A 92,832-nucleotide genomic window follows, 5' to 3' on the forward strand; every position below is an offset into this window, starting at 1 on the left:
CGGGGAGCCGGGAGCCGGGAGCCGGGAGCCGGGAGCCGGGAGCCGGGAGCCGGGAGCCGGGAGCCTTCGGCCTGACCCCGGAATGGCTCGTCCATGAGGGTCGGCTGATCCACACCGCGATCGCCCTGTCCCATGAGGAGCAACGCGGCCGACTCGCTGCGACCTGCCCTGACGCGCTGCCGCGCAGCGTAGTCGTCGGTGACCCGTGCTTTGACCAACTGTGCGCCAGCCAGCCACTTCGTGCCACGTATCGCCGCGCTCTGGGGTTGCTGCCCGGCCAACGTCTGGTCGTGCTGTCCTCCACTTGGGGACGGGAGTCGCTGCTCGCGTCCGCGGGCGGGGACGCGATGCGTCGCCTGCTCGCGGAACTGCCGACGGACGAGTACCGGTTTCTCGCCGCGGTTCACCCCAATTCCTGGGCATTTCACGGAGCGTGGCAGATAAGCCAGTGGCTCGCCCCGCTGGTCGATTACGGCCTTCTGCTTCCCGCGCCGGAGTCGGAGGTCTGGAAGGCCGCACTTGTCGCTGCGGACTTCCTTGTCGGCGACCATGGCTCGGTGACGTTCTACGGATTCTGCCTGGGAATTCCGACGCTGCTGGGGTCATTCGGGCAAAGCTCTGTCGCCGCTGGATCGCCCATGGACGAGCTGGGCCGGCTGGTCCCGCGGCTGGGCCGCACCGGGCTCCACGACCAGCTGCGTGCCACCGCGCAGAGCCAAGCTGAGGAGGAGTCCCACCTGCGGACGCTGCGCGGCCTGGTGACCTCGCGCCCCGGCCGTGCAGCCGCGGAACTGCGCAGCCTCTTCTACCGGCATCTCGACCTTCCCGAACCGCAGACGCCGGCCACGCCCCGGGTCGTCGCGCTCCCGCCGCCGCTACCGCGGAACGAGCGCCAACCCGCCACGCTCCCCGCGATGTTCGTCTCGGTGACCCTGGAGCCCGCATCGGACGCCCGCTGGTCGGTGACGGTGGAGCGGCGCCCGGCCTCCCTCCAACGCGCGGAGCGCGGCCACCTGGCCGGCGCGCATCTGAGCTGCGACCACGCCGACCCGGATCCGCGCTGGCGACACGCCGCGGACCTCCTGCTGGTCCCCCACGACAGGCTGGCCGCCGACACCCCACTCGACGAAGCAGCACGGATCGGGACCCTCGCGCGGCAGGACGCGGCGACGGCCGTCGAGAGTACCGACCACGGCTGCACCGTGCTGCTGCCGACCGGCCGTCAACTCCGGTCCCACTGGCTGGAAAAGGCCGACTGGGCCGGTTTCGAGGTCGCGGCCTCGGTGACGTTCGCCGCCCTCACCGCCGAAACCCACCACCCCGATGGCCGTCACGGCCTGCGAGTACACGTGCACGGCGGGCCGGACCAGCCGTCCGGGCTACTGCTGATCCGGGCCGGTTGACCCGTCGACGCCCGGCGGCCGCCCACCGGCGAGCCGGTCAGCGGCCTCCGACTGTCGGGGGCTGCGCGCCTGCGCGAAGCACGTCTGGGCGGCGGCCCAGTCCTCGGCGGCGCCGACCTCGTCCCCGAGGTCGCGCCGCACGTCACCGCGCAGCAGCAGGATCGCCGCGTACTGGTACTGGTAGGGCGTAGCGTGCTCGCCCATGAGCGGCAGCGCTTCCGTGAGGAACCCCAGCGCCTGGTCCAGCTGTCCGGCGGACTGTTCGTTCTCCGCCAGCCGTGTCAGGGCGCGTGCCTGGTTGTACCGGTCGGGCGGTAGTAGGTCACCGAATTGGTCGAACGTCCCGCTCAGCACCGCCCTGGCGTCCTCATGCCGTCCCAGAACAGTGCGGATGCGGCCCAGGTGCAGTCCCAGGAGGGCCGCTCCTCGCAGGTGGTCGACGCCGTCCAGCGCTCCCAGTGCCTCCAGTACCAACTGCTCAGCCCGCAGCGGCTGAGCGTTGCGCAGGGCAAGCAGTGCCATGGCTTCCAGGACGGAGGACCGGGTTCTGCGGAAGCCCTCGGGTTTCGGGTCGGGTACCCGGTCGCAGATTTCCAGCGCGGTCGTCAGGTCCGCGTCGGCCAGCCGTGCGTCGTCGTGGTCGCTGCTGAAGCGGTCCTGCCGGGCGAAGCCGCGTTCGAAGCGGGCTCTGGCGATCGTCAGGGCGTCGCCGTCTGCCTCAGCCGCGATCACCGCGAGTCCCTGCACCCTGGTCCACTCGCTGTGCAGGGCGTTGCGAAGGCAGTACGTCCACATGCCTTGCCCGATTCGGACTGTGTGACTGAAACGGCCGGACTCCAGGGCGAGTTCGGCCGCGGCGATGATGCTGGGGCCAAGACGGGCCATCCGGGAGACGGCTTCCTCTCGCTCGGCCGCACCGGGGTCGGAGGCCAGAAATGCCCGGTAGCGGCCTGCGTGGTCGATGCGCCACCGGCTCGACGCGGCGGCCTCCGCGTCCTCCGCGCACGTGGTGTAGTACTCGATCACCTTGTCCAGCGCGCTTTCGCGCGCATCGGGCGACTCGTCGTCCTGGGCTTTCTGCCAGGCATGGGCCTGGATCAGGTCGTTGAGCCAAAGGCAGCCCGGCTCCTCCCGCTCGAAGACGTGCAGCGCCCGCAGGTCGGCCAGCACCCCGTCCAGGCGACCGACATCGACGCCTGTCAGCGCCTGCAGCGCGCCCCGGTCCAGCACTGGGCCCGGGTTGAGCCCGACCCGGCGGTAGACCAGTGCCTGCTCGGGCCGCAACGAACGGTAGAAGGCGTCGAGAAGATCCTCGAACGAGAAGTCGTCCATCCGCATCAGCTCCCAGCGGCCCATCGGCTCCCGAAGCCGTAGCGCCAGCTCGGGCCAGTGCTGCGGCGGCAGTTCCGCCAACCGTTCCGCCACCATCCGCAGCGCCAACGGGTTTCCGCCGCACAAGCGGACGAAGGGCTCGCGGTCGGCCTCCGCGGCGGCGTCCAACTCACCGACTCTGCACAGCAGTTCATCGCTCTCGGCTGGGGTCAGTGGCTCCACCACGAGGTCCTCGACGTCGAAACGGCTCCGCAGACCGCCCAGCCGTACCGCGCTGGTCACGATGACGACACTCAAGTGCGATCCTGGGAGCAGCATTTCGACCTGCCGGGCGGTCTGCGCGTTCTCCAGCAGCACGACCACGGGTTTGCCGCTGGTCACCGATCGGAACAGGTCACGCAGCGCGGCGGGCTCACGCGACAGCCCGTCGCGCGGAACCTCCAGGAGGTCCAGCCAGCCCTCCAGAACCGCGACCGGGTCGACCGGCCGGCCGCGTGTGTCCGGGCCGAGCGTCGCTTGAAGGCAGGTCCGCGGCAGCTGCTCGGCGCGCTCGTGCAACCACCGCCCCACCACCGCGGTCTTGCCCACGCCCCGGATTCCGCGGAGCCCGAGGCGCATCGCATGGCCGCCGCGCCTGCTGGCATGCCAACTGGCGTCGATGGCCGCGAACTCGTCCTCGTGATCGACCCGGATCCGCGGTGCCAGGATGCCGAAGCCCAGGGTGGGGCCGCGGCGGGCGTGGAAGTGGACGCTGACCGACTCGCCCATGACGACCGTACTGTCACTGACATTGCCGTCGAGCCGGTTCCCGAAGGCCTCCACCGGACAGACCCCTTCAGTTGATGTGGACGTCGCCGAAGCGCTCGCCCTGGAGCACCGTGGAGTCGCGCACGTCGCCGTTGATGGTGTTCACCACCCGGCCGCGCCCGGTCTCGTCCGGCAACGCGGCCTGTGCTTCCGCGGCCAGCGCCCGTAGTACGGCCGCCACGTCAGGGTCCTCCCGGAGCAACCGAGCCAGACGCAGCCGCAGCGCGGCTTCTACGCCACCCGCCATCCACTCACTACCCGCGTCGCTGGACGCCAGCACCTCGGCCCGTTCGACGTCAAGCTGCTCCCCGGCCGCTTCGCTGTCGCGCTGCGGCCACAGCGCCGCCACCCGCCCCCGGAACGCCGACCACAGATCGCTCGCCATCAACGAGACGATCACACCAGCCCCCGATTGCGCCAACGTCATCAACTCGTCAGGCACTACTCCCCCTCCGGGTCAACCGTCCGCGGACAACAGTACGTCACACTGCCCCCTCCGCAGTCTCATTCGTCAACTCTCACCACGGGAAACCACACCTCGGCCGACTCGCGTGGACACAGGCGTAGCCACGGACCATCTCGACGAGGTCATCGCGGGACAACAGCAGACGGGTGTCGCCGGAGGTGGCGTCGCTCTCCGCGAGGCGCCCGCGCAGGAGGACAAGCATCAGGCTGCCTGCGAGGAGAGGCGGTGGCGGGTCAGCAGCCGCAGCACCGCTGTGGCGGGGCCGGTTGGAGGAGTTCGCGGCCGAGGTGTTCGCGCCCTTGGCCCGCTGTGATCAGCGGGCCAAGGGCGGGCCGTATCTGCGGGGGCTGCTGCTGGAGGGCTGCAGGGATGCCGCAAACAAGGCCGCTGAGCTGGTGAGAATGGCTGAAGCTCTCTATCTGGACGGGACCGCCTTCGAGGGGGCTGGGCCCGCGATGGAGGCAGTGGACGTCCCCGGCGGCATGTTCCACTACTTCATTGCTCCGCGCCTCGAGCGTGTCTTCGTCGTCCAGGTCACCGCGCTCTGAAGAGCCAGCGTCTGCTCGACGCGGATGGCGATCGCACGCCAGGCGCCCGTGCTGTCGAAGCACGCATTCCTGCCCAAGTCAGCCGGGGTGTCGCACCGGACACATAGGATTTGATCAGGCAGTAGCGGACCAGGGTTGCAACAGTGAACAGTGCGCCCCGGGCCGAAGCGCCGACGGGTAGCGATCGAGAAGCGGAGCGGGCGCAGGCGGGAAGGCCGTTGCTCGACGAGCTCCGGCAGCTGGGCCGCGGTGACGGCGGTCGCGGCGTCGGCCGGTCCGAGCCGGACCGCGTCCAGCAGCCCGACCCACGACGTGCGCCCGGACTCCGGGGCGGCGACGAACTAGCACGGTCGGCCAGGGACGAACCGGTTCGAAGAGCACGTCCGCGCGGGCGTGCGACAGGCCCAACGCGCCGCCTGCGGGCGGGTCAAGGACTCATACACAGCGGCCGTTCTCTTGGACTGCGTGACTCGACATCTCGAAGCGTGGAGAACGGCCGCCTCCGCTGTCCTGGGAAGAACCGCAGATCAGCAGGTCGGGTGACCTGCGAGGTTAAACAAAAAGCTGAGCTCGTGAAGCTGTACTGCGTTGCCGGATTGGCGGCCAGTGAGCCCACACGGTGCGCGGTCGTCGGCTGCGCGACCGCGTCAGCGGCGGGCTACGGCCTTGGTGGCGGACCTTCGCAGTCGCTTGGCCAGCGCTCTGTGCTCGGTGCTGAGCACCCTGCCCGCGGTTTCCAGTACCTCCCGGGTCGCCGGGTGGTCGCAGCGCCAGAGGTGGTCGGCGGCCTCCTCCAGGAGTGGCAGCCAGACCGCGCCGTCCGCCCGAAGGAAGTCCGCGAGGGCGGCGCCGTCCGGAGCGAGGTTCTGCGGCGCCCACAGGTGGTCGACAAGCAGCCATGCGGCCGCCGCCGCTGCGGCGCCTTCCAGCTCCTCGCCGTACGCGCTCAGGGCCGTGGCCGCCAGCTGAGCGCAGCCCGGGACCCCGGAAGCAGCGGCCTTCCGTAGCACCGCGAGCGAGCGCGGCTCGTCGAGGGCGGCGAGCACCGTCGGGGCCGACATGCGCAGGAGCGCGACCTGCGGGTCGACGCCGCCGCAGACGTCGAGGATCTGCACGGCGGCGGCGCCCTGGCCGCGGTAGGCGATCCAGCCCGCGATCTCGGCTTCGGCGGCGTCGGGGCCGTAGTCGAGCAGGGCCGCCAGCAGGGCTTCCGCATCGGCATCGGCGAGCTCCCCGACGAGCGGGGCTTCGATGCCCTCGGAGAGCAGCCATTCGCGGACGCCGTGACGGCCGAGAGGTGTGAGCCTGATCCTGCCCGGAAGCGTGCCCTGCGGGTCGCCGCCCGCCGGGCCGGCGATGGCCACCAACTCGCTCAGTGTCCGTGCGTCGCTCAGTGCCCGCACGGACGTGCCAACCGCGCCGGAACCGGCCTCCCACTCCGCTGCGCCGTACTCCTGGAGCACCCCGCCGAACCGGAGGAACAGGTTCTCCATCAGCAGGGCGAGCAGGCGCTCTTCCGCCGCGGTCACCTCGCTGTCGCTCAGCAGGTCGAGCAACACGGACAGGTCGAACCATTCGCCCTCCGCGAGTTCGTAGAGTGGACGCAGGACGACGGTGGCGAGACCGTCGTCTTCACCGAGCAGACCGAGCGCCCGCAGGACCGCGTGCGGCACCCCCTCAAGGGGGTCGACGTCGTCCAGTTCCCCGATCAGGGCTGTGGTCCACAGGTCGAGCCGCTGTTCCTCCGGGGAGAGTGCGTCGAGTTCGGCGAGGCGGGGACCAGGGCGGGCCGTCCTGACATCCGTATCCAGGAGTTCGGCGAAGAGCGCGAACTGCCAGGGCTTGTCCAGGCAGTTCACATCGGCGGAGCTGCGCATCCTCGCCAGTCGCTGCTCGCGCTCGGCGCCGGTGAGTGCGAACAGCTGCGGGTCCGTCCGCCACAACTCGAGATCGGCGACTGCCTGGCGGCCCGAGGCAGGGGTGAGCACTCCGGTGGCGGTCAGCGCGCGGCCGTCCGCGCACCACCGGGCCAGCCGGAGGCCGTCGACGAGTACCGGGATCGACGGCACCGCGCAGGCGAGTTCGGCGCGCTCGGCCAGAACGACGGGGCGGCAGGGAGCGAACCACAACTCGTCGAGGTCGTCGTCGTAGAGGTCGTCGTCGTGAACCTGTCCGCAGGAACAGGCTGGCCCACCGGCAAGCCTCTGTCGCGGCTTTCGCGCCGCCGCGCGGCGGGCGGAGGCGGTGGGCGGCTGCGGCTCCAGGCTCCGCAGTTCCCGGTCCAGCACCGCCTTGTCGAACCCGGCCGGGTCGAAGCCCTGCTCGCGCAGTTCCCCAGCCAGCTCCTCCAGGTCGCCGGGCACCTCGGCAAGGGGGTCGACCACCGCATCGAGCAGTTCCTGGAGACGGAAGGCTCCACCGAGGTCCTCCGCGCAGGGCATGGCACGGCGCCCACCGGTGCAGCGCACCCGCCGCTCCTCGTCCTCCTGCCCGGGAAGGATCTTCTCCAGCAGGATCCGGTGCCGCCAGTCGTCGCCGTAGTCATAGGTGTAGTCCAGGCGTGCCCCCTCGGACGGCAGGGCCTCGGCCAGGGAGACGGCGTGCTCGTCGAGCTCGGCCCAGGTTCCGGGATCGGCGAAGCTGTGCAGGTGCGCGTCCTCCCAGCGGAAGCAGGTCTGGATGACCTCGTGCAACGCGGCGAGGGACGAGTCCGCGGGCATGGTCACCCGCCGCCAGATCGGCGGGCCGACGTCCCGCAGCGTGATCTTCAGCTGGTGGACCGGAGGTCGGACGGCAGACATGGCGACGGCATCCCTTGAGCTGACGACGGGGAGAGGCCCTCGGCGCGGGCCGGAGGGCACCCCATTCTTCCGCATCACCGACGAGTGAACGACGGGGTCTTGACAGCAGGCGCCCGGCGGCTCGGGTAACCTCCGAGCGGATGCGGGCCGACCTGTGCGGGGGGCCCGCACAGGACGACGCGCTAGACGTGAGGCGGTTCGGTGACAGATCTGCGGGTGTCGGCGACTCCCTCGTCCGCGTTGGAGGTGGCCGCTTGCGAGGCGGTGTTTCTCCCGGCGGACCCACCGCGTGAAGGACGGGTGGCGTTCTGGTCACTGACCGGCCCCGTCCCGGAGCTGGGCGTGGAGGACGCGGTGACGGAACGGCTGACCGTGCTGCGCCCACACGGCGCCTCCGCGCGCCGGGTGGTGGTCGACGCCGTGCTGCTGCCGGTCGGGCGGGCGCTGCCGCTGCTGACCCGCTGCCGGGCGCTGCCCGGGGCGAGCGCGGGCGCGGCGTTCTGGGGCGCCGCCGCCGTAGAGGCGCTGTGGCTACTGGCCCGGGGCCTGGTGCTTCCGGGCGTGTCCGCGGAGGGCTTCGACGCCTGGCGGGTCGGGCCACTGGAGGCGGAGGACCACGAGCGGGTGGCCGTGCTGGCCGCCGCGCTGCCGCCGCAGGCCCGAGCCGTGCCAGTGGCCGGCCCGGGAGCGGTGGCAGTGCCCGCGGCCGCTCCCCTGCTGCGGGCCTTCTTCGACGCGGCCGCCGACGCGCTGGTCCGTTCCCCGGCCGCGCCGCTGCTGACCGGCTCGCCCGTCCTCGCCGCGCCAGAGCCCCGACAGGTGCCCGAACTGCGGGACTGGGCCGCCGAGGTGGCGACCGGCCGGGACGCGGGAGTCGCCGTGTCGCTGCGGCTGGAGCTCGACGCGCGTCCCGGACCGGGCCTGCTCGGCGACGCGTCGGCAGCCACCGCGGACGACCGGGCCGACCGCGATCGGGACGCGGCTGACCACGCCTTCCGAGCCGTCGTACAACTGCGCAGCCTGGCCGACCCGACCGTGGTCGCCGACGCGGCCGACCTGTGGGCCGGGCTGGCTGCCGCGCCGGAGCTCTTCGGTCCGCGCGCGCAGGTGGACACGTTGCTGACGCTGCGCCGGGCCGCACGCGTCTGGCCACCTGCCGCCCGCCTGCTGCAGGCGGCCGCCCCGGGTGAGCTGGCGCTGTCGGACCAGGAGGCCGCGGCGCTCCTCGGTGAGGCCTCCCAGGCTCTGGCCACCGCCGGCGTGGCGGTGCACTGGCCGAAGGGTCTGGTGCGGGAGCTGACCGCAGCCGGCGTTCTGGAGCCGACCCCGCGCAAGGGCACCACCTCCGCCGCGACGAGCCTGCTCTCCTCCGGCGCACTGGTGGACTTCCGCTGGCGCGTGGCCGTCGGCGACCAGGAGCTGACGGAGGAGGAGCTGGAACGGCTGGTCGCCGCGCACCGGCCGGTGGTCCGGCTGCGCGACCAGTGGGTCGTGGTCGACCAGGACCTCGTCCGGCGCATCCGCCGCGCCGAGGTGGCGCCCGTCCCGGCCCTGGACGCCCTGGGCGCGGCCCTGGTCGGCAGCATCGAGGTGGACGGCGAGCAGGTGCCGGTCTCCGCGGGCGGCGCGCTCGCGGAGCTCAGGGCCCGGATCGCCGACCCGGAGGCCCGTGCCGCCCGCGAACCGCGCGCCCAGCCGAAGGCCCTCGCCGCGACGCTGCGCGACTACCAGTTGCGCGGGGTGAACTGGCTGCACCGGATGACCTCGCTCGGACTGGGCGCGTGCCTGGCCGACGACATGGGCCTGGGCAAGACGGTCACCTTGATCGCGCTGCACCTGCGCCGCGAGGAGCACCCGGAGACGGCGGGACCCACGCTCGTGGTCTGCCCCGCCTCCCTGCTGGGCAACTGGGAGCGGGAGGTGGACCGCTTCGCCCCAGGGACGGCGGTGCGTCGCTTCCACGGACCGGGCCGCGACCTGGACGGGCTGGGCGAGGGAACGGACGGCGGCTTCGTCCTCACCACCTACGGCACAATGCGCCGTGACGCGGAACTACTCGCAGGGCGGGAGTGGGGGCTGCTGGTCGCCGACGAGGCACAGCACGTGAAGAACCCGCACGCTGCCACCGCACGGGCCCTGCGCACGATCCCGTCGCTGGGCCGGGTCGCGCTGACGGGCACCCCGGTCGAGAACAACCTCTCCGAACTGTGGTCCCTGCTCGACTGGGCAACCCCGGGTCTGTTGGGCACCCTCAACTCCTTCCGCGACCGCTATGCGAAGGCGATCGAGGGCGAACGCGACGAGCGCGCCGCCGCGCGGCTCGCCGCGCTGGTCCGCCCGTTCCTGCTGCGCCGACGCAAGTCGGACCCGGGCATCGCTCCGGAGCTGCCGCCGAAGACCGAGACCGACCAGCCCGTCGCTCTCACCCGCGAGCAGGCCTCTCTCTACGAGGCGCTGGTGCGCGAACTGATTTCCCGGATCGAGGAGAGCGACGGCATCACCCGGCGCGGCCTGGTGATGAAGCTGCTGACCGGCCTGAAGCAGGTGTGCAACCATCCCGCGCAGTACCTCAAGGAACCCGACGGCGCCAAGCTCGCGGGCCGCTCGGGCAAGCTGGAGCTGCTGGACGAACTGCTGGACACCGTGCTCGCCGAGGACGGCTCCACGCTGGTGTTCACCCAGTATGTGGCGATGGGCCGGATCATCGAACGGCACCTGGCCGCCCGGGGGGTGGAGACGCTGTTCCTGCACGGGCAGACTTCGGTCAAGCGGCGGGAGGAGATGGTCGCCGCTTTCCAAGCCGGGGAGCGGAAGGTGTTCCTGCTCTCGCTCAAGGCGGCCGGCACCGGCCTGAACCTCACCCGGGCCGGGCACGTCATCCACTACGACCGCTGGTGGAACCCGGCGGTGGAGGACCAGGCCACCGACCGCGCCTACCGGATCGGGCAGACGCAGCCGGTCCAGGTGCACAAGCTGGTCGCCGAAGGCACCGTCGAGGACAGGGTCGCGCAGATGCTCAAGCAGAAGAAGGACCTGGCCGAGTCGGTGCTCGGCTCCGGCGAGGCCGCGTTCAGTGAGCTCAGCGACGCCGAGCTCGCCGACCTGGTCGCCTTGCGCGGGAGTACCCGATGACCCCCGCGAAGGGCTCCGCCAAGGACCCCGGCCGGGCCCGCACCTTCCCGCCGCTTCCCCCGGCCCGCGGTAGCCGGGCTCCCTTCGCCACCTCGTGGTGGGGGCAGGAATGGCTGCGCGCCCTGGAGGACTCCGCGCTCGACCACGGCCGCCTCCAGCGCGGCCGTACCTACGCCCGGGGCGGCGCGGTCGGCGAGGTCACCGTCGCACCCGGTCTCCTCCGCGCCCACGTCCACGGCAGCCGACCACGCCCGTACCGCTCCTCCGTCGAGGTCGCGCAGTTGACGGACTCCCAATGGAACCGCCTGCTCGACATGATCGCGGAACGGGCCGCCAACATCGCCGCCCTGCTGGACGGCGAGATGCCCGCCGGACTCGCCGAGGACGCGGCAGCGGCCGGCGTCCCTCTGCTGCCCGGCCCTCGCGACCTGGACCCGGACTGCTCCTGCCCGGACTGGGGCTACCCGTGCAAGCACGCCGCCGCCCTGTGCTACCAGGTCGCCCGGCTGCTCGACCAGGACCCCTTCGTTCTGTTGCTGATCCGCGGCCGCGACGAGCGGCAGGTCGTCGACGAACTCGCTCGCCGCAACGCAGCACGGGCCGCCGCCGACGCCGCCCGTCCCTCGGCCGCTGCCACGACGGGCCTGACTGCCCCGGCGAACACCCCCGCCAAGGACGCCTTCGCCGCCCGCGCCGATCTGCCGCCCCTGCCCGCCCTGCCAGTTGCTCCCGACCACCCCGGCCGCGGCCCTGCCCTGGCCGGCATGACGACCAGCCCTCCCGGCCTGGACCTGGCTGCGCTGGAACTCCTCGCCGCCGATGCCGCCCAGCGCGCCCGCCGACTCCTGCTCTCCGCCCTCGACGACCGCCACGCCGAGACCACCCCGCCCGTCGACCTGACGCCGTGGCAGGACACCGTACGCATGGCCGCCGCCCACCCGGACACCGACGTCCTCGCCCGACCGGCCACAGCCGCCGGCGCCACGCCCGCCCGCCTCGCCGCCGCGGTGAGCGCGTGGCACCAGGGTGGCGCCCCCGCCTTGGACGTGCTGGAGTCCTCCTGGACCCCGCCGTCGGCGCGCCTCGACCACGTCCGCGCAGCCTTGCGCGAGGACTGGGCCGACGGCACCCCACCCCGGCTGCGCGCCTGGCGCAACCGCCTGACGATCGACGGCAAGGACGCCCAACTGCGACTGGGCCAGACCGGGCTGTGGTACCCCTACCGGAAAAAGGACGGCACCTGGTGGCCTTCCGGATTGCCCGACACCGACCCAAGCGTCGTTCTGGCCGCACTACTCCAGGGCTGACGGTCCAGATCCCGCGCCACGTGTCGGCAACGGCCGAATCAATCCGGGCCGGTATGAGCGGTTCAATTCGGGGCACCGCGCGGCCTCGGCGGTTGGCGCCATTCGTTGTCGTTGGCGGAGGGACGCGCCGAGTCTCGGCCTCGCGTGCGATAGAACCCGGATCAGACCGGCATGGGCCCCTCCGTCCCAGAGCTTCCCCCCGTAGACCCCATGCTCGGCGACTCGGTCGTTGTCCAGCGAGAGCTCGGGAGCAACAACATAGTCCCGAGCTGCGGCGCAGCTGACGGGCTCCACCTTGTGGGAAATGGACAGTCCCGGTCGCAGTCCTGTAGCCATCCGGCGCCACCATCTGCACTACCGATGCACGCTTGTCCACCGGCCGTCCACCAAGGCGCTCCGAGACCTGGTGGACCAACTCGCCATCGTCGACAAAATCACAGGCCACAGGTGTCGCCCAGGAAATCGATGACACCAGCGAACCGACGACCTACGCATTGCGATCCATAGAGTCCAGGCGCCCGATTTGCCCGAATCTCATGATCATCAGAACGAGAAAACCCCAGGTCAGAGGCCTGACCTGGGGTTCACCATGGAGCCGCCTATGGGATTCGAACCCATGACCTACGCATTACGAGTGCGTTGCTCTGGCCAACTGAGCTAAGGCGGCACCGTTGCCGCGAGTGGCGGCAACGCGGGCCAGTCTACACAGGTTCGCGGGTGATCCGTAACGCGATAACGAGGGGGCTGCGGTCAGGCGGAGGAGACGGCCAGCTTGGCGGCGAAGCCGGCGAAGAGGGCGGCGACGCCGCCGGTGAGGGTGGCGGAGAGGCGCTTGCGGCGGCGGAAGGCGGCGGCGAGCGAGGTGCCCGCGAAGATCAGCAGGGAGAGGTAGAGGAGGCTGAAGGTCTGCAGGACGCCGCCGAGGAGGGTGAAGGAGAGCACCGGGCTGCCGTAGGAGGGGTCGACGAACTGGGTGAAGAAGGAGAGCAGGAAGAGGATCGCCTTGGGGTTCAGCAGGCTGATCACCAGGGCGCGGCGGAACGGGCGCTCGGTGGACTCCGGGGCCTCGGCGGTCGCGTCGGCGGCGTCGGCGCCGGTCCGGTGCTCGCGCCACAGGGCGCGGGCGGCGCGCAGCATGCCGACGCCGATCCAGAGCAGGTAGGCGGCGCCGCCGAACTTCACCACGGCGAAGACGGCCGGGTTGGCCTCCAGGAGGGAGGCGGCACCGAGCGAGGTCAGGCTGATCAGGGTGAAGTCGCCGACGAAGACGCCGGCGGCGGCCCGGTACCCGGTGCGGACGCCCTTGCGGGCGGCGACGGACAGCACGTAGAGGGAGTTGGGGCCGGGGAGGAGGACGATGACGAGGGCACCGAGGACGTAGGTCGTCAGGTCGTTGACTCCGAGCACGGTGGGCTCCGGGAAGGGGAGAGAGGGGAGGGGCGCTCATCGTAACGTCGTACCGGCCGACGGCTGAAGGGCGCGGAGCGCTCTCCCCCGGCGATTTCTACCGCCCGCAGGTCTTCCCGTTCTCCGGCGGCTCGCCGCCCAGCAGGTAGCGGTTGACCGCGCCGTCGAGGCAGCCGTCGTGCCGGCCGTACGCGGTGTGGCCGTCGCCGTCGTAGGTCAGCAGCCGCCCGGACTCCAGCTGCCCGGCCAGCGACCGCGCCCACGCGTACGGGGTGGCCGGGTCCCGGGTGGTGCCGACGACCACGATCGGCGCGGCCCCGGCGGCCCGGACGGTGTGCGGCGTCCCGGTCGGCCGGACCGGCCAGTAGGTGCAGGTCAGCGCCATCCAGGCCATGTCGCGGCCGAACCGCGGCGAGGTCCGCTCGAAGTCCGGCACCGCCCGGGCCGCGTCCTGCGGACCGGCGAACGGCGCGGGCAGGTCGAGGCAGTTCACCGCCATGTTGGCGAACATCAGGTTGGGGTAGGTGCCGTCGGCCTCGCGCCCGTAGTAGTCGTCGGAGAGCCTGAGCAGGCCGCTGCCGTCCCCGGCCCGGGCGGCGGCGAACGCGGTGCGCAGCCGGGGCCAGAGGAAGTCCGCGTACATGGCCTGGATGACGCCGGTGGTCGCCTGTGCCTCGGTGAGCCGGCGGGCGCCGTCGCCGGTCGTCAGCGGGTGGGCGTCGGCCGCGGCGAACAGGGCGGCGAGCTGCTCGCCGGCCTGCCGCTCGGTCCGGCCGAGCGGGCAGTCCTCGCGCTTGACGCAGTCCTTGGCGAAGGCCGCCCAGGCGGTCTCGAAGCCGCCCGCCTGGGTGCGGTTGCCGGCCAGAGAGTCGAGCGACGGGTCCATCGCGCCGTCCAGCACCATCCGGCCGGTGCGGCCGGGGAAGAGGCCCGCGTAGGTGGCGCCGAGGAAGGTGCCGTAGGACTTGCCGACGTAGTTGAGCCGCTCGTCCCCGAGCAGCGCGCGCAGCACGTCCAGGTCGCGCGCCGCCTCGACGGTGCTCAGGTGGCCGAGCCGGTCGCCGGACCGCTGTCGGCAGCCCTCGGCGAACTCCTTGGCGGCGGCCACCAGGGCGTCGACCTCGGCCGGGTCGTCGGGGGTGATGTCGGCGGCGGTGTAGGCGTCCATCCGCTCCCCGCTCAGGCAGGTGACGGGCGAACTGCGGCCGACCCCGCGCGGGTCGAGGCCGACCAGGTCGTACCGGGCGCGGACACCGGCGTCGTAGGTGCGCGCCACGCCCTCGACGTACTCGACGGCCGAACCGCCGGGGCCGCCCGGGTTGAGCAGCAGGGAGCCGAGCCGCTCACCGGGGGCGACCGCTCCGCCGGCCGGGGTGGGGGCGGCGGGGGCGCGGACGGCGGCCAGGGTGAGGTCGCCGCCGGCCGGGCGGTCGTAGTCCAGCGGGACCCGGAAGGTGGTGCACTCGTAGCCGTCGTCGCAGGGCGCCCAGCCGAGCCGCTGCTCGTAGTAGGGGGCGAGCGCGGCCGGAACGGCGGCCGGCAGCGGCTCCAGCGGCGTGACCGGCGCAACGCCGCCGGCCCCGGGCTCGGCACCGGCGAAGTTCGCCGCCCCGGCACCCGACGCAGCCCCGGCGCCCGACGGCACCGCACCTGACGGCGCGGCGGCGGGCGCCCCCGCCCCGCCGCCCGCGCAGCCGCCCGCCAGCAGACCGGCGACCGCCACCAACGCGGCCGCCGCCACCGCTCCCCCGCGCCGCCCGCCCCCGGCGCGCGGCCACGCCCGCGACGACCCGTCCTGCCGCATGTCGGCCCGCATGTGGGATCCCCTCAGCCGTTCACGCCCGGTGGCGGCCTCGCTGCCACCCGGGGTACCGGAAGCGTAGTACCCGCGCCGCAGGCTCAGGACGTCCTGCCGAGCGTCTCGCCGAGGTACTGCGCGGCCTGCCGGACCAGCCGCAGCCGGATCCGGTCCGCCGAGTAGTCCGTCGCGTTGTCGGAGATCCGCACCTCGGCGCGGGCGGCGGCGCCGGTGCCGCCGCGCAGGGCCGACTGGAGCTTGCGGGCGGCGTCCAGCCCGGCGGTGTCGGCCTTCCCGGCGGCGAGCAGCAGCTTCGGGCTCGCGCTGGTGGGTGCCTCGGCGCCGGTCCGGACGAGCGCGGCGGTGTCGTACTTGCCGGAGACGGCGGCCGCCGCGCCGTACAGGTCGGGGCGGGCCAGGCCGGCCGCGGCCGCGCAGGGCGCGCCGTCCCCGACACCGAGCGTGCCCCAGGCGGCCGGGCCGGGCGGCAGGGTGCGGAAGGTGGCCGCGATGGTGGTGCGCAGCGCCGCGTCGTCGGCGACGGCCATCGGCGCGGCGGCGACCAGCTCGCAGGGGTGCGCGGTGCCGTTCGGCGCCTCGGGGGCGACCAGGATGAACGGCTTGGACTTGCTGGTCTGCACGGCGGAGGCGAGTCCCTCGAAGACGTCCGGCACCTCGGTGTCGGCGGTCTTCCGGGGGGTCGCGGCGTGCATCACGACGACCGGGAAGCGGGCGTTCGGGTCCTTGGCGTACTCGGCGGGCAGCCAGACCCGGACGTTGCGCGGGTGGCCGTCCGGGCCGGGGACGGCGGACTGGAGCAGCTCGCCGCCGCCGGGGCGGCCGACGCTGTCGAACCGGCTGACCACCGGCATCGGGGCGGGGGCCGGCGTGCTCGCGGGGGCGCCGGGGGCCGCCACGGCGTCCGCGGCCCCGACCGGCGGAGCGGCCGGCCGTCCCCCGGCTTCAACCCCGGCCCCGGCCCCGGCCCCGCTCCCGCCCCCGGCCTCGGCTCCGGCCCCGCTTCCGGCCCCACTTTCGCTCCCGTCGAACCGGTCGGCGGCCGAACCGGCCCGCCCGGCCGCCTCGCCGCGCAGGTCCCCGAAGGCGCCGAGCGCCGTCAGCAGCGTCAGCACGGTGACGCAGACCCCGCAGATCATCGCCCCGGCCGCCCGCACCAGCATCGGCCGCCGGTCCCCGCTCAGCTCGTACGTCTCGGCGGCCCGCAGGTCCCGCCAGCGCACCAGCGCGCCGCGGGCCAACCAGACCCCGCCTCCGGCGGCAGCCAGCAGGGGAACGACCAGAAGCGAACGGACCATGGGACGCACCACCTCGGAGGAGGGCCGGTCGGGCGGTCGGGCCCGGCACCGTACGGGAGCGACGGCCCCGGCGGCGGGGCGCAGTCGGCCCCCAGCGTGCAAGACGAGCCGGACGTCGCACGTGGGTGTGCCCGGCGCGTATCGCTCGTTCACTCGAAGGTGGGACGCCGCACTGGGGCGGGAAGCCGTACCGGCGCCCGGCGCGTTCCCTTTCCGACCACCCCGGCGCGGTGGGTCAGCCCGCGCGCAGGGCGACCGTCATCGCCTCGACGGCCAACAGCGGGTCGACGTTGCGGTCCAGCGCCTCCCGGCAGGCGAGCACCGCCTCGATCCGGCGCAGCGTGGACTCCGGCGGCCCTGCCTGGGCGACCCGGTCGAGCGCCTGCCGCTGGTCCTCGTTGGCCAGCGCCCCGGTCGAACCGAGCTGGAGCGCGAGCACGTCCCGATAGAAGCCGAGCAGGTCCAGCAGGGCGACGCCGAGGGTCTCGCGGCGGGTACGGGTGGCCCGGCTCTTCTGCCGTTTCTCCAACTCCTTGACCGCCCCGGCCATGCCGCGCGGTGCCTTGCCGCCCTCGGACGCGCCGTACGCGGCCTTGAGGTCGTCGGTCTCCTTGGCGTCCTGGGTCTCGGCGAGCGCCTCGGCATCGGCCTTGGCGGTGTCGACCAGGCGCTGGGCGGCGGCCAGGCAGCCGCCGATGTCGCCGACCTCCAGCGGGATCCGCAGCACCTCGGTGCGCCGCGAGCGGGCCTGGTCGTCGACGGCCAGCCGGCGCGAACGCTCGATGTCCCCCTGCCCGGCCAGCGCGGCCAGCCGGGCGGTGTGCGGTTCGACGCCGTCGCGCCGTACCAGCATGTCGGCGACCGCCTCGGCGGCCGGGGTGCGCAGCACCAGCAGGCGGCAGCGGGAGCGGATGGTCGGCAGCACGTCCTGCACGGAGGGGGCGCAGAGCAGCCAGACGGTGCGCGGGGAGGGCTCCTCCACGCCCTTGAGCAGCGCGTTGGCGGCGGCCTCGGTGAGCCGGTGGGCGGCGTCGACCAGGATCACCGACCAGCGGCCGCCGGTCGGGTAGCTGGAGGCGCGCAGCACGAGGTCGCGCATGTCGCCGACGCCGATGGACAGCCCGTCGGTGCGGACGTACTTCACGTCGGCGTGGCTGCCGGCGAGGACGGTGTGGCAGCCGTCGCAGAAGCCGCAGCCAGGGGTGCCGCCGAGCGCGAGGTCGGGGCTGGTGCACTGGAGCGAGGCGGCGAAGGCCCGTGCCGCGGTGGTCTGGCCGGCCCCGGGCGGACCGGTGAACAGCCAGGCGTGCGTCATCAGCGAGGCGTTCTGGCCCGCCGCCGGCTGTGCGCCGCGCCCGGCACCGATGATCGCCCCGGCCGCCCGGGCGGCGGCGGTCAGCTGCTCGACCACCCGCTCCTGGCCCACCAGGTCGTCCCAGACGGCCACTGCTGCTCCCAAGCTCGGTACGGACCTGCCGCCCCCGCCCACACCGGCGACGGCGGGAGCCGGGCGCCGCCGGACGGACCGCCCGTGCGTCGTCTCCCGCTTCCCGCCGTCGAGCATACGTGCCCGCTACGACGTCGCCCGGTGGGTCCGGACGCCGTCCGGCCGGTGGTCGCGCGGACCCGGCCGGTGGTCGCGCGGACCCGGCCGGTGGTCGCGCGGACCCGGCCGGTCAGCTCCGGCGCCCCCAGCGACGGCCCTTGCCCTTGCCGCCGTCCTGGCCGCCGCCACCGGCACCGCCGTCACGGGCACCGGCGGCCCCCGGACCGGCCGGGGTCCCCCGGCCGACCTGGCCGGACGGGGCGGACGGGGCGGACGGACCGCCCTGGTGCCAGTGGTCCCACTCGTCGCGGGAGCCGAGCAGGGTGTCGGTGAGGCTCGGCAGGTCGTCCAGCGGCGTCTCCTCCGCCCACTCCGGCCGGGGCCGCGGGTCGGCGGCCGGCGGCTGCTGCGGGTCGACGGCGGGCAGCTCGCGGGTGCTCTCCACCGGGCGGTCCGTCGGCGCCGGGCGGGGTGCGGTGCCCGACCGCTCGTCCCGCCAGAGATCCGACGGCGCCTGGTCGCCGGGCCGGCTCGGCTCGATCCGCGGCAGCACGGCCGTCTCGTCCGCCGCCGGAATCCGCGGCAGCACCGCCGTCTCGTCCGCCGCGGCACCCGGCGCACCCGGACCGGCCGGCACATCCGCCGCGTCGGCGGGCCGCCCGCCGGCGCCGCGCAGCACCGGGAACTCCTTCGTCGCATCGATGCCGTCCCGCCGGTCCGCCGGTCCGGTGTCCTTCACGACCCGCAGCTCGGTGGTCACCGCGTCGTCATCGTCCCCGGAAGGCGCCCCCGGAGCGTCCCCGCCCCGGTCCACGCGCTCCGCCCGGTCCGCCCGCTCCGCCGCCTCGGCTGCCGCCGCCGCAGCAGCCGCCAGCGCGGCGGCCTGCGCCAGCCGGGCCTCCTCGGCCCGCTGCAGCGCCTCCTCCGCCCGCCGCCGCTGCTCCTCACGGGCCAGCTCACGCTGCCGCTGGAGCTCGGCCCGGGCGGCCGCCTCCTCGGCGAGCCGCTTGCGCTCGGCCTCCTCGGCGGCCCGGCGCGCCTCTTCCTCCGCGCGCCGCTTGGCCTCCTCCTCGGCGCGCCTGCGGGCCTCCTCCTCCGCCCGCAGGCGCGCCACCTCGGCCGCCTTGCGCGCGGCCTCGGCGGCGACCCGCTCGGCCTCCTCCTTGGCCAGCCGCTCCTGCTCCGCCTGCTCGGCCCGGAGCTGCGCCAGCACCTCCTGGCGCTTCCGCTCGGCGGCCTCCTCCTCGGCGCGCTTGCGGGCCTCCTCCTCGGCCCGGCGCCGCGCCTCCTCGGCGGCCTTCCGCTCCTGCTCGGCGCGGGCGGCCCGCTCCTGCTCGGAGAGCGGCAGCTCGCGGTCGAGCCGGTGGCGGATCGCGGTGGTGACGATGCCGGGCGCCTGGCTGCCGTCGACGACCAGGTAGCGCGCCGGGTCGGCGGCGGCGAGCGCCAGGAAGCCGGACCGGACCCGCTGGTGGAACTCGGTCGGCTCGGACTCCAGCCGGTCCAGCGCCTCGGTGAAGCGCTCCCGGACCCGGGTCGGGTCGACGTCCAGGACGACGGTCAGGTCGGGCAGCAGCCCGCCGGTCGCCCAGCGGGAGATCCGGGCCACCTCGGTGGCGGCCAGGTCGCGGCCGGCGCCCTGGTAGGCGATCGAGGAGTCCATGTACCGGTCGGTGATGACCACGGCGCCGCGGGCCAGCGCCGGGCGGATCACGTTCTCGACGTGCTCGGCCCGGTCGGCCGCGTAGATCAGGGCCTCGGCGCGGTGCGAGAGGCCGGTGTTGCCGACGTCCAGGACGAGGCCGCGCAGCCGCTGCCCGACCGGGCTGCCGCCGGGCTCGCGGGTGAGCACGACCTCGTGGCCCTTGCCGCGGATCCACTCGGCGAGCGCCTGGGCCTGGGTGGACTTGCCGGCGCCGTCGCCGCCCTCCAGGGCGATGAAGAAGCCGGTGCCCGCCCGGTGCGGGGCGGGACCGGAGGCGCCGCGCACCGCGTCGAGCAGGTCCCGGCCGAACGGCACGGTGCCGCGCCGGTCGTCGGTGCGCAGCAGCACGACGGCGGCCAGGACCAGGGTGAGCAGTCCGGCGGTGGCGACCGCGAGGGCCGCCCCGCCGTGGATGAAGGTGAACGAGCCGGGCTCGACGGCGCCGTACTCGACGTCGCCGTAGGCGGCGGCGATCAGCGGGACGCCGACCAGCGCGGCGCCGACCACGACCCGCAGCACCGCGTACAGGTGCTCGGTGACCTTGGGCAGCCGGGCCTCCTCGACCTCCAGGGCGAGCAGGCCGCGGCCGGCGGAGATCACCACACCGGCGGCCAGCGCGGCCAGCACGGTGAGCAGCAGGAGCAGGACGAAGTCCAGCACCAGGCCGGCCAGGATCAGCGCGACGCCCTCGGTGAGCAGGGCCAGCGCGAGCAGCCGGCGGCGGGAGAGCGAGGGCAGGACGGCCCGGGTGAGCCGGACGCCCAGCGCGGGGACGCCGGTGGCGGCCAGCACCAGCAGGCCGTAGCCGATCGGCCCGGCGCGGTGCTCGACGGCGGTGAGCAGGGCCAGCGCGGCGACGCCGGCCATCGTCGCGTACCCGGCGGAGACCGCGAAGGTGAAGTACGGGGCGGAGCCGGTGCGGCCCTTGGCCAGGGCGGGGCCGGGGGTGGCGTCGGTCGGGGCGCGCAGGCCCCGCAGCGGCGAGGCCGGGCGCACCCGGACGGGGCCGCCGGGCAGCTCCTGGAGCTGCACCCGGGCGGCCGAGACGGCGAACAGGGCGGCCGCGCCGAGGGCGGCGAAGGTGGTCTGGTGGGCCCGCAGCCAGTCCGAGCCGAGCGCCGCGAAGACGTTGTTGAGCAGGGTGAGCGCGATGAGCGCGGTGGCGCCGAGCGGCACGGTGGCCCACCCGGTGCGGTGGTCCAGGGTCCGGACGGTGGCCAGGTTGGCGGCGGACGGGCGCTGCTCGGCGGCGGGGGCGTAGGGGTCGACCGGCGGCAGCAGGGCCGGGACGGCCGCGGCCTTGGCGATCGCCCAGACCCGCTCGGCGGCGCCGGTCAGGAAGACGGTGGCGAGCAGCACCCAGGTCGCGGCGCCGGAGGGCCTCGGGCCGGAGGCCAGCCAGACGATCCACCAGGGGGCGAGCCCGATCAGCACGGCCCGCAGCGCGTCGGCGCCGAAGAGCGTCCAGCGCCGGTCGAGCTTCCCGCTGAGCAGCCCGTGCACCGGGCCGAGCAGGGCGGCGCCGACCAGTCCGGTGGCGGCCAACCGGGTGGCGAAGACGGCGGCGACGGCGAAGCCGAGGCTGTGCGGCAGGTCGCCGAACTGCTCGCCGATCACGGCGGCGATCACGGTGAGCACGAGCAGCACCAGCAGGCCGAGCCGGTCGGCGGTGCCGCCGATCAGCTGGGTGGTCCACAGGCGCCGGTAGGGGCGCAGCCTCAGCAGCGCCCTGATCCGCTCGCCGGCGGTCCCGGCGGGCGCGACCTCGGGCAGGTCGGGCCTGCCGGGTCCGGCGACCGCTGCGGCGCTGGGGGTGGGCTGCTCCTCGCTCGTCATACGGTCAGCGTAGCGGTCGGGGCATGGCGCAAAAGAGGGGAGCACGGCTCCGGGCGGGCGCCGCCACCGGGTTGTGACAGACCGTGTACGCCCCTGTCACGCCCCGCCCGCGGACCTTCCGGGCGGATCCGCAGGCCCGCCGGGGCCGGTTCGCGAACGGATTCACGAACGGATTCACGAACGGAACGGGCCCGCGCCGCCGGGGGCGGACGCGGGCCCGTGAGCCGTCGACCTGTGCCGTCGACCGGGGATCAGCCCTCGTCGGTGGCCGTGGACTTGCTCGCGGTGGTCGTGCTCGCGGTGGTCTTCTTGGCCGCCGCCGCCTTGGTGGCGGTCTTCTTGACGGTGGTGGTCTTCTTCGCCGCCGTCTTGGCCGCTGCGGTGGTCTTCTTGGCCGCGGTCTTCGTCGCGGTCTTCTTGGCCGCCGCCTTCTTCGCCGGGGCCTTCTTCGCGGTCTTCTTCACCGGCCCGCGCGCCCGCTTCTCGGCCAACAGCTCGTAGCCGCGCTCGGGCGTGATCGTCTCGACCTCGTCGTCCTTGCGGAGCGTGGCGTTGGTCTCGCCGTCGGTCACGTACGGGCCGAACCGGCCGTCCTTGACCACCACCGGGCGCTCGCTGACCGGGTCGGTGCCCAGCTCCTTGAGCGGCGGCGCGGCCGCCGCCCGGCCACGCTGCTTGGGCTGGGCGTAGATCGCCATCGCCTCCTCCAGGGTGACCGTGAACAGCTGGTCCTCGGAGGTGAGCGAGCGGGAGTCGGTGCCGCGCTTGAGGTACGGGCCGTAGCGGCCGTTCTGCGCGGTGATCTCCACGCCCTCCTGGTCCAGCCCGACCACGCGCGGCAGCGAGAGCAGCTTCAGCGCGTCGTCCAGCGTGACGGTGTCCAGCGACATCGTCTGGAACAGCGAGGCGGTCCGCGGCTTGACGGCGTTCTTGCCGGTCTTGGGCGTGCCCTCGGGCAGGATCTCGGTCACGTACGGGCCGTAGCGGCCGTCCTTGGCGACCAGCATGTGGCCGGAGACCGGGTCCGGACCGAGCTCGTAGTCGCCGCTGGGCCGGGCCAGCAGCTCCTCGGCCAGCTCGACGGTCAGCTCGTCCGGCGGCAGCTCGTCGGGGATGTCGGCGCGCTGGCCGGGCTCCCCCTCGACACCGGAGGCACGCTCCACGTACGGGCCGTAGCGGCCGACCCGCAGCGTGATGTCGTCGCTGACCCGGAACGAGCTGATCTCCCGGGCGTCGATCGCGCCGAGGTCGGTGACCAGTTCCTTCAGGCCGCCGAGGTGGTCGCCGTCGCCGTTGCCGGCCTCGGCGGCGCCGCCCGCGGCCACGCCCTCACCGGCGCCCTCGCCGAAGTAGAAGCGCTTCAGCCACGGCACGGACTGCGCCTCACCGGCGGCGATCCGGTCGAGGTCGTCCTCCATCTTCGCGGTGAAGTCGTAGTCGACCAGTCGGCCGAAGTGCTTCTCCAGCAGGTTGACCACGGCGAAGGAGAGGAACGACGGCACCAGCGCCGTCCCCTTCTTGAAGACGTACCGGCGGTTGATGATGGTGTCGATGATCGAGGCGTAGGTGGAGGGGCGGCCGATCTCCCGGTCCTCCAGCTCCTTGACCAGCGAGGCCTCGGTGTAGCGGGCCGGCGGCTTGGTGGCGTGGCCCTCGGGGGTGAGCTGCTCGGCGGCCAGCGGGTCGCCCTGGGCGACCTGCGGCAGCCGGCGCTCGCGGTCGTCGAGCTCGGCGTTCGGGTCGTCGGCGCCCTCGACGTAGGCCTTGAGGAAGCCGTGGAAGGTGATGATCTTGCCGGAGGCGGAGAACTCGACGTCCCGGCCGTCGGCGGCCCGGCCGCCCACCTTCACGGTGACCGACTGGCCGACCGCGTCCTTCATCTGGGAGGCGACGGTGCGCATCCAGATCAGCTCGTAGAGCCTGAAGTCGTCGCCGCTCAGGCCGGTCTCGGCGGGGGTGCGGAAGCGGTCGCCGGACGGGCGGACGGCCTCGTGCGCCTCCTGGGCGTTCTTCACCTTGGAGGCGTAGGTGCGCGGCGCGTCCGGCAGGTAGTCGGCGCCGTACAGCTGGGTGACCTGCGCCCGGGCGGCGGTGACCGCCGTCTCCGACAGCGTGGTGGAGTCGGTACGCATATAGGTGATGAAGCCGTTCTCGTACAGCTTCTGGGCCACCTGCATGGTCCGCTTGGCGCCGAAGCCCAGCTTGCGGCTGGCCTCCTGCTGGAGCGTGGTGGTGCGGAACGGCGCGTACGGCGAGCGGCGGTACGGCTTGGACTCGACGCCGCGCACCGAGAAGGCGGTCTGCGCCAGGGCGGCGGCCAGCGCGCGGGCGGCCTGCTCGTCCAGGTGCAGGCTGTTGGCGCTGCCCGCCTTGAGCCGGCCGTCCGAGCCGAAGTCGCGGCCGCTGGCGATCCGCTTGCCGTCGACGGAGGACAGTCGGGCGCCGAAGCTCTCCGGGCTGGCCGCGTCGGCCGCGGTGCGGCCGGTGCCGAAGGTGCCGACCAGGTCCCAGTACGAGGCGGAGCGGAACGCCATCCGCTCGCGCTCCCGCTCGACGACCAGCCTGGTCGCCACGGACTGCACGCGGCCCGCCGACAGCTTCGGCATGACCTTCTTCCAAAGCACCGGCGAGACCTCGAAGCCGTACAGGCGGTCGAGGATCCGGCGGGTCTCCTGGGCGTCGACCAGCCGCTGGTTGAGCTCGCGCGGGTTGGCCACGGCCTCCTGGATGGCGGCCTTGGTGATCTCGTGGAACACCATCCGGTGCACCGGCACCTTGGGCTTGAGCACCTGCTGGAGGTGCCACGCGATGGCCTCGCCCTCGCGGTCCTCATCGGTGGCGAGGAAGAGCTCGTCGGACTCCGCGAGGAGCGACTTCAACTTGCTGACCTGGGACTTCTTGTCCGCGTTGACCACGTAGATCGGGGCGAAGTCGTGGTCCACGTCCACCCCGAGGCGGCGCACCTCGCCGGTGTACTTGTCCGGGACCTCGGCGGCCGTGCTCGGGAGGTCACGGATGTGCCCGACGCTCGCCTCGACGATGTAGCCGGGGCCAAGGTAGCCCTTGATCGTCTTCGCCTTGGCCGGCGACTCGACAATGACGAGTCGCTGTCCGTGCGCGGTCTCGCTGCTCGGGGACACCTTCGCTCTTCTCTCCCGGTCGTTATGTGAGCTGGTCGGCGCTGGCAGCACGGGCTGCGCTCCGCCCGACCCCTCCACCGTCCCGGGGCTGCCGCTGTACGACGACCCCACCAGCGGAGTGTGACCGTACCCCGGCCACCCTTGTCAAACGGACGGATCCCGCAATTTCACCGGCAAGGCCGACCGACGCCACTCGAACGGTAACCCGACGACGACGGATCGCGCCCTGCGGAGGGGGCTTCGGCGGGTTTCGGCGGGTTTCGAAGGATGGAATGACGGATTTCAAGATCTGTCAACGGATCAAGGGCGCTCCCGGGAGCCGGGAGCCTGGACTTGGTCGGGCCCGACCGGGACCCGACCGGGACCCGCTAGGCCGCGGCGAGGAGCAGAACGGCCCCGGCGGCCAGACAGCCGAGGCCGAGCGCCGTCCACAGCAGGTCGGCGACGACGGCCCGGGGACCGGCCTCCTCCGCCACGAGCACGGCGAGACCGGGACGGCGTGGATCGTAGGCGATCCGTACGGATCCGCCCGGTACGAGACGGGCCGGGCGGCGCAGCGGGGTGTGGCCGCGCGGGCGGGTCAGCACCAGCTCACAGGCCTCGACAGCCAGGGCGGCTCCGGGCCGGTCACCGGCGGGCGGCCCGGCGGCGGGCGGCCCGGCGAGGACCGGTCGGGCGGGGGCCGGCCGGGCGGTGAAGGAGAGCAGGGGCGCGCTGTCGAGCTCGCCGTGCGGATCGGACTCGGCGACCACGGTGGCGACCGCCGGCAGCCCTCGGCGGCGGACCCGGTGGCGCAGGCCCGCTTCGGCGGCGCACCAGAGCAGGAGTGCGCCGCCGAAGAGGGCCAATATCACGCCACCCGCCGTCGCCGTCGTCGACTCCACCCCGGCCCCCCAGCCCTGTCCACAGCCTGTGGACAGAGCTTCACAGCCTGGGGCCAACTAGGGGGAGATGTTCGGCGGCCACCCGGCGAACCGGGGGCAACGGTGCGGTGAACCGGGCAGCCGCGAATGCGTGCGGGGCCCGGGACCGCCGTTCCCGTCCGTCAGGCCGTGGGCCTGACGAACCCCTGCTCGGTGAGCAGCCGCAGCGACTCCGGCACCCGGTCGCGCAGCACCACCCGGTCCTCGCCCAGCAGCTGCGCGATCGCGTCGACGATCTCGCCCGCCGACAGCGTCCCGTCGCAGACCCCGACGAAACCAGCGCCCACCGTGTCCACCTTGGTGGCCCGCCGCATCCCGCGGTTGTGACGCAGGATCACATGCTCCGGGTCCTCCGCCCCGGGCGCGCCCACCTGCTCCTGGACCACCTCGTCGGCCAGCACGTACCGTGCCGCCAGCAGGCCCGCGTCGTCGTGCGCGCGCAGGAAGTCCTGCCGGTCGAACCACTCCTCGATGTGCGGGCCGAGCGGCTGCTCCACCGGGTGCGGCCACTCCTCCACCCGGACGGTCGGGCGCTCGGCGCCGCTCGCCCGCAGGGTGATCCAGCCGAAGCCGATGCCCTCGACCCGACCGGCCTCGAAGGCGTCCAGCCACTCCCCGTACCGGGCCTGGTAGTCGCCCCCGGGACCGCGGTGGTCACCGCCGTCGCGCAGCCACAGCTCCGCGTACTGGGCCACGTCCTGCACCTCGCGCTGGACGACCCAGGCGTCCAGTCCGGTACCGGCCACCCAGCCGGCCAGCCGGTCCCGCCAGTCCTCGCCCTTGACGTGCTGCCAGTTGGCCAGCAACTGGCAGTGGCCGCCCGGCTCCAGGTGCGCGGCGGCCGAGCGGACCAGGGTGCGGCAGAGGTCGTCGCCGGCCATCCCGCCGTCCCGGTAGGTGAACCGGCCCCCGGGCGAGATCACGAACGGCGGGTTCGAGACGATCAGGTCGTACCGCCGATCCCCCACCGGCTCGAAGAGGCTGCCGGCGGCGGTCTCCGCGTTGTCGAAACCGGACAGCGCCAGGGTCAGCTCGGTGAAGCGCAGCGCCCGCTCGTTGAGGTCGGTGGCGGTCACCCGCTGGGCGTGCCGGGCGGCGTGCAGCGCCTGCACGCCCGAACCCGAACCGAGGTCCAGCACCGAACGGACCGGCCGTCGCACCGTGATGTTGGCCAGCGTGGTGGACGCGCCGCCCACCCCGAGCACCAAGTCCTTGCGGGCCACGCCGTGCGCGGTCTCCCCGGAGCCGATGCCGCCCGCGCCGCCGACCGCGCAGCCCAGGTCGGAGACCACCCAGGCGTCCGAACTCGGCAGCCCGGCCACCTCGTTCGCGTACGGCCGGACGTCCACGGTGGCGCGCACCAGATCGCCGTCCGGGCGCAGCCAGCCGTCGGCGAGGCAGTCCTCGACCGGCAGGGCGGCGGCGGCCGCCCGGTAGGGCACGGGCTGCTGCAGCAGGAAGAGCCGCACCAGCGTCTCCAGCGGGCTGCCGCCGCGGGTCGCCCGCAGCGCGGGCACCGCCTCGCTGCGGGCCAGCGCCGCGTACCCGGTGGGCCCGAGCAGGTCCAGGCAGCCGTCGGCGGTGTACGAGGCGGCGAGCAGCGCCTCACGCAGTTTGGCGAGGCGGGTCGGGTCGAGAACGGGGCTACTGATCACCCCGCCATTGTCCCCCGCGCGACCCCCGGCACCCTCCATCCACCACCCCGCCCCCCGGGCGGCACCGCTCCAACACCGCCGCCCCCTCGGCGGCTGGGGCCGAGGGGGTACGGAGTCGATCGATCGGGGCTCCGGAGTGCGGTGTAGTCCAGCCCGCCGAGGCGGGGTCAGCTCGCCGAGGCCGTGGGCGCCGGTGTGGCGGGCGTGGACGGTGCCTGGGTGGCGGAGGCGTCGGTCGCCGCCGGGCTCGCGCCGCCCGTGGCCCCGTCGGTTGGAGTGGCCGCCGGGCCACCCGTCGACGGGGAGGTCGGAGCGGCGGCGGCCGACCCCGGCTTGCACCCCTCCTGCTTGGCCATCGCCGCGCCCAGGTCGCCGCGCTGCAGCTTGCCCTGGGCCTGGGTGGAGAGCGAGGCGAGCTGCTGCACCTGATCGGCCACGCTGCGCAGCCCGTCGGCGAACTTCGCCTGGTCGGCGTTGGGCAGCGCGTCCAGCTTCTTCTGGACGTCCAGGTAGCCGTCGGCCGCCTTGGTGAGTTCGGTGACGGTGTCCTTCTGCAGGTTCGCGCCCTCGTCGACCTTGGGGGCGCCGGCGCCGTTGATGGCGGCGGCGATGTCCTGGTTGGTCTTGGCCAGTCGGCCGATGTCCGCCGAGAGGCGCTTCTGGAGATCGGCCGGAGCCTCGCCGGTCTTCACCTGGCCGGTGTCCGCCAGGGCGGTCTGCGCCTGGGCGATCGGATCCTTGGCCGCGCCGCACACGTTCGCCGCCCAGGACTCCAGCTGCTTGCTGTTGTCGTCGCCGCAGCCGACGGCGCCGAACGCGAGCAGCGCCCCGAGCACGGGTACGGCCAGCAGTCGCTTGTTCACCGGGAGAAGCCCTTTCGGTTTCGGTCGTCGAACTGCGAACCTACACGGCCGCCGCTCGACCCCCGATTCCCGTCCGAACCCGCCCTCCCGCTCGCCACTCCGCCGACCCGCTGCACCCTGAGGCGCCCGAACGTGCGCGGATGTGCCCTGATGTACGTCAGACCGTGAGCGCGTCCACCGAGACCGGCCAGCTCATCCGGATCAGACCGCCGCCGGTACCGCTGGTGACCTCCAGGTCCTCGACCAGGCCGGTAAGCACCGCGAGACCCAGGGTGTCCTCGTCCGGGTCGGCGTCGTCGCCGGCGGTCGCCGGGACGGTGTCGAGGCCCGCTTCGTCCTCGACCTCGATGAGGAAACGCTTCTCCTGGTCGACCAGCGCGACACGCACCGCGCCCGTCACGCCACCGCGCCGGTGCAGGCCGACCGCACGGGAGCAGGCTTCGCCGACGGCGAGCCGCACCTCGTCGAGCACCGACTCGTCGACCCCCGCCCGTCTGGCGACCGCCGCGGCCACCAGCCGGGCCGTCCGCACGTGTTCGGGAAGCGCGCTGAATCGAAGTTCGACGGTTGCCATCTCTTCCCCCTCGGGGTACTCCGACCGGAGCCGGGCATACGGGCCCGGCCCCTGCGGGCCGGCATCGGCCGGCCCGGGACGCCCGGACGGGCCGGGGCCGTGCGGCCCCGGCTCCCCGGACGCACAGGGATCGGGCGGGCCGGCCGCGGAGGGCCGGCCCGGCCTGGTCGGTCGGGTGTCGACTGATCAGTCGGTCGCCTGGACGGCGTCCTCGACCGAGTTGTGGATCGGGAACACCTTGGTCAGACCGGTGATCCGGAAGATCTTCAGAATGCGCTCCTGGTTGCACACCAGGCGCAGCGAGCCCTCGTGAGCACGCACCCGCTTCAGGCCACCCACCAGCACACCGAGGCCGGTGGAGTCCAGGAAGTCCACGCCCTCCATGTCGACGACGAGGTGGTAGCTGCCGTCGTTGACGAGCTCGACCAGCTGCTCGCGCAGCTTGGGGGCGGTGTACACATCGATCTCGCCGCCAACCTCGACGACCGTGCGGTCGCCGACTGTACGGGTCGACAGGGACAGGTCCACGGAACCTCCAGCACCTTGCCTTGCTACGTCATTGCGATACTCGGCCGGACGGCCGCCACCGCATGGTCGCCGCCCTGGGCACACCCAGCGAATGCGTGGCAAGCCTCGGCGCTGCGACCCCCGGCCGTACGGCCGTCACGGCCACATTCAACCACTTGTGACCATGACCGCACGATGGCTTAGGACGATTCTCCGTCACGCCGGTGACACACTGGGTCCCCATGCCGCCGCGTCACAGCCTGCCCGAGGCACTGCTCACGACCCTGTCCAACGCCCGTGAGCGGTCGGACCGGCTCACCCATACGGAGCACCTTCCCGCCCGGCCTGCCCGTTATGCGCCATGGCCCGACTGGATCCGGCCCGAGATCACCGCGTCCGCCGAGGCCATGGGTGTCCGGCAGCCCTGGGCCCACCAGGCCGAAGCGATGAATCTGGCCAAATCCGGTCAATCCGTGGTGATCGCCACAGGAACCGCCTCGGGCAAGTCGCTCGGGTATCTGGCCCCGGTCCTCTCCGACCTGCTGGACGGCACCGAGGCGCCCAACGGCCGCGGCGCGACCGCGCTCTACCTCGCACCCACCAAGGCACTCGCCGCCGACCAGCGCCGCCGGGCCGCGGAACTCGCCCCGCCCCGCGTCCGGGCCGCCCTCTACGACGGCGACACCCCGCCCGAGGAGCGGGAGTGGGTCCGCCAGTACGCGTCCTACGTCCTCACCAATCCGGACATGCTGCACCGGGGCATCCTGCCCGCGCACGCCCGCTGGTCCTCCTTTCTCAAGACTCTGCGCTACGTCGTGGTCGACGAGTGCCACGGCTACCGCGGCGTGTTCGGCTCGCACGTGGCCCAGGTGCTGCGCCGGCTGCGGCGGATCTGCGCCCGGTACGGCTCCTCTCCCGTCTTCCTGCTCGCCTCCGCCACCACCGCCGACCCGGCCGTCACCGCCCGCCGGCTGACCGGCCTGACCGCCGAGGCGGTCACCGAGGACGGCTCCCCGCGCGGCCCGATGGTCTTCGGACTCTGGGAGCCCCCGCTCACCGAGAACGTCGGCGAGCAGGGCGCGCCGGTCCGCCGGACCGCCACCGCCGAGGCCGCGTACCTGCTGACCGACCTGGTCGAGCGGGAGACCCGCACCGTCGTCTTCGTCCGCTCCCGGCGCGCCGCCGAACTCGTCGCGCTGCAGACCCAGGACCAGCTCGGCCGCCCGCTCGCCGACCGGGTCGCCGCCTACCGCGGCGGCTACCTCGCCGACGAGCGCCGGGCCCTGGAACGCGACCTGCACTCCGGCCGGCTGCTCGGCCTCGCCTCCACCTCCGCCCTCGAACTCGGGGTCGACATCTCCGGACTGGACGCCGTCCTCATGGCCGGTTACCCGGGCACCCGGGCCTCGCTCTGGCAGCAGGCCGGCCGGGCCGGCCGCGAGGCCCAGGGCGCGCTCGCCGTCCTGATCGCCCGGGACGACCCGCTGGACACCTACCTGGTGCACCACCCGGAGGCGCTGTTCGCCACCCCGGTGGAGGCCACCGTGCTCGACCCGGACAACCCGCACGTGCTCGCCCCGCACCTGTGCGCCGCGGCCGCCGAGCTGCCGCTTACCGACGCCGACCTGGAGCTGTTCGGGCCCTCGGCCGGTCCGCTGCTGCCGGTGCTGGAGCGCCGGGGCCTGCTCCGCCGTCGCGGCGGCGCCTGGTACTGGACCCGCCGCGAGCGGGCCGCCGACGCCGTCGACCTGCGGGGCAGCGGCGGCAGCCCGGTGCAGATCGTCGAGGCGCCGACCGGTCGGCTGCTCGGCACCGTGGACGCCTCGGCCGCCCACACCACCGTGCACACCGGGGCCGTCCACCTCCACCGGGGCCGCACCTACCTCGTCCGGGACTTCGACCTGGACAGCTCGGTCGCCCTGGTCGAGCCCACCGACCCGCCCTACACGACCTCCGCCCGGGACATCACCTCCATCTCCGTGCTCTCCACCGACACCACCGTCGACTGGGGCGAGGGCCGGCTCTGCTTCGGTTCGGTGGAGGTGGTCAACCAGGTGGTCGGCTACCTCCGCAAGCGGATCTCCACCGGGGAGATCATGGGCGAGAGCAAGCTGGACCTCCCGCCCCGCACCCTGCGCACCCGGGCCGTCTGGTGGTCGGTCACCGAGGACCAGCTGATCGACGCGGACATCCCGCCCGACCAGCTGCCCGGCGCCGCCCACGCCGCCGAGCACGCCTCGATCGGCCTGCTCCCGCTCTTCGCCACCTGCGACCGCTGGGACATCGGCGGAGTCTCGGTGCCGCTGCACCCCGACACCGGGCTGCCCACCGTGTTCGTCTACGACGGCCACCCCGGCGGAGCCGGCTTCGCCGAACGCGGCTTCCGGCGGGCCGTGCAGTGGCTGACCGCCACCCGGGCGGCGATCGCCGCCTGCGAGTGCGAGCGCGGCTGCCCGTCCTGCGTGCAGTCGCCCAAGTGCGGCAACGGCAACGACCCGCTCGACAAGGCGGCCGCCGTCCGGCTGCTGGACATCCTGCTCGCCGGCGCCCCACCGACCGCCGACCCGGCCGGACCGGCGGAGGCAGTGAGGGCGGAGGACGGCGCGGCGGGCGGTGCTGCGGGCGGTGCGGCGGCGGCCGGGACGGACGGGGAGCCGTCCGGCGAACCACCCCACCGGCCCACCGACCCGCCGACTGCGGCCGGCCCGACGGACGGGGGCCCGCCCGGGGGCTCATGAGCCCCCTCCGGCCTGGTCGGCCCCGCCCAGCGCGACGCGCGCCTCCTCGTCCGTCGGCGGGACCGCCGCCCGGAGCGGTCCGGCCCGGGCCCGAGCCCGGGCGGGACCGACCGACAACCGCAGCGGCAGCCCCGCGACCGGCACCTCCGCGACCACCTCCACGGCGTCCGCCCGGAGGTCGGCCGTGCAGGAGACCACGGTGGCCGCCTGCGCCGCCGCCACGGCCCCGGCCCGGCCACATCCGCCGTCCGCGTCCACCAGCAGCCGGTCGGCCGCCGCCAGCGCCGCCAGATCCGCGGCGGACTCCGCCCGGTGGCGGGCGCCCACCACCACGCCCATCGAGAGCGCGGCGGTGAACGCGACGCAGCCGAGCAGCACGCCCGCCAGCAGCCAGACCGTGGCCGAACCGGTGTCCGGCCGACGCCCGCGTAGCCTCGGTCCGGTCACGGGCCGACACCTCCCTCCGATCCCCGCAGGGCGTCCTCCCGGGCCGCGACGGCCGTGGCGCCCACCCGCACCGCGAGCACCTCCGCGAAGCGCCCCGGCGCCCCGTAGGGCGCGTCCACGGTGACCCGGACGGTGTCCGGCGCCAGGTCCACCAGGACCGCCGCCCCGGGTGGCGCGGCCGCCCGCGCCACCCCCACGGCATCGGCCTCGCCCCGCGCGGCCGCCCTGGCCCCCACGCGGGCCGCGTCGACACAGCGGAGTTGGGCGGCCGCCGCGAGGACGGCCCAGACCAGCAGCCCGGCCAGCAGCACCAGCGCCGGCAGCGCGACGGCGGTCTCTGCGGTGACGAACCCGCCGTCGCCGCGCCGTCGCCGCTGCCGTCGCCGCTGCCGCAGGCGCCGCCCCGACAGCGGGTCAGGTCGCATGGAGCGCCCGGTCCAGGGCCCCGGCCAGCGCTTCCAGCACGGCCGGGCTGGTCGCCACCTTGTAAAGCCCGGCCGCCAGGGCACACGCCCCGAGCGTCCCGACCGCGTACTCCGCCGTGGTCATCCCCGCGTCCGAACCACCGGCCCGGCCACGGCCCCGCCGCCGGACCGCGCGCCGGATGCGGCCCACCGGCCTCACCGGCGGGCGGCCCGCCCACGGACCGGCCACGACCACGGGCTTGATCGCCACGTTCATGCATGTCTCCTTGTTTCGAATCGACAAGAGTTCGCCGAACCGGCGACCCCACCGGCCGACTACGCCGACCGCACCGGCCTCACCGACCGACCGGCCCGTTCGGCGCACGGTCTGCGCGTCACATCGCCTGCGAAAAACGGGTGGTGAGCCCCACAACCACCGGGACGACACCGATCAGGACGAACGCCGGGAGGAAGCACAGCCCGAGCGGCGCCGTCGCGAGCACCCCCGCCCGGCGGACCCGGGTGTGCGCCGCCCGGACGGCCTCCGCCCGCCGGCCGCTCGCCAGCCCGGCGAGCGCCGTCGCCGCCGGGGCGCCGCTCAGGCTCGTCCGGACCAGGCACCGGGCCAGCGGCGCCAACGGCGGGTGCTCCTCCCCCAGCCGACGCCAGCAGAGCTCCGGTGGTGCTCCCAGGGCGAGTTCGGCCGCAGTCGACAGCAACCGGGGGCCCATGGGGGCGCCGAGGCTCCCGCCGACCGCCGCGACGGCCGCCGCCGGCGAGACGGCCGAACCGAGGCAGGCCGCCAGCAGCTCGGCGGTGAGCGGCAACTGCCGCACCAGCCGCGCCTCGTCCAGCACGGCCCGCCGTTCCGCCGGGGACCGCGCCCGGGGCAGCCACCGGAACAGCCCGGCCGCCAACACTCCACCCGCCACCAGGCCTGCCGTGCCCCCGAAGAAGGCCGCTACCCCGAGCCCGGCCCCCAGCGCCGTCGACGACCGCCGGACCCGCTCCGGCAGGGCGGGACTTCCTCGCACCGCCGGCCGACGCTGGCCCGACTGCCCACCGAACCGGCCGCCGAACCGCCACGGGCGGGACCGGTCCCCCGTGCCGAGCAGGGTGTCGGCCCTCCGGCGCGCACGCCACCGACGCCTGGCCGGACCCTCGGCCGCCGCAGCCACCAGCGCCGCCACGACACACACCATCGGGACGGCCCGCTCCACCACCCACGTCATCCGCACCCCACCTCCCACCGGGCCACCCTGGTGCGCCTCACGGCGCGGCCGTCCTCCCCCGCCACCGCGCGGGCCGGTACGTCCACCCGCGTCACCCCGACATCACCTCCCGTCGGAACGCCCCGCTTGGTCGGCCGGGCCGGGCCCGGTTCCGCGCTCGGGTTCTGGTGATCCCGCACCGCCACTCCTCGGGTTCGTCGGTGCCGCCACCGCCCGGCGACCACTCCGGCTCCCGGACCGGGGCGGCCACCAGCACGCCCTCGGCCGCCGTCCGGACGATCCGTGCCGTCCAGGCCAGGCCCAGCCCCTCCAGGGCCGCGCCCGCCGTGAGGGAGGCGAGCCCGGCGGGCGTGTGGAGCAGCACCTCCAGCGGTTGGGCACCGAGCGCCGCGCCGAGCAGCAGCCCGGCCAGCGGCAGGGCCGCCAGCACCGCGATCGTGGTGCGCGGCGCCGCGAGTTCGCCGGCGATCTCCTCCGCCAGCGCCCGCTCGACGCTCAGTGCCTCGGCCACCCCGTCCAGTCCGGTCGCCAGGCCCGAACCACCGACCGAGGCGACTTCCCAACAGGCGGCGACCGCCGCGGCCCCGCTCCCGCCCGGCCGTTCGGCGAGCAGCCGGAACGCCGCGGGCACGTCCGCGCCGTACCGACCCGCCGCGAGCCGGGCGATGGGCTCGACACCGATCCGCTCCAGCGCCACGCGGTCGGCGGCGAGCCGCGTGGTCACCAGGTGGAGGGCCTGTTCGGGCGTCGCCCCGCCGCGCAGCTCGCCCGCCAGTGCGGCGCAGAGCTCCACCACAGCGGCCGCCCGGTGCCGCGCCTCGACCGCCACCGCGCGCCGCAGCCGCCACCGCCGCACCGGCAGGACGGCCGGGAGCGCCGCCAGGACCGGAACGGGTGACGCCGTCGCCCACCCGGCCGCCAACCCGCCGGGCACGAGCAGCAGTTCGGGCGACCGCCGAACCGCCCGCCACGGCCCGCCCAACCACCGCGCGACCGCGGCCACCACCCGCGCCGCACTCCGACCGCCCGCGCCGACATCGTCCCCGCCGCCGCTGTCCCCGCTCGCGTCGTCCCCGCCGCCGGCCAGCACCGCGCCGGCCCGGCGGGCACCCGCCACCTGTCGCTGCAGCCCGTACCAGCCCGCCACCGAGACACCGCACAGCACGGGCCCCGACCACAGCACGACCCCATCGGTCACCAAGACCATCGTCTCCCTCGTCGTTCCGACCACCACGCCGCCCACCGCCCCTCGCCTGAAGACCACCGCGGCCCGAGGACCGGCGCCCGCCCGTCTCCCTTGGCGGGCGGACACCGCCCTCACCCACCGCACCGCCCCTCACCACCCGGTCCGCCACCGCGATCACCGCCCTTCACTCCGCGCTCCCTCCGCCCGCACCACGGCCCGAGGAGCCGCAACGCGACCACCGCGCAGCCGCCCAGCAGCAGCAGGAACGCCACCTCCACCGGCCCGGCCGTCACGGCGGCCCGTCCGCGAGCACGACACCCCGGGCGGCGAGCAGCCGGGTGAGCCGCGGCCGGCCGGGGCCCGGCACCATGCCGCCGTCCGCCGTGAACGTCACCGCGGGCGTGGTGACGGCGAGTCCGTGCCGGTCGCCGCCCAGGGTGTGGATCTCGGCGACCCGGCGCCGCCCGGTGCCCGGTTCGCGCACCAGGTGCACCACCAGATCGAGCGCGGCCCGGAGCTGGCTGTGCAGGGCCGGGCGGTCCATCCCGGCCAGCGAGCCGAGCGCCTCCAGCCGGACCGGTACGTCCGCCGCCGTATTGGCGTGGACCGTCCCGGCGCCGCCCTCGTGGCCGGTGTTGAGGGCGGCCAGCAGGTCGGCCACCTCGGCGCCGCGCACCTCCCCGACCACCAGCCGGTCGGGGCGCATCCGCAGTGCCTGCCGGACGAGGTCCCGCAGGGTCAGTTCACCCAGCCCCTCCTGGTTGGGCGGCCGGCCCTGGAGCCGCACCACGTGCGGGTGGTCGGGGCGCAGTTCGGCGGAATCCTCGGCGACAACGATCCGCTCCTCCGGACCGACGAGGCCGAGCAGGGCCGCGAGCAGCGTGGTCTTCCCCGTGCCGGTCCCCCCGCTCACCAGCAGCGAGAGCCGGGCCCGGACGACGGCGGCCAGCAGCTCGCCACCGCGCGGCGGGAGCGCCCCGCCCGCCACCAACTCGTCGACGGTGAAGGGCCGGGAGCGGCACACCCGCAGCGAGATGTGGGTGCAGCCGGCGGCGATCGGCGGCAGGACGGCGTGCAGTCGCGTGCCGTCCGGCAGCCGGGCGTCCACCCAGGGCCGCGCGTCGTCGAGCCGCCGCCCGGCCGCCGTGGCGAGGCGGTGGGCCAGTCGGCGCACCGCCTCGGCGTCGGCGAAGCGGATGCCGGTGGCCCGGCGCAGACCGCCGCCCCGGTCGAACCAGACCTCGTCCGGCCCGTTCACCAGGACGTCCGTGACATCGGGCGCGGCCAGCAGCCGGTCCAGCGGGCCCGCACCCACCAGTTCGGCGCAGAGCGAGCGCACGGTGTCGAGGACGTCGTCACCGCCGAGCGGCGGCCTGCCGGCCCGCAGGGCGGTCGCCACGGAGCCGGCCGTCGGCACGGCCCCGGACTCGGCCAGCCGCAGCCGGACGGCGTCGACCAGGGCGGCGGCGCGCTCCTCCCGCGCCGTCCGACCGTAGGGGTTCGGCTCGGGGCGCGCGCGGGCCGCCGGGCCGCTCCCGGGGCCCGGTACGCTCCGCAGCGCCCGCTGTTCGCGCGGCCCGTCGCTCCCGCGGGCCGACCCGCGTCCGCCGATCCGGTCACCGGCCCAGCCGTCGTCGGCCCGGCCTTCACCGATCCGGCCGTCACCGCCGGACGCCCCGGCGCCGCTCGTCCTCCGCAGACGCACCATCAGTACACACCCCCCTCGACCGCCGGCACCGTCGGCAGCACCTCGTCCAGGAACGCCGCGCAGAAGCGGGCGAGCGGCCCGCCCTCCCGGATGCCGGGCGGCACCCCCTGTTCGAGGTCGACGGCCAGCCCCGGCTCCGGATCCAGCACCCCGGCGAGCTGCATCCGCAGCCCCCGCGCGATCCGGTGCGCGGGGAGCCCGAGCGGCCCCGGCGGGCGCACCACCGCCCGCACGTCGTCGAGCCGCATCCGCACGGACGCGGCCACCCGGTCGGCGGCGGCCACCGCCCTCAGCTCGGCCGGCACCACCAGCAGCGCCGTGTCGGACTGCTCCAGCGCCTGCCCGGCCGCCGGATCCAGCCGCCGGGGCACGTCGACCACCACCAGGCCGCCGCGCCGCCGGGCGGCGGCGAGGACGCTGCGCATGGCCTCGGGCGGCACCGCGTGGGTGTCGCCACGGTCCCAGGACAGGCAGGAGAGCGTGCCGAGCCGCTTGAGCGCGGGCAGCGCCCGGGCCAGCTCGGCACCGCTGACCCGGCCCCGGGAGGCGGCGAGGTCCGGCCAGCGCAGGCCGGCCGCCGTCTCGCCGCCGAGCAGGATGTCGAGCCCGCCGCCGAGCGGGTCGCCGTCGACGAGGACGGTGCGCAGGCCCCGGCGCGCGGCGGTGACCGCGAGCGCGCAGGCGAGGGTGGAGGCGCCCGCGCCGCCCCGGCCGCCGAGGACGGCGACGGTGCGCGCGGGGGTGCCGACCCCTTCGACGGCGTCGGCGATCCGGTCGAGCAGCCAGGTCTCCGCCTCGGGCAGGAACAGCACGTGCTCCGCGCCGAGTTGGACGGCCCTGACCCACACCCCGGCGTCGTCGAGGTCCAACCCGAGCAGGAGCACCCCGGGTCTGCGGGGCAGCCCCGCGCACTGCGCGGCCCGGTCGTCACCGACCAGGACCAGCGACGCCTCCTCCCAGAGCTCGCGCGGCGGCGCGCCCCGGATCAGCCGCGGATCGGTGCCGGCCGCCGCGCAGATCCGCAGCAGGTGCTCGGCCAGGCCCTCGTCCCCGGTGAGGACGAGCGGCCGGGCGGGCTCCGGCCCGCCGGCGGTGGCGCGGTCGGTGATGGGCTTCGACATGGGCGGCTCCCCTGTCCCGGTGCCCGGCCGCGTACAGCGGCGGGGCACGGCTCCGATGGGTCCGGCAGTCGGCCGCGGGCCCGCAGGACGGGCCCGGCAACCGCTGCCGGGCATCACGCTGGACGGCGGTCCCGATTCCGTCCTCCGGGTTCCGATTCCCTGTGGACAACTCGGGGGCTGTGGAGGAAAACGTTCACCCGGACGGGGGGCTATTGGACAAAGAATTGACTATTCCGACTCACGGAGATGAACCGCCATACCTGGCGGGGCGGGATAGCGCGGCGCGCACCACGCGCTCACCGGGGCAGGTCCGAGCCCCATTCCGGAGCAGGTGGGGGCCGAACCCGGCCATGAGCAGAGCTCTACGGAGAGTGACGAAAACGGTGAGACGCCTCGGAGGGCCGACACCCCCCGTAGACACCGCCCGGGTCGCCCGACGGATCCGCCCGGCCGGCCGTTCAAGCCCTGAAAATGGCCCCGGACGTGCGACGACCCCCGCCGGGGGGGAGAGCGGGGGTCGTCTATCCACGGTCCGACTCGGGGGGGAGGAGCCGGACCGGGTTAGCACGGTCGCGAACGATCCGTGACTTCCATGGTGTACCCGAGCGGCCAGAAACACAAACCCGCACGCCCGCGAGTACGCCGAATGGCGGGCTGTTTTGCGGAGCCCTCTATCCTCGGTTCCCGTGGACACCACCGAGAACGCCGACGAGTACGCCGACGAGTCCCCGGACTCCACCGCCGCAGCCGCCGGAACCAGCGGGACTTCCGGGCCCGACGGGGCGGCCGTGACCGGCGCACGGCCCGGAGCGGCCGGCTCCGCGCCCACCGCGGCCCGCCCGACGGCCGCCCGGCCGCACCCGGCCGGTCCGCGCACCGCCGCCTTCTTCGACCTCGACAAGACCATCATCGCCAAGTCGAGCGCCCTCGCGTTCAGCCGTCCGTTCTACCAGGGCGGTCTGATCAACCGTCGGGCCGTCCTGCGAAGTGCGTACGCCCAGTTCGTCTTCCTGGTGGGCGGCGCCGACCACGACCAGATGGAGAAGATGCGGGAGTACCTCTCCGCGCTGACCCGGGGCTGGAACGTGCAGCAGGTCCGCGAGATCGTCGCCGAGACCCTGCACAACCTGATCGACCCGATCATCTACGACGAGGCCGCCTCGCTCATCGAGCAGCACCACGCGGCCGGCCGCGACGTGGTCATCGTCAGCAGTTCCGGCTCCGAGGTGGTGGAGCCGATCGGCGCGCTGCTCGGCGCGGACCATGTGATCGCGACCCGGCTGAAGGTCGAGGACGGCTGCTACACCGGCGAGATCGAGTACTACGCCTACGCCGAGAACAAGGCCGCCGCGATCCGGGAGTTGGCCGAGGTCGAGGGCTACGACCTGACCGAGTGCTACGCCTACAGCGACTCCTCGACGGACCTGCCGCTGCTGGAGGCGGTCGGCCACCCTTCGGCGGTCAACCCCGACCGGGCGCTGCGCAAGGAGGCGGTGGCCCGCGAGTGGCCGGTGCTGGTCTTCGACCGGCCGGTGGAACTCCGGCGGCGGCTCCCGGAGTTCTCGACGCCGAGCCGCTCGGTGCTGACGGCGGTGGCGGTCGGCACGGCGGTCCTGACGGCCGGGGTGATCTGGTACGCGGCCCGACGCCGCCGACCCGCGGCCTGACCGCCGGACGACCTCGACGGCGGTGCGGGTCCGCGTGCGGCTCCCGCCGCACAGACGTTGGACAAAACGGTCAAAAGCCGAAGACTTCTCTTTTCGGGTTCCCCTTTGCCCCGAAACGCGATACAAATGAAGCACGGCCCGCGAGACCCGGTCAGGACCGAAGAGGTCAAACCGACAACGCAGTTCAGGCCCCACGGACCGTGTGTACAGATAACCGAGCACCCACATGCAGCCGACCCGCTGTCGGGCCGCCGGACCAGACGAACGGGCAGGATCCCCGTCTGATCGGCACTTTCCGGTGCATGCATGGTCACCCGGCATCTGTACCAGCGGCGGCACCGAGCAGGATCAGGTGCCGCCGCATCCCGTTGTCCGGCGTACGCCCCCGGAGCACCGGCCCCGGGCCGCGCGGGCCCGGGGGCGCACCGCTCAGACCATGCCGCGCTGCATCGCCTCGCAGACCGCCGTACTCTCCCGCACCCCGAGCCGCAGCGCCCGGCCGCAGTGGCCGATCCAGGCCGCCAGCCCCTCCGGCGTCCCCGCCAGGTAGCCGGCCAGCGCCCGGCGATAGGCGTCCGTCCCCAGCTCCACCAGACCCACCTCGGCCGGGCAGATCGACTTGGGGTCGAGGCCTTCCGCGAGCAGCACGATCCGCTGGGCGGCACGGGCGATCAGGCCGTTGTACGCGCCGAACGGCCGCAGCGCCAGCAGTTCGCCGTGCACCACCGAGGCGACCACCAGGGCCGGCGTCCCGACGCCCTGGCCCTCCGCGCGGGCCACCAGCAGCCGGGAGAGCTGGTCGAGCCGGGCGGCGACCTCCTCCGGGCCGGGCGCCGCCGGCAGCGCCGGCACCGGCCCGTCCGTCACGGCCGACGGAGCGGCCGGGGACTGGTCCGCGGCGACGCCCTCCACCGGCTTCAGCTCCAGCGGGAACGGGTCGTCGGCACCCTCGCCGGCCTGGCGCGGCCGGCCCGCGACGGGATCGGCGTCGCCGACCGCCAGCAGGTGCAGCCGGGCCAGCACCTGGAGCGGCGAGTGCCGCCAGACGCTCAGCAGCTGGCCCGCCTCGGCGGCGATCCGCAGCGCGGCGCCCACCGCCCGGGCCTCGGGGTCGGCGCCGAAGTCGCTGCGCCGCCGGACCTCCTCCAGCGGCCAGTCCGCGCCGGCCAGCGCCGCGGAGGCGCGGGCGCCGCGCAGCGCCGACTCGGAGGTGACCTCGGCCGCGCGGCGGCGCATCACCCGGTGGCCGTAGAGGCGGTCGACGGCCTTGCGCACCTCGGCCACGGCGTCGGGCACCCCGGGGAGCTGGGCCAGCGGGGCGAGGGGATCTGTTCCAGTGCTCACCTACCCGAGAGTAATGAACCGGGCGCCCCTGCCGGAACAGCAACCTCGTATCACCCGTTCGAGGCAATCCTCAGTTCCCTCCCGCAAACGGCCCGAAACCCTGGATAGCATGGCTGCCGAAGACGATAACGATTTCCAACTCGGGAGATCATCGACCCCCTCGCGGACCGCGACCGCGACGGGTCCTGGAGCGAGAGCCGGAGTCCAAGATGAAGATCGCCTTCGTCGGCAAGGGCGGCAGCGGCAAGACCACGCTGTCCGCGCTGTTCATCCGCCACCTGGCCGCCGCGGGCCGCCCAGTCCTCGCCGTCGACGCCGACATCAACCAGCATCTCGGCCCAGCCCTCGGACTGACCGACGACCAGTCCGCCGCCCTGCCCTCGCTCGGCGCCCAGCTGCCCGGGATCAAGGAGTACCTGCGCGGCAGCAACCCGCTGATCCGCTCCGCCGAGGAGATGATCAAGACCACCCCGCCGGGGCGCGGGTCGCGGCTGCTCCGGATCGTCGAGGAGAACCCGGTCTACGCGGCCTGCGCCCGCCCGATCCCGCTCGACGAGGGCTCGGTGCGCCTGCTGGCGACCGGCGCGTTCACCGAGGAGGACCTCGGCGTCGCTTGCTACCACTCCAAGGTCGGCGCGGTCGAGCTGCTGCTCAACCACCTGGTCGACGGCCGGGACGAGTACGTGGTGACCGACATGACCGCCGGCTCCGACTCCTTCGCCTCGGGCCTGTTCACCCGCTTCGACCTCACCTTCCTGGTCGCCGAGCCCACCCGCAAGGGCGTCTCGGTGTACCGCCAGTACCGGGACTACGCGCGCGACTTCGGCGTCCGGCTGCGGGTCGTCGGCAACAAGGTGCAGGGCCAGGAGGACCTGGACTTCCTCCGCCGGGAGGTCGGCGAGGACCTGCTGACCGCCTTCGGGCACTCGGACTGGGTACGCCGACTGGAGCAGGGCGCGCAGCCGCCGCTGCGCGCCCTCGAATCCGCCAACCGGGCGGTGCTGGACGAACTGCGCGCGGCCGCCGACGCCGCGCACGACCTGCGGGACCCGCGCCGCTACACCGAGCAGGCCGTCCACTTCCACCTGCGCAACGCGGAGAGCTGGGCGAACGCCAAGGTCGGCATCGACCTCGCCACCCAGGTGGACCCGGACTTCGTGCTCGGCGACGAACCCGCCGCGGCCGGCGCGGCCGCCTGAGCGGAGCGGCGGAACCAAGGGCCGACACAAGGCCCCGGCACGGAGCAACCAGCGCAGCGACCACGGGCCGCGGTCCCCGAAACGGGGGCCGCGGCCCCTTCGCGTCCGCCCCGCCACCCCCGGGATGAGCCTCACGCCGCCGCCACCAGCAGATTCCCGTCCGTTCGACCACCACCCAATGGGGTGAACCAGACGGATATTGCCTGTCGCTCCGGATGACGCTGTGCAAAGCTCTCATTACCCTCGGTTTACCGAGTCTTGATGTTCCGCATCCGTCCCGATGCTCCTCGCCGTGGTCTGGCTCCTCCCAGCGCCCCGCCGAGCGACCACCGGGACCCCGATGGTCCAAGGCCCGACCGGTGACACCCGCACCCCCGGCCCGGCCGCACCATCCCGCCACACCGTCGCGACCCACGACAGCCGATCCGCTTCACCGAGCCCCGAGCGGACTCACCGCCGGACCTGACTGCGTTCGTTCCCCCGGACAGACGGGAAGACCCATGACCCTCGACATCTCCAGCGCCCCCATCGCCTCCGACACCACCGACCACGCCCCACCGGGCCGACGTCCCCGCGCCACCTGGGCGCTGGACCTCTCGGCCTCCCTGGTGGTCTTCCTCATCGCCGTGCCGTTCTCCCTCGGCATCGCCCTGGCCACCGGCGCCCCGCTCAGCGCCGGCCTCGCCGCGGCGGCCGTCGGCGGCATCGTGGTCGGACTCTTCGGCGGCACCCCGCTGCAGGTGAGCGGCCCCTCCGCCGCGCTCACCGTGATCACCGCCGGGCTCATCGCCCAGTACGGCTGGCAGGCCACCTGCGCCATCACGCTCGCCGCCGGCCTGCTCCAACTCCTGCTGGGCGTGCGGCGGGTGGCCCGCACGGCGCTGGCCGTCTCGCCCGCCATCGTGCACGGCATGCTGGCCGGGGTCGGCCTCGCCATCGCCATCGCGCAGTTGCACGTCGTCCTCGGCGGCTCCCCGCAGAGTTCCGCGCTGGCCAACCTGATCGCCCTGCCGAGCCAGTTGGCGGGCCCGCACCCGTCCGCCCTGGCGATCGGCGTTGTCACCGCCGCCGTCCTGCTCGGCTGGCCCAGGCTGGGCCGACTCCCCGGCCGGTACGGCGAGTTCGGCACCCGCCTGACCAAGGTCCCCGGCCCGCTGGCCGCCGTCGCCGCCGCCACCGCGCTCGCCGTCACGCTGGACCTGCGGCTCGACCGGGCCGATCTGCCCGCCTGGCAGCCGCACGACCTCGTCCCCGACCTCCCGCACGGCCCGCCCCTGGCCGTCCTCGGCGCCGTGCTGACCGTCACCGCCGTGGCGAGCGTCGAGTCGCTGCTCTCCGCCGTAGCGGTCGACCGGATGTCGCACCGCGCCGGGGACCTCGACCGCGAACTGCGCGGCCAGGGCCTCGCCAACATGGTCAGCGGACTGGTCGGAGGGCTGCCGATCGCCGGCGGCGCGGTGCGCAGCACCGCCAACGTCCGGGCCGGTGCGCGCAGTCGCTGGTCCTCGGTGCTGCACGGGGTGTGGGTGCTGGCCGCCGCGCTGGCCCTCACTGGCGGGCTGCGCCGGATCCCGCTCGCCGCGCTCGCCGCCCTGGTCCTGGTCGTCGGCCTGCAGATGGTGAGCTTCGCGCACATCCGGAAGGTCCACCGGCACCGCGAGTTCCCGGTCTACCTGATCACCGTGGTCTCCGTGGTGCTGTTCGGCGTCCTGCCGGGCGTGGCGCTGGGCACCGCGACGGCCGTACTGCTCGCGCTCTACCGGCTGACCCGCGCCCACGTCGACGTGCTGACCGACGCCGAGGGCGCGTTCACCGTGGAGACGCACGGTCCACTGACCTTCACCGCCGTGCCCCGGCTCAGCCGGGCACTGGCGGACATCCCGGCCGGCGTCGAGGTCACCGTCGTCCACGACGGGTCCTTCCTGGACCACGCCGCCTACGAGACGCTGCACAGCTGGCGCTCCGGGCACCAGGCGGGCGGCGGGCGCGTGTCGATGGTGACCCGCCGCCAGGACGACGAGGTGCTCGACCCGGACGGCACCGTCCGCGCCGGCAGCTCCCCCGGTCCGCACCGCTGCCGCGCCTGGACGCCCTGGGTCGGCCACCACTGCATCGAGCAGCAGGAGGACCCGCACGGCCGGCTGCTGGACGGGGTCCGGGGGTTCCAACTGCACACCGCCCCGCTGGTGCGGCCCGAACTGGCCCGGCTCGCCCGGGAGGGGCAGACGCCCTCGCAGCTCTTCCTGACCTGCGCGGACTCCCGGCTGGTCACCAGCATGATCACCAACAGCGGTCCCGGTGACCTCTTCACCGTGCGCAATGTCGGCAATCTGGTGCCGGCGCCGCACGAACCGGGCGCGGCCGACGACTCGGTGGCGGCCGCGGTGCAGTACGCGGTCGAGGTGTTGGAGGTCCGGTCGATCACCGTCTGCGGACACTCGGGCTGCGGGGCGATGAAGGCGCTGTTGGACGGGGTCCACGAGCAGCCCGGCCGGCCCACCCCGCTGGCCCGCTGGCTGCGCAACGGCCGCGGCTCGCTGGACCGGCTGCGCCGGATCCCGGCGGAGTTCGCCGACCGCCCGGTGGTCGACGTGACCGAGCAGCTCTGCATCACCAACGTGGTCCAGCAGTTGGACCAGCTGATGGCGAATCCGGCCGTGGAGCGGCGGGTCGCCGAGGGCACCCTGCGACTGGTCGGCATGTACTTCGACTTCGCCACCGCGCAGGCCTATGTACTCGATCGGGAGAGCGGCCGATTCGGCCCGGTCGAGGCGCTGGCACCGGCACCGGCACCGGCGGCGGCACCGGCCGGCGCGCCCGCACCCACATGGGCGCCCGCACCGGCCTCCGCGCCCGGCGGGCGAGCGTCCACCCCGCGCGGGGAGCGCGACACGCCCGAACGAGTGACTGAATTCGAACAGGTACCGGCCAGCGGTACCACCGCCGCGGATCCGGCCGGGGGCACGGGGAGTCCCGGCCTGGCCGCCTGAGAGCCGGGCCCGCGTCCAGCCGGGCGGGCCAAGGACGCGGGCCCACCACACCGCGCCGCCCGAGAGGCCTCCGACCTCGGGCGACCGTTCGATGACCGATCAAAGGTCTACACCATTTCCCCGGAGCCTCTTGTCAACTGACCTCTTCGCCTGGTGAGCTGTGCGCTGGGACACACGGGACAATCCCACGCACGGGAAACGACCCCGATCATGACTCATGAGGAGTGCGCGTTGAGCAACGAGAGCCTGGCCAACCTGCTCAAGGAGGAGCGGCGTTTCGCCCCGCCGGCAGAGCTCGCCGCAGCCGCCAACGTCACCGCGGCCGCGTACGCGCAGGCCTCCGAGGACCGCCTCGGCTTCTGGGCCGAGCAGGCCCGCCGCCTCACCTGGGCCGTCGAGCCCACCGAGACCCTCGACTGGTCCAACCCGCCCTTCGCGAAGTGGTTCGCCGACGGCAAGCTCAACATCGCCTACAACTGCGTCGACCGCCACGTCGAGGCCGGCCACGGCGACCGCGTCGCCATCCACTTCGAGGGCGAGCCCGGTGACGGCCGCTCCATCACCTACGCCCAGCTCAAGGACGAGGTCTCCCAGGCCGCCAACGCGCTGCTCGAACTCGGTGTCACCAAGGGCGACCGCGTCGCGATCTACCTGCCGATGATCCCCGAGGCCGTCGTCTCGATGCTCGCCTGCGCCCGCATCGGCGCCACCCACTCCGTCGTCTTCGGCGGCTTCTCCGCCGACGCCGTCGCCTCCCGCATCCAGGACGCCCGGGCCAAGCTCGTCATCACCGCCGACGGCGGCTACCGGCGCGGCAAGCCCTCCGCCCTCAAGCCGGCCATCGACGAGGCGCTCACCAAGGCCGAGGGCGTCGAGCACGTCCTCGTCGTGCGCCGCACCGGCCAGGACACCGTGTGGACCGAGGGCCGGGACGTGTGGTGGCACGAGATCACCGCCCGTCAGTCCACCGAGCACACCCCCGAGGCGCACGAGGCCGAGCACCCGCTCTTCATCCTCTACACCTCCGGCACCACCGGGAAGCCCAAGGGCATCCTGCACACCTCCGGCGGCTACCTCACCCAGGCGAGCTACACCCACCACGCGGTGTTCGACCTCAAGCCGGAGACCGACGTCTACTGGTGCACCGCCGACATCGGCTGGGTCACCGGGCACTCCTACATCGTCTACGGCCCGCTCTCCAACGGCGCCACCCAGGTCATCTACGAGGGCACCCCCGACACCCCGCACCAGGGCCGGTTCTGGGAGGTCGTCCAGAAGTACGGCGTGACGATCCTCTACACCGCGCCGACCGCGATCCGCACCTTCATGAAGTGGGGCGACGACATCCCCGCCAAGTTCGACCTGTCCTCCCTGCGGGTGCTGGGCAGCGTCGGCGAGCCGATCAACCCCGAGGCGTGGATCTGGTACCGCGAGCACATCGGTGGCTCCGAGGCCCCGATCGTGGACACCTGGTGGCAGACCGAGACCGGCGCCATCATGATCAGCCCCCTGCCCGGCGTCACCGAGACCAAGCCAGGCTCCGCCCAGCGCGCCCTGCCCGGCATCGCCGCCACCGTCGTCGACGACAACGGCACCGAGGTCGCCAACGGCTCCGGCGGCTACCTCGTCCTCACCGAGCCGTGGCCGTCGATGCTCCGTACCATCTGGGGCGACGACCAGCGCTACATCGACACCTACTGGTCGCGGTTCGAGGGCCGCTACTTCGCCGGTGACGGCGCCAAGAAGGACGAGGACGGCGACATCTGGCTGCTCGGCCGGGTCGACGACGTCATGCTGGTCTCCGGCCACAACATCTCGACCACCGAGGTCGAGTCGGCCCTGGTCGGGCACCCCTCGGTGGCCGAGTCGGCCGTGGTCGGCGCCACCGACGCCACCACCGGCCAGGCGATCGTCGCCTTCGTCATCCTGCGCGGCACCGCCACCGACAGCCCCGAGCTGGTCGAGGAGCTGCGGGCGCACGTCGGCCGCACCCTGGGCCCGATCGCCAAGCCCAAGCAGATCAAGGTGGTCGGCGAGCTGCCGAAGACCCGCTCCGGCAAGATCATGCGCCGCCTGCTGCGCGACATCGCCGAGGGCCGCGAAATCGGCGACACCACCACGCTGGCCGACTCCACGGTGATGAACCTCATCCAGGCCCAGCTCCCGCCGGCGGGCAGCGAGGGCTGAACGCGCCGAGTGCGGACGAGGGTGCCCGCCGAGCGGTCGTGACCGCCTGCGGACACCCTCGTCTCCGGAGCACGCCCGGCGGTCAGCCCTCGCCGTGCTCGGCGATCAGGGTGCGCAGGGTGTCGTACGCGCTCTGGACCAGGCCGCGACTGCGCAAGGGCAGTCCGCCGGCCAGGACCGCCAGCCCCACCTGGGCCCGGGGGCTGAACCCGACGAAGGCGGTGGACCGGCGGGTGGCACCCGCGTGGTAGATCACCTCATCGGCTCCTCCGGGCCCGTTCTCCCCGGGATCCGCGTCCCCTGAGGACAACGAGGCCGGCGCGGTCGGCGCGGGCACCGTCGGCGCCGGCAGCGCCCGGTGGTTCCACCCCAGGCAGATCCGCGGGCCGCCGCGCCGCCCGCCGGTGCGGGGCCGCCGCACCTCGTTGAGCGCCGTCCGCAGCACCACCGAGTCGGCCTGTTCGGGGAGCGGGACGGCGTCCAGCGCGAGGTGGGCCTGGAGGTAGCGGAGCATGTCGTCCGCCGTGGAGCGGAGCGCGGCAGCGGCCGGCAGGGCGGGCAACCGGAAGGACGGCACCCGGCGACCGCGCCGGTATCCGGCGTCCTCCTCCCGGCCGGGGCCGCAGGAGGTGTCCATCAGGCCGAGCGGCCCACAGACCCGGGCGGCGAGCAGATCGTCGTACCGCTGCCCGGCCGCGTTGGCCAGCAGCAGACCGAGCAGGCCGCACCCGAGGTTGGAGTACCGGACCTGGGCGCCCGGTGTGCCGCGCACCGCCGTCCGGGGCAGCGCCCGCAGCAGGTGGGCCGGGCCGAAGGTGGCGTAGGGGTGGGTGAACCAGCGCGGGGCCTGTCCCGGCACCACCCCGTCCGGCAGCCGGGGCAGGCCGGAGGTGTGGGTGGCGAGGTGGAGCAGGGTGATCGGGCGCTCCTGCGGGTAGCCGGGCGCCGCGTCGGCGGGCAGGTAGCGGTCGATCGGGTCGTCGTAGCGGACCTCCCCGCGGGCCGCCATCTCGGCGAGCAGCAGGCCGGTGAACGTCTTGGTGACGGAGCCGAGTTCGAAGCGGGTGTCGGCGCGGACCGGGTGTTCGGTGGAGCGGACGGCGTGGCCGCGGCAGGCGACGGTCCGCTCGTCGCCGCGGATCACCACGACGGCGGCGCCACCGCTCGGGGCGGCGGCGTGGAAGAGCGGGCGGAGCAGGCGGTCGAGTTCGGGGCTGGGCGGGCGGTACAGCGGGGCATTCATCGGACGGCGCTCCGGCGGCGTAGCCGCGAGGGATGCGAGCGGACGGATAAGAGGGGCGGTCTGGGCATGGTGGCGCCTCCACACGGGGCGGGCAACGGACTCCGAGGTGGAGCCTTCGGGGATCGGACAGGGGGAACGGACATCAGGGACGGGGCTCCGGAAGCGCGGTTCCAGGAACAGGCTCCGGAGGCGCCCGGGCCCTGCGATCGACGATAGGGAGCCGTTCACCCGTCTGCATGCCACCGACTCCGTTCGGGTGCCGATCAGCCGTACGGACGGGTGCACAACAGGCCGTCGAGGCTTAAGTCCTGAAGTATGACAATCCGGATGTCACCTTCCCGTTCCCAGTACACTGTCAATGACGCATCAGGAAGCGCGTCACAGGGCGAGCCGGGAAGTCTGGTCGGCAATGCACCACCGGTGCATCTCCGTACACCGTCCCCGCCCCCAGGAGGCCGCGCGTGGCCAGCCAGCCGCCCGTCCACGAGCCGACGACCCGACGCCGCCAGCTCCTCGGCAGGCTGTCCCTCCCCGAGCGCACCTACATCACCGACGCGCTGCGCACCGAAACGGTCGGCGGCGTGCTGCTGCTCGCCGCCGCGGTCGTCGCGCTGATCTGGGCCAACGTCTGGCCGGCCGCCTACGAATCCGTCCTGGACTACACCGTCGGCCCCTCCGCCCCGCTCCACCTGGACCTCACCCTGGACGCCTGGGCCAAGGACGGGCTGCTGACGATCTTCTTCTTCGTGGCCGGCATCGAGCTCAAGCGCGAGTTCGTGGCGGGCGAACTGCGCAGCCCCAGCGCCGCGGTGCTCCCCGTGATCGCCGCCGTCTGCGGTGTCGCCCTGCCCGCGATCGTGTTCGCCCTCGCCAACGCCGGCCCCGGCGGGCATCCGGGCGGCTGGGCCATCCCGACCGCCACCGACATCGCCTTCGCGCTCGGCGTGCTCGCCGTGGTCGGCAGCCACCTGCCCTCGGCGCTGCGCGCCTTCCTGCTCACCCTCGCCGTGGTGGACGACCTGATCGCGATCCTGATCATCGCGATCTTCTACAGCTCCGGCATCAAGTTCTGGGCGCTCGGACTGGCCTTCGCCGGACTGGTGCTGTTCTGGTTCCTGCACCGGCGCGGGGCCCACGGCTGGTACCTGTTCGTGCCGCTCGCCTTCGTGATCTGGGCGCTGATGCACGAGAGCGGCGTGCACGCCACGGTGGCGGGCGTCGTGATGGGCCTGCTGCTCCGCTGCCACCGGGAGGGCGACGAGGAGCACTCCCCCGGCGAGCACATCGAGCACCTGGTCCGACCGCTCTCGGCCGGAATCGCCGTACCGGTGTTCGCGCTGTTCGCCGCCGGGGTGACGATCTCCGGTCCGGCGCTGCGCGAGGTGTTCACGCAGGCCACCCCGCTCGGTATCGTGCTCGGCCTGCTGGTCGGCAAGACCGTGGGCATCTTCGGCGGCACCCGGCTGACCGCCCGCTTCACCCGCGCCGAGCTGAACCCGCAGCTCAAATGGGCGGACATGTTCGCCGTCTCGGTGCTGGCCGGGATCGGCTTCACGGTCTCCCTGCTGATCAGCGAGCTGGCCTTCCCCGACGACCCGGCCCTCGCCGACCGGGCCAAGGCGGCCGTCCTGGTGGGTTCGCTGCTCTGCGCGCTGATCGCCACCGTGCTGCTGAAGCTGCGCAACCGGCACTACCGCGAGCTGTGCGAGGAGGAGGACCGCGACCTCGACGGCGACGGCATCCCCGACGTCTACCAGCTCGACGACCCGGCCTGGCAGGCCCGCACGGCCCGTCAGACCCCTCAGGCCCGACAGGCGCAGCAGACGACGCACCCGGCCGACGAGGGTCCCGGGGAATCGCATTGAGCCGCCGCGCCCGGAACACGTCCCCCGCCGGGGGCCCCGGAGTGGTGTCCGCTCCTCCGGTAGGGGCATGATTCTGAACTGTCGACAGTCCACCGACGCCGCCGGGCCAGACCCGGTCCCCCGGAAGAGCCCGGGAGCCGCACCGTGCGGCGGCGTCACCCGCCGCACGGCCGAAGAGGAGAATCGCTGATGCCCGCAGGAGCCGCAGACCCGTCCAGCAACGGCCGGGCGCCCTACGAGGGCGAGCGTTCGGTGGGGCAGCTGTTCGCCGCGGCCACCGCCGACCTGTCCGCCCTGGTCCACGACGAGATCGCGCTCGCCAAGGCCGAGATCCGCGCCGACGTCAAGCGCGGCGTCTCCGGCGGCGTCTCGCTGGGCGTCGCCGGCGTGGTGGCGCTGGCCGCCGTGCCGATGCTGAGCGCCGCCGCGGCGTTCGGCATCCACGCCCTGGGGCTCTCGCTCGGCTGGTCGTTCCTGATCGTGGCCGGCGCGTACCTGCTGCTGGCCGTGCTGCTGGGCCTGCTGGCGCTGCGTTCGTTCAAGAAGATCGAGAAGCCGGTCCGGACCATTGAGGGCGCGCAGAAGACCGCCGACGTCCTGAAGAACGCGCGGCCGCGTCCCGCCACCCAGGAGGAGATCGACCGCGCCCTGGGCCGCATCCCGTAGCCCCGGCCGCCGCGTCCGGACACGCCGCAAGACACTCCGCAAGACACGCCGCCGGACAGACGACCGGACGCGTGCCCGTGCCGGGCACGTGTCCGGCGCGCGGATGTGACACGCTCTCGGTATGTCGCTCGACCAGAAGCCCGTGCCCGCACAGCCGTCCGCCAGCTCCGGCGACACCGTCCCCGGCGGCACCGTCCCCGGCGGCACCGTCCCCGGCGACGGCGTCCCCGGCGGCACCGTCCCCGGCGACGGCGTCCCCGGTGACGGCGGCGACTCCAACGGCACGCCCGGCGCCGCCTGGGACGTCCGGCAGGCCGGGCCGTGGACCCACCGCGACCTCGCCGCCAACGGCGCCCGGTTCCACATCGCCGAGCTCGGCGAGGGCCCGCTGGTCCTGCTGGTGCACGGCTGGCCGCAGTACTGGTGGGCCTGGCGCCACCAGCTGACCGCGCTCGCCAAGGCCGGCTACCGGGCCGTCGCCCTGGACCTGCGCGGCATCGGCGGCAGCGACCGCACCCCGCGCGGCTACGACCCGGGCAACCTCGCGCTGGACATCACCGGGGTGATCCGCTCCCTCGGCGAGAACCGGGCGCACCTGGTCGGCCACGCCTCCGGCGGCACGCTCTCCTGGGTGGCGGCCGTGATGCGGCCCTCGGTGATCCAGAGCCTCACCGTGGTCTCCGCCGCGCACCCCCGGGACCTCCGCCGGGCGCTGCTGACCGACCGCCGGCAGATGGCCGCCTTCGAGCACGTGCTGAGCTTCCAGCGGCCGTGGATACCGGAGCGCCGCCTGGTGGCCGACGACGCGGCGCTGGTCGGCCGCTACCTGGACGCCTGGACGGGCCGCAACCAGTTGGACCGCGCGGCGGTGGCCGCGTACCGGCAGGCGATCCGGATCCCCAGCACCGCGCACTGCTCGATCGAGCCGTACCGGTGGCTGCTGCGCTCGATGGCCCGGCCGGACGGCATCCAGTTCGCCCGCCGGATGAAGAAGCCGATCACCGCGCCGACCCTGCACATCCAGGGGGCGGCGGATCCGGTGCTGCTGTCGCACACCGCGCTGGGCGGCGGCGAGTACGTGGCCGCGCCGTACCGCTGGCGGCTCATGCCCGGGATCGGGCACTTCCCGCACGAGGAGGCGCCGGAGCAGTTCACCGCCGAGCTGCTGGACTGGATCGGCCGACACAACGACTGAGACGGCGCGGGGGCTGGGACGGCGCAGGGGCCGAGGCGGTACGGGGGCCGACGCCGCGCAAGGGCCGCGGAGTGGGAAACGCGGAACGGGACACAAGGTCCCGGCGTCCGAACGGGGGAACCGGAGCGAAGGTCCCAACTCCCCCGAGATGACGTTCATATGACAAACGCATAGGCCACGTTGATAGCCCGACGGGCGGTTACCCCCGTCGGCCCAGGGGCATCCATTGCGGTATGACCTGGATGCCCGATCGCGGCAGCGCCCCGCGCGGCCGACAGCACAGCAACAGCTCGCAGCGTTCCGCCCACCGATCCGAGTGGGCGGACGACCACGGCTTCGACAGCGGCTACGACGGCGGCTTCGACGGTGCGGACGGCCACCCCCGCTCGGCGCAGCGCCGGCTCGGCATCCCGCGGATCCTCGGTCGGCGCGCCCGTTGGGTGGGCGCCCGGCTCCGCCGCGACACCTGACCCGCCGCCCGCCACCCGCCACCCGCCACCTCACAGGCTCACGCAGGCCCACCGCAGGCCCACCGCAGGCCCACCCCATGCTCACCGGCTCACGCGGGCCGGTGGGCCGCCCGGGTCAGAGCGCGCAGCCCTGGGTGTCCACCCGGGCCGAGGCCCCGCTGCCATGCTCGGCGTCCTCCCGCACCTCGGCCGCGGTCAGCACGTACCCGGTGTCCGCACTGTCCAGCGACTTGGCGAACACCATCCCGTACACCTGGCCGTCCGGCGTCAGCAGCGGGCCGCCGCTGTTGCCCTGGCGCACCAGCGAGCGCACCGAGTAGACGTCGCGGACGACCTGGCCGCGGTGGTAGATGTCCGGGCCGTTGGCCTGGATCCGGCCGCGGATGCGGGCCGGCTGGACGTTGAAGGCGCCGTTCTCGGGGAAGCCCGCGACGATCGCGCTGTCATTGGTCTTCGCCTCGCCGGCGAAGGTCAGCGCCGGCGCGTTCAGCTTGGGCACGTCCAGGACGGCGATGTCGCGCTGCCAGTCGTAGCGGACCACCGTCGCGTCGTAGAGCTGGCCGACCCCGCCGATCTGCACGGTCGGCTCGTCGACGCCGCCGACCACGTGGGCGTTGGTCATCACCCGGTGCGGGGCGTAGACGAAGCCACTGCCCTCCAGGGTCTTGCCGCAGGCGGTGGCGGTGCCGACGACCTTGACCAGGCTCTGCCGCGCCTTCGTCACCGCCGGGCTGCCGGCCAGCGCCGGGTCGGGGGTGTCGACCTCGGTGATCGGCTCGTGCTCGAAGGGGTTGAACACCTGCGGGAAGCCGTTGCGGGCGAGCACCTTGGAGAAGTCCGAGAACCAGTTGGGCGCGTCGGAGGGCAGCGTGTCCTGGACGCCGCTCAGGATCGCCGAGGTGCGGACCTGCTTGGAGACGGTCGGCAGGGACGTCCCGGCGAGCGCCGAGCCGATCAGCCAGGCCACCAGCAACATGGAGATCACGTTGACCACGGCGCCGCCGGCGGCGTCCAGGGCCCGCGCCGGGCGGCGGTCGATGTGGCCGCGCAGCTTCCAGCCGAAGTGCGTGGTGATCGCCTGGCCGATCGCCGCCAGCACGATCACCACCACCACGGCGATCACCGAGGCGGTCGTCCCGGGGCTGAGGTGGTCGAGCAGCAGCGGCAGCAGTTGGACGGCGAGCAGGCCGCCGCCCAGGAAGCCGAGGACCGACAGCACGCCGACCACGAAGCCCTGCCGGTAGCCCGACACGGCGAATCCGATCGCGGCGGCGATCAACAGCACATCCAGGACATTCACCCGGACACCCTCCCACGCCGGACCACCCGGCCGGGTGGACGACCGACGAATCCGACCGCCGCCGTCCGGTTCACTTCGCCCCGGCGTCGCGGCCGAGCACCGCGCGGGAACGTTCCTGGTCGCCCTGCACGAGGTCCAGCGCCTCGTCCGAGAGCTCGACGATCCGGTCGGCGTCCCACGGGCGCTCCAGCCCGCTGTGGTGCAGCACCCGGTCGATCACCCCGGCGGTGAAGCCCCAGACCAGCCGGCCGCCGACCGCGAAGGCCGGCCCCATGTGCCCGGACGGGTGCCGCAGCCTGGCCCGGTTGGCCGGGTCGGTCAGCTCCTCGATCGGCACCCGGAACACCGCGCCGGTCTCCCCCAGGTCCACCGGCCGGACCGGCGACTCCTCGCGCCACCAGCCGAGCACCGGGGTCACCACGAACCGGCTGACCGGGATGTACAGCGCGGGCAGCGTCGCGAACACCTGCACCCCGTCCGGGTCCAGGCCGGTCTCCTCCCAGGCCTCGCGCAGCGCCGCCGCCACCGGCCCGGGCCCCGCCGGGTCACCGTCCTCCGGGTCCAGCGCACCGCCCGGGAAGGACGGCTGGCCGGCGTGCGAGCGCAGCGAACGCGCCCGTTCGATGAGCAGCAGGTCCGGCCCGGACGCGCCCTCGCCGAAGAGCATCAGCACGGCGGCCGCGCGGCCGCCCTCGTCCGGCGGCAGGAAGCGGCTCAGCTGCTCGGGCAGCACCCGCTCGGCCGCGTCCCGGACCGGCTCCAGCCAGGTCGGCAACCCGTCCCGTTCGACCGCCCGCACCGCCCCCAGGCCGCTCACTCGGCCACCGCCAGGTCGGCGACCTCGCCGTGGTGCGCGGCGGCGTCCGCGCGGGCGGCGGCCTCACCGGGGAAGTCGGCGGGCGGGCGCAGCCGCTGGCCCGGCTGTCCGCCCATCTCGTACTTCAGCAGCTTCTTCGCCTTCTCGGGATCGGTCACGCCCTCCCCGTAGGAGGGGCAGAGCGGGGCGATCGGGCAGGCCCCGCAGGCCGGCTTCTGGGAGTGGCAGATCCGCCGGCCGTGGAAGACCACGCGGTGCGAGAGCATCGTCCACTCGGACTTCGGGAAGATCTCCGCGACCGCCGCCTCGACCTTCACCGGGTCCTCCTCGGCCGTCCAGCCGAACCGGCGGGCCAGGCGGCCGAAGTGGGTGTCCACGGTGATCCCGGGGACGCCGAAGGCGTTGCCGAGGACGACGTTGGCGGTCTTGCGGCCGACCCCGGGGAGGGTGACCAGGTCCGCCAGCCGGCCGGGGACCTCGCCGCCGAACTCGTCGCGCAGCGCGATCGAGAGGCCGATCAGCGACTTCGCCTTGTTCCGGAAGAATCCGGTCGGCCGGATGATCTCCTCCAGCTCCGCCGGGTTCGCCGCCGCCATGTCCTCCGGCGTCGGGTACTTCGCGAACAGCGCCGGTGTCGTCTGGTTCACCCGCAGGTCGGTGGTCTGCGCCGACAGCACGGTGGCCACCAGCAGTTGGAAGGGGTTCTCGAAGTCCAGCTCCGGGTGCGCGTACGGATACAGCTCCGCCAGCTCCCGGTTGATCCTCCGCGCCCGCCGCACCATCGCCAGCCGTGACTCGGGCTTGCGCGCCCCGACGGCCTTCCCCACCGGCTGCCCCGCAGACGCGGTCGTCCGGACCTTGCTCTCTGCCATGCGTGAAGGCTACGCCGGACGACCGCGCTCCTGCGGCGGATCGGCCAGGACCGTTCGCTCCGGTGACCGATGACCGATGACCGATGACCGACCGACCGCGGCGGGGATGGCACCGGCGCGCGCGACGGCAACGGCGGCGCGGGCGCGAACCCGCGCGCCCGTCAGCCGTGGAACAGCGCGTCCACGTCGCCGTAGCCGAGCGCACCGGCCGGCTCCGTCAGGACGCCGGACCCGAGCAGTTCGGCGGCCGCCCGGCGGGCGGCGGTGTAGGCGAGCTGCGTCAGGGCGGTGCCCACGCTGATCCGGCGCACCCCGGCGGCGGCGAGTTCGGCGACGCTCGGCCCGCCGGCCACGGCCATCGCGTTGACCGGCAGCGGCGAGCGCGCGCAGAGCGCGGCCAGCGCGTCGAGGTCCAGCAGACCGGGCACGAAGAGGCCGTCCGCGCCCGCTGCCGCGTACGCCTCAGCGCGGACGAGCACGTCGTCGAGCCCGCCCAGCCCGAACAGGAAGACGTCCGTCCGGGCGTTGACCAGCAGCTCCGGCAGGCCCGCCGCCTCCGCCGCCGACCGCGCCGCACGCAGCCGCTCGGCCTGCTCGGCCACCGTGAACAGCGGGCCGCCGACCGCCGTCGAGTCCTCCAGGTTGACGCCGACCGCGCCCGCCCCGATCAGGGCCCGGACGGTCTCGGCGACATCGGCGGGCGCGGGCCCGTAGCCGCCCTCGGCGTCCACGGTGACCGGCAAGTCGACGGCGGCGACGACCCGGCGGGCGGCCTCGACGGCCGTCGCGCGGTCGAGGCGCTGGCCGTCGCCCCGGCCCAGCGACCAGGAGAGGCCGCCGCTGGTGGTGGCGATCGCGTGGGCGCCGGCCGAGGCGATCACGGCGGCGCTCCCGGCGTCCCAGGCGTTCGGCAGGACGAGCACGCCGTCCGCGACCAGCGCCCGCAGCCGCTCGGCCCGCGCGCGGAGGGTGGACGGCGGGAGCGGGGTGGACGTGGTCATGAGGGGTCACCGGCTTTCGGTTCGGGAGGACTTCGGAAAGGTGTCGGGCGGACTTCGGGAGGTGTCGGGCAGAGCTCGGGAGGTGCCAGGCGGAGTTCAGTTCGGGAGGACTTCGCCAAGACTTCAGGCGACGCACCCGCCGCCGCCGGCGGCTACGCGACGTCGTCATCCTGCGGCCGACAGGCGGGCGCCCTCCACTGATTAAGCTGAGACCGAATCCTGGGCCGGAGCGGGAGGGAGGGCGGGCCTCGATGCGGAGCGAACTCACGTTCTCGACGGACGACCTGGCACGGACCAGGTTCGCCGTCTCCCCCATGTGGGAGGTGGTGACCAGCCTCCGGGCGCTGGCCGGACCGGCCGTCCCCGCGCTGCACAGGCCCTGGGCCGCGCAGGTCCGCCCCGCGGCGACCGCCGCCGGGCCCGCACTGCGACGGCTGGCCGCGCTGGTCCCGGCCGTCGGCCACCTGCCGGACTTCCTCACGCCCGTCCCCGCCACCGCCGCCCCCTCGCTCGCCGAGGAACTGGCCGTGATCGCCGCGACCCCGCCCGGCCAGGTCCGGGCCGACCTCGACCTCATGGCCGCCGAGCGGGGCGGCCGGCTGCCGGCCGTGCTCGAACCCCTGCACCGCGACCCGGTCGGTCGGCTGCCCCTCCTGACGGCCGACATCGAGGCGTACTGGGAGTTCGCGCTGGAGCCGCACTGGGCCAGGATCCGTGCGCTGCTGGACGCCGACGTCCTGCACCGCGCCCGCCTGGCGGCCGGGCACGGCCCCGCCCGCGTCCTCGACGACCTGCACGAGACGGTCCGCTGGGACGGCGGCGCACTCCGCCTGGAGCAGCGGCACTGCGCGGTCCAGCGGCTGGACGCCGGGGCCGGTCTGGTGCTGGTGCCGTCGGCGTTCGCCTGGCCCCGGGTGCTGACCCGGACGCTGCCGCCGGATCCGCCGCAGCTCGCCTATCCGGCGCGCGGTGTCGCCACGCTCTGGGAGTCCGGTCCGGCCGCCGACCCCGCGGAGGCGCTCGCCGCCGTCCTCGGGCGTTCCCGGGCCCGGCTGCTCGCCGAACTGGACGCGCCGGCCTCCACCACCGAGCTGGCCCGGCGCACCGGGCTCTCCACCGCCGGGACCTCCCAGCACCTCACCGCCCTGCGCGCGGCCGGGCTGACCAGCGCACAACGGGCCGGACACGCCGTCCTGCACGCCCGTACCGCCGTCGCCGACGCCCTGCTCGCCGCGGACGCGGCCGGCCGGGTCGGCTGACCCCCGCCCGCAGCCCCACCAACGGGCCGAGCCGACGGCCGGGCGCGGCGGCCAGGGCGGTTCCAGCGGTACGAATGGCCCCGCGCAGCATCCCTCGACACACCCCCTCCTCATATGATCGGAGCGACATGCGCCATGCTTGGTGATGCAGAGCACTGTACGAACTTGTGCCGGAGGGCTTGACGGCCGGCCGGCCGAGAAGGAGGAAGCACGTGGACGACGTTCTGCGGCGCGCCGCACTCTTCGCGGCACTCGACGACGAACAGGCCGGCGAGCTGCGCGCTTCCATGACCGAGGTGACGCTCGCCCGCGGCGAGTCGCTCTTCCACGAGGGCGACCCGGGCGACCGGCTGTACGTCGTCGCCGAGGGCAAGGTCAAGCTGCACCGTGCCTCGCCGGACGGCCGCGAGAACATGCTCGCCGTCCTCGGCCCCAGCGAGATGATCGGCGAGCTGTCGCTGTTCGACCCGGGCCCGCGCACCGCCACCGCCAGCGCGCTGACCGAGGTCAAGCTGCTGGGCCTCGGCCACGGCGACCTCCAGCCCTGGCTGCACGCCCGTCCCGAGGTCTCGATCGCGCTGCTGCGCGCCATCGCCCGCCGCCTGCGCCGGACCAACGACGTGATGTCCGACCTGGTCTTCTCCGACGTGCCCGGGCGTGTCGCCAAGGCCCTGCTGGACCTCTCCCGCCGCTTCGGCGTGCAGTCCGAGGAGGGCATCCACGTCGCCCACGACCTCACCCAGGAGGAGCTGGCCCAGCTGGTCGGCGCCTCCCGCGAGACGGTCAACAAGGCGCTCGCCGACTTCGCCGGCCGCGGCTGGCTGAAGCTGGAGGCCCGCGCGGTCGTCCTGCTGGACGTCGAGCGGCTCTCCCGCCGCTCGCGCTAGTCCGCGACGGCGGGACGGCTGGACGGCTGGACGGCTGGACGGCTGGACGGCTGGACCACAGTCGTCCGAGCTCCGCACGGCACCCGACGCCGGCATCCGACACGGCATTCGAAGGGCCCGCACGCTCCGGCGTACGGGCCCTCCGTGCGTAGGGACCCGGCGGTCAGTCCGGGATGAGCCCGTGCTCCCTGAGGTACTGGAGCTGGGCGCGGACCGACAGCTCGGCAGCCGGCCACAGCGCGCGGTCCACGTCCGCGTAGACCCGCTCCACCACCTCGGCCGCCGTCCGGCAGCCGGCCTCGACGGCGGTCTCCACCTGGGCCAGCCGGCCGGCCCGGTGCGCCAGGTAGTAGTCCACCGCGCCGAGCGCGTCCGCGAGCACCGGCCCGTGGCCCGGCAGCACCGTCCTCACGCCGTGCTCGGCGGCCATGCCGTGCAGGTGGCGCAGCGAGTCGAGGTAGTCGCCGAGCCGGCCGTCCGGGTGGGCGACCATCGTGGTGCCCCGGCCCAGCACGGTGTCCCCGGTGAGGATCGCGCCGTCGGCGGGCAGGTGGAAGGTGAGGGAGTCCGAGGTGTGGCCGGGGGTGGCGACCACCCGCAGGTCGAGGCCGCCGACGTCCAGGCGCTGGCCGTCCGTGAGGCCCTCGGAGCCGAGCCGGTGCGCCGGGTCCAGCGCGCGGACCTCCGTGCCGGTCAGCTCGGCGAACCGGGCCGCGCCCTCGGAGTGGTCGGCGTGCCCGTGGGTGAGCAGGGTGAGCGCCACCCGCTTGCCCTGCTGCTCGGCGGTCTCGATCACCCGGCGCAGATGGCCCTCGTGCAGCGGGCCCGGGTCGATCACCACGGCGAGCTCCGAGCCCGGCTCGGAGAGCAGCCAGGTGTTGGTGCCGTCCAGCGTCATCGGGGACGGGTTCGGCGCCAGCACGCAGAGCGCACGGGGGGTGGCCTCGCCGCCGATCGCGGCGGCGGGGTCACCCGGCAGGAGTCCGCTCACCGGCGGTCCTCGCTCTGTCGGTGCAGCAACCGGCCCGGCAGCGCCCGGACGAGGGCGCGCTGGGCCACCTCGGCGAAGCGGACGGAGCCGATCTCACAGGCCGGTTGGCGGGAGGGCAGGCGGCGGGCGGGCATCTCGGGTGCCGTCCGGCGAGCCACGTCGTTGTGGGTCATCGGGCGTCGGTCCTTTCCTCTTGCGGTGAGCTCACGGTTGAGCTGATCACCTGGGGGCAGTTGGTTGGCGGATCGGGAGTTCCGGACAGGGGGCGGGGCGGGGCGCGGTCAGCCGACGCGCTCCTCGGGGAAGCTGCCGTCGATCGTCAGCTCGTCGTACCCCGGCCAGCGGACGGTCAGTCGTTCGCCGTGCACCTCGGCGCGGCCGAGCACCGGTTCCAGCGAGCGCCCCGCCGCCACCCCCAGCGCCTCGGCGGCGCTGCGCACCGGCAGCAGCTCGCGCAGCACGGTGACGGTGGGCGGCAGCATCCCGAACCGGCCCTCCTCGTAGCCCCTGATGGCCTCGGCCGGGGTGAGCCAGGCGACCCGGTCGGCCTCGCCGACCTCGCGGGCGGCGTCCTGTCCGGACGGCAGCGCGGCGACGAAGAACCAGGTGTCGTACCGGCGCTCCTCGAAGGCCGGGGTGATCCACCGGGCCCAGCCGGCCAGCAGGTCGCTGCGGAGCAGCAGCCCGTGGTCGCGCAGGAAGTCGGCGAAGGAGAGCTCGTGGGCCTCCAGGGCGGCGCGCTCGGCGCTCCAGTCCCGGGGCTCGGCGACGTTGTCGGCGTCCGGACCGGCCAGCAGGACGCCGGCCTCCTCGAAGGTCTCGCGGACGGCGGCGCAGACCACAGCCTGCGCGGTCCGGGCGTCCACGCCGAGCCGCTCGGCCCACTCCCGCGGGCCCGGACCGGCCCAGCCGAGCTCGGCCTCGGCGTCCCGCCGGTCGACCCCGCCGCCCGGGTAGGCGTACATGCCGGCGGCGAACGCCATCGACGGGCGGCGGCGCAGCAGGTAGGCCTCGGGGCCGGCGCCCGCGCCGGTGTCGCTGTCGCTGTCGGCGTCGCTTGCGGCGTCGCTGCCGGCGTTGCTGTCGGTGTCGCGGAGCAGCACCACGGTGGCGGACGGCCTGGGCACGGGCGGGGTCAGCTCACCCGCGTCGGCCGCCCTGATCCGGGCGGGCCAGCCGGGCGGCATCGGGAGCGTCGTTGCTCGCTGGTCCATGCCCGGATGCTAAGCGCCCGGGGGCGGGCTTGGACAGGGGTGATCGGTTGTCCGGCCCGCTCCCGGCGGTTCGTCCCACGACACACGGACGCCCCGGACCCCGCGGACACCCCGGACGCCGTACGGGTCCAGGGGTGTCCGGGGCAGCCGGGGCGTCCGGGGCAACCGGGCGGGCGGCGGGGTCCGGCCGGTCAGGCTCCGGCGCGGACGCGGACCTGGACCTCGACCTCGACCGGGGCGTCCAGCGGCAGCACGGTGACGCCGACCGCGCTGCGGGCGTGCATGCCCGCCTCGCCGAGCACCTTGCCGAACAGCTCGCTCGCGCCGTTGATCACACCGGGCTGGCCGGTGAAGTCGGGGGCGGAGGCGACGAAGCCGACCACCTTGACGACCTGCTCGACCAGGTCGAGGTCACCGATTGCCGACTTCACGGCGGCCAGGGCGTTCAGCGCGCAGATCTGCGCGAGCTCCTTGGCCTCCTCCGGGGTGACCTCGGCGCCGACCTTACCGGTGTTCGGGAGCTTGCCCGCCACCATCGGCAGCTGGCCGGAGGTGAAGACGAAGTCACCGGTGCGCAGGGCCGGCACGTAGGCGGCGACCGGGGCGGCCACCGGCGGCAGGGTCAGACCCAGCTCGGCCAGCTTCTCCTCGACCTTGCTCATGCCTGCTTCTCCCGCTTGAAGTAGGCCACCAGCTGCTCCGGGTTCGGGCCCGGTACGACCTGGACCAGCTCCCAGCCGTCGTGGCCGAAGTTGTCCAGGATCTGCTTGGTGGCGTGCACCAGCAGAGGTGCCGTCATGTATTCCCACTTGGTCATGGCCAGACTCTAGACGTTCCGCCCCGGCGAACGGCCCCGGTCCGCGCCCGGGCGTGCTCGCGTGTGTGAGGTGGACCACAAACCGGGCATGATTCAGGTCCGGCCCCCCGGGTAGTCCCGGCATCCGGCGCGGTCCCTGGTTACCCTCGCGGGAGGGCACCTGCGTGGTGCCGGCCCTCGGAGACGGACGGAGACGGAGCGTGGCACGCACCCCCGGCCAGGCGGCCCGGCGCGATCCCGACTGGGAGGGCGTGCGGTTGCACGTGGTCAGCGGCAAGGGCGGGACCGGGAAGACCACCGTGGCCGCGGCGCTGGCACTGGCGCTCGCCGCGGAAGGCCGCCGGACCCTGCTGATCGAGGTGGAGGGCCGGCAGGGCATCGCCGAGCTGTTCGGGATAGCGGCACTCCCGTACGAGGAGCGCCGGATCGCCACCGTCACCCCGGCGCAGCTGGGCCTGCCGGCCGACGGCCCGACAGGCGCCGCCGGCGGCACGGGCGGGGCCGGCGGGACGGGCGGAACGGGCGGCTCCGGTGGTGGCGAGCTGCACGCGCTCGCCATCGACACCGAGCAGGCCCTGCTCGAGTACCTCGACATGTTCTACAAGCTCGGCCGGGCCGGGAAGGCGCTGCAGAAGGTCGGGTTCGTCGACTTCGCGACCACCATCGCCCCCGGCGTCCGGGACGTGCTGCTGACCGGCAAGGCCTGCGAGGCCGCCCGCCGCAAGGGCCCGGACGGCCGGCGGACCTACGACGCGGTGGTGATGGACGCGCCGCCGACCGGTCGGATCACCCGGTTCCTGAACGTCAACTCCGAGGTGGCCGGCCTCGCCCGGATAGGGCCGATCCACAGCCAGGCGCAGGCCGTGATGCGGGTGCTGAAGTCGGCGGAGACCGCCGTCCACCTGGTCACCCTGCTGGAGGAGATGCCGGTCCAGGAGACCGTCGACGGCTTCGCCGAGCTGCGCGAGGCCGGTCTGCCGGTGGGCGGCGTGCTGGTCAACATGGTCCGGCCGCCGGTGCTGGACGCGGCGGCGGTGGCCGCGGTGAGCGGCGACCACCGCGAGGAGGTCGCGCTGGCCCTCGGCGAGGCGGGTCTCGGGGGCCGCTCGCGCAAGCCGGAGACCGTCCGGGCGGCGGTCGATCCGCTGATCGACCCGCTGCTGGAGCAGGCCAGGGAGCACGCCGAGCGGGTGGAGCTGGAGCGCGCCCGGCGCGCCGACCTGCAGCACCTGAAGCTCCCGACCTACGAACTTCCGCTGCTGGGCGAGGGTGTGGACCTGGGTGCGCTCTACCGGCTGGCGGGCGAACTGAAGCGTCAGGGGGCAGCGTGAGCGGGCGGACCGGTACGACCGGACGGAACGGCGCGGGCGGCACGGGCGGGACGGGCGGACCAGGTGGCGCGGGCGGGGCGGGCGCCGGCGGCAGCCGACTCGCCGTGGACGAGCTGATCGACAGTCCGAAGACCCGGATCATCGTCTGCTGCGGCTCCGGCGGCGTCGGCAAGACCACCACCGCGGCGGCGATCGGCCTGCGGGCCGCCGAACGCGGCCGCAAGGTCGTCGTCCTGACCATCGACCCGGCCCGCCGACTGGCGCAGTCGATGGGCCTGACCGAGCTCGACAACACCCCGCGGATCGTCAAGGGCGTGACCGGCGACGGCGAGCTGCAGGCCATGATGCTCGACATGAAGCGGACCTTCGACGAGGTCGTGCTGAACCACGCCGACCCCGAGCGGGCCCGCGCGATCATGGAGAACCCCTTCTACCAGTCCCTGTCGGCCGGCTTCGCGGGCACGCAGGAGTACATGGCGATGGAGAAGCTCGGCCAGCTGCGAGCGGCCGAGGAGTGGGACCTCATCGTCGTCGACACCCCGCCGTCCCGGTCCGCGCTGGACTTCCTGGACGCGCCGAACCGGCTCGGGTCGTTCCTCGACGGCAAGGTGATCCGGATCCTGACCGCCCCGGCCAAGGTCGGCGGCCGGTCCGCGATGAAGTTCCTCAACGTCGGGATGGGCCTGTTCACCGGCACCCTCGGCAAAATCTTCGGCGCCCAGCTGCTGACCGACGTCCAGACCTTCATCAGCGCGATGGACTCGATGTTCGGCGGCTTCCGGGAGCGTGCGGACCGCACGTACCAACTGCTCCAGGCGCCGGGCACGGCGTTCCTGGTGGTGGCCGCGCCGGAGCGGGACGCGCTGCGCGAGGCGGCGTACTTCGTGGACCGGCTGGCCGCCGACCGGATGCCGCTGGCCGGGCTGGTGCTCAACCGGGTGCACGGCACGGGCGCCCCGCAGCTCACCGCCGAACGGGCGCTCGCCGCGGCCGAGGCGCTGGAGGAGAACGGGTCGGAGCACGCCTCGCCGGCCGCCGAGCTGCTCGCGGCCGGGCTGTTGCGGCTGCACGCCGAGCGGATGCAGGTCATGGGGCGCGAACGGCGGACCCGCGACCGCTTCGTCTCGGTCTACCCGGACGTGCCGATCGTCGAGGTCGCCGCGCTGCCCGGGGACGTCCACGACCTGGAGGGACTGCGGACGATCGGCGAGCGGCTCAGCGGGTCGGCCGACTGAATCCGGCCGACCGGGCCCGCGCAGGGATCACTGGTCACCAGTCATTGCGCACCGGTCATTGCGCGCCGGTCCGGCCCGGGCCGTCAGCCCGGGCCCCCGACCCGAGCCCCCCGACTCGGAACGTCCGGTGCGGGGACTCAGCCCGCCTGGGCGTAGTCCGTCAGTATCACGCCGGTGGCCAGCGAGGTCTCGTACTCGGTGCGGGCCGTCTCCAGCAGTCGCCGCCACGAGATCACGGTCGGCCGACGGCGCAGCAGCGCCCGGCGCTCCCGCTCGGTCATCCCGCCCCAGACCCCGAACTCCACCCGATTGTCCAGTGCGTCCGCCAGGCACTCCGTGCGCACGGGGCACCCGCTGCACACCGCCTTGGCGCGATTCTGCGCCGCCCCCTGGACGAACAGTTCGTCCGGATCACTCGTGCGGCAGGCGGCCTGCGCACTCCAGTCGTCTACCCAGCCCATGCCGGCGCCGTCCTCTCCCGAATCGAGGCTCCCCCACGGCGGCAACGGCATATTCACCGTTGCCAGTTGAGGACGTTACGGAAGAACGACAGCTTGCAACAGCCCCTTCGGGCTCAATCTCGAATGACCCAATTGGACTATGGGTGGCGATCAGCTCACTCGTTGGAGTGATCGCAGGTCGCGAGCCTTGCCAAGGTCATGAGCGCCACTCTCGCCACGCGGACCGTCACACAGTGCTACCGGACACAGGCGTGCAGCCGCCGACAGCTGCCCCAAAAACGTGCCAGCAGTAGACAATTCGGGCAATTCTCATCACTCACAAGAGTGACCGATGCTGACGCAGCGAAGCTGTCGCAAGCTTGTGACAAGCGTAGGCGAACACCTGCCCCGGTGTGCGGCATTCGGCAACGTAGGGTTCTCCCATGGCACCGAAGCGCCCCCAGGCACCCCAGCCCCCAGGCAACACCGGAGCTCCGCGCGGCAAGCGCCGCGGGTCACCGCTCGACTACGCGGGACACGGAGTGAAGTTCCTGGGGGTCAGCGTGCTGTCCGGAGTACTGCTGGCGGGCATGGCCCTGCCCGCCGTCGGCGCGCTCGGGCTGACCGCCAGGAACACGGCGGAGGGCTTCTCCAACATCCCGGACGACTTCAAGACGCCGCCGCTCACCCAGGCGACCCAGATCTTCGACGCCAAGGGCGGGCTGATCGCCAAGGTCTACGAGCGCGACCGGACCGTCCTCGCCGCCGACCAGATGTCGCCGTACATGCGGCAGGCCCAGGTCGACATCGAGGACGCGCGCTTCTACGAGCACGGCGCCGTCGACCTCAAGGGTGTGCTCCGCGCGATCAGCAAGAACGCGGAGAGCGGCACCGCCTCCCAGGGCGCCTCGACGCTGACCCAGCAGTACGTGAAGAACGTCAACGTCGAGAAGGCCGGCGACGACCAGGCCGCCGTCCTGGAGGCCCAGCGCAAGACCCTGGGCCGCAAGATCCAGGAGCTGAAGGTCGCCATCAAGTTGGAGGAGGACCTGACCAAGGACCAGATCCTCACCAACTACCTCAACATCACCTTCTACGGTCACCAGGCGTACGGGATCGAGGCCGCGTCCCAGCGGTACTTCAGCAAGAGCAACAAGGACCTCACCATCGCCGAGGCCGCCACCCTGGCCGGCCTGGTGCAGAACCCGTCGCAGTACGACCCGGTGCGCTTCCCGGACAACGCGGTGAAGCGGCGCAACGTCGTGATCGACAAGATGGTCGAGAACAAGCACGTCACCGCGGACCAGGCCAAGGAGGCCAAGGCCGCCCCGCTGGGCCTCAAGTACAAGGACCCGCAGAACGGCTGCATCACCGCCCAGGCGGGCATGGGCTTCTTCTGCGACTACGTCCGGCACGTGGTCAAGCAGGACCCGTCCTTCGGCAAGAACGCCGCCGAGCGGAAGAAGTTCTGGGACCAGGGCGGTCTGAACATCTACACCACCCTCGACCCGGACAAGCAGGCCGCCGCCCAGGCCGCGGTCACCGGCAGGGTCAAGGTCACCGACCCGGTGTCGGCCGCCGCGACCATGATGGAGCCGGGCACCGGCAAGATCCTGGCGATGGCCCAGACCCGCCCGTACGGCCTGGAGCCGTCCAAGAACCAGACCGTCGTCAACCTCAACGTCGACGCGGCGATGGGCGGCGGCAACGGCTTCCAGCCCGGTTCGACGTTCAAGCCGATCATCGCCGCGGCCGCGCTCGAGAACGGTATGGCGCCCACCAAGCCGTACCCGTCCGAGAACCGCATCGAGTGGCCGACGATGAAGACCTGCGAAGGCACCTGGAAGAACACCTACAAGGGCAACGAGCGCTACGTCCCGAACGAGAGCAAGAGCGAGGTCGGCCCCTACGAGCTGAAGCAGGCGATGGCCCTCTCGGTCAACACCTACTTCGTTCAGATGGAGCAGGAGATGGGCCTCTGCCCCGTCAAGCAGATGCTCGACAAGCTCAACATCACCACCACCGCCTCCGGCGCCAAGCTGGAGGTCGTGCCCTCGATCACCCTGGGCACCAAGGAGATGTCGCCGCTGACCATGGCGAACGTCTACGCGACCTTCGCCGCCCGCGGCAAGCACTGCACCCCGATCGCGATCAACAAGATCAGCACGGTCGACGGCAAGGACGTCAAGGTCCCGCAGACCACCTGCTCCCAGGTCTTCTCCGAGCAGACCGCCGACGCGTTGAACACCGTCCTGCTCAACGTGACCGAGAAGGGCACCGGCGCCACCCTCGGTCTGGAGGACGGTCGCCAGATCGCCGGCAAGACCGGTACCACCGACAAGAAGAAGGCCGCCTGGTTCAGCGGGTACACCCCGCAGCTCGCCACCGCGGTCTGGATCGGCGGCCCGACCGGCGGTGTCGAGATGAAGAACATGAAGATCGGCGACACGTACTACGGCGCCGACGGCGTCTTCGGTGCCACCGGCCCCGGCCCGATCTGGAAGATGGCCATGGACGGCGCGCTGAAGGGCTCCCCCAAGGAGACCTTCCAGACCATCGACATCCCGGACCCGGCTCCCAAGCCGGACCCGAACGCCAGCCCGGGTGCCACCGCCCCGGCCACCGCGCCGGCCGGCGACCCCAACGCGGGCGGCAACCCGCCGCCGCCGGCCAACCCGAACCCCGGCGGCCCCGGCACCAACGCGGGCGGCGTGATCGGCGGCGGGTTCACCTTCCCGCCCGGCGTGATCGGCGGCGGGAACGGCGGCGACGGGAACGGAAACGGGCGCGGCCGCCACTGACGCCGCTGAGGCCACTGAGGCCACTGAGGCCACTGAGGCCACTGAGCGGACGTCCCACCGGACGCGACGAGGGGCGCCCCCCGAGCATCGAGCTCGGGGGGCGCCCCTTTTGCTGCTTGGCTGCTGTTGCCGGCCTGCTGCTGCTTGGCTGCTGCTGCGTCGCGGCTGACCGGCGGTGGGATCAGCCGGCGAGGGCGGCCTTCACCACGGCGGCCACCCGGCCGCCCTCGGCCAGGCCCTCGACCTGCGGCCGCACCAGCTTCATCACGGCGCCCATGCCCTGCGGCCCGACCGCCCCGCTCTCGGCGACGGCGGCGGCCACGATGGCCGTCAGCTCCTCGTCGGACAGCTGCTTCGGCAGGTACCCGGCCAGCACCTCGCCCTCGGCCACCTCACGGGCGGCCTGCTCGGCCCGGCCTGCGGCACCGAACGCCTCGGCGGCCTCCCGGCGCTTCTTCGCCTCCCGGCCGATCACCTTCAGCACCTCGGCGTCGGTGAGCTCGCGCTTCGTCTTACCGGCCACCTCCTCGCTGGTGACGGCGGAAAGCGTGAGCCGGATGGTGGACGAGCGCAGCTCGTCCCGGTCCCTGATGGCAGCCGTGAGGTCCTCCTGCAGCTGCTCCTTGAGCGTGGTCATGGGCCCGAGTCTCCCACCTGCGAGGTTCCGGTGCCCACCATTAACCCCGGACCACGTCTGCCCCCTCCTGGCGCCCTTCCCTCTCCGCCGATAACCTCTTAAAGTGGTTACATGATCGACGAGCGAGCACCGGGCCTGGTCCTGCACTCCCCCGGCGGGACGCGGTTCCACTTCGACCCCGGCGCGCTCTGTCTGGAACTGCTGCCCACCGGCGGCCCCGGCCCCTACGCCCGTTACGAAGTGCTGCACCGGCCGTCCGACCTGGAGCACTGGCTCGGACAGTCCCGGCTGGGGCTGCCGCCCGGCGCCGTCCGGATCAGCGACGACCAGCTCGCCGCCGTCCGCACCCTGCGGGACGCCCTCTGGCGGCTCACCGCGGCCCGCGCGCGCGGCACCGGCGCACCTGCCATCACCGCCGACCACGCGGTCCTCAACCGGGCCGCCGCCCGGCCGCCGCTCGTCCCGCAGATCGCCCCCGACGGCACCGCGGCGGCACCCCTGCCCGGCGACGGCGAGCAACTCGCCTCCACCCTCGCCCGCGACGCCATCACCCTGCTCACCGGCCCGCACGCCGACCGGATCCGCGAATGCGGCGCCGACGACTGCTACCTCCTCTTCGTCGACACCTCGCGGCCGGGGCGGCGACGCTGGTGCTCGATGGAACGGTGCGGCAACCGCCACAAGGTCCGGGCCCTGCGGGCCCGGCGCGAACAGCACGAGGCATGACCGCGCCCCCTCCCCCGTCCGTCCCTCCCTCCGACCCCGTACGCCCACCGACAGTTCACCTGCTGATCCACCGTCTGAGAGCATGGACCGATGCGACCGCTGTACTCCGTTCCCCTCGGAATCGCCGCCACCGGCGCCGCCTGCCTCGCCTACTCCGTTGGGTACGAGGTCCGTTCCTTCCGCCTCCGCCGGGTCGAGGTCCCGGTCCTCCCCCGAGGCGCCCGCCCCATCCGGGTACTGCAGGTCTCCGACATCCACATGGTGAGCGGCCAGGGCAAGAAGCAGCGCTGGCTGCAGAGCCTCGCCGGCCTGCGGCCCGACCTGGTCGTCAACACCGGCGACAACCTCTCCGACCCGGACGGCGTCCCGGCCGCCCTGGACGCACTCGGCCCGCTGATGGAGTTCCCCGGCGTCTACGTCTTCGGCTCCAACGACTACTACGGCCCCGCCCGCAAGAACCCGGCCCGCTACCTCCAGGCGATGCGCACCGGCGCCCACGGCATGAACAACCCCGACGGCAGCGCCCGCCGCGGCATCACCGGCGCCGTCCACAACCCCTGGGAGAAGCTGCGCGACGGCTTCGACGCGGTCGGCTGGCTCGACCTCACCAACACCCGGGGCCGCCTCACCGTCGGCGGCCTCGACCTGGAATTCACCGGCCTGGACGACCCGCACATCCGGCGCGACCGCTACAGCGAGGTCGCCGGCGGCCCCTCCCCCGACGCCGACCTCTCCCTCGCCATCGTCCACGCCCCCTACCTGCGGGTCCTCGACGCCTTCACCGCCGACCGCTACCCGCTGATCCTGGCCGGCCACACCCACGGCGGCCAGCTCTGCATCCCCTTCTACGGCGCCCTGGTCACCAACTGCGACCTCGACGCCAAGCGGGTCAAGGGCCTCTCCACCCACCAGGCCGGCGGCCGCCGCTCCTACCTCCACGTCTCCGCCGGCTGCGGCACCAACCGCTACACCCCCGTCCGCTTCGCCTGCCCCCCTGAGGCCACCCTCCTCACCCTCACCCCGACCCCCCACTGACCCACCCACCCCGCTCGCCGAGAAACCGGATTTCGTCTCTCGGCGAGCGTCCGGTAGAGTTCTACTCGTCGCGAAGGAGACGGAGCGACAAACAGAAAGACCGGGGTGTGGCGCAGCTTGGTAGCGCGCTTCGTTCGGGACGAAGAGGCCGTGGGTTCAAATCCCGCCACCCCGACCCAGTGCAGGGGCCCTGCCGGAGAAATCCGGCAGGGCCCCTGTCGTTGTTGCCCCCTGCCTGAGTGATTGACCCTCAGGAGTTCGGGGGGACAGACGCGATCGCGACACGTGGGGCCGGGACACATGGCTGTGTCCCGGCCCCACTTCGTATCCGCGCCGGGGGTGAGGTGGGGTCAGGGGGTGGGGGTGGTGGTGAGGAGGATTGTGCAGGCTGGGGGGCCGGGGGGTTGGTGGAGGGTTAGGTGGACGCGGTGGCCGTGGGTGGGGTCGGGGGGGAGGGGGGTGGCGTCGAGCAGGCAGGGTTCGTCCAGTTCGACGTAGTGGCGGAAGTCGCACTCCATGGCGATGGCCGTGACCGGGGTCGGGTGGTGGAGGGCCTGGGCGGCCTGGCGGGCGGCGTCCAGGAGGAGGAGGCCGGGGGTGTGGTCGACCGGGTGGTCGAAGTGCGTCGGGTGGTTGGTGTCGACCCGTAGTTGCCAGCGGTGGGCGCGGTCGGTGGCGGCGAGCAGGACCTCGTGGGGGGTCTCGCGGCCGGCCAGGGTCGGCGGGATGGGTGTGGGGAGCGGTAGGGCTCGCGCCATCATCTCGGTGGGGTCGCCCTTGTCGCCGCGCAGGCGTCGGTAGATCGCGGGGGTCTGGACGGTGAAGCGGGTCCGTGCGGTGGCGATCGGTTCGCCGGCCCGGCTGACCACGTAGGCGAGGGTCAGGGCGGCCACCCGGTTGCCGCGGCGGAGCACGTCCTCGCAGACGACGTCGATCTGCACCTCGTCGTGGCCGGCCGTCCGGCAGGGTTCGCCGGGGGTGCGCTGGCGCGGGACGGCGGCGGACGCGCCCGCGCGCAGGCCGCCCGGGAGGAGCGCGTAGCCGAAGTGGTCCCAGATCAGCTGGTGGCCGAGCGGGACGTCGAAGGCGACGTGCGAGAGCAGTGGGAAGGTCTGCCGGACCGTCTCCACCAGCAGCATCGGGTCGTGCTGGCCGTCGCGGACGCCGTAGGTGCGGTGGTCGCGCGGCCAGCGGGCGGTGATCCGGAAGGAGTTCTCGGCCGACTGCTCCCAGCCCGTCAGCAGTACCTCCTCGGAGGCCTGTTTGTGCACGTACTCCTTGGGCACGGCGGCCGGGACGGAGACGGGCGGAGCTAACGGGACGGCTTCGTCGACGGCGCAGGTGACGGTGGTGCTGTGGACTGTGCGAAACATGGATGCACTCCCCCAGAGTGGCCACAGGCAAGGTGGGAGATCGGCGCTCCGATGTGTACGCCGAGCCTCTTGACGAATAACATAGAGGTCGTTCTTTTTGTTTGTCGAGGCGTTTGGAGCTACTCGTGGCAAGGGCCAAGCAGGAACGTGCCGTACGCACCCGCGAGACGATCCTGCGCGCCGCTGCGCAGATTTTCGACGAGTACGGCTTCAGTGGTTCCAGCGTCAGCAAAATCATCAATCAGGCGGGCACTACCCAGGGGGCGATGTACTTCCACTTCAAGTCGAAGGAGGACCTCGCCAGGGCGGTCATGAACGAGCAGGCCTCCGACCTCGACCTCCCGGAGCGGCCGGCCGGGCTGCGCCAGCTCATCGACCTCAACCTCTACCTGGCCGACGAGTTGCAGGGGAACGTGCTGCTGCGCGCCGGCGTGACGCTCGCCGTCGAGCAGGGGCAGCTCGGGCTGCGCGACTTCAGCCCGTACGAGATGTGGGCCGAGCAGTTCCGCGCCGAGTTGGAGGCCGCCCGTCGGGCCGGTGAACTGCTCGACGACGTCGCGATCGAGGAGCTCTCCCAGGTGCTGGTCGCCGCGTACACCGGGTCGCAGATCATGTCCCACCTGCGCACCGGGCGCGCCGACCTGCCGGAGCGGATCGCCCAGCTGTGGTGGTTCCTGCTGCCCGGCATGGCGACCGCGCCGGTGGTCGCCGAGTTGCGCGCCTTCCTCGCGGAGCAGGGGACGGAGCACGGAGGCATGCAGGCGGCGGGCCAGGGGACGAAGCAGGCGGCGGGGCACGGAGTGATGCAGGGGATGCGGTCGGCATGACGGAGGTACGGGGGAAGGACGGCGCGCGGTCGGGTACCGGCCGGCGGCCGACGGTTCTGCTGACCGGGGCGAGCGGCTTCATCGGCTCCGCCGTCCTGGCCGCGTTGCGCGCACGGCCCGAGGTCGGCGAGATCCGGGCGCTCGCCCGTACCGCCGCGCCGGCCGGGACCGTGCCGGTCACGGCGGACCTCGCCGAGCCCGCCACGCTGCGCGGCGCGGCCGAGGGCGCCGACGTACTGATCCACCTCGCCTCCCTGGTCACCGGCTCGGAGGAGGCGTGCGCCGCGGTCAACGTGGACGGCTCGCGGGTGCTGCTCGGGGAGGCCGGACGGGCCGGGGTCGGGCGGATCGTCCACCTCTCCACGTCCGCCGTGTACGGCGCCGGCCCGCACCGGGACATCCTCGTGGACGAGGTGGCGCCCGCCCCGGTCTCGGCGGCCAGCCGGACCAGGCTGGCCGGCGAACGGGCGGCCCTGGACGCCGGGGCGGTCGTCCTGCGCGCGCCGCTGGTACTCGGCGCCGGTGACCGCTGGGTGGTGCCCTGCCTGGCGGACCTGCTCCGGCGGGTGCCGGCCCGCTGGGACGGCGGCGGGGCGCTGCTCTCGCTGGTCGCGGTGGCCGACCTGGCCCGGCTGATCACCGCGCTCGCGCTCGCGCCCGAACCGCCGGCCCCGTCCGGGGTGTTCCACGCCGGACATCCTCAACCGGTCTCCATTGACCGGCTGTTGGCGGCGCTCGCGGAGCACGGCGTACTCCCGCCGGCGCCGGACGCCGACTGGCCGTGGGAGCGTTGCGTCGCCGAACTTCGCCGGGTGCCCGGGGTGTTCGGGGAACGGCAGCTCGAACTGATGGCCCGCGACCACTGGTACCGCAGTGCGGAGATCTGGCGACTGGCCGGTACCGACCCCGGGCCGGGGCCGCTGGACCGGCTCGCCGACGCCGCGCCCTGGTACCGCGCCCACCTCGCCGGCGGGCACCCGGACGCTCCCCCGCGCGCCAACCTCCCGACGTTCCAGCGGATTTGAAAAGGACGTGCCAAATCCGCCCCGGGGATCCACCGGATGCCGGACGCACGCGTACGCCGGAGCGTAGCGTCGGAGTGTCACCGCGCCGGTACGCACCGGCACCTCCGAGCCTCCTAAGGAGCCACGTCCACCATGTGGTTCGGCCATCCTCACCCGCCGGCCGCCCCCGAGGCGGCCCGCCCGCGCACCCCTCGAACACACCGCACCCCTGCCGATCGCCCCGCCGGCGGTGGCCGATGAGGCAGGAGCGGGCCCGGCAGACCCGTCAGGCGCTCCTGCAGGCCGCAGCGACGGAGTTCGACCGGCACGGATACGCGGGCACCTCGCTGGCCCGGGTCAGTCAGACCGCCGGGGTCACCATGGGGGCGCTCACCTTCCACTTCCCGTCCAAGGCCGCACTGGCAGACGCCGTCCGCACGCAGGCCGCCGCACTCACCAGGGCCGCGGTACCGGAAACCGCCGACGGCGGCGGCCGGTGCGACGAGAGCGTCGGCGGGCTGATCGACACGCTCACCCAACTGCTGGACGAGGAGCCGAGCGTGCGGGCAGCCGCCCGGCTCTCCTGGGAGCAGCCGGAGTCGGCGGGCAACTGGCACACGGCCTGGAGCCCCGGTCTGCGCGACCGCCTGGCCCGTGAGCGGTCCACCGCGGCCACGGACACCACCGCGCACCCGGACGACACCGGCCCGGACCGCGCCGGCCCGGACCGCGCCGATCCCGACGACGCGGACCTGGACGACGCCGACCTGGAGACCCTGATGCACTGCCTGGTGGCCGGCTCGGCGGCACTGCGCCGCGGCACCGCCCCCATGGGCGACACCGGACCAGCCACTCCGGAGGAGATCCGACAGCGGCTCCAGCGGCTCTGGCGTCGCGCGGTGGCCGGCCCGGCCACCCCCGGCCCAGCTGCCCCCGGCGCGGCCCGCTGACCGACGTCCCCCGCCCAGGGCCAACCCGCCACTCCCGCAGCCCGCTTGACGCCACCGACGACGCCACCGCCGACCATGGCGCGCCCGTCGGCCACCGGGGGCCGAGACTTGCCAAAACCGATCTCGCATCCCCGGGGACTCAAAAACAAAGCGATCGTTCGCTATTCTTCCGAGGACGGCACCTCACGGCACCACACGATCTCGGGGAGCTCATATGTACGCGCAACCCCTGTCACCGGTCGGCGAAGCCGCGGTCTCCCGATTCGCCGAACAGGTCTTCGCCCACCTGAACCGGACCGACCAGCGCCGCTGGGCCCGGGCCTACCTGCACGGGCTGCTCGCGGCACCCGGCCGCAAGTCGCTGGCGAACATGGCGGCGAGCCTGGCGCCCGGGCCGACGGCGGCCACCGCCTCGCTCTCGCTCCAGCAGTTCGTCAACGGCAGCCCCTGGGACTGGCGCCCGGCCCGCCGGGTGCTCGCCGACCTCGCCGTCGGCCGCCGACCGGTCCGCGCCTGGACCGCCACCCTGGCGGTCATCCCCAAGCGCGGCGACCAGGCGGTGGGCGTCCACCGGCGGTTCGTCCCGGAGGCCGGACGCACGATCAAGTGCCAGGCCGCGCCCGGGCTGTTCGTCGCCACCGACCGGGACGCCCTCCCGGTGGACTGGTCGCTGCTGCTCGACCCGAGCTGGACCGCCGACCCGCAGCGGCGCACCCGCGCCCGGATCCCCGAGGACGTCGCCCCGTCCCCGGTCGCCGAGTTGCTGATCGGGATGGTCGACCGGCTCGCCGCCCACCACCCGGTGGCCCCGCTGGTCGCCGACCTCACCGTGGTGGACGAGCCGCTCCGGCTGGCCGGCGCGCTCGCCCGCCGCTCCGTGCCGTACCTGCTGGAGGTCCGCGGCGGCCAGGCCGTCCAGCCGGTGCTCCAGGCCACCACGGGCCGGTACGGGCGGGTGCACCGGGGCACCGTGCCGGCCGAGTCGCTGTTCCCGCGCCGCCGGCCGCGGACGCCCGGAGCCCCTCAGCCGGCGCTGCGCGGCGCGCCCGTCCTGCCGCCCGGTCCGGCCGCCGTACCGGGTGCGCCGGTGCACCGGCTGTGGGCGCACGGCGACGGCGACGGCGCCGACGGGTCCCGGCGGTACTGGCTCACCAATCTGGTCGAGGACGCCCCGGGCGTGCTCGCGCTGCTCGACACCGCCGCGACCACCCGGACCGCCGTGGACCGGCTCGGTGCGGACTTCGGCCTGCTGGACTTCTCCGGCCGCTCGTTCACCGGCTGGCACCACCACATGACGCTGGTCTCGGCCGCGTACGCGCTCGGCCGCGACCTGGCCGTACGGGCTCGGGCGAACGCCGGGGTCGCCCTCCGGCACTCCGCGTAGGCCCTCCGCCCCGGCCACCGTTCCGGCCACCGGGTCGGCAACCGGGTCGGCAACCGTTCCGGCCAGGTGCTCCGCCCGGCGGTGAGCTCCGCCGGGCGGGACGGGCCGGGGCCGACCGGTCGGCGACCGGTCAGCGCCCGGTCGGCGACCGGTCAGTCCTCGACGGCCTGGTAGACGGTGCTCCAGAAGTCGTGGATGAGGCGGGCCGAGCTCGGGACGGTCATCCCGACCTGGGTGAGCACGATGCCGGTGATCCCGTACTCCGGGTCGGCGTAGGTCGAGGTGCCGCTGCCGCCGTCCCAGCCGAACTGGCCGACGGGCGCGTAGTCGCCGCGGTAGGTGCGCACCGCCATGCCGCAGCCCCAGCCGCCGTGCTGCCCCTGGCCGTACGACAGGTGGACGTTGTCCCGGGCCAGGGTCTCGCGCTGGGCGGTCTGCTCGGGCGTGAGGCGGTTGGTGGTCATCAGCTCGACGGCGGGGCGGGAGAGGATCCGCTGGTCGCCGTGCAGGCCGCCGTTGAGCAGCATCCGGAAGTAGGCGTGGTAGTCGTCGACGGTGGAGACCAGGCCGCCGCCACCGCCCGGGAACGCCGGGGGCTTGCTCCAGCGGCCGCCCGCCGCCTCGTCCCAGACGTGGAACTCGCCGGTCCGCGGGTCGGGGGCGTAGAGGGCGGGCAGCCGGTCGAGCTTCTCGGCGGGCACGTGGAAGCCGGTGTCCACCATGCCCAGCGGGCCGAAGAGGCGCTCCTGCAGGAAGCTCTCGAACGACTGGCCGCTGACCCGGGCGACCAGGACGCCGAGCAGGTCGCTGGCGATGTGGTACTGCCAGCGCTCACCGGGCTGGTGCATCAGCGGGAGGGTGCCGAGGCGGCGCAGCCACTCGTCCGGCTCGGGCATCGGCTCCGGCAGGTCGGGGGTGAGGCCGTTCTCGATGATCGCGCCCATGATCGGGCTGCCCAGCGCCGTGATGTCCATGCCGAGCCCGAAGGTGGAGGTCAGCACGGACCGGACGGTGATCGGCCGGCGCGCCGGCACGGTGTCGTCGAGCGGGCCGTCGATCCGCTTGAGGACGCGGCGGTCGGCGAGTTCGGGGAGCCAGGTCTCGACCAGGTCGTCCAGCCGCAGCCGGCACTCGTCGAGCAGGATCATGGCCGCGGCCACCGAGACCGGCTTGGAGGTCGACGCCATCCGGAAGACGGTGTCGCGGGCCATCGGCGCGCCGCCGTCGTGGCGCATCGTGCCGATCGCCTCGACGTGCGTCTCGTCGCCGCGACCGAGGAGGGCGACGACGCCCGGGACCTTGCCGGATTCGACGTGCCGCGTCAGCACCTCGCGCACCTTGCGCAGGCCCACCGCGGAAAAGCCGCCGTTTTTGCTGGTCATGCTGTGTGTCTCCCACCCGTTGGTGTTCGTGAATTTCCGAACGAGCAAGAAGCTACATTGCGTTTATGGATCCGTCAACGCCAAACGAGGCAACAAAACCCCAGGCTAAGCAGCTACAAGGGCATTCATTGCAATGGTCTTGAAGCTGAATGCAACGCAGGGGCGGGCCGTTCGTTGCAATGAGCGCGAGTGAACCACCCCGCCGCGACGGACCGGGCCCGCCGGCTCAGAACAGCGCCGCCAGCTCCGTCCGGGAGGCGACGCCCAGCTTCGGGTAGGCCTTGTAGAGGTGGTGCCCGACAGTGCGCGGGCTGAGGAAGAGCTGCGCGGCGATGTCCCGGTTGGTCAGCCCCCGGGCCGCCAGGCGGGCGATCTGGAGCTCCTGCGGGGTGAGGGCCGTGAGCACGCCCGCCGGGGTGGCGGCCGGGGTCGGGGCGGGGGTGCCGGTCGCCGTCAGCTCGGTGCGGGCGCGGTCCGCCCAGGGGGTGGCGCCGAGGCGTTCGAAGGTCTCCAGGGCGGCGCCCAGGTGGGGCCGGGCATCCGTACGGCGGCGCTCCCGGCGCAGCCACTCGCCGTACAGCAGGGCGGTGCGGGCCTGTTCGAACGGGCGGTGGGCGCCCTCGTGCAGGTCGAGGGCCGCCCGGTAGGCGGACTCGGCGAGTTCGGCCGGCCCGAGCAGCGCCTGGCAGCGCAGTCGCAGGGCCTCCGCCCAGGGCGTCCCCGCCGCGGCCGCCCAGCGGGCGAAGCGCTCGTACGGTTCGGCCGCCCGCTCCGACCCGCCCAGTCGGACGACCGCCTCGACGAGGTCGGGCACCGCCCGGGTGGCGCCGACGTGGTGCCGGTACGGCCCGGTGGTGAGCGTGTGCAGCCGGTCGGCGGCGGCGGCCGCCCGGCCGCGCCCGAGGTCCAGCAGGGCGAGTGCCCAGTGCGCCCACGGCTCCCCGGCGGCGGGTGCGGCCGAACCGGAGACCAGTGCCTCCCCGGCCAGTTCCGCGCACCGCGCGTCGTCCCCACCGAGGGCGGCCACGCAGGCCAGCAGCGCGGCGAGTTGGCTGGTCCACTGGCGCTGGCCGGTGTCCCGGGCGAGCGCGTACCCCTCCGCCGCCGTCACCTCGGCGTCGCGGTGCCGGCCGTGGAACAGCTCGGCCTCGGCGAGGAAGAACTGCAGCGTCGGCAGCACCCCGACCGCCCCCTTGGCCCTGGCCTCGGCGACGAGTTCCGCGGCCAGGTCCAGCGTCTCGTGGTCCCGCCCGAGGACGAGCGCCGCACCGCACAGCTGGACCAGGTCGACCGGGCTCTCCGCCCCCGCCTTCCGGGCCGCCTCCGCCGTGGCGCGCACGTCGGGCACGGGAGCGGCGGGACGCCCCAGCGCGGGCAGCACGGCGGCCGGCAGGTGCCGGGCCAGCGGGGCGAGCGGTTCGTCCGGGCCGAGCGGGAGGGCGGCCAGCCGGTCGAGCACGGTGGCCACCGGTTCCTCGCCGACGTACCAGGCGGTGTGGAAGGCCTGGAGCAGCATCCGCGCCGCGTGCGCGGGCTCGATGTCGGTGGCGGCGGCGTCCAGCAGCAGCCGGTACGCGGCCGGGTAGGCGCCGCGCCAGAAGTGCGCGACGGCCCGGACCTGGTCGAGCAGCGCGTGCGCGAAGACGCTGTCGGTGCGCGCGCCGGCCCGTTCGGCGAGCGCCTCGGCCCGGTCCAACTTGCCTTCCTCGGTGGCCGCTTCGGCGGCGAGCACGAGCCGCCGGGTGGCCCCGTCACGGTCCGGGGTGAGGCCTGCGGCGCGCTCGTACGCGGCGGCCGCGCCGCCGTGGGCGCCGCGGGCCTCGGCGCGGGCGGCGGTCCGCTCCAGCGCGTCGGCCAGCCCGGCGTCGGGCGCGGTGGCGGCCAGCGCGAGGTGCCAGGTGCGCCGGTCGCCCTCCTCCAGCACCTCGCCGAGCGCCCGGTGGACGGCCAACCGCTGCTGGCGCGGGGCCCGTTGGAGGACGGCGGCGCGCAGCAGCGGGTGCCTGAAGACGAGTCGGCGGTCGGCGTCGAGGGCGATCAGCCCGGCCCGTTCGGCGGGCGCCAGCGCCTCGGCGCCCACTCCGAGCGTGGCGGCAGCGGCCAGGACGACGTCCGGCTCGCCGTTCTCCTCGGCGGCGGCGACCAGCAGCAGCGTCTGGGTCGCGGGTGGCAGGCCGGTCACCTGGCCGTGGAAGGCGATCTGCAGCCGACTGCTGAGCGCGAGCCCACCGGAGCCGAAGTCCTGTTCTGCGGAAGGGAGTTCGACGAGGGCCAGCGGGTTGCCGGCCGCCTCGGCGAGCAGGCGAAGTCGGGCCGGCCCGGTGAGTGCCCCACCTGTGCGGTGGTCGAGCAGCCGGGCGGCGTCCGGTTCGGCGAGGCCGTCGAGCCGCAGCTCGGGCAGGCCGGCGAGCGGCGGCCCGGCGGCGAGGTCCGGCCCGGCAGCGGCGCCCGAACCGGCGCCCGCGTCCCGGGCGGCGAGCAGCAGGGCGACGCCCTCGGCCTGGAGCCGGCGGGCCGCGATCAGCAGCGCGTCCAGGGACGAGCGGTCGAGCCACTGCACGTCGTCGACGACGCACAACAGCGGCTGCTCGGCGGCGAGTTCGGCGAGCAGTCCGAGCGTGGCGAGTCCGGTGAGCAGCCGGTCCGCGCCGCCGACCGGCTCGCCGAGACCGAACGCCCCCGCCAGGGAGCGCCGCTGCGGTCCGGGCAGGGCGTCCAGCCGGTCCAGGCCGGGCGCCAGCAGCAGACTCAGGCCCGCGAAGGGGAGTTCGGCCTCGTACTCGACCCCGGTCGCCCGCACCACCCGGACGTCCTCGCCGGCCGCCGCCACCGCGTACTCCAGCAGGGCCGTCTTGCCGATCCCCGGCTCGCCGCGCAGCACCAGGACGCCGCTGCGTCCCCCGCGCGCCCCGTCGAGCAGCGCGTCGACGGCGGCCCGCTCCCGTTCCCGCCCGTACAGCACCCCGGTCTCCCTCCCGCTGCCCCGACCCTACTGGCGCCGACCTACGTACACCCCTACCTATCCGTGACGGATTCGCCCGCCGCCCGCCGTCCGTAAGTTTTTGACCAGCGGGAACGACCCGCCAACCACCGCACAGGACAACGGAGAAGACCATGACCGCCACCCTGCCGACCGACCTCCAGCAGCTCGCCGCCCGCTACATCGCCGTCTGGAACGAGACCGACCCGGCCGCCCGCCGGAAGCTGATCGACGAGGCGTGGGCCGAGGACGGCAGCTACACCGACCCGCTGGCCGCGGTCACCGGCCGCGAGGGCGTCGACGCGCTGATCGGCGCGGCCCAGGCGCAGTTCCCCGGCCTGGAGTTCACCCTCGGGCCGGTCGACGCCCACCACGACATCGCCCGTTTCACGTGGAACCTCGGCCCGGCCGGTGAGGAGCCGCTGGTGATCGGCTTCGACGTGCTGGTCGCCGACGCGGCGGGCCGGATCGCCTCGGTGTTCGGCTTCCTCGACCGCGTCCCCGGCGTCTGAGCCGCCCCGCCGTCGCCGCGGACCGGGGCGGGCCACCAGCGCCCGCCCCGGTCCGCAACTCCCCGCAACGCCCCACAACCTCAGGAGAAGCCACGTTGTCCAGCACCCTGGCCGCCCGGGCCACCGCCCGCCCGACCGCCTCCGGTCCGAAGAACGACGCCGCGAACCCCCCGCGCGGTCTGCTGCCGGTGGTCCTGACCGCCACCTTCATGACCGCCCTCGACGTCTTCGTCGTCAATGTCGCCATCCCCTCCCTCCAGGCCGACCTGAGAGCCGGGCCGGCCGCCGTCCAATGGGTGGTCGCCGGCTTCGGCCTCGCCCTCGCCGCCGGTCTGGTCACCGCCGGCCGGCTCGGCGACCGGTACGGCCGGCGGCGGGTGTTCGGCCTCGGCCTGGCGCTGTTCACCCTGGCCTCGGTGGCCTGCGGCCTGGCGCCGACGGCGGGCACGCTGGTCGGCGCCCGGGTCGCCCAGGGGCTGGCGGCGGCGCTGATGGGCCCGCAGGTGCTGGCGATCCTGCGGACGGCGTACAGCGGCGCGGCGCAGGCCCGGGCGTTCGCGATGTACGGGCTGACCATGGGGCTCGGGGCGGTGTTCGGCCAGCTGATCGGCGGGGTGCTGATCCGCGCCGACCTGTTCGGCCTGGACTGGCGCAGCTGCTTCCTGCTCAACCTGCCGATCGGTCTCGCCGCCCTGGCCCTGGTGAAGCGCTGCCTGCCCGAGTCGCGCGCCCCGCACCGGCCGGGCCTCGACCCGGTGGGCGTCGCGCTGATCACCCTCGCGCTGACCGGGCTGGTGCTGCCGCTGATCCAGGGCCGCGAGAGCGGCTGGCCGCTCTGGACCGGGCTCTGCCTGGGCGGTGCGACGGCGCTGCTCGCGCTGTTCGCCGTCCACCAGCACCGGAGCGGACGGGCGGGCGGCTCACCGCTGGTCGACACCCGGCTGTTCCGCGACCGCGCCTTCACCACCGGCCTGCTCGCCCAGCTGGCCTTCTGGCTCGGCCAGGCGTCGTTCTTCCTGGTGCTCGCCCTCTACCTGCAGCCGGGCCGCGGTCTGGACGCGCTCGGCGCGGGCCTGGTCTTCACCGCGATCGGCCTCGGCTACCTGCTGACCTCCACCGCCGCGCACCGGGTGGCCGCCCGGCTCGGCCGGCAGACGATCGCGCTGGGCGGGCTGCTGATGGCGGCCGGCCTGGGTCTGCTCCTGCCGGCCGTGCACCTGGCGGGTGCCACCGGCAGCGTCTGGTGGCTGGCGCCGGGCCTGTTCGTGGACGGGCTCGGGATGGGCCTGGTGATCGCCCCGGTGACCTCGGTGGTGCTGGCGGGCGTCGAACCGCGGCTGGCCGGCTCGGCGGCGGGCGTGGTGGCCACCGTCCAGCAGGTGGCGGGGGCGCTCGGGGTCGCGCTGATCGGCATCCTCTACTACGGCGCCGCCGACCCGGCCGGCGCCTTCGGGCGCAGCCTCGCGGCGCTGGTGGTCCTGGAGGTGCTGCTGGCGGCCCTGGTCCAGCTGCTGCCCCGCCGGACGGGGTGAGCACAGCGGAACGGAGACCGGAGGCCGGTCCTCCCCTCCGCTCCGTTTCCCCGTCCCGTTCCGTTTCCCCGCCCCGATCGGGTTGGATGGGTGGATGAGCGAGGAGAAGAGCGCGGTACCGGCGTGGGAGCAGCGGTTCAGGGCGGCACGGGTGTCCCTGCCGGACTGGGCCGAGGACGCCCCCGAGCGGGCGCTGTACGTGTCCAACGCCAGCGGTACCTACGAGGTCTACGCCTGGGACCGCGCCACCGACGTCCACCGGCGGGCCACCGACCGCCCGAACGGCACCACCGACGCCGAGCTGTCCCCCGACGGCGAGTGGATCTGGTGGTTCGACGACAACGACGGCGACGAGTACGGCATCTGGCGCCGCCAGCCCTTCGCCGGCCGCCCCGAGGGCGCCGCGGGCCCGGACGAGGAGGCCGTCCCCGGCCTCGCCCCGTCCTACGAGGCGGGCCTCGCCCTGGGCCGGGACGGCACCGTGGTGGTCGGCCGCTCCACCGACGAGGACGGCACCACCCTGCACCTGCGCCGCCCCGGCGCGGCCGAGGCCGTCGAGATCTACCGGCACGCCGAGTACGGCGGTGTCGGCGACCTCAGCCACGACGGCACCCTGCTGGCCATCGACCACACCGAGCACGGTGACGCCATGCACGGCGCGATCCGGGTCGTCCGCCTCCCCGAGGACGGCGCCGCCCTCGCCACCGTCGCCGAGCTGGACGAGGTCACCGGCCACGACCACCCGCGCGGGGTCGCCTGCCTGGGCTTCGCGCCGGTCGACGGCGACACCCGGCTGCTGGTCGCCCACCAGCGCACCGGCCGCTGGGAGCCGATGATCTGGGACGTCGCGACCGGCGCGGAGACCGCGCTGGCGCTCCGCGACGAGCAGGGCCGCGAACTGCCCGGCGACCTCTCCGCCCAGTGGCGGCCGGACGCCCGCACGCTGCTGATCGAGCACGAGTACGAGGCGCGCAGCGAGCTGTTCTCCTATTCCCTGGACGACGGCGTGCTCACCCGGCTGGACACCCCGCGCGGCACCGTCGGCGGCGCCACGCCCCGCCCGGACGGCACCGTGGAGTTCCTGTGGTCCTCCGCCGCCGAGCCGTCCGCCGTGCGCTCGACCGCCGGCACCGTGGTGCTGCGCGCGCCCGGCGCCGTCCCGCCCGGCTCGGTGCCGGTCGAGGACGTCTGGGTGGACGGGCCGGGCGGCCGGGTGCACTCGCTGGTCCAGCGCCCGGCCGGGGACGGCCCGTTCCCGACCGTGTTCGAGATCCACGGCGGCCCGACCCACCACGACAGCGACTCCTTCGCCGCCGGACCGGCCGCGTGGCTGGACCACGGCTTCGCGGTGGTCCGGGTCAACTACCGCGGCTCGACCGGCTACGGCCAGGCCTGGACGGACGCGCTGCGCGAGCGGATCGGCCTGATCGAGCTGGAGGACATCGCGGCCGTCCGCGGCTGGGCGGTGGCGAGCGGGCTGGCCGACCCGGACCGGCTGGTGCTGTCCGGCGGGTCCTGGGGCGGCTACCTGACCCTGCTCGGGCTCGGTGTGCAGCCCGAGCTGTGGAGCCTCGGTGTCGCGGCCGTGCCCGTCGCGGACTACCTGACCGCGTACGACGACGAGATGGAGGCGCTGAAGGCGATCGACCGCACGCTCTTCGGCGGCACGCCGGAGGAGGTGCCCGAGCGCTGGACCGCCTCCTCGCCGCTGACGTACGTCGAGCGGGTCGCGGCGCCGGTCTACATCAGCGCCGGGGTGAACGACCCGCGCTGCCCGATCCGGCAGATCGAGAACTACGTCGAGCGGTTGAAGCAGCTCGGCAAGCCGCACGAGGTGTACCGGTACGACGCCGGACACGGCTCGCTGGTCGTCGACGAGCGGATCAAGCAGCTGCGGCTGGAGATCGACTTCGTCCGTCGGTACCTCGACGGCGCGCCGGTCGGCGAGAATCACGCGGACACGCGGAAGTAGCGAACAGTGAACGGGGGGTACGGGTGAGACGCCTGCTGACGATCCTGGGGGCGGGGGTGGCCGGGGCCCTGGTGCTCACCGGCTGCTCGGGTCAGGACGGCGGTGGCGGTGGCGGCGGGAGTGCGGCCTGTCCGCCGGCCGCTTCGCCGTCGTCCGCCGCCCCGTCCGCGGCCCCGTCCGCCGCCGCTCCGTCGTCCCTCCCCTTGCCGACGGCCGGCTCCACGGCGGTGAAGGCGGCGTTCCGCACCACGGTGGCCGAGGCCGGGGAGGAGGACGGGGTGGTGGTGCTCGCCAAGTCGGGCTCGGGCTCGAAGGGCTCGTCTGGGTCGTCGGGGTCGAAGGGCTCGTCGGGCTCGTCGGGCTCCAAGGGCTCGTCGGGCTCCAAGGGCTCGTCGGGCTCCAAGGGCGGCCGCACGACGCGGCACCACAGCGACACGTACAACTCGGACGACGACAGCAACGGCAGCGGCAGCGGCAACAGCAGCCGCCGGTGCGACAACCCGCCGCCGACCGCCTCGCCGTCCCCGACCGGTACGACGCCGAGTCCGACCGCGCCGAAGCCCGCCGTGCCGACTCCGTCCGTACCGGCCAAGCCGGCCGTGCCGCCGGTGAAGCCGACCCGCTGACCGGCTGACGCACTGACCGCCTGGCGCGCCGACGCGCGGCCAGCCGGGTCAGTCCAGGACCGGGTCCAGTCCGAGGGCCCGGTCCTGCTCGGCCTCCGCCTCACGGCGCACCAGGCGGAACCACATGAAGACCACGAAGCCGCCGAAGACGAACCACTCCAGCGTGTAGCCCAGGTTCTGGAACGCCCGCAGGGAGAGGCCGTCGCCGCCCTGCGGCTGGACGGTCGGCACCGGGGTGAGCCCCTCGGGCGCGGCGTCGGCGGACACCCAGCCGTCGTACCAGCCGTCGAGGGCGAGCTTGTTGACGAGCGCGGCGCGGTTGATGGTACCGAGCTGCCCCTCCGGGAGGCCGCCGGCCACGGCGCCGCCGCTGCCGCTGGTCTCGCCGGCCTGCAGCCGGCCGCCGACGGTCACCTCACCGGTGGGCGCGGCCGACGGTGTCGTCCCGGGCGACGGCTGGCCGGCCGCCCAGCCGCGGACCACCGCGACGGTCCGGTCGTCGGGGGTGCGCAGCGGGGTGAGCACGTAGTACCCCTGCCGGCCGTCGAGCACCCGGTTGGGGACGAGCAGCTGGTGCTCCTGGTCGAAGGTGCCGGTGACGGTCACGGCGCGGCCGACGGTGTCGGTGGTGACCTCCGGCCGGCCGGCGCCGAGCAGTTCGCCGAGCGGGCGGGGCGTGCCGGAGTCGGTCACCGCCCTGCTGATCTCCTGGTGCGAGGAGACCCGGTCCTCGAACCGTCCGAGCTGCCAGGAGCCGAGCCAGACGCACACCGCCACGGCCGCCACGGCCAGCGCGGTGCCGCTCAGCCAGCGCGGGGTGAGGAGAAACCGGTACACACCCCCCACGGTAACCAGTCCTCACACCCCGGCCGTCCGCAGGCCCCCACCTCGGAGTGGAAAGTCGGCCCCACCGACGTCCGGCGCGACAGCCCCGCCGACGTCCGGCACGCGGGCCCTACCGACGCGACGGCACCCGCCGCCGTCACCCCTCCGACGACGGGGCGGCGCTGGGAGCCCCGGCCGGGCCGTCGGGGGCGACGGGCCGTGGCGCGGTGCGGTAGACCGTGCCCGAGCAGGCGCCGGTCAGGACGACGCTCGCGGCGGCCGGATTGCCCGGGGCAGGCGTGTACGCCAGGGTGACGCTCGCCGCCGGCCTGCTCGGCCCGGGCGCCGGGGTGGCGGACGGACTCGGTGCGCCGGTGGTCCCGGTCGTGGTCGCGGTGGCCGGCTTGGTGGTCGTACTCGGCGCCCCGGTGGAGCCGGCGAGCGCGGCCGTCCCGGGCCCCCGGGTGGTGCCGGCGCTCGACGTCCCCGGTCCGCCCGGCTGCCCGCTGGTCGCCGCGAGGGCGCCCGTCCCGGCACCCGCGCCGGAGCCGCCCGTACTCGCGTCGGACGGCCCGCCGGTGCTCCCACCGCCGCCGTCACTCGCGCCCGGCAGCGCACCGGCTCCGCCCGTCCCGGGGCCGCCGGTCGCGCCGCCGTCACCCGCGCCGGCCCCCGTCCCGCCGGTGCCGGTCGCGCCGCCCCCGGTCGTCCCCCCGCCGGAGCCGCCCGGCTGTCCGGAGCCGATGGAGGCGCTCGGCGAGGGCGACCCGCCGGGGGCGGGGCAGCCGCCCTGATCCGGGATCCACGCGATGTCGACCCGGTAGACGGCCCGGGGCGCGAGCACGAGGCCGTCGCTCCCCGCGTCGGACCCCGTCGCGGGGCCGGCCGAGGGCCCGGGCGCGGGCAGTCCGGTCGCCGGGTCGCCGGCGGTGTGGAAGGCGATCCGGATCCGGTCGCTCTCCGTCCCCGTGGTGCCCGTGACGGTGACCGACCCGGGCCCGCCGAGCCGGCAGGTGCGCCCGGAGACATTGGTCAGCGTGAAGGAGCCGTAGATCCGCCCGCGGGCGTCCGCGGCACCGATCTGCGCGGTGCCCTGTCCGAGGTCGCCGCGCGTGCACAGCGCCAGGATCGGGGCGTCGTCCCCTCCGGTGCTGGTGGCGGTGCTCGGTGCGAAGGTGCCGGGTCCCGGGAGGGCGGTGGTCGCGCCGCCGGTCGGCGGGCTGTCCACGGTGCCGGAGGGACTGCCCGGGACGACCGGTGTCCCGGCGTCGAGGACCGGCGGCCGACTGGGCCCGCCGGTGCCGTTGCCGGGGAGGGGGCCCGCGGTGGTCGCGGAGGCGCTCCCGCTCTCGGCGTCGGCCAGGCCCGGGCCGCCGGACAGGCCCAGGTGGTCGGCGGTGTGCAGGGCCGGCAGCAGGAAGGAGACGGTGACGGCCACGGCGGCGGCGCCGGTCCAGGCCCCGCGGCGGACGGCCCGTCGGCGGGGTACCGCGCGGCGGATCTGTTGCAGGCCGCCGGGCGCCGGGCTGACGTCGGCGACGGCCCGCCGCATCAGCTCCCGGACCAGCCGCTCCTCGCGTCCGACCTGGTCCTCCCGGCCGGACGGCGGGGCTCCGCGCTCCTCCCCGCCGAACGGGTCGGCCCAGAGCGGCCCGCCGGCCCTGCCGCCGTCGACCGTCCGATCGTCCTCAGCCATGCCCGGCCTCCATCTGGACCCTCAGCGCGGCGAGCCCTCGTGAGCCGTACGCCTTCACCGACCCGAGCGAGATGCCCAGCGTCTCGGCGACCTGCGCCTCCGTCATGTCCACGAAGTAGCGCAGCACCAGCACCTCCCGCTGACGGCGTTGCAGACCCCGAAGCGCGACCTTCAACTGGTCCCGCTCCAGCGCATCGTAGGCGCCTTCTTCTGCACTGGCCATGTCAGGCATCGGCTTGGGCAGCAGCCGCAGCCCGAGGATCCTGCGTCGCAGGGTCGAGCGGGACAGGTTGACCACGGTCTGGCGCAGGTACGCGAGGGTCTTCTCCGGCTCCCGCACCCGGCGGCGGGCCGCGTGCACCCGGATGAACGCCTCCTGGACCACGTCCTCACAGCTCGACAGGTCGTCGAGGAGGAGCGCGGCCAGCCGGAGCAGCGAGCGGTAGTGGGCCTGATACGTCTCGGTGAGCTGATCCTCGCTGGTACCGGCAGCGGTACCCGCGGTACCGGCGCCGGGACCCGCGGCACCGGGTGCGACTGCCGTCATCTGGCTATCTTCCGGCCGATCCGCAGGCCACTGGACACGCGACGGGAACGTCACCGCGGCTGCCGCCGAGATGCCCGCCCCTGCCCCCACCATCACGTTCGCCACGCCCGTTGGACACTCGATCCCCTGTCATGGTTGCCCAGCCCGCCGCACATTCTCGCGCATGGGCCGAACGCCCCTCCAGGGGATTCGGCGAGGATTCGTCAAGCAGTCCGCGAACAAACCGCGCAGACTCGGGGCGAACGGGGGGTCAGCCCGCTCCGGCTCCCTCGGCCACCACCAGTTCGGCGATCTGAAGGGAGTTCAGCGCCGCCCCCCGGCGCAGGTTGTCCCCGCAGAGGAAGAGGTCCAGCGCGTTCGGGTCGTCCAGGGCGCGCCGCAGCCGCCCGACCCACACCGGGTCCGTCCCCACCACGTCGTTCGGCGTCGGGAACTCGCCGGCCGCCGGATCGTCGTACAGCACCACCCCGGGGGCGTCCCGGAGGATCTCGCGGGCGTGCTCCTGGGTGACCTCGCGCTCGAACACCGCGTGCACGGCGAGCGCGTGGGTGCGCACCACCGGGATCCGCACACAGGTGGCCGAGACCTTGAGCCCGGGCAGGCCGAGGATCTTGCGGGACTCGTCGCGCACCGTGCGCTCCTCCGACGACCAGCCGCCGTCGGTCAGCGCACCGGCCCAGGGCACCACGTTGAGCGCGAGCGGGGCGGCGAACGGCCCGTGGTCGGCGATCACCGCCCGCAGGTCCCCGGTCTGTTCGCCGACCGCGGTGCCGGCCACCTGGGCGAGCTGGGCGCGCAGGGTGTCCGTGCCGTCCCGGCCGAGCCCGGAGGCGGCCTGGTAGGAGGCGACCACCAGCGATTCCAGCCCGTACTCGGCGTGCAGCGCGCCGATCGCCGCGATCATGGTCAGCGTGGTGGAGTCCGGGCTCGCCACGATGCCGCGCGAGCGCATCCGGACGGCGGCCGCGTTGACCTCGGGCACCACCAGCGGCACTGCGTCGTCCAGGCGGAACGCGCCGGAGCTGTCGACCACCACGACGCCCTTGGCGGCCGCGATCGGCGCCCAGCGGGCGGCGATCTCCTCGGGGACGTCGAACAGCGCGACGTCGACCCCGTCGAAGAGCTCCTCGGTGAGCGGGAGGACCTCGACGGACTCCCCGCGCACGACCGCCTTGCGGCCGGCCGAGCGCGGGGAGGCGGCGAGACGGATCTCGCCCCAGATGTCCCGGCGGAGGGAGAGCAGGCCGAGGAGCACCTCGCCGACCGCGCCGGTGGCGCCGACGACGGCGAGGTTCGGCCGCCGGGTCATCGCCCGGTGCCTCCGTAGACGACGGCCTCGTCCGTCTCACTGTCCAGCCCGAAGGCGGAGTGGACGGCCTGCACGGCCGCGTTGACGTCCTCGGCGCGGGTGACCACCGAGATCCGGATCTCCGAGGTGGAGATCAGCTCGATGTTGACGCCGGCCGCGGAGAGCGCCTCGAAGAAGGTCGCCGTGACCCCCGGGTTGGAGCGCATGCCCGCGCCGACCAGCGAGATCTTGCCGATCGCGTCGTCGTAGCGGAGCGACTCGTAGCCGATGCCCTCCCGGACCCGGCTGAGCGCGTCGATGGCCCGCTGGCCCTCGGTCTTCGGCAGGGTGAAGGAGATGTCGGTCAGACCGGTCGACGCCGCCGAGACGTTCTGCACGACCATGTCGATGTTGATCTCGGCGTCGGCGATGGCGCGGAAGATGCGCGCCGCCTCGCCCGGCTTGTCGGGCACGCCGACGACCGTGACCTTCGCCTCGGACGTGTCGTGGGCGACTCCGGAGATGATGGCCTGCTCCATCTCGCCCCCTTCGGGCTTGTGCGGGTTGTCGTTGCTGACGATGGTCCCGGGGAGACCCGAGAACGACGAGCGTACGTGAATCGGGATGTTGTAGCGGCGCGCGTACTCCACACAGCGGTCGAGCAGCACCTTGGATCCCGACGAGGCCAGCTCCAGCATGTCCTCGTAGGCGATCCAGTCGATCTTGCGCGCCTTCTTCACCACGCGCGGGTCGGCGGTGAACACGCCGTCCACGTCGGTGTAGATCTCGCAGACCTCGGCCCTGAGGGCGGCGGCGAGGGCGACGGCGGTGGTGTCCGAGCCGCCGCGGCCGAGCGTGGTGATGTCCTTGCTCGACTGCGAGACGCCCTGGAAGCCGGCCACGATCGCGATGTTGCCCTCGTCCAGGGCGGTGCGGATGCGGCCCGGCGTCACGTCGATGATGCGCGCCTTGTTGTGGACGGAGTCGGTGATGACACCGGCCTGGCTGCCTGTGAACGACTGCGCCTCGTGGCCCAGGGATTTGATCGCCATGGCCAGCAGCGCCATGGAGATGCGCTCTCCAGCGGTCAGCAGCATGTCGAACTCGCGGCCGGCGGGGAGAGGGGACACCTGCTCCGCGAGTTCGATGAGCTCGTCCGTCGTGTCGCCCATCGCGGACACCACGACGACGACCTCATGGCCGGCCTTCTTGGCGTCAACGATTCGACGGGCCACGCGCTTGATGCCCTCGGCATCCGCAACGGATGAGCCGCCGTACTTCTGCACGACAAGGCCCACGTGCGCTCCTCGACTTGTGTCGTTTCCGGGGGCGCTCGGCCCCCGCACCCCCGGGTGGCGGGGGCTGTGCGGTCGGCGCCAGTCTACCGAGCGGGGGTGCCCCGACCGGCGGTTTCCATATGATGAGACACACGTTTCGGCAGGTGAACGAGGGTGCGGGCGCCCGTCACCGGCAGGTCTGCGGGCGGGCCGCCGCCGTTCCGAAGAATCGGCGGACGAACGGACGGCCGCCCCGGGGTTTTCCGTCCGCGGCGGGGAGTGAGGTCTCCGTCACAGTCCCGCCGCTTGCCGCTGGGCTACTGGGCCGCTCAGCGGCCCAGACCGAGCTCCGCCGCCATCAGGTCACCGGCCTGCTGCTCCAGCTGCTCGTCGGTGAGCCCGTCGTTGTCGGTGTCGGCGCCGTCCGGCGCCGCCCCCATCGGACTGTCCAGCCGGACGTGCGCGATCAGTGACTGCAGCGCCCGCAGGACGGCCGAGCAGGTGGTGCCCCAGTTGGACAGGTACGAGAACTGCCACCACCAGAGCGCCTCGCTGACCCGGCCCTCGCGGTAGTGGGTGAGCCCGTGCTGCAGCTCGCTCACCACCCCGGCCAGGTCGTCCGAGATCCGGAAGGCGTTCGGCTTCTCCGGCGGCCCGTACGGGTCGAAGACCTCGTGGTAGACGTCGATCGGCGCGAGCAGCTCGGCCAGCCGCTCGCGCAACTGCTCGCCGTCCGGCTCCGGACCGGCGTCGGGCTCGAAGCGGTCCTCGGGGACGACGTCCTCGATGGCGCCCAGCCGGCCGCCGGCCAGCAGCAGCTGCGAGACCTCCAGCAGGAGGAGGGAGACGGCGCTGCCGGGCTCGTCGCCCTTGGCGACCTCGGTCACCGAGAGCACGAAGCTCTCCACCGAGTCCGCGATCTGCACCGCGAAGTCGTCCGGCTCCGAGCCGTGCGCGTGCGTGTGCGGAGTGTGCGGCACCTGTTCGGTGGACCGCTCCTCCCCCGGCCCGGCCTGGTGGGGCGCATGGGGCTGCTGGTTGATCGTCCGGTCAGACATCGAGCAGTCGTCTCCCTTCGAAGGCGCGGCCGAGCGTGACCTCGTCCGCGTACTCCAGATCCCCGCCGACGGGCAGACCGCTCGCCAGGCGGGTCACCTTCAGGCCCATCGGCTTGCAGAGCCGGGCCAGGTAGGTGGCGGTCGCCTCCCCCTCCAGATTGGGGTCGGTGGCCAGGATCAGCTCGGTGACGGTGCCGTCCGCGAGCCGCGTCAGCAGTTCCCGGATCCGCAGGTCGTCCGGGCCGACGCCCTCGATGGGGCTGATCGCGCCGCCCAGCACGTGGTAGCGGCCGCGGAACTCCCGGGTGCGCTCGATGGCGACGACGTCCTTGGGCTCCTCGACCACGCAGATGACGGCGAGGTCGCGGCGCGGGTCGAGGCAGACCCGGCACTGCTCGGCCTCGGCGACATTGCCGCAGACGGCGCAGAACCGCACCTTCTCCTTGACCTCCAGCAGCGCGTGCGCCAGCCGGCGGACGTCGACGGGGTCGGCCTGCAGGACGTGGAAGGCGATCCGCTGCGCGCTCTTGGGCCCGACGCCGGGCAGCCTGCCCAGTTCGTCGATCAGGTCCTGAACCACGCCCTCGTACAACGTCGCGCCTTCCCTCGGGTTGGACCGGTGGCACCCGCGCGGGGTGCTCCGGTGCCATCATCCAACGAATCGGACGCCGGGCACACCGCCCGACGCCCGACTCCCACATAAATCACACCGGTCCGTTCGCTGAACGACGGACCTCTCACGACCGGTGACCCCGGGCGTACCCGGGTCGTACCCGGGGCAGCGGGCGCCGCGGTGCTCTGTCGGTGGCGGGCCGTGACTCAGAACGGCAGGCCCGGGATCCCGCCGCCGAGGCCCTGGGTCAGCGGGCCCATCCGCTCGCTCTGCATCTTCTGCGCGGCCTGGTTGGCGTCCCGCACGGCCGCCAGGACCAGGTCGGCCAGCGTCTCGGTGTCCTCCGGGTCGACGGCGGCCGGGGCGATGGTCAGCGCCACCAGCTCCCCGGAGCCGGTCACGGTCGCCTCGACCAGACCGCCGCCGGCCGAACCGTTCACCTTCGCCTCGGCCAGCTCCTGCTGGGCCTTGGCGAGGTCCTGCTGCATCTTCTGCGCCTGCTTGAGCAGCGCCTGCATGTTGGGCTGGCCACCACCGGGAAACACGGCTCACTCCTTGCGTTCGGTCCGCTCCTGCTACGTCCTCGACGAGCCTACGTGCTGCTCAGTTGCCGCCGTGCCGGATCTCCTCCAGCACCGTGGCACCCAGCTCGCGGATGATCAGCTCCTGGCCGGAGAAGGTGTCCTCGGTGAGATCGGGGTCGTCCTCCTCCGGAACGTCGTCCTCCGGGGCCACCGCCTGCACCGGGTACGCCGGGGCCGGGTACGCCGGCGCCGAACGGGCCGGGGCCGACGGGGGCGGAGCCTGGACGGGCGGCGGCACCGGTGCGACCGGCGCCGGCTGCGGCGCGACAGCCGGGCCGGGCGCCGGAGCGGGCACGGCCGCGGGCGCCGGG

71 protein-coding genes, 2 tRNA genes and 3 pseudogenes are annotated in these 92,832 nt (G+C 74.1%); 28 read left to right on the forward strand and 48 right to left on the reverse strand.

Annotation, left to right across the window (positions count from 1 at the left end; all coding sequences use genetic code 11):
* Window positions 1-1,403: pseudogene (locus ACFP3U_RS18860) on the forward strand (hypothetical protein); the annotation flags it as partial.
* Here ACFP3U_RS18860 and ACFP3U_RS18865 read toward each other — a convergent pair.
* Both ACFP3U_RS18865 and ACFP3U_RS18870 read right to left on the reverse strand, forming a co-directional pair.
* Window positions 1,380-3,557 (reverse strand): tetratricopeptide repeat protein, encoded by a 2,178-nt coding sequence (locus tag ACFP3U_RS18865; RefSeq protein ID WP_380226725.1) that lies wholly within the window; start codon window positions 3,555-3,557, stop codon window positions 1,380-1,382. The pseudogene ACFP3U_RS18860 and the gene ACFP3U_RS18865 overlap by 24 nt on opposite strands.
* A gap of 13 nt (window positions 3,558-3,570) precedes the next feature.
* Entirely contained in the window at window positions 3,571-3,984 is a 414-nt protein-coding gene (locus tag ACFP3U_RS18870) for a hypothetical protein (protein WP_380226726.1), read from the reverse strand.
* Window positions 3,985-4,259: 275 nt separating this feature from the next.
* Between ACFP3U_RS18870 and ACFP3U_RS37145 the strand changes: the two are divergent.
* Window positions 4,260-4,400: pseudogene (locus ACFP3U_RS37145) on the forward strand (IS701 family transposase); the annotation flags it as partial.
* Window positions 4,401-5,203: 803 nt separating this feature from the next.
* Here the strand turns inward: ACFP3U_RS37145 and ACFP3U_RS18880 are convergent.
* On the reverse strand, window positions 5,204-7,357 hold the full coding sequence (locus ACFP3U_RS18880; protein WP_380226728.1) for a plasmid pRiA4b ORF-3 family protein: 2,154 nt from the start codon (window positions 7,355-7,357) through the stop codon (window positions 5,204-5,206).
* Between the two features lie 300 nt (window positions 7,358-7,657).
* On the opposite strand from ACFP3U_RS18880, the gene ACFP3U_RS18885 reads away from it, so the two are divergent.
* Both ACFP3U_RS18885 and ACFP3U_RS18890 read left to right on the forward strand, forming a co-directional pair.
* Entirely contained in the window at window positions 7,658-10,489 is a 2,832-nt protein-coding gene (locus ACFP3U_RS18885) for a DEAD/DEAH box helicase (protein WP_380226729.1), read from the forward strand.
* Window positions 10,486-11,796 (forward strand): SWIM zinc finger family protein, encoded by a 1,311-nt coding sequence (locus ACFP3U_RS18890; RefSeq protein ID WP_380226730.1) that lies wholly within the window; start codon window positions 10,486-10,488, stop codon window positions 11,794-11,796. The genes ACFP3U_RS18885 and ACFP3U_RS18890 overlap by 4 nt, the downstream gene beginning before the upstream one ends.
* Window positions 11,797-12,386: 590 nt before the next feature.
* Here ACFP3U_RS18890 and ACFP3U_RS18895 read toward each other — a convergent pair.
* The 12 genes from ACFP3U_RS18895 to bldG all read right to left on the reverse strand — a co-directional run bounded on the left by ACFP3U_RS18895 (window position 12,387) and on the right by bldG (window position 29,087).
* A tRNA-Thr gene (locus ACFP3U_RS18895) sits at window positions 12,387-12,463 on the reverse strand.
* Between the two features lie 83 nt (window positions 12,464-12,546).
* On the reverse strand, window positions 12,547-13,203 hold the full coding sequence (gene leuE, locus ACFP3U_RS18900) for a leucine efflux protein LeuE (protein ID WP_380226731.1): 657 nt from the start codon (window positions 13,201-13,203) through the stop codon (window positions 12,547-12,549).
* Between the two features lie 97 nt (window positions 13,204-13,300).
* Window positions 13,301-15,019 carry an alpha/beta hydrolase gene (locus tag ACFP3U_RS18905; RefSeq protein ID WP_380226732.1) on the reverse strand — a complete coding sequence of 573 codons (1,719 nt, stop codon included), beginning with the start codon at window positions 15,017-15,019 and terminating at the stop codon, window positions 13,301-13,303.
* An 83-nt stretch (window positions 15,020-15,102) separates the two neighbouring features.
* Window positions 15,103-16,317 carry an alpha/beta hydrolase gene (locus ACFP3U_RS18910; RefSeq protein WP_380226733.1) on the reverse strand — a complete coding sequence of 405 codons (1,215 nt, stop codon included), beginning with the start codon at window positions 16,315-16,317 and terminating at the stop codon, window positions 15,103-15,105.
* Window positions 16,318-16,552: 235 nt separating this feature from the next.
* Complete coding sequence (locus tag ACFP3U_RS18915) at window positions 16,553-17,764, reverse strand: DNA polymerase III subunit delta' (protein WP_380226734.1); 1,212 nt, start codon at window positions 17,762-17,764, stop codon at window positions 16,553-16,555.
* A 229-nt stretch (window positions 17,765-17,993) separates the two neighbouring features.
* Window positions 17,994-21,404 carry a dTMP kinase gene (tmk, locus tag ACFP3U_RS18920; protein WP_380226735.1) on the reverse strand — a complete coding sequence of 1,137 codons (3,411 nt, stop codon included), beginning with the start codon at window positions 21,402-21,404 and terminating at the stop codon, window positions 17,994-17,996.
* A 251-nt stretch (window positions 21,405-21,655) separates the two neighbouring features.
* Window positions 21,656-24,544 (reverse strand): type I DNA topoisomerase, encoded by a 2,889-nt coding sequence (gene topA, locus ACFP3U_RS18925; RefSeq protein ID WP_380226736.1) that lies wholly within the window; start codon window positions 24,542-24,544, stop codon window positions 21,656-21,658.
* Between the two features lie 368 nt (window positions 24,545-24,912).
* The gene (locus tag ACFP3U_RS18930; RefSeq protein ID WP_380226737.1) at window positions 24,913-25,398 is read right to left on the reverse strand and encodes a DUF3592 domain-containing protein; all 486 of its coding nucleotides are present in this window, start codon (window positions 25,396-25,398) and stop codon (window positions 24,913-24,915) included.
* 191 nt (window positions 25,399-25,589) lie between these two features.
* A complete protein-coding gene (locus ACFP3U_RS18935) occupies window positions 25,590-27,122 on the reverse strand; it encodes a DUF7059 domain-containing protein (RefSeq protein WP_380226738.1) in 1,533 nt (510 codons plus the stop codon).
* A gap of 167 nt (window positions 27,123-27,289) precedes the next feature.
* Window positions 27,290-27,985, reverse strand: a complete 696-nt coding sequence (locus tag ACFP3U_RS18940) for an RAD23 family protein (RefSeq protein WP_380226739.1) — start codon at window positions 27,983-27,985, stop codon at window positions 27,290-27,292.
* Between the two features lie 157 nt (window positions 27,986-28,142).
* The gene (locus ACFP3U_RS18945) at window positions 28,143-28,559 is read right to left on the reverse strand and encodes an ATP-binding protein (RefSeq protein ID WP_380226740.1); all 417 of its coding nucleotides are present in this window, start codon (window positions 28,557-28,559) and stop codon (window positions 28,143-28,145) included.
* 186 nt (window positions 28,560-28,745) lie between these two features.
* A complete protein-coding gene (bldG, locus tag ACFP3U_RS18950) occupies window positions 28,746-29,087 on the reverse strand; it encodes an anti-sigma factor antagonist BldG (protein ID WP_380226741.1) in 342 nt (113 codons plus the stop codon).
* A gap of 221 nt (window positions 29,088-29,308) precedes the next feature.
* Between bldG and ACFP3U_RS18955 the strand changes: the two genes are divergently transcribed.
* Entirely contained in the window at window positions 29,309-31,804 is a 2,496-nt protein-coding gene (locus tag ACFP3U_RS18955) for a DEAD/DEAH box helicase (RefSeq protein WP_380226742.1), read from the forward strand.
* On the opposite strand, the gene ACFP3U_RS18960 is transcribed toward ACFP3U_RS18955, so the two are convergent.
* The 7 genes from ACFP3U_RS18960 to ssd form a co-directional block, all read right to left on the reverse strand.
* Window positions 31,799-32,251 (reverse strand): Rv3654c family TadE-like protein, encoded by a 453-nt coding sequence (locus tag ACFP3U_RS18960; RefSeq protein ID WP_380226743.1) that lies wholly within the window; start codon window positions 32,249-32,251, stop codon window positions 31,799-31,801. The two genes, ACFP3U_RS18955 and ACFP3U_RS18960, sit on opposite strands and share 6 nt — an antisense overlap.
* Window positions 32,248-32,676, reverse strand: coding sequence for a TadE family type IV pilus minor pilin (locus tag ACFP3U_RS18965; RefSeq protein WP_380226744.1), 429 nt, complete (start codon window positions 32,674-32,676; stop codon window positions 32,248-32,250). Before ACFP3U_RS18965 ends, ACFP3U_RS18960 begins: the two co-directional genes overlap by 4 nt.
* Window positions 32,666-32,932: a DUF4244 domain-containing protein gene (locus ACFP3U_RS18970; protein ID WP_380226745.1), complete on the reverse strand. Its 267-nt coding sequence runs from the start codon at window positions 32,930-32,932 to the stop codon at window positions 32,666-32,668. The genes ACFP3U_RS18965 and ACFP3U_RS18970 overlap by 11 nt, the downstream gene beginning before the upstream one ends.
* Before the next feature lie 118 nt (window positions 32,933-33,050).
* Window positions 33,051-33,887 (reverse strand): type II secretion system F family protein, encoded by an 837-nt coding sequence (locus tag ACFP3U_RS18975; protein WP_380226746.1) that lies wholly within the window; start codon window positions 33,885-33,887, stop codon window positions 33,051-33,053.
* A 91-nt stretch (window positions 33,888-33,978) separates the two neighbouring features.
* The gene (locus tag ACFP3U_RS18980; RefSeq protein WP_380226747.1) at window positions 33,979-35,085 is read right to left on the reverse strand and encodes a type II secretion system F family protein; all 1,107 of its coding nucleotides are present in this window, start codon (window positions 35,083-35,085) and stop codon (window positions 33,979-33,981) included.
* A 277-nt stretch (window positions 35,086-35,362) separates the two neighbouring features.
* Window positions 35,363-36,781: a TadA family conjugal transfer-associated ATPase gene (locus ACFP3U_RS18985; RefSeq protein ID WP_380226748.1), complete on the reverse strand. Its 1,419-nt coding sequence runs from the start codon at window positions 36,779-36,781 to the stop codon at window positions 35,363-35,365.
* Window positions 36,781-37,902: a septum site-determining protein Ssd gene (gene ssd / locus ACFP3U_RS18990; protein WP_380226749.1), complete on the reverse strand. Its 1,122-nt coding sequence runs from the start codon at window positions 37,900-37,902 to the stop codon at window positions 36,781-36,783. The genes ACFP3U_RS18985 and ssd overlap by 1 nt, the downstream gene beginning before the upstream one ends.
* A 686-nt stretch (window positions 37,903-38,588) precedes the next feature.
* Here ssd and ACFP3U_RS18995 point away from each other — a divergent pair.
* A complete protein-coding gene (locus tag ACFP3U_RS18995) occupies window positions 38,589-39,569 on the forward strand; it encodes an HAD family hydrolase (protein ID WP_380226750.1) in 981 nt (326 codons plus the stop codon).
* Window positions 39,570-39,998: 429 nt separating this feature from the next.
* On the opposite strand, the gene ACFP3U_RS19000 is transcribed toward ACFP3U_RS18995, so the two are convergent.
* A complete protein-coding gene (locus tag ACFP3U_RS19000; RefSeq protein ID WP_380226751.1) occupies window positions 39,999-40,913 on the reverse strand; it encodes a Fic family protein in 915 nt (304 codons plus the stop codon).
* A gap of 209 nt (window positions 40,914-41,122) precedes the next feature.
* Here ACFP3U_RS19000 and ACFP3U_RS19005 point away from each other — a divergent pair, with 209 nt between their 5' ends.
* From ACFP3U_RS19005 to acs, 3 genes are all read left to right on the forward strand, one after another.
* Window positions 41,123-42,112: an ATP-binding protein gene (locus ACFP3U_RS19005; RefSeq protein WP_380226752.1), complete on the forward strand. Its 990-nt coding sequence runs from the start codon at window positions 41,123-41,125 to the stop codon at window positions 42,110-42,112.
* Window positions 42,113-42,612: 500 nt separating this feature from the next.
* Window positions 42,613-45,102 carry a SulP family inorganic anion transporter gene (locus tag ACFP3U_RS19010; RefSeq protein WP_380226753.1) on the forward strand — a complete coding sequence of 830 codons (2,490 nt, stop codon included), beginning with the start codon at window positions 42,613-42,615 and terminating at the stop codon, window positions 45,100-45,102.
* Between the two features lie 210 nt (window positions 45,103-45,312).
* Window positions 45,313-47,289: an acetate--CoA ligase gene (gene acs, locus ACFP3U_RS19015; protein WP_380226754.1), complete on the forward strand. Its 1,977-nt coding sequence runs from the start codon at window positions 45,313-45,315 to the stop codon at window positions 47,287-47,289.
* 82 nt (window positions 47,290-47,371) lie between these two features.
* Here the strand turns inward: acs and ACFP3U_RS19020 are convergent, their stop codons facing one another.
* On the reverse strand, window positions 47,372-48,532 hold the full coding sequence (locus ACFP3U_RS19020) for a serine hydrolase domain-containing protein (RefSeq protein ID WP_380226756.1): 1,161 nt from the start codon (window positions 48,530-48,532) through the stop codon (window positions 47,372-47,374).
* Window positions 48,533-48,993: 461 nt separating this feature from the next.
* On the opposite strand from ACFP3U_RS19020, the gene nhaA reads away from it, so the two are divergent.
* The 4 genes from nhaA to ACFP3U_RS19040 all read left to right on the forward strand — a co-directional run bounded on the left by nhaA (window position 48,994) and on the right by ACFP3U_RS19040 (window position 52,728).
* Entirely contained in the window at window positions 48,994-50,397 is a 1,404-nt protein-coding gene (gene nhaA / locus ACFP3U_RS19025) for a Na+/H+ antiporter NhaA (RefSeq protein WP_380226757.1), read from the forward strand.
* 189 nt (window positions 50,398-50,586) lie between these two features.
* Complete coding sequence (locus ACFP3U_RS19030; RefSeq protein ID WP_037849777.1) at window positions 50,587-51,063, forward strand: phage holin family protein; 477 nt, start codon at window positions 50,587-50,589, stop codon at window positions 51,061-51,063.
* Window positions 51,064-51,184: 121 nt separating this feature from the next.
* Window positions 51,185-52,258, forward strand: coding sequence for an alpha/beta fold hydrolase (locus ACFP3U_RS19035; RefSeq protein WP_380226758.1), 1,074 nt, complete (start codon window positions 51,185-51,187; stop codon window positions 52,256-52,258).
* Window positions 52,259-52,491: 233 nt separating this feature from the next.
* On the forward strand, window positions 52,492-52,728 hold the full coding sequence (locus tag ACFP3U_RS19040) for a hypothetical protein (RefSeq protein WP_380226759.1): 237 nt from the start codon (window positions 52,492-52,494) through the stop codon (window positions 52,726-52,728).
* Between the two features lie 115 nt (window positions 52,729-52,843).
* Here the strand turns inward: ACFP3U_RS19040 and ACFP3U_RS19045 are convergent, their stop codons facing one another.
* The 4 genes from ACFP3U_RS19045 to ACFP3U_RS19060 all read right to left on the reverse strand — a co-directional run bounded on the left by ACFP3U_RS19045 (window position 52,844) and on the right by ACFP3U_RS19060 (window position 56,718).
* Window positions 52,844-54,028, reverse strand: a complete 1,185-nt coding sequence (locus ACFP3U_RS19045) for a MarP family serine protease (protein WP_380226760.1) — start codon at window positions 54,026-54,028, stop codon at window positions 52,844-52,846.
* Between the two features lie 70 nt (window positions 54,029-54,098).
* Window positions 54,099-54,845 (reverse strand): NUDIX hydrolase, encoded by a 747-nt coding sequence (locus ACFP3U_RS19050; protein ID WP_380226761.1) that lies wholly within the window; start codon window positions 54,843-54,845, stop codon window positions 54,099-54,101.
* Window positions 54,842-55,717, reverse strand: a complete 876-nt coding sequence (gene nth / locus ACFP3U_RS19055; protein WP_380226762.1) for an endonuclease III — start codon at window positions 55,715-55,717, stop codon at window positions 54,842-54,844. Before nth ends, ACFP3U_RS19050 begins: the two co-directional genes overlap by 4 nt.
* 161 nt (window positions 55,718-55,878) lie before the next feature.
* Window positions 55,879-56,718, reverse strand: coding sequence for an isocitrate lyase/PEP mutase family protein (locus ACFP3U_RS19060; protein WP_380226763.1), 840 nt, complete (start codon window positions 56,716-56,718; stop codon window positions 55,879-55,881).
* A 251-nt stretch (window positions 56,719-56,969) separates the two neighbouring features.
* Between ACFP3U_RS19060 and ACFP3U_RS19065 the strand changes: the two genes are divergently transcribed.
* Together ACFP3U_RS19065 and ACFP3U_RS19070 are read left to right on the forward strand one after the other, a co-directional pair.
* Window positions 56,970-57,977 carry an ArsR/SmtB family transcription factor gene (locus ACFP3U_RS19065; RefSeq protein ID WP_380226764.1) on the forward strand — a complete coding sequence of 336 codons (1,008 nt, stop codon included), beginning with the start codon at window positions 56,970-56,972 and terminating at the stop codon, window positions 57,975-57,977.
* 212 nt (window positions 57,978-58,189) lie between these two features.
* Window positions 58,190-58,864, forward strand: a complete 675-nt coding sequence (locus ACFP3U_RS19070; RefSeq protein WP_030288117.1) for a Crp/Fnr family transcriptional regulator — start codon at window positions 58,190-58,192, stop codon at window positions 58,862-58,864.
* A gap of 163 nt (window positions 58,865-59,027) precedes the next feature.
* Here ACFP3U_RS19070 and ACFP3U_RS19075 read toward each other — a convergent pair whose 3' ends face one another.
* From ACFP3U_RS19075 to ACFP3U_RS19095, 5 genes are all read right to left on the reverse strand, one after another.
* Complete coding sequence (locus ACFP3U_RS19075) at window positions 59,028-59,855, reverse strand: MBL fold metallo-hydrolase (protein WP_380226765.1); 828 nt, start codon at window positions 59,853-59,855, stop codon at window positions 59,028-59,030.
* Window positions 59,852-60,028: a hypothetical protein gene (locus tag ACFP3U_RS19080; RefSeq protein ID WP_380226766.1), complete on the reverse strand. Its 177-nt coding sequence runs from the start codon at window positions 60,026-60,028 to the stop codon at window positions 59,852-59,854. The genes ACFP3U_RS19075 and ACFP3U_RS19080 overlap by 4 nt, the downstream gene beginning before the upstream one ends.
* 108 nt (window positions 60,029-60,136) lie before the next feature.
* On the reverse strand, window positions 60,137-61,069 hold the full coding sequence (locus ACFP3U_RS19085; protein WP_380226767.1) for an NUDIX hydrolase: 933 nt from the start codon (window positions 61,067-61,069) through the stop codon (window positions 60,137-60,139).
* A gap of 191 nt (window positions 61,070-61,260) precedes the next feature.
* A complete protein-coding gene (locus ACFP3U_RS19090; protein ID WP_380226768.1) occupies window positions 61,261-61,731 on the reverse strand; it encodes a RidA family protein in 471 nt (156 codons plus the stop codon).
* Window positions 61,728-61,886, reverse strand: a complete 159-nt coding sequence (locus tag ACFP3U_RS19095; protein WP_093860985.1) for a DUF4177 domain-containing protein — start codon at window positions 61,884-61,886, stop codon at window positions 61,728-61,730. Before ACFP3U_RS19095 ends, ACFP3U_RS19090 begins: the two co-directional genes overlap by 4 nt.
* 200 nt (window positions 61,887-62,086) lie before the next feature.
* Here ACFP3U_RS19095 and bagA point away from each other — a divergent pair, with 200 nt between their 5' ends.
* Both bagA and bagB read left to right on the forward strand, forming a co-directional pair.
* A complete protein-coding gene (gene bagA / locus ACFP3U_RS19100; protein ID WP_380226769.1) occupies window positions 62,087-63,217 on the forward strand; it encodes an ATPase BagA in 1,131 nt (376 codons plus the stop codon).
* Window positions 63,214-64,452, forward strand: a complete 1,239-nt coding sequence (gene bagB / locus ACFP3U_RS19105; protein WP_380226770.1) for an ATPase BagB — start codon at window positions 63,214-63,216, stop codon at window positions 64,450-64,452. Before bagA ends, bagB begins: the two co-directional genes overlap by 4 nt.
* A gap of 137 nt (window positions 64,453-64,589) precedes the next feature.
* On the opposite strand, the gene ACFP3U_RS19110 is transcribed toward bagB, so the two are convergent.
* Window positions 64,590-64,913 carry a WhiB family transcriptional regulator gene (locus tag ACFP3U_RS19110; protein WP_037779213.1) on the reverse strand — a complete coding sequence of 108 codons (324 nt, stop codon included), beginning with the start codon at window positions 64,911-64,913 and terminating at the stop codon, window positions 64,590-64,592.
* Between the two features lie 422 nt (window positions 64,914-65,335).
* Between ACFP3U_RS19110 and ACFP3U_RS19115 the strand changes: the two genes are divergently transcribed.
* On the forward strand, window positions 65,336-67,693 hold the full coding sequence (locus ACFP3U_RS19115; RefSeq protein ID WP_380226771.1) for a transglycosylase domain-containing protein: 2,358 nt from the start codon (window positions 65,336-65,338) through the stop codon (window positions 67,691-67,693).
* A 181-nt stretch (window positions 67,694-67,874) separates the two neighbouring features.
* On the opposite strand, the gene ACFP3U_RS19120 is transcribed toward ACFP3U_RS19115, so the two are convergent.
* Window positions 67,875-68,330, reverse strand: coding sequence for a GatB/YqeY domain-containing protein (locus ACFP3U_RS19120; protein ID WP_380226772.1), 456 nt, complete (start codon window positions 68,328-68,330; stop codon window positions 67,875-67,877).
* Between the two features lie 111 nt (window positions 68,331-68,441).
* Here ACFP3U_RS19120 and ACFP3U_RS19125 point away from each other — a divergent pair, with 111 nt between their 5' ends.
* The 3 genes from ACFP3U_RS19125 (at window position 68,442) to ACFP3U_RS19135 (ending at window position 70,266) form a co-directional block, all read left to right on the forward strand.
* Window positions 68,442-69,056, forward strand: a complete 615-nt coding sequence (locus ACFP3U_RS19125; RefSeq protein WP_380226773.1) for a CGNR zinc finger domain-containing protein — start codon at window positions 68,442-68,444, stop codon at window positions 69,054-69,056.
* A 90-nt stretch (window positions 69,057-69,146) separates the two neighbouring features.
* Window positions 69,147-70,091: a metallophosphoesterase gene (locus tag ACFP3U_RS19130; RefSeq protein WP_380226774.1), complete on the forward strand. Its 945-nt coding sequence runs from the start codon at window positions 69,147-69,149 to the stop codon at window positions 70,089-70,091.
* A gap of 101 nt (window positions 70,092-70,192) precedes the next feature.
* A tRNA-Pro gene (locus ACFP3U_RS19135) sits at window positions 70,193-70,266 on the forward strand.
* A 175-nt stretch (window positions 70,267-70,441) separates the two neighbouring features.
* Here the strand turns inward: ACFP3U_RS19135 and ACFP3U_RS19140 are convergent.
* On the reverse strand, window positions 70,442-71,464 hold the full coding sequence (locus ACFP3U_RS19140; RefSeq protein WP_380226775.1) for a ScbA/BarX family gamma-butyrolactone biosynthesis protein: 1,023 nt from the start codon (window positions 71,462-71,464) through the stop codon (window positions 70,442-70,444).
* Between the two features lie 125 nt (window positions 71,465-71,589).
* Here ACFP3U_RS19140 and ACFP3U_RS19145 point away from each other — a divergent pair, with 125 nt between their 5' ends.
* The 4 genes from ACFP3U_RS19145 to ACFP3U_RS19160 all read left to right on the forward strand — a co-directional run bounded on the left by ACFP3U_RS19145 (window position 71,590) and on the right by ACFP3U_RS19160 (window position 75,629).
* Window positions 71,590-72,291, forward strand: coding sequence for a ScbR family autoregulator-binding transcription factor (locus ACFP3U_RS19145; protein ID WP_380226776.1), 702 nt, complete (start codon window positions 71,590-71,592; stop codon window positions 72,289-72,291).
* Window positions 72,288-73,316 (forward strand): NAD-dependent epimerase/dehydratase family protein, encoded by a 1,029-nt coding sequence (locus tag ACFP3U_RS19150; protein WP_380226777.1) that lies wholly within the window; start codon window positions 72,288-72,290, stop codon window positions 73,314-73,316. The genes ACFP3U_RS19145 and ACFP3U_RS19150 overlap by 4 nt, the downstream gene beginning before the upstream one ends.
* 236 nt (window positions 73,317-73,552) lie before the next feature.
* On the forward strand, window positions 73,553-74,245 hold the full coding sequence (locus ACFP3U_RS19155) for a TetR family transcriptional regulator (protein WP_380226778.1): 693 nt from the start codon (window positions 73,553-73,555) through the stop codon (window positions 74,243-74,245).
* A gap of 214 nt (window positions 74,246-74,459) precedes the next feature.
* Window positions 74,460-75,629: an IS701 family transposase gene (locus tag ACFP3U_RS19160; RefSeq protein WP_380226779.1), complete on the forward strand. Its 1,170-nt coding sequence runs from the start codon at window positions 74,460-74,462 to the stop codon at window positions 75,627-75,629.
* 152 nt (window positions 75,630-75,781) lie between these two features.
* Here ACFP3U_RS19160 and ACFP3U_RS19165 read toward each other — a convergent pair whose 3' ends face one another.
* Together ACFP3U_RS19165 and ACFP3U_RS19170 are read right to left on the reverse strand one after the other, a co-directional pair.
* A complete protein-coding gene (locus tag ACFP3U_RS19165) occupies window positions 75,782-77,011 on the reverse strand; it encodes a serine hydrolase domain-containing protein (protein WP_380226780.1) in 1,230 nt (409 codons plus the stop codon).
* 226 nt (window positions 77,012-77,237) lie between these two features.
* The gene (locus ACFP3U_RS19170; RefSeq protein ID WP_380226782.1) at window positions 77,238-79,973 is read right to left on the reverse strand and encodes a helix-turn-helix transcriptional regulator; all 2,736 of its coding nucleotides are present in this window, start codon (window positions 79,971-79,973) and stop codon (window positions 77,238-77,240) included.
* 152 nt (window positions 79,974-80,125) lie between these two features.
* Between ACFP3U_RS19170 and ACFP3U_RS19175 the strand changes: the two genes are divergently transcribed.
* The 3 genes from ACFP3U_RS19175 to ACFP3U_RS19185 all read left to right on the forward strand — a co-directional run bounded on the left by ACFP3U_RS19175 (window position 80,126) and on the right by ACFP3U_RS19185 (window position 84,007).
* The gene (locus tag ACFP3U_RS19175; protein WP_380226783.1) at window positions 80,126-80,503 is read left to right on the forward strand and encodes a nuclear transport factor 2 family protein; all 378 of its coding nucleotides are present in this window, start codon (window positions 80,126-80,128) and stop codon (window positions 80,501-80,503) included.
* 95 nt (window positions 80,504-80,598) lie between these two features.
* Window positions 80,599-82,035 carry an MFS transporter gene (locus ACFP3U_RS19180; RefSeq protein ID WP_380226784.1) on the forward strand — a complete coding sequence of 479 codons (1,437 nt, stop codon included), beginning with the start codon at window positions 80,599-80,601 and terminating at the stop codon, window positions 82,033-82,035.
* Between the two features lie 94 nt (window positions 82,036-82,129).
* On the forward strand, window positions 82,130-84,007 hold the full coding sequence (locus ACFP3U_RS19185; RefSeq protein WP_380226785.1) for a S9 family peptidase: 1,878 nt from the start codon (window positions 82,130-82,132) through the stop codon (window positions 84,005-84,007).
* A 91-nt stretch (window positions 84,008-84,098) separates the two neighbouring features.
* On the opposite strand, the gene ACFP3U_RS19190 is transcribed toward ACFP3U_RS19185, so the two are convergent.
* From ACFP3U_RS19190 to ACFP3U_RS19235, 10 genes and pseudogenes are all read right to left on the reverse strand, one after another.
* A complete protein-coding gene (locus tag ACFP3U_RS19190; RefSeq protein WP_380226786.1) occupies window positions 84,099-84,599 on the reverse strand; it encodes a hypothetical protein in 501 nt (166 codons plus the stop codon).
* 82 nt (window positions 84,600-84,681) lie between these two features.
* Entirely contained in the window at window positions 84,682-85,470 is a 789-nt protein-coding gene (locus ACFP3U_RS19195) for an SURF1 family protein (RefSeq protein WP_380226787.1), read from the reverse strand.
* Between the two features lie 145 nt (window positions 85,471-85,615).
* A complete protein-coding gene (locus ACFP3U_RS19200) occupies window positions 85,616-87,154 on the reverse strand; it encodes a hypothetical protein (RefSeq protein ID WP_380226788.1) in 1,539 nt (512 codons plus the stop codon).
* Window positions 87,147-87,701 carry a SigE family RNA polymerase sigma factor gene (locus tag ACFP3U_RS19205; RefSeq protein WP_030310986.1) on the reverse strand — a complete coding sequence of 185 codons (555 nt, stop codon included), beginning with the start codon at window positions 87,699-87,701 and terminating at the stop codon, window positions 87,147-87,149. Before ACFP3U_RS19205 ends, ACFP3U_RS19200 begins: the two co-directional genes overlap by 8 nt.
* A gap of 250 nt (window positions 87,702-87,951) precedes the next feature.
* Window positions 87,952-89,010, reverse strand: coding sequence for an aspartate-semialdehyde dehydrogenase (locus ACFP3U_RS19210; protein WP_380226789.1), 1,059 nt, complete (start codon window positions 89,008-89,010; stop codon window positions 87,952-87,954).
* A complete protein-coding gene (locus ACFP3U_RS19215) occupies window positions 89,007-90,287 on the reverse strand; it encodes an aspartate kinase (RefSeq protein ID WP_380226790.1) in 1,281 nt (426 codons plus the stop codon). Before ACFP3U_RS19215 ends, ACFP3U_RS19210 begins: the two co-directional genes overlap by 4 nt.
* Window positions 90,288-90,595: 308 nt before the next feature.
* A complete protein-coding gene (locus tag ACFP3U_RS19220; protein WP_380226791.1) occupies window positions 90,596-91,324 on the reverse strand; it encodes a DUF5063 domain-containing protein in 729 nt (242 codons plus the stop codon).
* A complete protein-coding gene (recR, locus tag ACFP3U_RS19225; RefSeq protein ID WP_380226792.1) occupies window positions 91,317-91,916 on the reverse strand; it encodes a recombination mediator RecR in 600 nt (199 codons plus the stop codon). The genes ACFP3U_RS19220 and recR overlap by 8 nt, the downstream gene beginning before the upstream one ends.
* Before the next feature lie 227 nt (window positions 91,917-92,143).
* Window positions 92,144-92,482, reverse strand: a complete 339-nt coding sequence (locus ACFP3U_RS19230; RefSeq protein WP_380226793.1) for a YbaB/EbfC family nucleoid-associated protein — start codon at window positions 92,480-92,482, stop codon at window positions 92,144-92,146.
* Between the two features lie 58 nt (window positions 92,483-92,540).
* Window positions 92,541-92,832 (reverse strand): annotated as a pseudogene (locus ACFP3U_RS19235) (DNA polymerase III subunit gamma and tau); the annotation flags it as partial.

It is taken from the genome of Kitasatospora misakiensis, assembly GCF_042656005.1.
GTDB lineage: Bacteria > Actinomycetota > Actinomycetes > Streptomycetales > Streptomycetaceae > Kitasatospora > Kitasatospora misakiensis.

What these genes read in the sequence shown, in the direction of transcription:
- ACFP3U_RS18880 (WP_380226728.1), bottom strand. Translation starts at nt 7,357, where the DNA reads ATGTCTGCCGTCCGACCTCCGGTCCACCAGCTGAAGATCACGCTGCGG.
- ACFP3U_RS18890 (WP_380226730.1), top strand. Translation starts at nt 10,486, where the DNA reads ATGACCCCCGCGAAGGGCTCCGCCAAGGACCCCGGCCGGGCCCGCACC.
- ACFP3U_RS18905 (WP_380226732.1), bottom strand. Translation starts at nt 15,019, where the DNA reads ATGCGGGCCGACATGCGGCAGGACGGGTCGTCGCGGGCGTGGCCGCGC.
- ACFP3U_RS18910 (WP_380226733.1), bottom strand. Translation starts at nt 16,317, where the DNA reads ATGGTCCGTTCGCTTCTGGTCGTTCCCCTGCTGGCTGCCGCCGGAGGC.
- tmk (WP_380226735.1), bottom strand. Translation starts at nt 21,404, where the DNA reads ATGACGAGCGAGGAGCAGCCCACCCCCAGCGCCGCAGCGGTCGCCGGA.
- ACFP3U_RS18945 (WP_380226740.1), bottom strand. Translation starts at nt 28,559, where the DNA reads ATGGCAACCGTCGAACTTCGATTCAGCGCGCTTCCCGAACACGTGCGG.
- ACFP3U_RS18955 (WP_380226742.1), top strand. Translation starts at nt 29,309, where the DNA reads ATGCCGCCGCGTCACAGCCTGCCCGAGGCACTGCTCACGACCCTGTCC.
- ACFP3U_RS18965 (WP_380226744.1), bottom strand. Translation starts at nt 32,676, where the DNA reads ATGCGACCTGACCCGCTGTCGGGGCGGCGCCTGCGGCAGCGGCGACGG.
- ACFP3U_RS18970 (WP_380226745.1), bottom strand. Translation starts at nt 32,932, where the DNA reads ATGAACGTGGCGATCAAGCCCGTGGTCGTGGCCGGTCCGTGGGCGGGC.
- ACFP3U_RS18975 (WP_380226746.1), bottom strand. Translation starts at nt 33,887, where the DNA reads ATGACGTGGGTGGTGGAGCGGGCCGTCCCGATGGTGTGTGTCGTGGCG.
- ACFP3U_RS18985 (WP_380226748.1), bottom strand. Translation starts at nt 36,781, where the DNA reads ATGGTGCGTCTGCGGAGGACGAGCGGCGCCGGGGCGTCCGGCGGTGAC.
- ssd (WP_380226749.1), bottom strand. Translation starts at nt 37,902, where the DNA reads ATGTCGAAGCCCATCACCGACCGCGCCACCGCCGGCGGGCCGGAGCCC.
- ACFP3U_RS19005 (WP_380226752.1), top strand. Translation starts at nt 41,123, where the DNA reads ATGAAGATCGCCTTCGTCGGCAAGGGCGGCAGCGGCAAGACCACGCTG.
- ACFP3U_RS19010 (WP_380226753.1), top strand. Translation starts at nt 42,613, where the DNA reads ATGACCCTCGACATCTCCAGCGCCCCCATCGCCTCCGACACCACCGAC.
- acs (WP_380226754.1), top strand. Translation starts at nt 45,313, where the DNA reads ATGACTCATGAGGAGTGCGCGTTGAGCAACGAGAGCCTGGCCAACCTG.
- ACFP3U_RS19020 (WP_380226756.1), bottom strand. Translation starts at nt 48,532, where the DNA reads ATGAATGCCCCGCTGTACCGCCCGCCCAGCCCCGAACTCGACCGCCTG.
- ACFP3U_RS19030 (WP_037849777.1), top strand. Translation starts at nt 50,587, where the DNA reads ATGCCCGCAGGAGCCGCAGACCCGTCCAGCAACGGCCGGGCGCCCTAC.
- ACFP3U_RS19035 (WP_380226758.1), top strand. Translation starts at nt 51,185, where the DNA reads ATGTCGCTCGACCAGAAGCCCGTGCCCGCACAGCCGTCCGCCAGCTCC.
- ACFP3U_RS19040 (WP_380226759.1), top strand. Translation starts at nt 52,492, where the DNA reads ATGACCTGGATGCCCGATCGCGGCAGCGCCCCGCGCGGCCGACAGCAC.
- nth (WP_380226762.1), bottom strand. Translation starts at nt 55,717, where the DNA reads ATGGCAGAGAGCAAGGTCCGGACGACCGCGTCTGCGGGGCAGCCGGTG.
- ACFP3U_RS19060 (WP_380226763.1), bottom strand. Translation starts at nt 56,718, where the DNA reads ATGACCACGTCCACCCCGCTCCCGCCGTCCACCCTCCGCGCGCGGGCC.
- ACFP3U_RS19065 (WP_380226764.1), top strand. Translation starts at nt 56,970, where the DNA reads ATGCGGAGCGAACTCACGTTCTCGACGGACGACCTGGCACGGACCAGG.
- ACFP3U_RS19080 (WP_380226766.1), bottom strand. Translation starts at nt 60,028, where the DNA reads ATGACCCACAACGACGTGGCTCGCCGGACGGCACCCGAGATGCCCGCC.
- ACFP3U_RS19085 (WP_380226767.1), bottom strand. Translation starts at nt 61,069, where the DNA reads ATGGACCAGCGAGCAACGACGCTCCCGATGCCGCCCGGCTGGCCCGCC.
- ACFP3U_RS19090 (WP_380226768.1), bottom strand. Translation starts at nt 61,731, where the DNA reads ATGAGCAAGGTCGAGGAGAAGCTGGCCGAGCTGGGTCTGACCCTGCCG.
- ACFP3U_RS19095 (WP_093860985.1), bottom strand. Translation starts at nt 61,886, where the DNA reads ATGACCAAGTGGGAATACATGACGGCACCTCTGCTGGTGCACGCCACC.
- ACFP3U_RS19110 (WP_037779213.1), bottom strand. Translation starts at nt 64,913, where the DNA reads ATGGGCTGGGTAGACGACTGGAGTGCGCAGGCCGCCTGCCGCACGAGT.
- ACFP3U_RS19115 (WP_380226771.1), top strand. Translation starts at nt 65,336, where the DNA reads ATGGCACCGAAGCGCCCCCAGGCACCCCAGCCCCCAGGCAACACCGGA.
- ACFP3U_RS19120 (WP_380226772.1), bottom strand. Translation starts at nt 68,330, where the DNA reads ATGACCACGCTCAAGGAGCAGCTGCAGGAGGACCTCACGGCTGCCATC.
- ACFP3U_RS19125 (WP_380226773.1), top strand. Translation starts at nt 68,442, where the DNA reads ATGATCGACGAGCGAGCACCGGGCCTGGTCCTGCACTCCCCCGGCGGG.
- ACFP3U_RS19130 (WP_380226774.1), top strand. Translation starts at nt 69,147, where the DNA reads ATGCGACCGCTGTACTCCGTTCCCCTCGGAATCGCCGCCACCGGCGCC.
- ACFP3U_RS19140 (WP_380226775.1), bottom strand. Translation starts at nt 71,464, where the DNA reads ATGTTTCGCACAGTCCACAGCACCACCGTCACCTGCGCCGTCGACGAA.
- ACFP3U_RS19150 (WP_380226777.1), top strand. Translation starts at nt 72,288, where the DNA reads ATGACGGAGGTACGGGGGAAGGACGGCGCGCGGTCGGGTACCGGCCGG.
- ACFP3U_RS19155 (WP_380226778.1), top strand. Translation starts at nt 73,553, where the DNA reads ATGAGGCAGGAGCGGGCCCGGCAGACCCGTCAGGCGCTCCTGCAGGCC.
- ACFP3U_RS19160 (WP_380226779.1), top strand. Translation starts at nt 74,460, where the DNA reads ATGTACGCGCAACCCCTGTCACCGGTCGGCGAAGCCGCGGTCTCCCGA.
- ACFP3U_RS19165 (WP_380226780.1), bottom strand. Translation starts at nt 77,011, where the DNA reads ATGACCAGCAAAAACGGCGGCTTTTCCGCGGTGGGCCTGCGCAAGGTG.
- ACFP3U_RS19175 (WP_380226783.1), top strand. Translation starts at nt 80,126, where the DNA reads ATGACCGCCACCCTGCCGACCGACCTCCAGCAGCTCGCCGCCCGCTAC.
- ACFP3U_RS19185 (WP_380226785.1), top strand. Translation starts at nt 82,130, where the DNA reads ATGAGCGAGGAGAAGAGCGCGGTACCGGCGTGGGAGCAGCGGTTCAGG.
- ACFP3U_RS19200 (WP_380226788.1), bottom strand. Translation starts at nt 87,154, where the DNA reads ATGGCTGAGGACGATCGGACGGTCGACGGCGGCAGGGCCGGCGGGCCG.
- ACFP3U_RS19205 (WP_030310986.1), bottom strand. Translation starts at nt 87,701, where the DNA reads ATGACGGCAGTCGCACCCGGTGCCGCGGGTCCCGGCGCCGGTACCGCG.
- ACFP3U_RS19210 (WP_380226789.1), bottom strand. Translation starts at nt 89,010, where the DNA reads ATGACCCGGCGGCCGAACCTCGCCGTCGTCGGCGCCACCGGCGCGGTC.
- ACFP3U_RS19220 (WP_380226791.1), bottom strand. Translation starts at nt 91,324, where the DNA reads ATGTCTGACCGGACGATCAACCAGCAGCCCCATGCGCCCCACCAGGCC.